The sequence below is a fragment of the Paenibacillus sp. FSL H7-0326 genome, assembly GCF_001955535.1.
Taxonomy (GTDB): domain Bacteria; phylum Bacillota; class Bacilli; order Paenibacillales; family Paenibacillaceae; genus Paenibacillus; species Paenibacillus shunpengii.
Genome location: NZ_MPVN01000001.1, coordinates 1,843,557 through 1,958,899 on the forward strand (window position 1 = coordinate 1,843,557; position 115,343 = coordinate 1,958,899).

General features: G+C 45.4%; 104 protein-coding genes, 2 pseudogenes and 1 riboswitch (2 of these 107 cut by a window edge). Of the genes and pseudogenes, 22 read left to right on the forward strand and 84 right to left on the reverse strand.

The window, feature by feature from the left end; translation table 11 throughout:
* The 17 genes from BK126_RS08940 to BK126_RS09020 form a co-directional block, all read right to left on the reverse strand.
* A protein-coding gene (locus BK126_RS08940) for a glycerol-3-phosphate responsive antiterminator (RefSeq protein ID WP_083655777.1) crosses the window boundary here: on the reverse strand, positions 1-260 show its start. 409 nt of this gene lie to the left of the window's left edge; 260 of the gene's 669 nt are visible here — the first part of the coding sequence; the start codon lies at positions 258-260; its stop codon lies beyond the left edge, outside the window.
* Positions 253-1,134: a metallophosphoesterase family protein gene (locus tag BK126_RS08945; protein ID WP_076312201.1), complete on the reverse strand. Its 882-nt coding sequence runs from the start codon at positions 1,132-1,134 to the stop codon at positions 253-255. Before BK126_RS08945 ends, BK126_RS08940 begins: the two co-directional genes overlap by 8 nt.
* 165 nt (positions 1,135-1,299) lie before the next feature.
* The gene (locus BK126_RS08950; protein WP_076312202.1) at positions 1,300-1,734 is read right to left on the reverse strand and encodes a helix-turn-helix domain-containing protein; all 435 of its coding nucleotides are present in this window, start codon (positions 1,732-1,734) and stop codon (positions 1,300-1,302) included.
* Positions 1,735-2,231: 497 nt separating this feature from the next.
* The gene (gene melA / locus BK126_RS08955; RefSeq protein WP_076312203.1) at positions 2,232-3,737 is read right to left on the reverse strand and encodes an alpha-glucosidase/alpha-galactosidase; all 1,506 of its coding nucleotides are present in this window, start codon (positions 3,735-3,737) and stop codon (positions 2,232-2,234) included.
* A gap of 167 nt (positions 3,738-3,904) precedes the next feature.
* On the reverse strand, positions 3,905-4,792 hold the full coding sequence (locus BK126_RS08960) for an AraC family transcriptional regulator (RefSeq protein ID WP_076312204.1): 888 nt from the start codon (positions 4,790-4,792) through the stop codon (positions 3,905-3,907).
* 12 nt (positions 4,793-4,804) lie between these two features.
* Positions 4,805-6,712 carry a PAS domain-containing hybrid sensor histidine kinase/response regulator gene (locus tag BK126_RS08965; protein WP_076312205.1) on the reverse strand — a complete coding sequence of 636 codons (1,908 nt, stop codon included), beginning with the start codon at positions 6,710-6,712 and terminating at the stop codon, positions 4,805-4,807.
* Between the two features lie 203 nt (positions 6,713-6,915).
* Positions 6,916-9,195 (reverse strand): choice-of-anchor I family protein, encoded by a 2,280-nt coding sequence (locus BK126_RS08970; protein WP_076312206.1) that lies wholly within the window; start codon positions 9,193-9,195, stop codon positions 6,916-6,918.
* A 196-nt stretch (positions 9,196-9,391) separates the two neighbouring features.
* Positions 9,392-10,249 (reverse strand): MetQ/NlpA family ABC transporter substrate-binding protein, encoded by an 858-nt coding sequence (locus BK126_RS08975; RefSeq protein ID WP_256209846.1) that lies wholly within the window; start codon positions 10,247-10,249, stop codon positions 9,392-9,394.
* A 31-nt stretch (positions 10,250-10,280) separates the two neighbouring features.
* Positions 10,281-10,910, reverse strand: coding sequence for a methionine ABC transporter permease (locus tag BK126_RS08980; protein ID WP_076312627.1), 630 nt, complete (start codon positions 10,908-10,910; stop codon positions 10,281-10,283).
* Positions 10,911-10,984: 74 nt separating this feature from the next.
* Positions 10,985-11,734, reverse strand: a complete 750-nt coding sequence (locus BK126_RS08985) for a methionine ABC transporter ATP-binding protein (RefSeq protein ID WP_076312207.1) — start codon at positions 11,732-11,734, stop codon at positions 10,985-10,987.
* A gap of 175 nt (positions 11,735-11,909) precedes the next feature.
* Positions 11,910-12,599 carry a pectate lyase gene (locus BK126_RS08990; RefSeq protein ID WP_371264591.1) on the reverse strand — a complete coding sequence of 230 codons (690 nt, stop codon included), beginning with the start codon at positions 12,597-12,599 and terminating at the stop codon, positions 11,910-11,912.
* A gap of 252 nt (positions 12,600-12,851) precedes the next feature.
* Positions 12,852-13,451 carry a response regulator transcription factor gene (locus tag BK126_RS08995; RefSeq protein ID WP_076312208.1) on the reverse strand — a complete coding sequence of 200 codons (600 nt, stop codon included), beginning with the start codon at positions 13,449-13,451 and terminating at the stop codon, positions 12,852-12,854.
* A gap of 17 nt (positions 13,452-13,468) precedes the next feature.
* Positions 13,469-14,590 carry a sensor histidine kinase gene (locus tag BK126_RS09000; protein WP_076312629.1) on the reverse strand — a complete coding sequence of 374 codons (1,122 nt, stop codon included), beginning with the start codon at positions 14,588-14,590 and terminating at the stop codon, positions 13,469-13,471.
* Positions 14,591-14,720: 130 nt separating this feature from the next.
* Positions 14,721-15,770 carry a Delta(5) desaturase DesA gene (gene desA, locus BK126_RS09005; RefSeq protein ID WP_076312209.1) on the reverse strand — a complete coding sequence of 350 codons (1,050 nt, stop codon included), beginning with the start codon at positions 15,768-15,770 and terminating at the stop codon, positions 14,721-14,723.
* Between the two features lie 176 nt (positions 15,771-15,946).
* On the reverse strand, positions 15,947-18,679 hold the full coding sequence (locus tag BK126_RS09010; RefSeq protein ID WP_076312210.1) for an energy-coupling factor transporter ATPase: 2,733 nt from the start codon (positions 18,677-18,679) through the stop codon (positions 15,947-15,949).
* Positions 18,679-19,257 carry an ECF transporter S component gene (locus BK126_RS09015; protein WP_076312211.1) on the reverse strand — a complete coding sequence of 193 codons (579 nt, stop codon included), beginning with the start codon at positions 19,255-19,257 and terminating at the stop codon, positions 18,679-18,681. The genes BK126_RS09010 and BK126_RS09015 overlap by 1 nt, the downstream gene beginning before the upstream one ends.
* 3 nt (positions 19,258-19,260) lie before the next feature.
* Positions 19,261-19,869, reverse strand: a complete 609-nt coding sequence (locus BK126_RS09020) for a YkoF family thiamine/hydroxymethylpyrimidine-binding protein (RefSeq protein ID WP_076312212.1) — start codon at positions 19,867-19,869, stop codon at positions 19,261-19,263.
* A gap of 154 nt (positions 19,870-20,023) precedes the next feature.
* A riboswitch (TPP riboswitch) is annotated at positions 20,024-20,146 on the reverse strand.
* Positions 20,147-20,267: 121 nt separating this feature from the next.
* Here BK126_RS09020 and BK126_RS09025 point away from each other — a divergent pair.
* Together BK126_RS09025 and BK126_RS09030 are read left to right on the forward strand one after the other, a co-directional pair.
* The gene (locus BK126_RS09025; protein ID WP_076312213.1) at positions 20,268-20,918 is read left to right on the forward strand and encodes a LysE family translocator; all 651 of its coding nucleotides are present in this window, start codon (positions 20,268-20,270) and stop codon (positions 20,916-20,918) included.
* A gap of 97 nt (positions 20,919-21,015) precedes the next feature.
* The gene (locus BK126_RS09030; RefSeq protein WP_076312214.1) at positions 21,016-21,252 is read left to right on the forward strand and encodes a DUF896 domain-containing protein; all 237 of its coding nucleotides are present in this window, start codon (positions 21,016-21,018) and stop codon (positions 21,250-21,252) included.
* An 84-nt stretch (positions 21,253-21,336) separates the two neighbouring features.
* Here BK126_RS09030 and BK126_RS09035 read toward each other — a convergent pair whose 3' ends face one another.
* Together BK126_RS09035 and BK126_RS09040 are read right to left on the reverse strand one after the other, a co-directional pair.
* Complete coding sequence (locus tag BK126_RS09035; protein ID WP_076312215.1) at positions 21,337-24,633, reverse strand: DEAD/DEAH box helicase; 3,297 nt, start codon at positions 24,631-24,633, stop codon at positions 21,337-21,339.
* Positions 24,634-24,881: 248 nt separating this feature from the next.
* On the reverse strand, positions 24,882-25,469 hold the full coding sequence (locus BK126_RS09040) for a TetR/AcrR family transcriptional regulator (protein ID WP_076312216.1): 588 nt from the start codon (positions 25,467-25,469) through the stop codon (positions 24,882-24,884).
* A 148-nt stretch (positions 25,470-25,617) separates the two neighbouring features.
* Between BK126_RS09040 and BK126_RS09045 the strand changes: the two genes are divergently transcribed.
* Entirely contained in the window at positions 25,618-26,823 is a 1,206-nt protein-coding gene (locus tag BK126_RS09045) for an MFS transporter (protein WP_076312217.1), read from the forward strand.
* Positions 26,824-27,003: 180 nt separating this feature from the next.
* Complete coding sequence (locus tag BK126_RS09050) at positions 27,004-27,780, forward strand: DUF817 domain-containing protein (RefSeq protein WP_076312218.1); 777 nt, start codon at positions 27,004-27,006, stop codon at positions 27,778-27,780.
* A 15-nt stretch (positions 27,781-27,795) separates the two neighbouring features.
* Here the strand turns inward: BK126_RS09050 and BK126_RS09055 are convergent, their stop codons facing one another.
* On the reverse strand, positions 27,796-28,416 hold the full coding sequence (locus BK126_RS09055; protein WP_076312219.1) for a histidine phosphatase family protein: 621 nt from the start codon (positions 28,414-28,416) through the stop codon (positions 27,796-27,798).
* A gap of 133 nt (positions 28,417-28,549) precedes the next feature.
* A complete protein-coding gene (locus BK126_RS09060; RefSeq protein ID WP_076312220.1) occupies positions 28,550-28,924 on the reverse strand; it encodes a DUF2750 domain-containing protein in 375 nt (124 codons plus the stop codon).
* A gap of 79 nt (positions 28,925-29,003) precedes the next feature.
* On the opposite strand from BK126_RS09060, the gene BK126_RS09065 reads away from it, so the two are divergent.
* Together BK126_RS09065 and BK126_RS09070 are read left to right on the forward strand one after the other, a co-directional pair.
* A complete protein-coding gene (locus BK126_RS09065) occupies positions 29,004-29,210 on the forward strand; it encodes a hypothetical protein (RefSeq protein ID WP_076312221.1) in 207 nt (68 codons plus the stop codon).
* An 84-nt stretch (positions 29,211-29,294) separates the two neighbouring features.
* A complete protein-coding gene (locus tag BK126_RS09070) occupies positions 29,295-30,176 on the forward strand; it encodes an AraC family transcriptional regulator (protein ID WP_076312222.1) in 882 nt (293 codons plus the stop codon).
* 66 nt (positions 30,177-30,242) lie between these two features.
* Here the strand turns inward: BK126_RS09070 and BK126_RS09075 are convergent, their stop codons facing one another.
* The gene (locus BK126_RS09075; protein WP_076312223.1) at positions 30,243-30,755 is read right to left on the reverse strand and encodes a P-loop nucleotide/nucleoside kinase family protein; all 513 of its coding nucleotides are present in this window, start codon (positions 30,753-30,755) and stop codon (positions 30,243-30,245) included.
* A 301-nt stretch (positions 30,756-31,056) separates the two neighbouring features.
* On the opposite strand from BK126_RS09075, the gene BK126_RS09080 reads away from it, so the two are divergent.
* Genes BK126_RS09080 through BK126_RS09095 form a run of 4 tightly spaced genes read left to right on the forward strand, consistent with a single transcriptional unit; the run spans position 31,057 to position 33,812 of the window.
* Positions 31,057-31,386, forward strand: coding sequence for a PadR family transcriptional regulator (locus BK126_RS09080; RefSeq protein ID WP_076312224.1), 330 nt, complete (start codon positions 31,057-31,059; stop codon positions 31,384-31,386).
* 13 nt (positions 31,387-31,399) lie between these two features.
* A complete protein-coding gene (locus BK126_RS09085; RefSeq protein ID WP_076312225.1) occupies positions 31,400-32,263 on the forward strand; it encodes a pentapeptide repeat-containing protein in 864 nt (287 codons plus the stop codon).
* 18 nt (positions 32,264-32,281) lie between these two features.
* On the forward strand, positions 32,282-33,043 hold the full coding sequence (locus BK126_RS09090) for an ABC transporter ATP-binding protein (protein WP_076312226.1): 762 nt from the start codon (positions 32,282-32,284) through the stop codon (positions 33,041-33,043).
* Between the two features lies 1 nt (position 33,044).
* Positions 33,045-33,812 (forward strand): ABC transporter permease, encoded by a 768-nt coding sequence (locus BK126_RS09095; RefSeq protein WP_076312227.1) that lies wholly within the window; start codon positions 33,045-33,047, stop codon positions 33,810-33,812.
* Between the two features lie 103 nt (positions 33,813-33,915).
* Here BK126_RS09095 and BK126_RS09100 read toward each other — a convergent pair whose 3' ends face one another.
* The 9 genes from BK126_RS09100 to BK126_RS09140 all read right to left on the reverse strand — a co-directional run bounded on the left by BK126_RS09100 (position 33,916) and on the right by BK126_RS09140 (position 41,429).
* Positions 33,916-34,536, reverse strand: coding sequence for a hypothetical protein (locus BK126_RS09100; RefSeq protein ID WP_076312228.1), 621 nt, complete (start codon positions 34,534-34,536; stop codon positions 33,916-33,918).
* A gap of 55 nt (positions 34,537-34,591) precedes the next feature.
* Positions 34,592-35,050: a hypothetical protein gene (locus BK126_RS09105; RefSeq protein WP_076312229.1), complete on the reverse strand. Its 459-nt coding sequence runs from the start codon at positions 35,048-35,050 to the stop codon at positions 34,592-34,594.
* 70 nt (positions 35,051-35,120) lie between these two features.
* Positions 35,121-35,309 carry a hypothetical protein gene (locus BK126_RS09110; RefSeq protein WP_076312230.1) on the reverse strand — a complete coding sequence of 63 codons (189 nt, stop codon included), beginning with the start codon at positions 35,307-35,309 and terminating at the stop codon, positions 35,121-35,123.
* Positions 35,310-35,418: 109 nt separating this feature from the next.
* Positions 35,419-35,934 (reverse strand): GrpB family protein, encoded by a 516-nt coding sequence (locus BK126_RS09115; protein ID WP_076312231.1) that lies wholly within the window; start codon positions 35,932-35,934, stop codon positions 35,419-35,421.
* Between the two features lie 29 nt (positions 35,935-35,963).
* Positions 35,964-36,899 (reverse strand): HEAT repeat domain-containing protein, encoded by a 936-nt coding sequence (locus BK126_RS09120; RefSeq protein WP_076312232.1) that lies wholly within the window; start codon positions 36,897-36,899, stop codon positions 35,964-35,966.
* Positions 36,900-36,959: 60 nt separating this feature from the next.
* Positions 36,960-37,223 carry a hypothetical protein gene (locus BK126_RS29070; RefSeq protein WP_143757696.1) on the reverse strand — a complete coding sequence of 88 codons (264 nt, stop codon included), beginning with the start codon at positions 37,221-37,223 and terminating at the stop codon, positions 36,960-36,962.
* A 414-nt stretch (positions 37,224-37,637) separates the two neighbouring features.
* Complete coding sequence (gene araA, locus BK126_RS09130; RefSeq protein WP_076312234.1) at positions 37,638-39,056, reverse strand: L-arabinose isomerase; 1,419 nt, start codon at positions 39,054-39,056, stop codon at positions 37,638-37,640.
* A 56-nt stretch (positions 39,057-39,112) separates the two neighbouring features.
* On the reverse strand, positions 39,113-39,808 hold the full coding sequence (locus BK126_RS09135; protein ID WP_047913373.1) for an L-ribulose-5-phosphate 4-epimerase: 696 nt from the start codon (positions 39,806-39,808) through the stop codon (positions 39,113-39,115).
* A 16-nt stretch (positions 39,809-39,824) separates the two neighbouring features.
* Positions 39,825-41,429: a xylulokinase gene (locus BK126_RS09140; RefSeq protein WP_076312235.1), complete on the reverse strand. Its 1,605-nt coding sequence runs from the start codon at positions 41,427-41,429 to the stop codon at positions 39,825-39,827.
* A 369-nt stretch (positions 41,430-41,798) separates the two neighbouring features.
* On the opposite strand from BK126_RS09140, the gene BK126_RS09145 reads away from it, so the two are divergent.
* The gene (locus BK126_RS09145) at positions 41,799-42,881 is read left to right on the forward strand and encodes a GntR family transcriptional regulator (protein WP_076312236.1); all 1,083 of its coding nucleotides are present in this window, start codon (positions 41,799-41,801) and stop codon (positions 42,879-42,881) included.
* A 713-nt stretch (positions 42,882-43,594) separates the two neighbouring features.
* Positions 43,595-43,888: a hypothetical protein gene (locus BK126_RS09155; RefSeq protein WP_076312238.1), complete on the forward strand. Its 294-nt coding sequence runs from the start codon at positions 43,595-43,597 to the stop codon at positions 43,886-43,888.
* A gap of 88 nt (positions 43,889-43,976) precedes the next feature.
* On the opposite strand, the gene BK126_RS09160 is transcribed toward BK126_RS09155, so the two are convergent.
* From BK126_RS09160 to BK126_RS09175, 4 genes are all read right to left on the reverse strand, one after another.
* Complete coding sequence (locus BK126_RS09160) at positions 43,977-44,453, reverse strand: GNAT family N-acetyltransferase (protein WP_076312239.1); 477 nt, start codon at positions 44,451-44,453, stop codon at positions 43,977-43,979.
* A 216-nt stretch (positions 44,454-44,669) separates the two neighbouring features.
* Positions 44,670-45,848 (reverse strand): foldase protein PrsA, encoded by a 1,179-nt coding sequence (locus tag BK126_RS09165; protein ID WP_083655779.1) that lies wholly within the window; start codon positions 45,846-45,848, stop codon positions 44,670-44,672.
* A gap of 131 nt (positions 45,849-45,979) precedes the next feature.
* Entirely contained in the window at positions 45,980-46,606 is a 627-nt protein-coding gene (locus BK126_RS09170) for a nucleotidyltransferase family protein (protein WP_076312241.1), read from the reverse strand.
* Between the two features lie 207 nt (positions 46,607-46,813).
* Positions 46,814-47,593 carry a phosphotransferase family protein gene (locus tag BK126_RS09175; protein ID WP_076312242.1) on the reverse strand — a complete coding sequence of 260 codons (780 nt, stop codon included), beginning with the start codon at positions 47,591-47,593 and terminating at the stop codon, positions 46,814-46,816.
* 216 nt (positions 47,594-47,809) lie between these two features.
* Here BK126_RS09175 and BK126_RS09180 point away from each other — a divergent pair, with 216 nt between their 5' ends.
* Together BK126_RS09180 and BK126_RS09190 are read left to right on the forward strand one after the other, a co-directional pair.
* On the forward strand, positions 47,810-48,607 hold the full coding sequence (locus BK126_RS09180) for a transposase (protein WP_238546461.1): 798 nt from the start codon (positions 47,810-47,812) through the stop codon (positions 48,605-48,607).
* Positions 48,608-49,773: 1,166 nt separating this feature from the next.
* Positions 49,774-50,283, forward strand: a complete 510-nt coding sequence (locus BK126_RS09190; RefSeq protein WP_076312243.1) for a DinB family protein — start codon at positions 49,774-49,776, stop codon at positions 50,281-50,283.
* On the opposite strand, the gene BK126_RS09195 is transcribed toward BK126_RS09190, so the two are convergent.
* The 9 genes and pseudogenes from BK126_RS09195 to BK126_RS29800 form a co-directional block, all read right to left on the reverse strand.
* Positions 50,272-50,550, reverse strand: a complete 279-nt coding sequence (locus BK126_RS09195) for a hypothetical protein (protein WP_076312244.1) — start codon at positions 50,548-50,550, stop codon at positions 50,272-50,274. The two genes, BK126_RS09190 and BK126_RS09195, sit on opposite strands and share 12 nt — an antisense overlap.
* 33 nt (positions 50,551-50,583) lie before the next feature.
* Positions 50,584-51,147 carry a TetR/AcrR family transcriptional regulator gene (locus BK126_RS09200; protein ID WP_256702758.1) on the reverse strand — a complete coding sequence of 188 codons (564 nt, stop codon included), beginning with the start codon at positions 51,145-51,147 and terminating at the stop codon, positions 50,584-50,586.
* A 125-nt stretch (positions 51,148-51,272) separates the two neighbouring features.
* Positions 51,273-51,956: a nucleotidyltransferase domain-containing protein gene (locus tag BK126_RS09205; protein WP_218639243.1), complete on the reverse strand. Its 684-nt coding sequence runs from the start codon at positions 51,954-51,956 to the stop codon at positions 51,273-51,275.
* The gene (locus tag BK126_RS09210; RefSeq protein ID WP_076312245.1) at positions 51,943-52,818 is read right to left on the reverse strand and encodes a GNAT family N-acetyltransferase; all 876 of its coding nucleotides are present in this window, start codon (positions 52,816-52,818) and stop codon (positions 51,943-51,945) included. The genes BK126_RS09205 and BK126_RS09210 overlap by 14 nt, the downstream gene beginning before the upstream one ends.
* A 667-nt stretch (positions 52,819-53,485) precedes the next feature.
* On the reverse strand, positions 53,486-53,923 hold the full coding sequence (locus BK126_RS09215) for an NUDIX domain-containing protein (protein ID WP_143757697.1): 438 nt from the start codon (positions 53,921-53,923) through the stop codon (positions 53,486-53,488).
* The gene (locus BK126_RS09220; RefSeq protein WP_076312247.1) at positions 53,902-54,291 is read right to left on the reverse strand and encodes a hypothetical protein; all 390 of its coding nucleotides are present in this window, start codon (positions 54,289-54,291) and stop codon (positions 53,902-53,904) included. Before BK126_RS09220 ends, BK126_RS09215 begins: the two co-directional genes overlap by 22 nt.
* A gap of 19 nt (positions 54,292-54,310) precedes the next feature.
* Positions 54,311-54,649 (reverse strand): hypothetical protein, encoded by a 339-nt coding sequence (locus BK126_RS09225; RefSeq protein WP_076312248.1) that lies wholly within the window; start codon positions 54,647-54,649, stop codon positions 54,311-54,313.
* Positions 54,650-54,698: 49 nt separating this feature from the next.
* Positions 54,699-55,130 carry a hypothetical protein gene (locus tag BK126_RS09230; protein WP_047913358.1) on the reverse strand — a complete coding sequence of 144 codons (432 nt, stop codon included), beginning with the start codon at positions 55,128-55,130 and terminating at the stop codon, positions 54,699-54,701.
* A gap of 184 nt (positions 55,131-55,314) precedes the next feature.
* Positions 55,315-55,455 (reverse strand): annotated as a pseudogene (locus BK126_RS29800) (pentapeptide repeat-containing protein); the annotation flags it as partial.
* Positions 55,456-55,585: 130 nt separating this feature from the next.
* On the opposite strand from BK126_RS29800, the gene BK126_RS09235 reads away from it, so the two are divergent.
* Positions 55,586-56,032, forward strand: a complete 447-nt coding sequence (locus tag BK126_RS09235) for an Lrp/AsnC family transcriptional regulator (RefSeq protein ID WP_076312249.1) — start codon at positions 55,586-55,588, stop codon at positions 56,030-56,032.
* Between the two features lie 83 nt (positions 56,033-56,115).
* Here the strand turns inward: BK126_RS09235 and BK126_RS09240 are convergent, their stop codons facing one another.
* The 3 genes and pseudogenes from BK126_RS09240 to BK126_RS09250 all read right to left on the reverse strand — a co-directional run.
* Positions 56,116-57,672 carry an acetamidase/formamidase family protein gene (locus tag BK126_RS09240; RefSeq protein WP_076312250.1) on the reverse strand — a complete coding sequence of 519 codons (1,557 nt, stop codon included), beginning with the start codon at positions 57,670-57,672 and terminating at the stop codon, positions 56,116-56,118.
* A 276-nt stretch (positions 57,673-57,948) separates the two neighbouring features.
* Positions 57,949-58,404: a GNAT family N-acetyltransferase gene (locus BK126_RS09245; RefSeq protein ID WP_076312251.1), complete on the reverse strand. Its 456-nt coding sequence runs from the start codon at positions 58,402-58,404 to the stop codon at positions 57,949-57,951.
* Between the two features lie 59 nt (positions 58,405-58,463).
* Positions 58,464-59,147, reverse strand: a pseudogene (locus BK126_RS09250) (amidohydrolase family protein); the annotation flags it as partial.
* 294 nt (positions 59,148-59,441) lie between these two features.
* Between BK126_RS09250 and BK126_RS30130 the strand changes: the two are divergent.
* Complete coding sequence (locus tag BK126_RS30130) at positions 59,442-62,150, forward strand: S-layer homology domain-containing protein (protein ID WP_076312632.1); 2,709 nt, start codon at positions 59,442-59,444, stop codon at positions 62,148-62,150.
* Positions 62,151-62,204: 54 nt separating this feature from the next.
* On the opposite strand, the gene BK126_RS09260 is transcribed toward BK126_RS30130, so the two are convergent.
* The 8 genes from BK126_RS09260 to BK126_RS09295 form a co-directional block, all read right to left on the reverse strand.
* On the reverse strand, positions 62,205-62,789 hold the full coding sequence (locus tag BK126_RS09260; protein ID WP_076312252.1) for a GNAT family N-acetyltransferase: 585 nt from the start codon (positions 62,787-62,789) through the stop codon (positions 62,205-62,207).
* Between the two features lie 17 nt (positions 62,790-62,806).
* Entirely contained in the window at positions 62,807-63,721 is a 915-nt protein-coding gene (locus BK126_RS09265) for a prenyltransferase/squalene oxidase repeat-containing protein (RefSeq protein WP_076312253.1), read from the reverse strand.
* 184 nt (positions 63,722-63,905) lie between these two features.
* Positions 63,906-64,748, reverse strand: coding sequence for a metal ABC transporter permease (locus tag BK126_RS09270; RefSeq protein ID WP_047914367.1), 843 nt, complete (start codon positions 64,746-64,748; stop codon positions 63,906-63,908).
* Positions 64,685-65,401, reverse strand: coding sequence for a metal ABC transporter ATP-binding protein (locus tag BK126_RS09275; RefSeq protein WP_076312254.1), 717 nt, complete (start codon positions 65,399-65,401; stop codon positions 64,685-64,687). Before BK126_RS09275 ends, BK126_RS09270 begins: the two co-directional genes overlap by 64 nt.
* Positions 65,402-65,443: 42 nt before the next feature.
* Positions 65,444-66,973 (reverse strand): metal ABC transporter solute-binding protein, Zn/Mn family, encoded by a 1,530-nt coding sequence (locus BK126_RS09280; RefSeq protein ID WP_076312255.1) that lies wholly within the window; start codon positions 66,971-66,973, stop codon positions 65,444-65,446.
* A gap of 93 nt (positions 66,974-67,066) precedes the next feature.
* A complete protein-coding gene (locus BK126_RS09285; protein ID WP_076312256.1) occupies positions 67,067-68,059 on the reverse strand; it encodes a ZinT family metal-binding protein in 993 nt (330 codons plus the stop codon).
* 262 nt (positions 68,060-68,321) lie between these two features.
* On the reverse strand, positions 68,322-69,209 hold the full coding sequence (locus tag BK126_RS09290; protein WP_076312257.1) for an AraC family transcriptional regulator: 888 nt from the start codon (positions 69,207-69,209) through the stop codon (positions 68,322-68,324).
* Positions 69,210-69,312: 103 nt separating this feature from the next.
* Entirely contained in the window at positions 69,313-70,185 is an 873-nt protein-coding gene (locus BK126_RS09295) for an aminoglycoside phosphotransferase family protein (protein ID WP_076312258.1), read from the reverse strand.
* Between the two features lie 528 nt (positions 70,186-70,713).
* On the opposite strand from BK126_RS09295, the gene BK126_RS09300 reads away from it, so the two are divergent.
* Complete coding sequence (locus BK126_RS09300; RefSeq protein WP_076312259.1) at positions 70,714-71,454, forward strand: MurR/RpiR family transcriptional regulator; 741 nt, start codon at positions 70,714-70,716, stop codon at positions 71,452-71,454.
* An 88-nt stretch (positions 71,455-71,542) separates the two neighbouring features.
* Here the strand turns inward: BK126_RS09300 and BK126_RS09305 are convergent, their stop codons facing one another.
* On the reverse strand, positions 71,543-71,935 hold the full coding sequence (locus BK126_RS09305) for a RidA family protein (RefSeq protein WP_076312260.1): 393 nt from the start codon (positions 71,933-71,935) through the stop codon (positions 71,543-71,545).
* Positions 71,936-72,040: 105 nt separating this feature from the next.
* Between BK126_RS09305 and BK126_RS09310 the strand changes: the two genes are divergently transcribed.
* A complete protein-coding gene (locus BK126_RS09310) occupies positions 72,041-72,382 on the forward strand; it encodes a winged helix-turn-helix transcriptional regulator (protein WP_047914374.1) in 342 nt (113 codons plus the stop codon).
* A gap of 92 nt (positions 72,383-72,474) precedes the next feature.
* On the opposite strand, the gene BK126_RS09315 is transcribed toward BK126_RS09310, so the two are convergent.
* From BK126_RS09315 to BK126_RS29820, 3 genes are all read right to left on the reverse strand, one after another.
* The gene (locus BK126_RS09315) at positions 72,475-73,632 is read right to left on the reverse strand and encodes an S-layer homology domain-containing protein (RefSeq protein WP_179085527.1); all 1,158 of its coding nucleotides are present in this window, start codon (positions 73,630-73,632) and stop codon (positions 72,475-72,477) included.
* 166 nt (positions 73,633-73,798) lie between these two features.
* Entirely contained in the window at positions 73,799-74,149 is a 351-nt protein-coding gene (locus BK126_RS29815; protein WP_256702759.1) for a serine hydrolase family protein, read from the reverse strand.
* Positions 74,150-74,205: 56 nt separating this feature from the next.
* Entirely contained in the window at positions 74,206-74,838 is a 633-nt protein-coding gene (locus BK126_RS29820) for a serine hydrolase domain-containing protein (protein WP_256702760.1), read from the reverse strand.
* Between the two features lie 393 nt (positions 74,839-75,231).
* Between BK126_RS29820 and BK126_RS09325 the strand changes: the two genes are divergently transcribed.
* Positions 75,232-76,242 (forward strand): phosphotransferase, encoded by a 1,011-nt coding sequence (locus tag BK126_RS09325; RefSeq protein WP_076312262.1) that lies wholly within the window; start codon positions 75,232-75,234, stop codon positions 76,240-76,242.
* Between the two features lie 149 nt (positions 76,243-76,391).
* Here BK126_RS09325 and nadE read toward each other — a convergent pair whose 3' ends face one another.
* From nadE to BK126_RS09365, 8 genes are all read right to left on the reverse strand, one after another.
* Positions 76,392-77,210, reverse strand: coding sequence for an ammonia-dependent NAD(+) synthetase (gene nadE / locus BK126_RS09330; protein ID WP_076312263.1), 819 nt, complete (start codon positions 77,208-77,210; stop codon positions 76,392-76,394).
* Positions 77,211-77,242: 32 nt separating this feature from the next.
* Entirely contained in the window at positions 77,243-77,857 is a 615-nt protein-coding gene (nadD, locus tag BK126_RS09335) for a nicotinate (nicotinamide) nucleotide adenylyltransferase (protein ID WP_076312264.1), read from the reverse strand.
* 13 nt (positions 77,858-77,870) lie between these two features.
* Entirely contained in the window at positions 77,871-79,355 is a 1,485-nt protein-coding gene (locus BK126_RS09340; protein WP_076312265.1) for a nicotinate phosphoribosyltransferase, read from the reverse strand.
* On the reverse strand, positions 79,352-79,927 hold the full coding sequence (locus BK126_RS09345; protein ID WP_076312633.1) for a cysteine hydrolase family protein: 576 nt from the start codon (positions 79,925-79,927) through the stop codon (positions 79,352-79,354). Before BK126_RS09345 ends, BK126_RS09340 begins: the two co-directional genes overlap by 4 nt.
* A gap of 167 nt (positions 79,928-80,094) precedes the next feature.
* Positions 80,095-80,871 (reverse strand): NUDIX hydrolase, encoded by a 777-nt coding sequence (locus BK126_RS09350; protein ID WP_076312266.1) that lies wholly within the window; start codon positions 80,869-80,871, stop codon positions 80,095-80,097.
* A 170-nt stretch (positions 80,872-81,041) separates the two neighbouring features.
* The gene (locus tag BK126_RS09355) at positions 81,042-87,674 is read right to left on the reverse strand and encodes an S-layer homology domain-containing protein (protein WP_143757698.1); all 6,633 of its coding nucleotides are present in this window, start codon (positions 87,672-87,674) and stop codon (positions 81,042-81,044) included.
* Positions 87,675-87,834: 160 nt separating this feature from the next.
* On the reverse strand, positions 87,835-89,103 hold the full coding sequence (locus BK126_RS09360) for an MFS transporter (protein ID WP_076312267.1): 1,269 nt from the start codon (positions 89,101-89,103) through the stop codon (positions 87,835-87,837).
* Complete coding sequence (locus BK126_RS09365; protein ID WP_076312268.1) at positions 89,100-89,624, reverse strand: ArsR/SmtB family transcription factor; 525 nt, start codon at positions 89,622-89,624, stop codon at positions 89,100-89,102. Before BK126_RS09365 ends, BK126_RS09360 begins: the two co-directional genes overlap by 4 nt.
* 237 nt (positions 89,625-89,861) lie before the next feature.
* Between BK126_RS09365 and BK126_RS09370 the strand changes: the two genes are divergently transcribed.
* Positions 89,862-91,079 (forward strand): GAF domain-containing sensor histidine kinase, encoded by a 1,218-nt coding sequence (locus tag BK126_RS09370; RefSeq protein WP_076312269.1) that lies wholly within the window; start codon positions 89,862-89,864, stop codon positions 91,077-91,079.
* Positions 91,080-91,215: 136 nt separating this feature from the next.
* Here the strand turns inward: BK126_RS09370 and BK126_RS09375 are convergent, their stop codons facing one another.
* The 4 genes from BK126_RS09375 to BK126_RS09390 form a co-directional block, all read right to left on the reverse strand.
* Positions 91,216-92,202 (reverse strand): aldo/keto reductase, encoded by a 987-nt coding sequence (locus tag BK126_RS09375; RefSeq protein WP_076312635.1) that lies wholly within the window; start codon positions 92,200-92,202, stop codon positions 91,216-91,218.
* A 156-nt stretch (positions 92,203-92,358) separates the two neighbouring features.
* Positions 92,359-93,240, reverse strand: a complete 882-nt coding sequence (locus BK126_RS09380) for a radical SAM/SPASM domain-containing protein (RefSeq protein WP_076312270.1) — start codon at positions 93,238-93,240, stop codon at positions 92,359-92,361.
* Positions 93,241-93,281: 41 nt separating this feature from the next.
* On the reverse strand, positions 93,282-93,947 hold the full coding sequence (locus BK126_RS09385; protein ID WP_076312271.1) for a YkyA family protein: 666 nt from the start codon (positions 93,945-93,947) through the stop codon (positions 93,282-93,284).
* Positions 93,948-93,965: 18 nt separating this feature from the next.
* Positions 93,966-94,703: a polysaccharide deacetylase family protein gene (locus BK126_RS09390; RefSeq protein ID WP_256702762.1), complete on the reverse strand. Its 738-nt coding sequence runs from the start codon at positions 94,701-94,703 to the stop codon at positions 93,966-93,968.
* Positions 94,704-95,036: 333 nt separating this feature from the next.
* On the opposite strand from BK126_RS09390, the gene BK126_RS09395 reads away from it, so the two are divergent.
* Positions 95,037-96,062, forward strand: a complete 1,026-nt coding sequence (locus BK126_RS09395; protein ID WP_179085528.1) for a serine hydrolase domain-containing protein — start codon at positions 95,037-95,039, stop codon at positions 96,060-96,062.
* 149 nt (positions 96,063-96,211) lie between these two features.
* Here the strand turns inward: BK126_RS09395 and BK126_RS09400 are convergent, their stop codons facing one another.
* The 13 genes from BK126_RS09400 to BK126_RS09460 all read right to left on the reverse strand — a co-directional run bounded on the left by BK126_RS09400 (position 96,212) and on the right by BK126_RS09460 (position 114,158).
* Positions 96,212-100,978 (reverse strand): S-layer homology domain-containing protein, encoded by a 4,767-nt coding sequence (locus tag BK126_RS09400; protein WP_076312273.1) that lies wholly within the window; start codon positions 100,976-100,978, stop codon positions 96,212-96,214.
* Positions 100,979-101,164: 186 nt separating this feature from the next.
* A complete protein-coding gene (locus BK126_RS09405; RefSeq protein ID WP_076312274.1) occupies positions 101,165-101,692 on the reverse strand; it encodes a hypothetical protein in 528 nt (175 codons plus the stop codon).
* Between the two features lie 15 nt (positions 101,693-101,707).
* Positions 101,708-102,784, reverse strand: a complete 1,077-nt coding sequence (locus BK126_RS09410) for a hypothetical protein (RefSeq protein ID WP_076312275.1) — start codon at positions 102,782-102,784, stop codon at positions 101,708-101,710.
* 276 nt (positions 102,785-103,060) lie between these two features.
* Positions 103,061-104,413, reverse strand: a complete 1,353-nt coding sequence (locus tag BK126_RS09415; protein ID WP_143757699.1) for a sodium-dependent transporter — start codon at positions 104,411-104,413, stop codon at positions 103,061-103,063.
* A gap of 283 nt (positions 104,414-104,696) precedes the next feature.
* Complete coding sequence (locus tag BK126_RS09420) at positions 104,697-105,353, reverse strand: deoxynucleoside kinase (RefSeq protein WP_076312277.1); 657 nt, start codon at positions 105,351-105,353, stop codon at positions 104,697-104,699.
* On the reverse strand, positions 105,350-105,973 hold the full coding sequence (locus BK126_RS09425) for a deoxynucleoside kinase (protein WP_047914393.1): 624 nt from the start codon (positions 105,971-105,973) through the stop codon (positions 105,350-105,352). Before BK126_RS09425 ends, BK126_RS09420 begins: the two co-directional genes overlap by 4 nt.
* 181 nt (positions 105,974-106,154) lie before the next feature.
* The gene (locus BK126_RS09430) at positions 106,155-107,231 is read right to left on the reverse strand and encodes a putative 2-aminoethylphosphonate ABC transporter substrate-binding protein (protein WP_076312278.1); all 1,077 of its coding nucleotides are present in this window, start codon (positions 107,229-107,231) and stop codon (positions 106,155-106,157) included.
* Between the two features lie 210 nt (positions 107,232-107,441).
* Complete coding sequence (locus tag BK126_RS09435) at positions 107,442-108,227, reverse strand: DeoR/GlpR family DNA-binding transcription regulator (RefSeq protein ID WP_076312279.1); 786 nt, start codon at positions 108,225-108,227, stop codon at positions 107,442-107,444.
* Between the two features lie 145 nt (positions 108,228-108,372).
* On the reverse strand, positions 108,373-109,503 hold the full coding sequence (gene phnW / locus BK126_RS09440) for a 2-aminoethylphosphonate--pyruvate transaminase (protein WP_076312280.1): 1,131 nt from the start codon (positions 109,501-109,503) through the stop codon (positions 108,373-108,375).
* Positions 109,497-110,297, reverse strand: coding sequence for a phosphonoacetaldehyde hydrolase (gene phnX, locus BK126_RS09445; protein ID WP_076312281.1), 801 nt, complete (start codon positions 110,295-110,297; stop codon positions 109,497-109,499). The genes phnW and phnX overlap by 7 nt, the downstream gene beginning before the upstream one ends.
* Before the next feature lie 46 nt (positions 110,298-110,343).
* Complete coding sequence (locus tag BK126_RS09450; RefSeq protein WP_076312282.1) at positions 110,344-112,071, reverse strand: putative 2-aminoethylphosphonate ABC transporter permease subunit; 1,728 nt, start codon at positions 112,069-112,071, stop codon at positions 110,344-110,346.
* A gap of 17 nt (positions 112,072-112,088) precedes the next feature.
* Positions 112,089-113,129, reverse strand: coding sequence for an ABC transporter ATP-binding protein (locus BK126_RS09455; RefSeq protein ID WP_076312283.1), 1,041 nt, complete (start codon positions 113,127-113,129; stop codon positions 112,089-112,091).
* Positions 113,130-113,393: 264 nt separating this feature from the next.
* Entirely contained in the window at positions 113,394-114,158 is a 765-nt protein-coding gene (locus BK126_RS09460) for a MerR family transcriptional regulator (RefSeq protein WP_076312284.1), read from the reverse strand.
* A gap of 506 nt (positions 114,159-114,664) precedes the next feature.
* Between BK126_RS09460 and BK126_RS09465 the strand changes: the two genes are divergently transcribed.
* A protein-coding gene (locus BK126_RS09465; protein WP_076312285.1) for a glycoside hydrolase family 16 protein crosses the window boundary here: on the forward strand, positions 114,665-115,343 show its 5' end (the start). It continues 1,718 nt past the right edge of the window; only the first 679 of its 2,397 coding nucleotides appear in the window; the start codon lies at positions 114,665-114,667; the stop codon falls past the right edge of the window.

Below are 115,343 nucleotides of genomic sequence, written 5' to 3' on the forward strand. Positions count from 1 at the left end.
AATACCGGAATTTCGTGCTTGCGAAACAGATCTACATAGCCCTTGATGACCCCGATGCTTCCTGTCAGCAGGAATACACAGCTTAAACGGTCTTTATGCTCAAGTGCAGTCTCCAGCTGTCTGACATCACGAATGGAAGCTACATTTCTATAAGTTTCAAGCCGCTCAAGCAGTGTACTGACCGAAGCCCTTGTCCTGGTGCTTGTCAGGCTCTTCTTTACATAAGGCTGCTTAACGGCACTCGTCTGCTCTTTAGACATGACCTTGACCAGGTGCTGCTGTATCTGCAGATACGAATGAAGCCTGTTGACTCGTCAGCATCACACGGCAGCCTCTCTCAAGCTCTGTTCCTCTTGCATGGACGGACGGGGAGAAATGCTTCATGTGAAGATGAATTTCCGGGAGCTGCTTAGGAAGCTCAGCATCTTCAATGTCGACTGCCGTGATGTCGATATAATCGTCTCCAAGCTCCACCATCCGGAATGCATGCTCGTCCAGGCAGGCGGACAGCTGAACAAATGTCCAATTATTCTGCTTGGTAATGGAATCCACATGTGTATGTCCGTTAAAATAGACAGCCGTTCCCTGCTTCTTGCTTAAGATCCGCCACATATCGATGGATGGGTCGATTGAACCCTTATCCCGATCTGACCCCGTTGTCGTCAAATGAACCGGATGGTGAGCAAATACGAGCATCGGCTTCGTGCCTGAGCTGACAATGACATTCTCAAACCAGCTCAGCTGCTCCTCATCCATCCAGCCTCCCCAGTTGGTCAGATCCATCTCTCTAGTCGTATCCAGAAACACAAGAATCGCTTTGTCCATCGTAAGTGCCTGGTAGCGGGCTTGTCCGGTCAAAGTGAGCAGATCCCTCTTGGTCTGGGAATAGGTATCATGATTACCGAGCACATGGAAGAAGCTTCCGTCATATTGTTCGATAATGTCATACACTTCATTGATTTCTCTCTCTGTACCGAAATTCGTAAGATCACCCAGCGATATATGCATATCGGCTTCAGCGCTCATGAAATGGTGCAGCATTTTTTTATAAAACGCATCTCTTGCCGTAACCCACGCCTCAGTACTCTCGTCCGCTTCGTGGTAATGCAAATCTCCCAGGATCGCCAGCTTCATATTCTAACACTCTCCTTATGCGTTTGCTTAGGTCAATTATAGGAAGAGAATGTTATCTGGAAATCACATCCAATAGCTGTTTATGTAAAAATTTTGGTTCAGGTGACGAAAAAAAAAAAAGCGAATCTTCCTCTTTAATGGAGATTCGCCGTTTAGCTTAATAACCTATGCTTGCATTACACTCGTTTCAATCTTGATCGTTGTTCTTAGTCCCAGGACATTCATGACGGACTGAATCTTCTCTGTTGTAGCCCCGCTGTACTCATTGCGTTCATCCCTTGATACCTGTGCCTCGGACACACCTAATCTCCTGGCAAGCTCAGCCTGCGATATATTCATAAAGATCCGGTATGCAATCAGATTCTTTCCGAGATCCGTTATGCTCTCCAGCGGACCAAATGATCCCTTCTTGATCATTTCATAGTCATAAATCTCTTCGGCCAGCTCCTCTTTAAAAGACAACAGTGGACGAAGGGCCAGGTCTGTCTGTTCTTTACTCATACCGTTGCTCTGATAACGCAGCTTCTCATTCGCAATATAAGCCTTATGATCCTTCATTTTTTCCAAAGCTCTTCGGTAAGCGGTTTCAGTCTTGATCATTTACACTCATTCCTTTACTCCTCATACTTGTAATGCTTTTGTCAGCAGATCATATAAATATGTATGGCTTGATATGCCCAGAATATACGTAAATCGAGCAATTTTTTATTAACATTTTTGTTAATAATTATATGGCAGAATAAACAGACGGTCAATAATGAAAGGAATGAAAAAAGCCTGCCCCCGCTTTAGGGACAAGCTCTCAGATTATGTATGGTGATTGCTGTTTACGATCTTCGTCTTACCGAATAAGGTATTTCTTTGAGCAGTACTCCTAGCAGGAGAAAACATAAATAACTAAACATTACGACCATATCCATACTTTTTACCATTATTTTCTCCTCCAATATGCTTTTATCCTAAATTTAACAGCTGGTTTTCCTTTTGTATACTATATATCGAATAATGACCGTTACTTTTTAACGCCTTACTGCACTAAATAAAAAAAAAAGGCAACGCCAGCTTCGCTGTGTTGCCCTATACCTTATGGATTAGATTTAACTTCCAATCTTCTCGCGATCCTTGCCTTTGTCGGATTCACCTGCATTCTTATTTGCCGCTTCACGATCCTGCTGCATTTCCTCAATGGTCTTCACTTTAAGCCTTGCAGCCCCTTGATAGTCCCGGGTTGGAATCAGGTTGCCTGCAGCAAGCCGTTCCTTGGCAGAAGCAATCGCTTCGGTATATTGCGGAAGCCACTTCTCGCCAGCGACCAGCATCTCATCAACCATTTGCCATATTTCCTTCGGATTGCAGACCGCTCCTACGAGGGGGTCCATCATAAAGGCTTGACGGAGCAGCTGATCATCTCCATGAATAGCCGCTTCGACTGCAAGACGCTGTACAGAGATGCTCACATTGCATACAGCTGCCGGTCCAAGCGGGAGATCCCCGACATGCGGCATCGAGATCCCGTTCCGATCGACATAGCCTGGTGCCTCGATAATGGCGTCATTCGGAAGGTTGGAAATAACTCCGTTATTCACTCGGTTGAAATGTCCCCGGTACACTCTGCCTGTCTCCAGACTCTCAATGATATAGGAGCCATGCTCCTGTCCACGTTTCTCCGGCACAAATTGGTTCGGCTCCTCCTTCATCCAGTTAGGAAAGTCCGTCTCGAACCAGTTTCTTCCCTCTGTACACACCCGAAGATATCCGCCGGTTTCCCCATTAATCCAGCTCCCCAGATCAATCCATTCCTGGATTTCATCCGGACGCTTGCGATACCACGGTACATATTCACTAAGATGGCCATTCGATTCCGTACTGTAATAACCGAAGCGGCGCAGCATATCGATTCTCACTTTTTCTGTACGGCTGAACTCTGGATGCTTCTCGAAAGCCTCTAGCAGTCCTGCAGTCAGATCCTTGCCTTCATGGCTTGCTTTGATATACCAGGTCTGGTGGTTGATTCCGGCGCAGACGATATCGACATCCTTCATCTCAAGCCCATACACCTGTGCGATTTGATGATGTCCATGCTGTACGCCATGGCATAAGCCTACTGTATTTACACCACCGTATTTGTTGCAGGCCCAGGTCAGCATCGCCATCGGATTAGAGTAGTTCAGCAGCAGTACATCCTCCGAGCATACCTCACGGATATCCTTGCAAATATTCATCATTTCAGCGATTCCGCGCTGTCCGTACATGATGCCGCCCGCACACAGCGTATCTCCTACGCATTGATCGACGCCATATTTTAGTGGAATATCGACATCCGTCGCAAAAGCTTCCAGTCCACCGACACGAATTGTACATATGACATATTTCGCATCCTTCAGCGCTTCACGTCGATTCGTGGTCGCCTTAATCTCGATGGATAGTCCATTCTCCCGAATGTCACGTTGACATAACTCAGTTACCATATCCAGATTATGTTGACTAATATCTGTAAATGAAATTTCGATATCGCTAAATTCAGGTACGGTCAGCAGGTCACGCAATAATCCCCGAGTAAATCCAATACTTCCTGCTCCAATAAATGCTACCTTAAAAGACATCAGCTTCTCATCCACCTTTCCATATTAAGACCCTTGATATTCTCTTCGTCATTGTAGCAATATCTATTCAGGAAGCGTTACCAATATCGTGACCTCTTCATCTGCCGTATGTACAAAATCCTCACCTGTGAACACCAAAAAGAAGAGATCGCAAGACCTCTTCCTCTCTAGTCCCAGGATTTTCTCTCACCCAGTTCCCGATATTTAACAGGCGTTAAGCCTGTATGCTTCTTAAACAAAGTGTGAAAATATTGACGACTGCTGATCCCCACATAATCCGGAATATCCTGAACTGGAATTTCCGTCTGGGACAGCAGCATCTTCGCCTTATCCATCCGAACCCTGGTCAAATACTCTGTCAGTGTTTGGTCGGTATGTTTCTTGAATATTCGGTGCAGATAGCCTGGATGCAGGTTAACATATGCCGCCACATCCTTAACCTGAAGCGGCTGATCAATATGCTGACGCATATATTGGATACTCCTTGTAACGTATCCGTCCGCAAGCGGTTCACTGCCTTCTGCTGTACTCCTCAGCCTGGCGATCCGCACGAGCAGCTGGCTGAACAGAAGCTCAATCATGAAGCTGGTATCTGCGGAAGGCTGCCGATCCAGCTCCAGCACCAGACTCTTCAGCACATAATAGACTTCTTCCGGATCAGATAACACAAGATGCCTGAACGGACGCGCCAGAAACACAGCGACCTCCTGCTCCTCCCTTGCTATATGTCCAAGAGAGAAGGGGCCCGAATACGGCTGGAAGCCGAATTCTACATTCAGCATTCGGCAGGGACCCGCCTGCTCCACGATTAACCGATGAGGAACCCCCTCATCGAGAATAATAAACTCACCTTTACGCAGCACAATACGCTCGGTACTGCCGTCATCCCCCATAACATCAATGGCACCTGTTCCTTGGATCATATACATGATCTCCGTCCAGCGATGCTCATGATATTCCATCTTATAATTCTGCCACTGTTTATAATAATAGGCATAAAAGCCAGGGCCAGCCTCGGAAGGAGAGAGCTCATGATGAAAAAAACTGCCTCTCATCACCGTTCCTCCTTACGCCTCTCGCTGTGCGATATACTTTTGAATAACAGCTGAAACGGCAGTCATGCTGAGCGGCTTGCTCACATAGTCATCCATGCCAAGCTCCAAATATTTATTGCGATCCCCATGAATGGCATGTGCCGTGACGGCGACAATGTAAGGACCTTCAGTGCCAGGCATCTCTTGGCGAATCATCCTTGTTGCCATCAGACCATCCACGACAGGCATCTGGACATCCATAAACACCATATCGTAATCCTGTTCTTTACAAGCCTGTACTGCCTGTTCCCCGTTTGGCACTACCGTTACCCGATACCCCAGCCTGTCCATCATCTTAATGAACACCAGCTGATTCACCTCATTATCCTCAGCCACTAGAATCTTCAGTGGTTCAACAGAAGCTCCATGATCCTGTTCTGTCTGATCACTCCTTGGACCTGCGGAAGGAGGCTGAAGTCTAAAGTTAGCCGTAAAGATGAATCTGGATCCCGGACCATCCGGTCTCGGCTCATACCAAATCTCTCCTTCCATCAGCTCAACCAGCCTCTTGCATATCGCAAGTCCAAGACCCGTACCTTCAATCTTTCGAGTCATATAATTATCGACCTGATAGAAGGGCTCAAATAACCGGAGCATCTTATCTGCAGACACACCAATGCCTGTATCCTCAACCTCAACTTTGAGCCTCACATGCCTGGATGTCTGTTCGACTTGTTCAACACTTACCGATACACTGCCGCTTGGCGTAAATTTAACTGCATTGCTCAATAAATTCATCAATATTTGTCTTACCTTGGTCCCATCACCAAATAGATACTCAGGTACATTCGGCGCGATCGATGTCGTAACTTCGATCCCTTTCTCAATGGCTCTTGGCTGATTAATATAGTAAGCCTCGGACAAGGTTGTTCTCATGCTAAACAATTCATGAACCAGATCAATCTTACCGGATTCAATCTTGGAAAAATCCAAAATATCGTTAATAATGTTCAGCAAGGTACTGCCGCTCTGCTTAATAATTTCAACATACTGGCGTTGTTCCGATTCAAGCTCGGTTTCCAGCAGCAAGTCCGTCATTCCAATGACACCATTCATCGGGGTACGGATCTCATGACTCATCATCGCCAGAAACTCGCTTTTTGCCTTATTCGTTTTCTCAGCCGTTTCTTTCTCGATCAGAAGCCGCCTCTGCTCGGTAATATCCTTCAGAATTAGATAGAAGCCAACACGGTTATTGTGAATAATAATTGGAGCAAGAGAAGCAAGGACCTCGACAAGATGACCGTCCTTGTGCTTAATATGATCGATCCCCTCTTCAATGAGCGCATGATCAAGCTCGTCTGATTTCAGATTTGCCAGCACTTGCTCGTCAATCAGCCTGGCAATTCTCGTCCCGATTAATTCGGCAATGGTGTAACCCGTTAGTGTTTCTGTCATTTGGTTGCCATTGATGATGTTGCCGTCCAGGCCAAATGAGATGATGGCATCATGATTGTATTTTTTTAGTGAAGTGTATCTTTCCACACTTTCATTCAGCTTTAATTCTGCTACTTTATTTGCAGTGATATCTATAAGATGTGCAATGAAATAGATAGGTTCCTCTGATATTTCATCAAGTACCAAAGACACGTGGACACTGGCCCATACCTTGTTTCCGTTTCTATGTGTATATTCCTTGTCAAATTTAATTGAAGACGAAGCCCGCTCCAGCAGCGCAGATGGATGAACCGCTTCGGAGAAAATGTAATCCATCGCCGGAAGGGTCATGAGCTCCTCCAGCTTATAACCTAAGATGTGACAGGCGGAAGCATTCGCATGAATCCAATTGCCCTGGGTCGATACTAGAGCAATGCCTACCGGTGCTTGATTATAAATATGCTTTGCTATCACTTGCTGATCAAATTGCAGGAAATCACTCATTTATCGCCCCTCCTCGTTCAAATATTATACATGAGGTGTCAACATAGGAGGAGATCGTTTTTAGAAAATAGACAAAATTTATAGATTCTAATTTCTGAAATGTAAAAAAGCGGCTTCGCTGTACAAGCGAAACCACCCTTATGCGTCACACGAAGTCACACTGCACTCCCTCGCTGCCCATCTTCACTAACCTCAAGTCTTACTTATTCTATAGTCCCTGCCTTGCTTAACAATCTGTACAGCACTTCGGCTGCCTCTGCACGGCTTGTGTGTGCACTTGGATTAAGACGACCCGCTTGATCGCCTTTGATCATCCCGCTGTGAACCAGGTTTGCGAAGCTCTCCTTCGCCCACTCCTGCACGTCTGCGAAGTCTTTATACTTGCTTAGTATAGAGATCGCTCCTTCCTCTGAGGCATCCACAAGACGGGCTGCTCGATTAACCATTACGACCATCTCTGCCCGTGTAACAGGAGCACTTGGGTCAAACGAGCTGCTGGTTCTGCCGAAGATCAGATTATTCTCGACAGCAGCCTGCACATCGTCTGCATACCAGGCATTTGAAGCGACATCTGTGAAGCTGCTTGCTTCACCCGAGACTGGAGTCAGATCCAGTGCGCTGACGAGCATGGAAGCGAATTGAGCCCGGGTCACGGACTTATTGGGAGCAAACTGCTCACTGGTTATCCCATGAATGATTCCGCTTGCGGCTAGTTCAGTAATGCCGTGAGCCGCCCAGTGACCATCCAGGTCTGTGAATGAAGGAGCTTCACCTGGTGTATTGTCTTCCGGAAGCTCGCCAGGATTCGTTTCAACCTCTGTATTCATTTCCAGAATGGTAACTGTACCACCAACCTCATTGGCTACCAGAAGCAGCGGGCTGCCTGTCGGACTGTCGGCAGCAGGGATGAACTCCAGCCCTTCCGGTCCCGTATCTGTTGCCAGGATGTCCTCCTGAGCGTATTTGCGGGTATTCACATAGCTTGTAAACACAGGCTTCTCCGGGTTCGTCACATCGTACACCATGACTCCTCCGGTTCTCTCGAGACCCGTAAAGGCATAGAGCTTGTCTCCTACCTCACCTACGGTTACATATTCCGGCTCAGGGCCCTTCTTCGGACTGCGGTCATCCATCTCTTCATCATCATTGCTTACATTGAAGAATTCCGGGTTCACTTCTCCTGTAATGCGCTCAAAATCGCTTCCGCTGTCATATACCTGCTCCATTGTATCTGCATTCCAGATGGAGAAGGACCGGCCTCCGTATAAGTACAATTCTTCGTATACGTCATTCTTCAGGCCCATTTCGGAAATGACACGAACATCATCGTAGTCTTCCGTTTGACCCAGCCACTCGGATAAGGATGAAGACAGCTTGTCGTCTTCTTTTATATCCGATATCTTGAGCTCATTCTCAAGACCTTCCCATCCTGTAGCATCTCCTTCATTCGCTGTGAAGAGATACGTTTGGCCATTTATTGTATGTGATGCAATACCATCCGGCATATACAGGCTTTTGAGTGGAGCATTCTCAAGCTTCACCTGACCATCTGAGATCAGATCGGCCTCGTTTCCAGGCTTGCTCAGATCCTTGGCTCCAAGTCCTTGCACAGACACTACCTTTGCCTCTGCCAGATCAATTGCAGCAATGGCATTGTTCTCCTGCAGAGCTACATATGCCGTCTTATTATCGTCAGACAGAGCAATATATTCCGGCTCAAAATCCGTTTCTGCCTTCGCCTTCGTACCAATTGAAGCGATGATTCCATCCTCATTCACATCACCGCGAATATGTACGTCATCTCCGATCACGGACGGATCATTGAACAAGACCTGCTTCACTTCATTTGTGCGTGTATCAATGATCGTAACACTACCTTTCGGATCTGCCCCGATGCCATCACGAGGCTCTCCCTCATCCGCAGTCAAAATATAACGTCCATCCGGGCTGATCTTGATCATATCCGGCTGTACACCTACCGTATATTCCCTGAGCAGCTTGCCATCGTAATCCAACACCAGCACTTTGCCTGCTTTCATGGAGGCTTTCTCTTGTACTGCTACAGCAACATATGTACCTGCTGTGTTCACATCCACACTTGTCAAGTCGCCGACTTCAAAATCACCTGCTGCCGCAAGCGCCTCAATATTAATGCTGTTCACTTTGCGGGTCTTGCCGTCTTCCTCAAGCTTTACAATATCCAGACTTGGCGGCTGCGTAGCTCCGTTGACCAAGTAGAAGCTGCCATTGTCCTTGTTGTATCGGACGATCTCAGCAATACCGCCATCGGCATTGGTTACGCCTACTTCATAGCTCCCGATCTTGCTGATCTGAAGCGCATTCAAGCCATTAGCTGCGTTTGCCACAGCAGGTGCTGCCGAATTGCTGGCTGCATCTACATCTGCCGGTCCTGCCGGCACCATCCCCAGCGTCAGCCCTGCGGCCAGTAACATCGTTATGTATCTCCGTGCCTTAATTCTCATATTCTCTCTCCTCAATGAATCAATGATTTAAGCTGCATTTTGCCATTGTATAAACGAACTGTTAAGGGAGCAGCAGCATTGTGTATGACAGGTGTAAAACGGACGGCGAGAGAAATAAAAAGTTTGAGTAAATAAAATGAAAAGCATACCTATCCTAAAAAGAAGGAGGCCCCATTAGATGGGACCTCCTGTTTCATTAGAACGCCGGAATCATTGTATCCGGGTGCTTCTCTTCAATATATTTTCTTGCCTCATCGCTGGTAAGCACTTCGGCCAGCTTCTGAATGGCTTCTGAATCCTTGTTATCCTCGCGCGCAACGAGTGAAATCGCATATTTCTCATCCATTTCCTCTGTTACAATCGCATCCTTCGGTGTCAGGCCAAGAGGAGACGCATAGGCAGGATACATCGTTACGAGATCCACATCCTCATATGCACGAGCAAGCATCAGCAGATCCACTTCCTGGAACTTATAGTTCTTCGGGTTCTCCACAATATCGGATTGAAGTCCGTCAGTGCCGACGCCTTCTTTAAGCTTGATCATCCCATTCTGGTCAAACATGGCAAGCGAGCGTCCGATGTTTGCCGGATCATTCGGAATGGCAATTGTTGCACCATCCGGAAGCGCATCAATACTGTCATAATTCTTGGAGTAACCGCCGTAAATAATATGGTAAATCGGAGTGACTACCGTAAGATTCGCATCGGCATTATCGTTGTACTGCTGCATGAATACTTGATGCTGAAAGAAATTCGCATCCACTTCTTTATTCTTGAGTGCATCATTAGGCTGAATGTTATCTGACACGTTCACAACCTCGAGCTCGATTCCTTCTTCCTTCAAGGTTGGCTTCAAGGCTTCCATCATATCAACCATGGCCGGAAGACTGCTTGCCACTCGCAGAGTCTGGGATTCACCCGCCCCTGATGCGCCTTCGTTATTGTCAGCTGTATCGCCGCTATTCGAGCCGCAGCCCGCCGCGACCAGCATTATTGTCACTATTAATAGGAGCCCTGTCCACTTCATAACTCGTTTGCTGCTTAATGTTCTCATCAATTACAAATTCCCTTCCAAGTTTGATTAGTTAGCGTTTGTCCAAGCTTCTCGATAACAGATTACCCAAATACTGAACCAACTGTACAAGCACAATCATGATCAAAATCGTAAACACCATCAGCTCAGTCTCATATCTTTGATATCCATAGCGAATGGCGAAATCTCCAATTCCACCGCCTCCCACAACGCCGACCACGGTCGAGTACGAGATGAAGCTGATGGTTGAAGTGGTAAGACCCCGAACCAAGCCGGAACGTGCCTCAACAAATAAGAATTTGAATATAAACTGCGGGAGTGTCGCTCCCATAGACGAGGAAGCCTCGACAACCCCTCTTGGCACTTCAAGCAGTGATTGTTCTGCCAGACGCGAATAAGTGGCAATCGCCACTACGGCAAGCGGTACGGAAGCAGCGACGGTTCCAAGCGCGGTCCCCACAATCATCCGGGTAAAAGGAATCATGAAGACGACCAGCAGCAGGAATGGAAAGGACCGGACAATGTTAACGATAGAGTCGAGGATGCCAAATAGTGTCCGATTCTCATATTTCTGTCCTTTGCGCGTCAAATACAGCAGTGTTCCGAGCGGAAGACCGAGCAATATGGCTGCTGCCAGTGAGATCCCGACCATTAGAAAAGTCTGTCCAATCGACTTCCACATCTCAGAAGAATAGGTCTCTACATAATTGGGGTAGAAATGAACGACATAATCATAGAGTCCTGTAAAAAAATCACTCAACGCTCGTCACCTGCTTCCTGTTCCTCGTACCAGGCCAGCATATCTGGAGGCAGCGCACCCTCAGCCAGCTTTACGGTCCGAAGGATCTGGCCCGAGTCCATGAAGGAAACGGATTGGCACAGCCGCTCCACAACAGATACCTCATGCGTGACAATCACGATGGTAATACCCATTTCCCTGTTGACATGCTCCAGCAGCTCCAGCACACCGCCTGTTGTCTTCGGATCAAGTGCAGATGTCGGTTCATCACAGAGCAGTACCTGGGGCTTATTCGCAAGCGCTCTGGCAATGGCTACCCGCTGCTTCTGCCCTCCGCTGAGCTGAGCCGGATATTGCGCGGCCTTGTCTGAGAGTCCAACAAACTGTAAGTATTCCTGAACGCGCTGATTCCGTTCCTCTCGTGAAACCCCAGCAAGCTCAAGCGGAACAGCGACATTCCCATGCACGGTTCGATTAGACAGCAGATTGAAATGCTGAAAGATCATTCCGATCTTTCTTCTCGCTTCCCGCAGTTCGCCTTCCTTCATCCGGGTCAGCTCCCGATCCCCCATATAGACTTGTCCCTGATCCGGCCTTTCCAATACATTCATCATACGAAGAAGAGTAGACTTTCCCGCGCCGCTTGCTCCGATAATGCCGTGAATGGACCCTTGCTCAATATGAAGAGACACATCATCAACGACGGTCAAGCCACTGCCATGATGCCCTGCCCCGAATGTCTTGCTGACATGGCTTAGCGAAATCACGTAAAATTCAGTCCTCCTTAATCATAAAAGAGCCCGCACCGGTTCGATATACATGACCCGGGCGAGCGTGTGTAACACTTTTTCAAAAAATACAACCTTATAAATCATAGCATATATGAGTTTGAAATTCATACATTTTCAACATTTCAGGTCAAAATGTTGAAAGTCTTAAGCCTTAGTATTGGGTATTCCCTGACTGTGACGTGTTTCCAGAAGCAAAGCCCTTGAATAAGGTAGGTACATCATGATATCGGGTATTCGTAATCTTGCCAGTGGATGTGCTGCTGTCTGTTCGCAGAATGGAATCCTTAACGTTCGAAATATCCGAGCTGTCCACATTCATCACTACTTTATAGGAGCTTCCACCGTTCTGGCGAACGAGCTTGCCAATATCGTCGGCTCTGAAGTTCTTGATATTGAATGTACCTGCTGCATTGGCTTGGAATACTTTATCATAGGCTTTGTAGGCTGCTCCGCCTGTAATGTTCACCGTTCCGGAGGATTTCAAGGTTAATGCGTCCTCACCCACATCCTGCCATGTTACATTCGTAATATTACAGTTTCCATAACAGTGTACGCCATCCGCTGCAGGTGCGCCGAGAATAACGTTCTTTAATGTAGCTCCGGCTTCCAGTCGGAATACCGGCTTCTGTCCTTCACCTTGTCCACCATCCCCGAGCGTATTCGGGTTAGCTACGAAGGTCTGCCCCTGACCGTCATATGTTTGTCCCGCAGGTACAATAATGGTTTCATTTACGGTTGTAGCCGCATTCATACTTCCTGGCAGTATACCAAATGCAGCCGCGACCAGAGTCGTAGACAACAAAGCTCCCGTTAAACGCTTCTTCAACACTGTCTTCATCATTCATCCCGTCCTTATCCTTAGAATTTGAATACTGGTCCTCACGATACAGCGCGAATGTGCACCTTCACTTGCATCGTGTGTCCCAGCATATCAAAGGACTTATAAGTACCGGAATAATCATTAGACAAGTTAGCTCATTTAATGAGTATCTAAGAGTCATGTGTCTTCTATATAACTGTTTTATCAGATAGTTCACAAGCGAGGTTATATACTGCATATCACCGTAACACCAATAATCATTAGAAGTGTTTTTTACTTAAACCATCCTTTTTCCTTAAAGTGCTTGATGGCCTCAATCCGGTTGCTGACTCCGAGCTTGTCCAGAATGACCGACACATAATTGCGCACCGTTCCTGTCGTAATGTACAGCTCATCCGAAATTTCCTTCGTATTCTTTCCATCTGCAATCAGCTCAAGCACGGCCTTCTCCCGATCGGTCAGCGGGTTCTTCTCGCCATATCCTTCGTCAACCAGCTCAGCCGCATAAATTCTTCTTCCTGACATGACACTTCGAATCGTCTGAGCCAGCTCCTCAATGGGACTGTCCTTGAGCAAGTATCCGCTGACACCTGCCTTTAGAGCGCGCTCAAAATAACCTGTACGGGCAAATGTTGTCAGTATAATGACTTTGCAGTCCCTGCCCTTGATTTCCTCTGCGGCGTCCAGCCCACTCTTGACCGGCATCTCAATATCCATGATGCAAATGTCCGGCTCATACTGATGGACGAGCTTGATTGCGTCCTCTCCATTATTTGCCCTGCCGATCACTTCCATATCCTCTTCAAGATCCAAGAGGGATGCGAGAGCTCCTAACAGCATACGCTGATCTTCTGCAATTACGATTCGTATCAAGATAACTCACCCCTATTTCACTCTGCCGCGAGTACTGCATGTGGCACAGCAATACGCAGCTCGGTTCCTTCATGTGTCGCAATATGGAGACTTCCGTTCACAAATTCAAGACGTTCCCTCATCCCCCGCAGCCCATTGCCACGAGACTTCTTAGCCGCGTCTCCAATCCCTCGCCCATTATCCTTCACGATGACTGCCAGCTCGGTTCGCTCAGGTTGAATCGTTATAACACACCTGGTTGCCTCGCTATGCTTCACCACATTGGTTACGGCTTCCTTCAACGACATCCCGAGCACATTCTCGTTCATTAAAGAGAGGTCACTTAGATGCTCTTCCCCTTCAATATGAAGCTCAATGTCAGCCGCCTTCAAAATCTGACGGATTCGAAACAGCTCGTCCTCCAGCCGCGCCCCTCTCATCTGGGTGACCATCTCGCGCACTTCCTTCAGTGCGGTGCGTGCCGTTTGCCGTACATCATCCATCTCACTCTGTGCACGCTTCGGGTCACGGACAACTAGCTTGCCCGCCAGTTCGCTCTTCAGGCCAATGAGCGACAGTTTTTGCCCCAGCGTATCATGCAGATCACGAGATATCCTCTGCCGCTCTTCGAGCTTGACGAGCTCAGAGATTCGTTTGTTGGCATTTTCCAGCTGGCCTTCGAGCCGATCTTGTTTATTTTTGTTATAGGTGCTGACAGGCAGCAGAATAACAGCTATCATACTAATCAACACGAAGGGGAGCTGCTTAATGACCACTTCATTCGCAGAAGCGAGTGAGTAATTAATCGTAATAAAGGTGCTTACGAGGTGTACGGTATAGAGGGTAATAAACCCGGCTTTATTTTGAATCGTCCCGATAAAGAACGCCAGAAACAGTGAAAAATAAACAAAGCCAAAGATGATCGCCATCGTCACCGAAATCGCAATTTGCACACCATACCAGATATATACTGGCCATCCCCTCATCACAAGGCCAAGCAGATTTGAAGCAAAGAAGATGATGATCAGCAGAACACCAAATACTACATATCCCTTAGAAGAAGATCCGATAATAAAATAAAACGGCAATATAAAACAGACCAGCCATACATACGGGTTCAGACCCGTATTCTTGCGGAACATATCCTGCCAGCGATGCATGCTGTTCATTTAAGCTCACCTGCTCATTTCCGAGAGTTCATCATCCGCTGCAATCCCAATAATAAAAAGACTACAGATATGATTATCTATAGTCATCTTACCATAAGCGTTGAAGTCTTATGCTTTCTATTTAAATAGCTGCTGCCTTTTTCTCTGCGAGCTCGCGCTGAGCACGCTCCTTAAGACGCTGCCCTTTCTTGTACTGCCTGAACGTAACAAATCTCTTCATATCCTCGTTCCACAATCTGAATCTCATGGCCTTGAAGCTCTCCAGGACGGTAATCGTCGTTGCTTGCTGCAAAGGCGGAGTGGCATTGTGCGCCTCTTCCAAATGGTAGTTTGGCACCCTCGGGCTCAGATGGTGGACATGATGGAATCCGATATTACCCGTAATCCACTGCAGCGGCTTCGGAAGCTTGTAATAGGAGCTGCCTTCTACAGCAGCTTGAATATAAGACCATTCATCCTCATTCTCGAAATAGGAATCCTCAAAGGTATGCTGAACATAGAACAGCCAAATGCCAAGCATGCTTGCAAAATAGAATATCGGCACTTGTACAAGCAGGAATGCCTTCCAGCCGATGGCCAGAATAAGCAGCGCGTATACAATTACAATCAGCAGATTCGTCAAATACGTATTTAAGCGTTCCTTGCGCTTAGCGCCGCGCCGATTAAATCGATATTGCAGCAAGAACACCGCGATCGGGCCGATCCCGAACAGAATGATTGGATTACGATAGACACGATAATAGAACTTGGTATACCACGGTGATTCATTATATTCGGTGACAGTCATCATCCAAATATCGCCGATTCCCCGTTTATCCAGATTACCGCTGGAGGCATGGTGCACCGAATGACTGTATTTCCATTGCATATAAGGGGTAAGTGAGATCACACCGGTCAGCGTACCCACAATGTTGTTTGCTTTTTTATTTTTGAAGAAAGAACCATGACAGCAGTCATGAAATATGATGAATGTCCGAATGACAAAACCGGCAGCAATCAAACTTATAGGCAAGCTGAGCCAGTAGGATACCGACAAACTTGCATATGCCAAATACCAAAGCACAAATAAAGGAATAAGCGTATTTACCATTTGGATGATGCTTGATTTGAGCTCCGTTTTTTCGTAAGGAGCCACTTCCTTTTTCAATTGGGATTTAAATGATGCAGACATGACATCGTCTCCTTCACAGCAGGACAGGTACAGGAATTGAAGCTTAACGATCCTCTGGACTCGTGTCCTTATTCTCCTTCCATTGTAAAAGAAGAATGTCAGCCCTTGAAGTCATAAATGTCAACTCATGAGTATGACAAATGTCATGTATTCTCCTATTTCGCATGTTGATCCACTTACAGCTGTCCTCCATACCACTCCAAATAACCAAGCTGATCAGCGAGAATAAAACATATAGAGATTGCAGCGAGCAATACACATAGAAAAGTCAAATCCTGCCACCTAACCTGAAGCTTCAAATAAAAATCACGATGGCGTTTCCCCGTGAATCCTCTGGATACCATGGCAACGGCTACCCGCTCGGATTTGCGGATACTGCTGGCCAGCAGCGGAATCGAGTACCTCTTGAACGCGTGAAGAATAAAGCAAATACCCTTCTCCCGCTGAATCCCGCGCATACGGTGAGCCTGCTGCATGGTCGCCAGCTCTTCCCGGAACAGCGGCAAGAAGCGATATCCCGCCATAATCCCGTAAGCCAGCTTCGGAGACAGCCTGCACTGCTGCATCAGGCTAAACATCAGCTTCACCGGATCTGTCGTAAGAATGAACAGGAGTGAAAGCGCAGAGAAGGTGAGCGTACGAAGCCCGAGAGACAGAGCGGTAAGCACCGTTTCTCGTCCTGCCTCAAATCCGCCGATCCTGATCCATACTTCATCATTCATAACGATGCTCTCTCTGGGAAAGACAATCGCTGTCCATACATAGCCGAGGGCCATGATCAGAAACGGAGCAAACAGCAGCACCCATCTGCGCCAGGATACCTGACCAAAGCATGCCGTAAGCAGTATCGTTACCATTAAGGCGCTTAGCTGCGTGACGGGATCAAAGGCGAAGGACAACAGAACGACGCCAAGGGTGACGGCTAGAGCCTTGATACTTGGATTCATATGATGGAGATTCCAGCCGCCGTGCTGAGAAGAAGCGGAAGCACTTCCGGCTGATTTCACTGCACTTCCAGCTGATTTCACTGCACTTCCAGCTTCGAGTGTGCTTGCGTTTGCTTCGTTTGTCCTTGTAAGTGGTTCGTCTGAACTTGTAAGTGCTTCGTTCACACTTGAATCATGGACAGGGGCTTCAGCTGTATTCGGGAACTTCTCCGTTCGGATGCTAGTGTCCGTGTCTAACGCTCTTGCCAGCTGTACCTCAAGCGGCAGCACCAGCTTCGCCTCGGCAAGTCGCTCCTCAGGCCAGTGCCACAGTGCTGAAGGTCTGTCATTCAGCTCTATCTTTCCATCCATCACTACAATCACACGGGTAGCGTAAGCGCGGACCCATTCCATATCATGTGTGATCATAATGACCGTAAGCCCTTGCCGGACTCTGGCCTTCAATGCTTCCAGCAGCCTTAGAGATGCATAGGCATCCTGTCCATAAGTGGGCTCATCACATATAAGCACCTGCTGCTCTTCCACAAGCATCGCTGCTACGCTGAGCCTTCGTTTCTGGCCTTGACTCAGTGCATAGGGACTGTAATTTGCAAGGTGGGACAGCCGGAACTCGGCTAGAAGCTCTGCTGTCCTCAGCTGAACCTCTTCTTCGGACTTGCCCTGCAGGCGCAGTCCAAATGCAAGTTCCTCGCTCACTTTATCCGTAACGAACTGATGCTCGGGATGCTGAAAGACGAGGCCGACGCGCTTGCGGATGACAGACTCCGGCAGCAGGCTCATATCCTCTCCGCCAGCAAGCACCCGTCCCTCCTTAGGTGTGAGCAATCCGGACAGAAGCCCGGCCAGCGTAGATTTCCCTGCTCCGTTCGGTCCGGTTATGGCGATGAATTCACCTGCTCTTACACGCAGAGAGACATCCTGAATGACAGGCCGATCGTGTCGATAGAATGTCATTCCATGTGCCTCCAGCACAGGAGCACGTCTCTCCTCCTCTCCTCTAGAATACAGAGATTGCTCAGCCCTCTCCCGCAAGTAGTGTCTAACCTGCCCTTGCTCAAGTGCAGGACGTGATATCCAGTAATTGATGAGCTCTTCAGCGGTGAGTGGAAGAAATTCAGTCGATCCCGGTACACATTCACTTAGCTGCCGCTGCAGGGTCACTGGACCAGGCACCCATATTCCCATTCGCTCCAGTTCAGCGTGATACATGGAAAAAAACATGCCTGGTTCATCCATTCGGCATATCCGCCCTTCGTGATCCATTAGCGCAATACGATCGATGTCTGCCATCCAGGCATCCAGCTGATGCTCGATTAGGAGCACCGTTATTCCATGCTTCTTGCGAAGTGATGAGATGAGCTGAGCCAGATTACGAGTAGCCACCGGGTCAAGATTGGCCGTCGGCTCATCCAGCACAAGGATGCCGGGGCGAAGCGCGAGTGCACAGGCAATCGCCAGACGCTGCTTCATGCCGCCGGAGAGTGTGTGAATCTGAGCCGTTCTGTACGGCAGCAGGTCAACCATCTCAAGCGCTTCATCCATTCGGCTGCGGATCCTCTCATGTGGACATTCCACATTTTCCAAGCAGAAGGCAACCTCTTCTTCCACTGTCAGCATACAGAACTGGCTGTCGACATCTTGAAAGACAATCCCTACAGCTTGCGCATGCAATGCTGCACTCTGCTCTACCATCGGCCTGCCCCATATCCTGACGCTTCCCGTAACCAGACACTCGATCTCTTGCGGATAAATTCCGTTCAGACACAGCGCGAGCGAGCTCTTGCCGCTCCCGCTAGGTCCCAGGAGCAGCAGCATCTCACCTGGAATCAAGTCGAATGTGATCCTATTTAATACAAGCGGAGCTTCTTCCTCATATTGAAGAGTCAAATCTCTCACTTCAATGGCAGCAGAAGATCTAAGTGTCTCATCAGCCGGCCGATCTTTATGTGTTTGGAGTACCATTATGCTTTGTGTGACCGGGCTGCTGCTCTGGCAACCGGGAAGCTCCGCAGCACACCCGTACGAACCAGCGCATCTGCAATCCATTTTCCGAGCAGACCGGCCAGAATTGCTCCGCTGATGATCCGAACCACCAGCATTGCGATTACAAATTCGGGTGATAATGCAGCAAAGCCGGATCGGAAGTAGCCCCAGGCAAAGCTGAACACTGCCGCCCCTATTCCTGATAGCATCAAGACGGACAGCGAATACTTACGATAACGAACCGCTGCAAAGACCATTTCTGCTCCAAGACCTTGAATCATCGCCGATACGATAAGAATGGGACCCGTCGTGTTTCCAATCAGTACTTCAATAATGCCTGCAATGGTTTCGGACAGAAAGGCCGCCCCTGGCTTGCGAATAATGTACGCAGCAATAATCGAGACAATGAACCAGATTCCGAAGATCACCTCATAACCCATCGGTCCCATGACACCGGTGAGCAGGTTTCCAATCTGTAAGAACACGAGATAAATGACGGCAAAAACAACGGACAATGAGCTTAATACGATAATGTCACGCAGCTTCCAGGCTCCCATACGTTATTCCGCCTCCCCTTGCTTCTTATTAGAAGGACTGTTGCAGGACAGCGTTACGGTCATTACGACATGGGACACCGATTCCTGCGTCACTTCAAAGGACTGCTCCAGTGTCTTAAAAATGGTATGTACATCCCCTGCAAGGCGTGTAGCGTAATGAATACCTCCGCCGTAGCTGCCATCCTTCTTCGCAATATCAACGACGTTGGCAATCTTCTTCATGTATTCCGGCTCTCCGAGAGCATATAAGGCATATTCCGCTGCTCCTTCGATACGGATGGAGGAGATTATATCTTCATTCATTCGAACGGCATCTTCTGACATATACACATCACCCGCTGAATCACCCGGACAACCAATAGAGAAGGTGCCGCTGAACACTACGTGCTCGCCTGTCTTGGCTGCATGCAGATAAATCGCCTTCATAACGTCAAAAACATGCTCAAGCCTGCCGCGTACGCAGGTACTTACATCTCCGGTCTCTGTCCATACCTTGGAGGTATCCGCCTCTTGGATTGCACCCAGAATAATATCAACAAATCGATCACTCATCGGATACAGTGAAAAACGACAGCCCACAATCCGACTTGTTCCACATACTTCTGTACTCATTTCTCCATCTCCTCAAGTTTGAATTGTTGAAACAACACAAAAAAGAGCTGCACCCCTAAGTGAGTGCAGCTCAATAAAATGTGATGCCCAGAATATGGTTTCGTCTGAACTGAAGCTTATGTCCAGATCAGATGCCGGTTCCGGGCCTATATCATTTCATATCCCCGCACTTCCCCACGCTAGTATGATCTAGATCGGGTGTAAAGGGTTAACCGCCATCGTTCATATCATCGACGTATTGGTCTCTCAGCCAGTTAAGGCACCCCTAGTGCTGTATTTCGATTATGCTGTTCCAATCGTAACCCATTATACTGCTTTCTCCTGTTTTGTAAAGACTCGATTGTCTACACAAATTGTTAAACATGAATTATGATATTTACAACAAAGGAGGGCTCCACATGCTGGGTATTATTAACTTCGAAGTATTTCTGATCTCGTCCATCCTGCTCAATATTACGCCAGGGCCTGATACGATGTATGTTCTTGGCAGAAGTGTGGCTCAGGGGAAGCGGGCGGGCATTGTTTCGGCGCTTGGCATTACCGCGGGGGGCGTTGTGCATACACTGCTTGCTGCGTTCGGTTTATCCGTGATCTTGATGAGCTCTGCTGTTCTGTTCAATGTCATCAAGGTTATAGGTGCAATTTATCTAACGTATCTCGGCATTCGAATGCTGATCGACAAGGCATCGCCTAAGGCTAAGTCTCATGGTGGACCTGCAGATATGCCTTCCGAGTTATCGAATTCCAAAATATTTACGCAAGGCCTCTTCACGAATGTAACCAATCCTAAAGTCGCCATGTTTTTTCTCGCATTTATGCCGCAATTTATTGCCCCGGGCAGCGATGCTTCGCCACTGCCTTTTGTAGTGCTTGGTCTTACATATTGCTTGACCGGAGGAATCTGGAGCATCCTGATCGCCGCCTTCTCGTCCACAGCAACGGGTAAACTGAGAAATAACGTCAAGATGAAGACGATCCTTAACAAAGCTACAGGGTTCATATTTATTGCAATGAGTATTACGCTGCTCAGAACCAAAGCTGTAGAGTAGCAGATAACAGCCTATCTTCTACCCTTCGGGTTGCAATAAGCCGTATCATACAGTAAACTGTCAGGATACAATGTAGCTTGAAAGGAAGGCTGATACCATGGAGATCCCTTCATTAAATAGAATCAATGAGCTGAGTCGTAAACAGAAGAAGGAAGGCCTTACACCGGAGGAAATCACCGAACAGAAGGCACTTCGTGAGGAATATTTGAAGGCCATCCGCGGACAGGTATTGTCCACCATATCCGGACTGACCATTGTAGATCCGAATGGAGACGACGTTACACCAGAGAAGCTCAAGCTCGAGCAGCAACAGGATAAATCCAAGCTGAACTAAAGTAAAAAAGGATAGAATCGAGTACCCGTTCAACAGCGGGTATGTGCCGATTCTATCCTTTTCTTTTATGCAGGATTATCCATGCTAGATCGCTAGTATTTCGCGGATTTCTTCCTCACTTAAGGCGGATGAGGATTCCTGTCCAGGCTGAATCACTTCTTCAATGAGATTTTTCTTGCGCTGCTGAAGCTCGTACATTTTGTCCTCTACGGTTCCGCGGCTCACCAGCCGGATAACCTGAACCACATTCTTCTGTCCCATCCGGTGTGCCCGGCTCGCTGCCTGGTCCTCTACCGCAGGATTCCACCACAGATCATACAAAATGACAGTATCAGCCCCCGTCAAGTTAAGTCCCGTACCGCCGGCCTTGAGCGATATAAGGAAGAAATCCTTCTCCCCTTCGTTAAAGCGCTGGCACATTTCAACACGCTCTTGGCCTGGTGTCTGTCCATCCAGATAAAAGAACGGAATACCCTGAGCTCCGAGCTCCCTGCCGATGATGCCCAGCATTTCAGTAAATTGAGAGAAGAGCAGCACCCTTTTGCCTGCACTCCGGCTTTCTTCGATGAGCTCCATCAGCTGCTCAAATTTCGCTGAGCTGCCCTGATAGCCCTCCACGAACAGCCCTGGATGGCAGCACAGCTGTCTTAGCCGGGTCAAGCCGGCCAGAATCTTGATTCGATTCTTGTCGAACTGCTTCTCGCTCAGATGCTTCACGGTCTCAGCACGCAGCTTGGCCAAAAAGGCAACATAGAGCTTCTTCTGCTCGGTCAGCAGCTCGGAAGTGTGCAAGGACTCGATCTTCTCCGGCAGCTCCGCAAGAACATCGGCCTTGACTCTGCGCAGCAGGAATGGACGAATTCTACGGGCAATAGCTTCTCTTGATAACTCGTTGAAGGCTTTTCGCCCCTGGAACAGCTCCGGAAATACAACGTCAAAGATGGACCACAGTTCTTCAAGGCTGTTCTCGATTGGTGTCCCGGTAAGTGCAAACCGGTGTCTCGCATTTATCGCTTTTACCGCATGTGCGGTCTGTGTTGCATAATTCTTGAACGCCTGCGCTTCATCCATAATAAAAGCATGGAAATGCCGTTCTCCATACATTTCCGCATCCATACGCAGAAGCGGATAAGATGTGATAAGTACATCCGTTGCCGTGTGCTCGCGGATGAGCTTCAGCCGCTCCGTCTTGCTTCCGTCTACGATGACGGTCGTGAGCTCTGGCGCAAATTTCTCAAGCTCATTCTTCCAATTGTAAATAAGAGAGGCAGGCGCTGCGATCATCACAGGCTGCTTATGCTCTCGAATGGATTGAAGCTCAGACACGATGTAGGTGATGCTCTGTAGTGTTTTGCCGAGTCCCATATCGTCTGCCAGAATACCGCCAAACCGGTAGGAGGCTAACGTCTTCATCCATTGATATCCCTGCTTCTGATAGTCTCGCAGAATAGGAGCCAGCCGGGCAGGAACAGGGAAATCCATATGTTCAGGATGGGCGAGATTCTCCATGAATTCCTTCAGTCTGCTGCCAAACTGTACTTGGTCTCCCAGATCCCGGTCCATCACACGGAGTCCTGCAGCGACTGGAAGCTTCATGATTCCGTTCTCGATCTCTCCCTTGCGAAAGCCCATATCGTTCATGAGTCTCACTATCTCTTGAAAGGCAGGTGCTGACAAGGGCATGAGCGCCCCATTCGACAGCTTATGGTATCTTCTTTTGGCTTCCACGCTCTCGATCACATGCTTGATTTCATTCACGGGTATCCCGTTAATATCGAATTTAAATTCCATCCAGTCGGTACGCTCATCCATATCCATATGAATCTTTGGAGCAATCGGCTCGGACATTACCCTTACCTTCACCGCTGAAGTGGCATACACATCCAGCAGCTGCTCAAGCTGAGGCATCGTGTAATACAGAAAATCAAATTCCGCATCCTCATTCTCCAGGTAATATCCGGATTCCGTCTGGGTAAAATCACTCGTTTGCATGAGCCGGATAATTTGTTCCTCTTGCGGCTTATCCCGAATAATGATCTTGTTCTCTGGGAGCCTCGCCTTCTCCTCCAGCGGATTGATCATGACATCTCCGTACTGGAACTCGAGACTCGCCAGCAGCTTGTCCCGAACCCGATCCAGATACAGCCTTGCTTTCAGCGGCACCTGAACCATATGGCTGGACACTTCCTCTGCCAGGTGCACTCGCCCGAGCCGCATCAGACCCGGAACGACCTTCTCCATATAAGGGCTCATCTGCTTGGCAGGTATCGTGAGCTTGGGAATATGAACACGTGACAGCTTCTCCTGTAAACCAGCGATCTGGCTGACAGATTCCTCGGACATTTTGTAGAAAATGCCGTTCTTCAACGCCATCCGATATTCCGGCAGGATCAGTACATCGCGAATCCCCATAGCCGTGAGTTCATAGCCTGCGCCTGTATCCGTCTTCGTAAATTCAAAATCCAGGGGCAGCAGGCTGTCTGTACAGGATACGCCGCTGAATATCTGCTCCTCCTGCTGCGTATATGCCTCTGGTACTTTCTGAAGGAGGGGCGCGATTCGCTCCCATGCCAGCGGAGGTATCAGCAGCAGCCTGTCCTGATTTCTGCCACGTCCGGGATAAGAGTTAATCGATTCGTGATACATCTCCTCCTGACGCTCCAATTGGATGAGCTCTTTCAACACCGCTTCGTCATGAGGTCTGAAATAATGAGCTTCGGGGTTATAAGTGAAATTCTTCGAGAAGACATACGATCCCCCATGCTGGATCCGGCTAAGAAACTGCTTCATCTGCTGAACGATATACAAGCGCTTCGCTCCAAGCTTCATCTCCAGCCCGATCATATGCTTATTCAAACCGTAAGGAACAGGCCTGATCAAGTACTCTATGCGAAGAGGCTCCCTTGTCTCCATAATATATTTGGCTGCCGGACTCACTCGGCTCGTGCTGCTGAAGAGGGCAAGCACATCCTCTATAAGCTGCTCCTCACTCGCTTCTCTGTGGAAGCGCGGGGTTAAACGTCCCTCTGGAACGACGGTCTCGGGATGAAGCAACGAAGGGTATGACTTCACTTCAATCCGCCCCTCCTGCTGCATCTCGCTGATCTGAAGAAGGACAGCCGCAATATGCTTGCAATAATAATTGTAATTGGTGTAGGCAGGGCAAGTGCACTGCGCTTCCACATCGCCTCCGGCATTCATATGGATCGAGACATCATATTTATTTTTGCCGCCGCCTTTAACTACCGCCTGAAAATTGCCAGCCGATGCGTCCGATAGCGTAATACCAACCATGCCCGCATTATAGTATTCCTCACCACGTTCATAGAACTTCTTGCCGCACAGCAGTTTAATTTTCTTCCGATTCAGCATTGTCGTCATGTCGCTTTGTTACCTTCCTTCTGGCCTTCACGTTTCAATTCTTGTAACTGCAATGATACCATTAATGCGCGACAGTTTCACTTCATAAGTCTCTTCCTAAATTTGATGTACAGCAAAAAAAGCACCGGACAATGACAAGCCATAGTCTAGTGCTTTCGAGGATAGAGTGATTGCTCCCATAACTTTGTTCATAAAGTACTTTAACAGCTTCTGCCCGGCAACATCCTGTATATTGAATTGAATTAAATTTATGCCCTGCCAACTAAATATTTCATACCCTCGAACGCTGCTAACACAATGGGTCTTACCTTGTCCTCAGCTAACGGCTCTCCTGTAACTAACAGACGGTAAAATATTGGACCGTAAAGCAGATCAATACTAGAATCTACATCCAGCTCTGCACTCAGCTCACCGCGTTCGATCCCCTTCCTCAATATTCCTGCGGCTTCCGCGCGTCGAGGCTTAACATAGTATTGCCTAAATACTTCGCTCAGTGTTGAATTCCCCTGTCCATGCCCAATCAGCTCAGAGATCACTTTTCCTTCCTTGCCCGCCATATATAATAATAGGTTCATCGCATGAATTAATATATCTTCCTTAACCGATCCTGTATCCGGTACAGGCAGTCTGCTAGCCGCTCCCTTAAAAAAACTATCCGCAGCAACAGCAGCTTTATTAGGCCACCATTTGTATATGGTGACTTTACTCACTCCTGCTTTCTCAGCGATTTTTTCAATCGTTACCTCTTCAAATCCACTTTCAAGCAGCAGATCATAAGCCGCAGTCAATATGGAATGCTCAATCGTCACATCTCTTGGGCGTCCCTTCTTCGCCAATCCAATCCCCCCGTTCAATCCTTTGTTCTTTGTTCCAGTATAAATGAAAAATTGGGTATTTACAAAACGCTGCGTTCAGTATATATTTTGTTCAACGATTAAGTGAACGATGCGTTTACTTAATCTAAGCATGTTAAAGGAGAGAATGATGATGAATGAGGACGTTATTATTAAACAAAGCAAGCTTTCTACTGCGATGATGATTCTTTTCGCAGCCGCATGCGGTCTGATTGTCGCTAATCTATACTATTCTCAAACTCTTGTAGGTCCCATCAGTACAGAACTGGGCCTATCCACTGAAGCTGCTGGACTCATCGTAACTTTAACCCAAATAGGCTATGTGGCCGGGCTGTTATTCATTGTTCCTCTAAGCGACAAGCTTGAGAACCGCCGTCTTATGATCTCTGTTCTCTCTATTGTAGTCGTTGCACTCATCGTAGCAGCCGTTTCTAAGCAATCCCCTTTGTTTTTGACAGCAACCTTTTTCATCGGAACGGGTTCCGTCGTTGCACAAATTCTTGTCCCTCTTGCAGCACACTTGTCCAGTGAACAAGAACGCGGCCGTGTGGTAGGCAACGTCATGAGTGGGCTTTTACTCGGGATCATGCTGGCCCGGCCTGTCGCAAGCTTCATTACAGACATCTGGGGATGGCGGATGATTTATGTTCTGTCTGCTGTGCTCATGACTCTATTGACCATTTGGCTCTCGCGTTCTTTACCCCGCAGAACACCAGAAAATAAATTAACCTATCTCAGCCTTGTCGCCTCTTTAATTCAATTATTCAGAAAGTATCCGATATTGAGACGGCGCGCATTCTATCAAGCCTGCTTATTTGGAGCTTTCAGTCTCTTCTGGACCGTCGTCCCTCTCAGACTCGCAAATGACTTCGGATTTACACAAGGCGGTATTGCTTTATTCGCCTTGGTGGGTGTTGCAGGAGCAATAGCCGCTCCTCTTGCTGGAAGATTAGCCGATAAAGGGCTAACTAAGAACCTGACTCTCACGGCACTCTTAACCGCAACGGGTTCCTTTCTACTCATTGCCTTGCTCCATGATCATTCTTACGTCGCACTCGTGCTGCTATTCATCTCAGCCATCACACTGGATATGGCTGTGTCCGGCAACCTGGTTGTCAGCCAAAGGATCATATACTCTCTCGGAAATGAAGCAAGTGGGAGATTGAACGGAATATTCATGGCTATCTTCTTCATTGGCGGGGCAGCCGGTTCATTCCTTGGCGGTCTAACCTATGCATTCGGCGGCTGGATATGGAGTGCGTGGCTTGGTGTTCTGTTACCGTTGTTTGCATTCCTTTATTTCCTGACAGAATATAAACAGCAACATAAGCGTTGATTCCATCATCGATTCACGAATCTACATTTAAAAACAAGAAACTCTAATTAACCAAGTTTCTATTTTTCCAAGCATATAACACCTGTATGATGAATTAAAGATAAGAGAAAGCCCCGATGACTACATTCATCTGAATGCATCCTACTCATCTGATTATGGAAGGAAAGGAGGCAACATTACTTGAAATCGATTGTACAGCTGCTCCATTTTGGATATCATCAGGCGATGAGCTGTATCTTCCCTGTCGCGATCTTTGCAACGCTGGCCATAACCAGTGTTATTGAGATTCCTTTCCTCTACCGGTACGACGCCATTCTATTGATATTGCTCGCTGTGCAATTTTTCATGTACCGCAGCGGACTGGAAACGATGGACGAGATCAAGGTCATCTGTGTATTTCACGTCATTGGCTTAGTACTGGAGCTGTATAAGGTATGGATGGGATCGTGGTCCTATCCCGAGCCTGGATATACGAAGATCTTCGGTGTTCCTCTCTACAGTGGATTCATGTATGCAAGTGTAGCCAGCTTTATGTGTCAAATATGGCGGAGACTGCGAATGGACATGACAGGATGGCCGGGAACGCTGTCGTCGATGCTGCTAGGGGGAGCCATATATCTTAATTTCTTCACACATCATTTCATCCCCGACTTTCGCTGGTGGCTGACTCTGCTTGTGTTCATTGTGTTCTGGAAGACATGGATCATCTATCGGGTACGGGCTAAAACCTACCGAATGCCTTTGACGGTTGCCTTCCTTATTGTGGGCTTCTTCATCTGGACAGCGGAAAATATAGCAACGTTCTTCAATGGATGGAAGTACCCTGATCAGCATGACACCTGGCAGCTTGTGAGCTTCAGCAAGATCAGCTCCTGGTTTCTCCTTGTGATTATCAGCGTCATCATTGTGGCTCAGCTGAAATATGTAAAAGCAAATCGGAACATAAGAAAATCATAAAAAACGGAGCAGGGTCTAATCCCGCTCCGTTAAGTGCTCCGTATCATTTTCAATTGTTGTTTGCCATTGGCCAATGATATTCTCCAATTTATGAATGCCTGTATAAGAAGCCGGGAACTTATTATTCTTATTCGTCCATTCTAAGTCTTTCAAGATATGATATACGATATTAATAACCCCGCCATGAGTTACCACAAGAATGTTCTCCATATGCTGCTTGGATTGTTCTTCGCATAAGGAATTGAAGGTCTCTTGAATTCGCATGTGAAATTCCATTGGGCTCTCACCGCCAGGATACCTCTCATCCATTTTTAAGCTCGAAAAATACAGCCCTGGATATCGTTCGTTGACGATTTCATGAGGCATTCCGGCAATAACTCCATTATTCATTTCTCTCCAATCCATGCTGCTTTCGACGGACAAATTCAGATCCTTAGCCAGTTCATTCGCCGTATCCAGTGCTCTCTGCAAATCACTGCTAACGATCCGATGGATTGGATGAGTGCTCTTGTTATCTTTTAAATACCTGCCCAGTTTCTCTGATTGCCTATAGCCTTCAACATTCAGACCTCGTTGACTCCAGCCCCCTCGAAATCCTTCATCATCGGCACCATGCCTTACAAAATAGATCGCCATTGTTCTTCCCCCTAATTTCAACGTGGTTAGGTTAGTTATTCTTTCAAGCAAGCTAAAATTGAACACCAACTATACTAACACATATGGAAGAAATTAACTTATATTTATGCAATAACCTTAGTTCCTCTCTTTGTTAGTAATTTTCCAAATCTGTTTCTATATCTTGAATTAAAGGATCGATGTCCAATACTGCAGAATCTTCATTATTAAAGAAAATTGAAGGTTTAATGCTATCCTCTTTGATTCGGGGCAGAAACTCATCAATGAACTCCGTTAGGTCCATTGCCTTGCTCTTATAATTTTTCCAATCCTCAATGGCACATGCCTCTGCAAATTCTCTTCTAGGCCAAAAGGGAAGTAACAAATTTCCGTTTAAGTCCGTTGTTACAGCCCATCCATTATCGTACAGCCCCCATACTTCTTCATAATCAGCGATTTTCTTAATAAAATATTCGTATCGCTTTTTTGCAGGTAATTTGAATACCGCTTCAAACTCTTTATTGTTCATATGGCCTCCAAACTTTTTACATATAGAAATTTTAACTTTTCCTCATTTCATACGTTTTGTATAGAAAGGAGTGATCAACTTGTTTTTCTTTATATGGTTTTTCCTTATTGGTATTCTGGCACTTGTCATGGGGATTCGAGCCTTAAGAAAACCTAATTCTTGGCCATTCAATAGATTTGTCGATCAATATGGCGAAACTGATCTGATTAAAGTGAAATTTAGGGGGATTTTTCTTCTTGCTTATGGCGTAGTTTTTACTATCTTATCTTTTCAGCAGCTTATTTAATATCATGATATTTCGGTGCACGGATTGCAAGGTAACTTCCTTCATAATCCCATATATTGAAGCTTGAGAGGAGGATACCGGTGAATGGATTGGCTTAAGCATATGAATAATGCAATGGAATATATCGAAGCACACTTAACTGAAGAAATTAATTATAATCATGCAGCAAAAATAGCTTGTTGTTCCACTTATCATTTTCAGCGAATGTTTTCATTTATAACCGGTGTACCGCTATCGGAATATATCCGACGGAGACGGTTAACCCTGGCTGCATTTGACCTACAGCAGAGTCACGCCAAAGTCATCGACACCGCACTGAAGTATGGTTATGAATCACCCGAAGCATTTTCCAGAGCGTTCAAGAAAATGCACGGTGTCATGCCCACTTCAGCACGTGAAAAAGGAATTGCACTAAAGGCCTATCCACGGTTATCCTTTCATATTTCAATTCGGGGAGATGTGGAGATGAACTACAGAATTGAGGAAAAAAAGGCATTTGAAATGTTTGGGGTTACGACTGTAGTGAATACAGAGGAAGATTTTTTGGAGCAGCCATTTGTGGAAATCCCCGAATTTTGGACCCGATGTGTTTCTGATGGGACCGTTAATCGGATCCGTAGTGCTGCGGGGTTGGGAGAGAACGGACAGCTTCATTCCGTCTTGTATAACCATCAAGCAGAGAGATTCAACTATATGATCGGTTATTTAATGCCCGGCAGTGGTTTACCTGAGAGATTTGAACAGCTCCATATTCCACCACAGACTTATGCCATCTTCTCCACGGGTTTATTCCTGGATGGACAGAGTGGTATCCATGAATTATGGAGACGAATCTGGGGCGAATGGTTTCCGAGCTCTAATTATGAATTTGCAAACGGTCCTGAATTTGAGATGACCTACGATCGCGGCAACCGCTTATATGAGATTGAGGTGTGGATTCCTGTAGTGAAGAAGCCCGGCGCTTAGTAAAAGAGAGCAGCACCAGTGACTGTCACGGTGTGCTGCTCTCTATTTTTGTCCCCAACACAACCATCAACTAAATTGCCTGCGAACTCCTTCTAATTGCTGACACAACTGCTCAAAGCTATCTGCTGCCGTTTGATGAGCTGTGTCGATAACGATGCGGTCTCGTCCCCAAGCGTCATACTCCCGATGTATGACCTGCTCCCACGTTGGAAGAACAAGACCCGGAATATCTACTGCACGCGTTTCGACTCGCTGCCTATGTTCATTTTCGTCAGAGCAGACTACTTCAATTTCTACAAAAGGAGCTTTAACCGATTCAGCTGCATTGCGCCAAGCTTCGCGTGTGATTGGAATCGGATTCACCGTATCTGCAATGACGTCGAGACCAAGCCTGAGATTCTGGGAGGCCAAGGCATAACACACAATGTAGCCTTCCGGTCCATCCACCTTCGCTCCAGCATCCCGCATAGCCTGCTCTACAACATCCACCCGGAGATACACTGCACGTAACTCACGAGCCAGCATGGAAGACAACGTCGACTTCCCGGTAGCTGGCAAACCACTAAATATATATAGCAACAAACCCACCTCCTAATAAATGAATCCTTTCTGACAATGAAATGAATTGATATCTCTTATTCAATCATTAAAACATAATTTACCTCTCTCGTCTTTTCTCTCCATGCTCTAATGCAGATGTTTTTCTTTTGCTGCAGCAGACATATGATTCATCCATCGACTACCCCAGCTTCAACAACCGCAGCTCTGCATAAAACCCATGACAGAAGTACATTTATTACGAATTAAGTATTTTATTTAAAATACTACCTTGACTGTCAAAGTACTTTGATGTACTATACAGTTAACGGAGGAGATAAATATGAGTAAGAACAAGATTACTTCAGATTTACTTCGCGGACACACAGATACCATGATATTGCGACTATTATCCGAAGCTGACCGTTATGGCTATGAGATCGTCAAGATGATTGCCGAGCGCTCGGAAGGCGAGTATGAATTAAAGGAAGCGACAATGTATTCAAGCGTCCGGCGACTAGAGAATGATGGAGAGGTAGAGTGGTACTGGGGTGACGAATCTCAGGGTGGAAGACGTAAATATTTCCGAATTACCGAGAAAGGCAAGGCCATCTATGTCCGCAACAAAGACAACTGGGAATATGCCAAGCGTGTGCTTGAAAACTTATTATAAGGAGATGAATGTTATGAATGAGAAGCTGACGAGTTACTTGAACAGTGTGTTTGCACCCTATGATGGAGTGAAGAGCGTTACCGAATTAAAGAGCGATCTGCTCTTCGATCTGGAGGAGCGTTACCGTGAACTAAAGGCTGAGGGCAAGGATGATGAAACTGCCTTTGCGCTGACCATTGACAGCATTGGAGATATTGAACAAACCGTGATCGAGGTGGCTAACCTCTCCCGCTCGCTGCAGCGGCAGGTAGTGACCAACTTAAAGGCGAGCAACCTGCCTCAGAGCGATTTTGCCGGCGTCACCGCCCACAAAGGAAATTTCTCATCAAGCGTTCTGCAAGGATCTGACTTCACGAATGCAGATTTGGCCGGCAGCTCGTTTCATTCTAGCAATGTACGCGATGCGATATTTGACGGAGCAAACCTTACAGACTGTAACTTTTCCACACTTGATCTTGCGAATGGCCGCTTCCATAAATCGATCCTTGTACGTACCAACTTCAGCAAGTCGTGGCTGGCTGGTGCCAAATTCTTAAATACAAGACTGATGGACGTCAATCTGAGTATGGCCTACCTTAGAGAAACTACTTTCCAAAATTGTATCTTCGACGGAGCGGACTTCAGTAAATCGGATCTGGGAGGCATGTGCTTTGACGGGCAAACGTTTATCGGCGTTAAATTTGACAAAGCGGGGCTGCACGAGGTCTCGTTCAAGGGCGCTACACTGAGGAATGTGTCATTCCAAGGGTTCCCGCTGTCCAAGAAGTATTACCGAGCCATCAAAACGATCAATTTCGAAGGTGCAGTCATGGATAAACTGACTTACGCATCGCTTAAAGGCCTAGAAGCCGATTTGTCCAAAGTGACAGTTCGATAAATAAGGAGGAGAAAACGTATGAGCAGCATATCTATTAAGGTTACAGGTCTTCAAAAATCCTACAAGCAGCATCAAGTCCTAAAGGGGGTAGATTTTGAGGTTGAAAAGGGCAGCATCTTTGCCCTGCTCGGCTCCAACGGGGCTGGTAAAACAACAACGGTCAGAATTCTCACAACACTGCTTAATCAAGACAGCGGAACCGCGAAGGTGAACGGATTCGATGTAGCTGCTAATCCTGATAAGGTACGCCAGTCAATCAGTCTAACCGGACAATTTGCCGCCGTGGATGAAATTTTGACCGGACGAGAAAATCTGATTATGATCGCCAAGCTGCGATATCTCAAAAATCCACGCCAGGCAGCTGCTGAGCTGCTGACACGTTTTGGCCTGACCGATGCAGCCGACCGCAGAGTGTCTACGTATTCCGGTGGAATGCGGCGCAGACTGGACATCGCCCTGAGCCTTGTGGGAAATCCGGAGGTTATCTTCCTGGATGAACCAACCACCGGACTTGATCCGGAGGCGCGCATCGAAGTGTGGAAGACGGTAAAAGAATTGGCTGACGGAGGCAAGACGGTGCTGCTCACCACGCAATATCTGGAGGAGGCAGAACAGCTTGCCGACCGAATTGCCATATTGCACGAGGGCCGGATTATCGCGAGCGGTACGCTTGCCGAGCTTAAACAGCTATTCCCATCTGCAAAGGTGGAGTATGTCGAGAAACAGCCTTCACTCGAGGAAATCTTCCTCGCCATCGTCGGAACTAAGGGGGAAAAGTAAAATGGAAATGACAAAAAAGCACTTTTTCAGCGATATGGGTGTTATGCTTGGCCGTTCCATGCGGCATATTTTCCGAAGTATGGACACCATCATCACCGTCTGCATTACACCTATTGCCATGATGCTGCTGTTCGTTTATGTATTTGGCGGTGCAATCCAAACCGATACCGATAACTATGTTAACTATCTGCTGCCCGGCATCCTGCTGATTGCGATCGCCAGCGGTATATCTTATACGGCTTACCGTCTGTTCCTGGATAAGCAGCGAGGCATTATTGAGCGGTTTAACACGATGCCCATTTCCCGTTCCGCCTTACTCTGGGGGCATGTTCTAACCTCGGTCGTATCCAATGTTCTATCTGTTATCGTCATCATTCTTGTAGCGCTTATTATGGGTTTTCGCTCGCAGGCGGGTATACTCCCTTGGCTTGCAGTTGCCGGAATACTCATCTTGTTTACACTGGCTCTAACCTGGGTCGCGGTGATTGCCGGACTGTCCGCAAATTCAGTCGAAGGTGCAAGTGCCTTCTCCTATCCACTGATCTTCCTGCCATTCATTAGCTCGGCGTTTGTTCCCACCGATACGATGCCGACGGTTGTTCGCGCCTTCGCTGAGAATCAACCGGTGACTTCGATCGTCGAAACCATCCGTGCGTTATTGTCCGGTACACCCGTAGGCAACGATATCTGGGTTGCTCTTGCATGGTGTGTCGGGATTACCATCGTCTCCTACTTCTTTGCCATACGAGTTTACAAGAAACGAGTATAATTAGGATGCTTGAATAGTAAATGGAGCACTTGCCAATCCGGCAAGTGCTCCTTTTTATTATATGAATATGACAGTCATCGAACCATGTGTATCCTATATTATGTCAGTCATCATAACGTAAAGTAAAGACTAGCGCCCACTCTGTCTCGCCTAAGGATTCCTGTGTCAGATCCATCATATATATTTCATTGGTGCTTGTCGCTTGCATTGCGAATACATAAATTGGCTGATCGAAAGTATACGATTGTGGTTCTGTATGATCCACCAGCCCCTTTGTGGCCAATTCGGTATCCAACTCAATATTGAAGGTGGATAGACTCGATCCCGAGTTGCTAGCGTTGTTCACTTTAATAATAGCCGTTTCTTTATCTTTCTCTATTCGCAACGATTCAATTGAAATTATGATCTCTGTTTCTTTAATACTCTGTCCATCCAGACTGGAAAACAAATGCCCCACTGATCCTATCGTCTCCACCTTCTGGCCCTTCTCCCAGATGTCTATATCCAGACGGACATTCGGCTTCTCCCCCTCATACTCTAATTTAAAAGCGCCAGACATCATCCCAAGGAAAGGTCTTAACTTTCTCACTTCTCCTTGGGACAGATCAACCGGAGTCAGATGTATGCTCGTAGTGTTCGGAATCTCGGGTAAAGGCTCATTTTTCTCACTTATACACCCTGTCAGAACGACTATGCAGATCAGAATCCACCATCGAAGCCGCAAATACTCACCTTCTTCTTTTTTTATTCATCGCTCCTATATGTATGTTCTAATTCCATTATAAAGGGTCCATTGCCCATAAGATTCCAATTTTATCATTATCTAAAGCGATAACACCTGTATCTATCGTATTCCATTTAGATTTGCTTATGGTTGCCCAAGAGTAGAGCTTAAGAAGCTCACCGTTCGAGTCAAAATGTCCATTTGTATAAAACATCACTTCTGGCTGAAATTGATCTACAAAATAGGCACTTAACTTCTCAGCCCATGGCTTACTCGGTAAATCAATATTGTGAGTCATATTTGTAGAAATGGCGTAAGTAAGAATTTTTGCTGCATAAGCCTTCCCGATGTGTCTGAAATTCCATACATTCTCGCCATTATGTCCCATCTGCTCTATGAACGATTCCAGTATACGATCTTTCTCCAGTTTACTTCTTAGTTCATAACCGTATGTGACTTTGCCTCCATCTCTTTTTGCTAATAGACGACGGAATTCCTCTTCACTTTGTATCATTTTGGGCTGGCCCTCTCAATCTGTACAATGTATTAACATAGCTTCTCGCTCTTTCCGAACTTTTGTAGCCTCAGTGCCCAACACGATGTGCTTCAATATCAATGATTTGATACACCGAGATGACTATAAGAAATAGGGACATGATGACAATGGAGATACCTACCCAGCGAAGAAGCACTGAATTTTCGTCCTCTTTGTTTGATCTTACAATAAGAAATACTCCAACTGCTAACAGTAGTGCAGCGACAACAAATATCAAGCAACCTCCCCCTCCTGGTGCGACACTGCTCATTGGCGTATGCTAGCCGTAAGCGCACAATTTCATCATTGCACCGTCAAACATGATTTCCAAAGTCACCGTTATGTGCTTAATGCTGCGATTCTCTATACCAAGCAAGCGCAAGCTGCTCCATTTCTGTTACATAAGCTTTTTTAGCCGGGCTGTACTCACTTGTATGCTCATAGCGCTGAACCAGTTCCTCTTTAAATCTGCCGTATCTTTCTGCTTCCTCAGGATGACTTCTCAAATAGTCTCTAAATATAAGATGCCTATCTATATGCGAATTGCCTGATTCGTAAAAGTGAATATGATGGGTTCTATGCTCTCCGCCCTTGCGAAACAGTCTTCTCCCCGGAATTCCCCATTCCCCGGCAACATCATATCCTAGCGAGAGCATGGTATCATTGAAGCGGTCAACTCGATCAATCTGATTTACGATACAGATCATATCAATTACAGGCTTGGCCATTAAACCGGGAACTGCGGTGCTTCCAAAATGCTCAATGTTTATAATCTCACCCTTGAATATTGTCATTAGAAAGTCGGCCTCTTCTTGAAACAGCCTGCTCCATGCCTCGTCGTAATCACTCAGTCTCACTTTCATACCATCACTCCTCAAGATAATCAGAGTACTTATAAGCTGAAAGATAACACTCGCTGCTTCTCTTCATCAAAGAGATAATCGTACTTTTTAGTCTTAATCCATAAAATTAAATTCTGAATTTGATAATGATTATCTTTATAACGACTCAAAAAATCCAAAGCAAGAATCAAATCATCACTTGCCCACTTTCGTTTTCTGTTCACCATCTTCTTAACCCGATTACAAACCGCATCTATAGCTCTCTCGTCACCATGATGATGAATAGCAGTCACAGCATAGGATTTCACAGCAGGTGAAGGGTCCTTTAAGGCTTCAATAAAGATCGGAAGATGCGAAGAATCTCCCAGCGCATCCAGTGCGCGAATTACTGCACTTCTTACCTCACCCTGATCGTGCTCCAATCGAGTGAGGAGATGAGGAATCGATCTGGCAGAGCCTGCCTCACACAAGGAGGCCATTGCATAGCAGAGATCGTTCACATCGCTCGAGTTCATTATTACTCCCAGTAGAGCTGTCTCGCTGGCTTCACAATTGCATTTTTTCAATGCCATCATTGCTGAGTGCCGTACAAGCCAGCGATCATCTTGAATCCATTTGATAATAGGTGTACATTCCGGAACCTTATCCTGTTCAGCGATTTGATCAAGTATTGAGCTCAAAGTATACTTGTTTGTTTCCATATCAAGCTGTTCTATTAAAATATCAACAACACGGCTATCACCCGTATTTGATCCGATTTTACCAAGCATAAAATATATATTACGTTTGAAACTCTCTTCTTTGCTGTTTTCTTCTAACAAACGATGGAGAAATGGGATCACAGCTGTATCCGTTAAGCCTTCAGCAGTTCGGGTTGCATTCCAAGCTGGGGTTCCCTCATTAGTCCAACTTCTCTCATCTTCCCTATACATTAATTCCTGGCCTGACATTTGATATAACAGTTCAAGCAATTGTTGATTGTTCATGATGCAAGCTCCTGGTTCTGATCGATATATGATGTTTCAATTATACCAGGTCCTCCTTGTTTACCTATGTTTGCCCCCTCTTCTTTTCTTCAAAAAGATCATCGCTGCTACCGCCAATATAACAACCAGTATGCCGCCGATAAACTTCTCCATGTCATAGTCTTTGTTTGATATTCGACTCATCTCATCTGCAAGATTGACTTCATTTCCTGCCTTTCTCCCCTGGCCCAAAAATTTCAGATCCTGCTCTGCTTGCGATATTTCTGCTGTACGGCTGCATAGGCTTGTGTAGAGATCGCTATTCTCAACTCTGTAGCTGTACACAAGATAGGTGCTCCCTGCTTCAAAATTGATGCCGCAAGAATTCTCCTCCCCCTCGTCGTATACAATGATTTGTTACCTGTATATACTGCTTCAGCATGCTCATAAGCTTCATTTGGTTCAAAGCTTACACAGTTACAGGCAAAAGCCTTGTCCGCATGGAAAACTCCATAAAAATTTATCAATAGCGCAGCTGCGATGATAGCAATTACACACTTCTTCACTCTATCAGCTCCATTAATTTCTAAATATTCCATCTTCGTTATATAGACGATAATCAGATATGAAAGGTTTCGTTCCATTCCTGTTATAATCTGCTCTTTTGCATTAAAAAAAGAGGAACCGGCATACTGCCGATTCCTCAATTCTATTTGGGTATTTTTGCATCATTAGTTCTAGCTAATCTATACAAGCTCCCTATTTAATAACAACATAGTCCAAATTCACAAGCTTCGCATAGGTTATGATCTGATCGGTGGTCAGGTTCAAGGATACAACGGTATGGTGGCCGCCGCCGTTCTCAATCCACGCTTTGACGCCATCCTGGAAGTTCGGCTTCACATTCCACAGCACACGGGCAACAGGAAGCTTAGGAGCAGGTGTTGTTGGCTCGAACAAAGATACTTCGTTAATGAGCAGCTTGTAATGTGTGCCAAAGTCAGCCATCGATACGACAACACCTTCTCCTGCCTTGCCATCGAACACAAGACGTGCTGGATCTTCGCGATCGCCGATACCCAGTGGAGAAACGACAACTTTAGGCTTGTTAACCGCCAGTGTTGGATCTACCTCAAGCATGTGGGATTGAAGGATGGATTCCTGACCTGCCGCGAGCTCATAAGTGTAGTCTTCCATAAAGCCGGTAGACTCGTTATGGCTCATGACTTTGAGCAGACGATCCAAGGCTGCTGTCTTCCAGTCGCCTTCACCCGCAAAGCCATAGCCTTGGGCCATCAGGCGCTGTACCGCAAGACCCGGAAGCTGCTTCATGCCATGCAGATCCTCGAAGTTCGAAGTAAAGGCATTGTAGCCCCCTTGATCGAGGAAACGCTTAAGGGCAATCTCATAGCTCGCTTGGACTTTGACACTGGCTTCCCAATCTTCCTTGCTGTAAGTGCCATAATCAAACTCGTACAGCTCCGCATATTCACTAAACAAATCATTGATTTCTTCTTCAGTCACCTCATTGACCACTTGAACAAGGTCGCCGATGCCAAAGTAGTCCACTGTCCATCCAAATTGGATTTGAGCCTCTACCTTATCCCCTTCTGTAACGCCAACGTTACGCATGTTATCGCCAAAGCGGGCTACTCTGATGTTGAAGCTCTCGTTATAAGCAACAGCGACGTCCATCCAATCTGCAATTTGCTGCTGCACTTCCGGACGCTCCCAGTAGCCAACTACGATTTTATTCTGCTTGTTCAGCCGTGCATTGATGAATCCATACTCGCGGTCCCCATGCGCCGCCTGGTTCAAGTTCATGAAGTCCATATCAATGGTTGCCCAAGGGATGCTCTCGTTATATTGTGTAGCCAAGTGAAGCAAAGGCTTTTGCAGCAGCTTCGTTCCACGAATCCACATTTTTGCAGGTGAGAACGTATGCATCCAGGTAATTACACCGGCAACCTCATCACGATAGTTGACTTCCTTCATAATGCTTGTAATCTTGTCTGCGCTGACTGCGAGATCCTGCAGTACAAGCGGATAAGGCAGTACGCCGCTGTTATTCAGGGCATCTGTCATTTCCTGTGCGTGTGCTTTCACTTCGGCTAGAGCTTCTTCTCCATACAAATGCTGCGAACCTACGACAAACCAGAATTGTTTTGCTGCTGACATATGTTCATCCTCTTTTCTATAAGATGTAATTTATAATTTCGGGTTCTGCCCCTGCTTTACTTCTGTCCGTAATAAGCGTCTTTACCGTGCTTGCGCAAATAGTGCTTGTCAAGAATACGCTGTGGCAGCTCTGGTGCGAAACGGTTTAATTCTCTGGCAAACAGATTCATCTTCGATACTTCCTCCAGCACGACACTGTTCATCACCGCGGACTTGGCATCCTTGCCCCAAGTAAAAGGTCCATGTCCCTGGAGCAATACACCAGGGATCGACATGATATCAATACCACGCTGCTCGAAGGTTTCGATAATGACGCGACCTGTCTCTGCCTCGTAACCACGATCCACTTCCTCCTGGGTCAAGAAACGCGCACATGGAATCGATCCATAAAAAGTATCCGCATGAGTTGTTCCCATCACAGGTACATCAAGTCCAGCCTGAGCCCAGACCGTTGCCCACATGGAATGCGTGTGTACGATGCCGCCGATCTCTGCATAGTGCTTATATAGCACGGCATGTGTCGGTGTATCAGAAGAAGGTCTCAGTTCTCCCTCAACCACATTGCCATCCAGATCCACAACGACCATATCGCTGGCCTTCATCGTTTCATAGCTGACACCGCTCGGTTTGATGACGAATAATCCGCTCTCCCGATCAATTGCACTAACATTACCCCATGTATATTTAATAAGACCTTGTTTCGGCAAATCGAGGTTCGCCTGGAACACTTCTTCTTTCAGTTGTTCTAACACCTTGGTCCCTCCTATTTCACACTAAATTGTCTACAGCAGCCTGCTCAATGACAAGCCCCTTCTTGTATCGCTCGATAAAGACCTCAAAGCCCTTCACATCCGCTGCATCCGGACGAATCTCTTCTTCTTCCACATCGCTGAATACTTTCTCATCCAGGAAATTCTCCAGACTCTCTTCACCGTTCTTGTTCAGGAGGTATGAAGCGAGAACCGCCATCCCCCAAGCTCCACCTTCTCCGGCCGTCGATGTAACCGATACGGGCACGTTAAGTGCGGCTGCCATCATTTTCTGGCCGACAACCGGCGTCTTGAACAATCCGCCATGAGCCAGGATGCTGTCGATCGCAACATTCTCTTCCTTCGTCAAGATGTCCATCCCGATTTTTAGAGCGCCAAATGCAGTGAACAGATGGACTCTCATGAAGTTGGCGAGATTAAATTTGCTCTCCGGGGAACGTACGAACAGCGGGCGTCCCTCTTCAAGACCTGTAATATTTTCACCGGAATAATAGCCGTAGCTCAGCAAGCCTCCACCGTCAGGATCAGCCTCCAGCGCTTTGTTCAGCAGCACGCTGTACAGCTTCTCTGTATCCATCTTTTGCCCGGCTGCTTCAGAGAACTCACGGAACAATCCGAGCCATGCGTTGAGGTCACTTGAACAGTTGTTCGCATGAACCATACCCACTGGACTGCCGTTTGGCGTTGTAACCATATCGATCTCCGGGTAAACCTTGGACAGCTCCTTCTCCAGGACGATCATGGCAAAAACAGATGTGCCTACCGAGACATTACCCGTACGCTTTCTTACACTGTTCGTCGCCACCATCCCTGTACCCGCGTCCCCTTCCGGTGGACACAAAGGAATGCCTGGCTGTAAATCTAGTGTTGGGTCCAAAATCTTGGCGCCCGCTTCGGACAGCGCGCCTGCTGCTTCGCCTGCAGAATATACCTTAGGCAGCAGGTCACTTACCTTCCACGGATATCCTTTATCTGCAACCAGCTCATTAAACTGCTGGATCATGGATTCGTTATAATTTTGCGTAGATTCATCGATGGGGAACATGCCTGACGCATCCCCGATGCCAAGTGCTTTCTTTCCTGTGAGCAGCCAGTGTATATAGCCGGCCAATGTTGTTACAAATCGAATCTGAGGCACATGCTCTTCCTCATTTAATATCGCTTGATAGAGGTGAGCAATGCTCCAGCGTTCAGGAATATTGAACTTGAATTCTTCCGTCAATGCTCTCGCCGCAGCACCTGTTGTTGCATTGCGCCAGGTCCGAAACGGAACGAGCAGTTTATCTGAATCGTCAAAAGCCATATATCCGTGCATCATTGCAGAGAAGCCGATCGAACCGACCGTTTGGAGGGTGATTCCGTAATTTCGTTCAACCTCCTGCTTCATCTCGCGGTAAGCCTCTTGCAGACCTGTAATAATATCGTCCAGGCTGTACGTCCAAAAACCATCCTTCAGCTGATTCTCCCACTCGTAGCTTCCAGAAGCGATCGTTTGAAACCGTCCATCAATAAGAACAGCCTTGATCCGTGTGGATCCAAACTCAATACCAAGCGACGTTTCTCCCTTAGCAATCGCTTGTTCGATGCTTACTTGACTCGACATTACCTTGATCACCTCTCTGGCAGCGCTTCATTATTAGATCATTGTAAGAAGGCGCTTTCTAAATTGACAGGTATAGTATATTTTTTGTACGTACATTTGTCAATATTATTAGTTATATATACATACAAATATGGACATAATATATTTTTGTGCTTTCTTCTAAATCGGTCATATAAAAAGCTTTATCGAAGCGTTCTGGCATGAGTTTAAAAATATAGTGATACCTTGCTAGTTCTACCTAAATACAGCGCACGGTAATTTAAAATAGGGCCTTCTCTTTATTTATTTCACATTCATGCTATAATTTGTACATACAAATTTGACAAAAGAACGATTAACATAGCGAACAAGTGTGGAAGAAGGAGTTACATGAAACCAAAGTATCAAGTCATCATTGATGATATAAAGAGTAAAATACTATCCGGAGATTATAGCGTAGGAGAACAAATTCCTACGGAGTCTGCTCTGCAATCGATGTATGAGGTCAGCAGACAAACGGTTCGGAAGGCGATCCTGGAGCTATCTAACGAGGGTTTTTTGCGGAGTGAAAAGGGGTCCGGCACTTATGTCAGCAACCAATATCGGCTAAGAACAGGCGGGGGCTCTAGTAAAAAGACGATCGGTGTCATCACAACCTATATCTCCGACTACATCTTCCCCTCTATCATTCGCGGGATTGAGAGCAGACTGAACGAGGACAATTATTCACTCCTGCTGGCAAGCACCAACAATGATGTGGCACAGGAGAAAAAGGCGCTGGAGATGATGCTCTCCTACGGTGTGGACGGACTGATCATTGAGCCTACCAAGAGCAATCTGTACAACCCGAATATTGCATATTACCTGTCATTTAAGGAACAGGACATCCCCTTTATTATGATTAATGCCTATTACGAAGAGATTGATGTTCCTTTTATGTGCCTCGATGACGTGCAGTCCAGCTATCTTGCGACAAAAGAAATGATATCGAACGGACACACTCAGATCGGACTCATCTCCAAAATGGATGATTTGCAAGGAAAGTATCGGATGAAAGGCTATATCAAAGCACTTGGAGAAGCCAAATTACGCTTTCACCCAGAGCTCGTTATTTCCTTTGATACGGAGACGAAGCAGGCGCTATCGAGCAATCTAAAGGATTTTCTGGATGTGAATAGAGAAGTACTGACCGCTATCGTCTGCTATAACGACGAGGTTGGTCTTGAAGTGGTTCATGCGTGCAGACAATTGGGAATCTCAATTCCGGAGGAGCTATCCATCATTGGTCAGGACAACTCCTATATTGCCAAAAATGCGAATATCCAGTTAACGACGCTGACTCACCCTCAGGAAACGATGGGACGCGATGCTGCCGACTGGATCATTAGGAAATTGCAAGGCAAAAGAGACTTGCCGGACAGCACGTACTATCAGCCCGAGCTGGTTTACGGTGAGACCGTTCAGAAGAGATAAATGGTGAATATATGCATTAAAACAAGGCAGCCGTTACGGCTGCCTTGTTTTTTAAAGTTGGTATTCGGATGCTTACTATCTTCCAAATATGTCCATCGTGATCATCATTGCTTTAAAAGGACAGCAACAAATGAATCTTACTTTCGTATTGTTATATGACATTTTAAATTTATCTATATAAACAATATTGCATAATAATTGGTATTATATTATATTCATTTAAGTTTTATTTAACAGCAGCTTGTAATTCATTTAAATCACTTATTGGTACAGAGGTGAAGGCTAAGTGTATCTCATTATGTTTCTACATTTGGTCCTAAGTGCAGCTTTGACCTGGTTAGGAGTAACAGCTTCAAATATAAATACTCAATTATCGAGAAGCTATGCTAGTTCGCAATCGCCTGGTCACTTAACTTATGAAGATCAGATGGGTTTATTGGTTTTGCCTATTTTTGCATTAATAGTTGCTTTTATAGTGATCAATATTATTACTGCAATCATACTTCGAAAATTACACAATAAAGGTATTTTCAATAACAAAAAACTTTACTTTATTGGGTCGCATTGTATTATGTTAATGGTTTTTGTAATCACAATATATAATCAAATTTTTAATTACAACCCCTAATTAGATCATAATTGAAGATGCTATAACGCTGTACTTGAAATTTACATCATTGTTTAGACTGGAGAATTTACTGGAGGATTTACTAATGTATTTACCAACAATAAAATCAAGGCTTCGCTATGTTGGTGTTGTAGCTAGTGTGCTAGCTATTTGTTATTATTTATTCTTATATAAGAGTACGACTAGCGCCATTGTCACTTTGCAGTCCATTGATGATCATACCATCCAAGTTCTGATGGGCGATTCTATAACCCGAGTCGATATTAAAACTCATGAAATGGTTCGAAATTTACTTATAGAAGGAAATTATTATTACATAGGGTTTACGAATCATCCATTATGGGGCTCAAAATTAATTAAGATTGAACCTTCTCTCTAACCTAATAGGCGATGACATCGTTTCCTATCTATTAATTTAAAAAGTCAGCTGATCGGTATGATCAGCTGACTTCTTTTTATAATGACAATTAGAGCTCCAATACGGTAACCTGTTCCCCTTCCACGACCTCACCGTTATCGCGGAAGCCAGCTCTTTCGTACAGCTTTTTCGCTGCCGTGTTCTCCGCCTTATAAGAGATCCAGCAATATCGTGCCGGTCCTGCCGGGCGGGTACGGATAAATGCAAGAATTCGACTCATCGCTTCACGGCCATAACCTTGGTTCTGATATCGCGTGTCCATCATCAATCTCAGGATACAGTAGCTGTCATCTGCAATACTCGGGAGCTCGTACCCCGTTATCTGATAAGTGATCAATACAAAACCAACCGGCAGTTCATCCGCGTAAATGGCAAAAGGAAATGGATGCCCTCCATTCGTAGCCAGCACATAACACGAAGCCACACTAGACAGGTTGGAGGCTACATAGCGGCGCTGATCCTCTGTTACCTCCAGATTGAAGATTTCACGTCGGTTTTCCAGTGTAATTTTTCTGAGCGTAATCATGTAAGAACTCTTCCTTCCATTCGGTAAATTTGCTGCGCCGCGGTCGCATGAATAAATATACAAAATCTTCAAAAAAAGTAATAGACTTATATATTATTTTTTTGTATCCTATTATGTATCCGTGTCATTTTTGGAGTAGAAAAAAGCAGCCGATGCAATTGAACTGAAGTTCATTGCATCGGCTGCTTATTTTTTCATGTAACCCATCGTTACCGATTATTCGTTTGTTGTTGCTCCTGTATCTTCAGTGGAATCCGTAGCCGCATCTGCATCTGTACTTTCCTCTGCTGGCGTAAGTGTATTTGAAATTTCGGCATTGGAACGCAGGTCAGTCATCCAAGTGGAGCTAAGCTCACCAATTTGTTGATCCACCAATATTTTGCGAATTTCTTCTTTCTTGTCCTCCAGTGTTGGATTCGTCGCTTCTTTATGATCTGTCTTCATGATGATGTGGTAACCATAATCCGACTTCACCGGATCACTGATTTCATCAATCTCCATGGAAAAAGCTGCTTTCGAGAATGGCTCTACCATATCTGCTTCACCAAAGAACCCGAGATCGCCGCCATTTGCTGCGGAAGCCGTATCTGTGGATTTCTCCTTTGCCAGTGTTGCAAAGTCTGCTCCACCATCCAGCTCTTTCTTGATCGCATCTGCTTCTTCTTTAGTTTTAACGAGAATATGAGAAGCTTTCACTTGCTCTGGTGTAGCGAAGGACGCCTTGTTCTCCTCATAGTAAGTGCTGATCTGCTCATCGGTTACTTCGGTTTGCGGCTCTAGAATTTTACGCATTTTCACTTGAAGATCCATATTTTTCTTAAGGGCGTCAAGTGTCATTCCAGATTGAGCAAGTGCCGAGTTAAATGCTTCTTCACCGCCATATTGCGTCTTCAACGTTTCAAGCTCGGCATTCACGTCCTCTTCTGTTACCGTCACGTTAGCCTCAGACGCTGCCTGATCCACAAGCTCCATCGTAATCATATTCTCCAACGTGGATTGTCCGCCAAGTGTCACAAGTTCGTTATACAGCTCGTCCTTGGAAATGTCTGTCCCATTCACAGATGCAACAGCTTCCTTACCGCCTCCAAACGGAGGATATATAAGGACGATAATGAGCGCAGCTGCAAGAACTCCAGATATCACCATCCAGACTACACTATTCTTCCCTTTGGCTGCTGGCTGCTCTTCGTTCTCTGCCTGATCCTTTTGCATCTCTGGGGCTGTAGCTGCTTCCGGCTGTCCTTCCACCTCTGTTACCGGCTGTGCCTCAGACGATTCCAGCTGTGGTTCGGATTCCCCAGCAGGCTCATTTCCTTGCTGTATTTCTTTCTCTTCTTGCAAAGAATTCTGCTTCTCTTCCTCGTTGTCGAAACGCGATGGTTTGTTGTTATCCATTAAACTAAAACTCCCTTCGTGTCTTTCCATATCATGACCTTTTATTAAATATAAAGGATTTCAAAAATAAAACATTAAAATAACATAAAAAATCTATAGATTCGACTCAGATACCATAATATGTACTATTTTTACGCCAAAATTTCCTTTAGTCTCAATCTGTTTTTCTCATTTAAAGCATAGTCAACTAATTGTTCGTTATAACCCTCCGTTTGAAATATACTAATAATTTTGTTGATTCTTTCCTCTATATTTCGGCTCATATTGGTTTCTAGCTGGATCTCCAATGGAATGACGGGCAGCATCATATCCTTATAAGGGAGTGAAACGATGTGTTCCCATACATGCGGTCCATTTTCCCAGAAGCCTGAGCCATGGATGTACTCAATATGTTCTGGTGGCTGAATGCATGCAGCTTCAAACACAATTCCATGCACGACAAGGCGGGCAAAGGTCCAATGGTTTTTCGAAAAATCGGTAAACGTCCTAGTAGGAGTAGAAGCCGATGAGTACCAGTCCTCCATTGATGTGTTTAATTCATCTAAGCTCTCATCCTTAGTAAGAAACTCTTCAAAAATCTTTCCAATGTTATGGACATCTTCTGGCTTGGATACAAGAATATCAATATCTCCAGGCGTAATTTTGCATCCTTGGATAAAAGAGCTGAGTGAACCCGCAAATACATATCGGACACCCTCCTCATTTAATGCTCTAGCGATCAATTCAATAACGTTCATAAGCTGTGCTGGCGTAGTCACCGAATATACACCTTTCCTTTCTTGAGTTAAGAATCATGAGCATTCTAGAGAACTAGTTACAAGCTTATACATTTTATACAAAAACATATCAGAGGGTACAGTCAACTTGTAGATCCATATATCATTATAAAGAAATTTTGCACCGACGGAAAAGCAAATCTCGATAGTTATACTCACTAGCGCCTGTACTCTATCAATGCTCTCTTGTTAGAAAAACCGATATATACCTTCCTGAAAATAGCTATACTCTTCCTCCGTTATCCTTAACCTGCCATAGGACTCCAAAAAGACTTCCTTATCCCTCGCTTGATCAAATACTCCCTGCTTCGGACGAATCGCCAGTGCCATATCAAATCGTGGATCACCATAGCCTGCTCTGGGCCAATCGATAATGCCGCATACCTTATTGTCTTTAATTAATACATTATTCGTATGGAAGTCACCATGAATCAGCGTATTCTTTATCGGTAGTGGTCTATTCCTATCTAGTCGCATGAGCAGTTCTTCTGTTCCATCTATATTATAATTAGCTAGATTGTATCTGGCTTTCATAAGCATCGAATCGATCCAGGGCGGATCATTCTTATGTAATGGTCCAGGACATGGACATTCATGAATTCTCCTTAGGCATGCACCATATTGAGACACCACTTCTTCTCGATCCCTGTGGTTAGGTTGATCGCTCAAGAAATGTCTCAAGCTTATTCCATCTATGTAATCCATGAGCAGCCATCTTGAATTGCCTTCCACATGGAAAGCATACGTGCTTGGAACAAGCAGACCCGTAGTCGAAAGATATTGCATCGCTGCATATTCATCTGATAACCATTCGTTAAATAAGTCATGCTCTGTCTTCTTAATCACGAACTGGTGATCACGCGTTTCGATCTTCACGACAAGTGAAGTATGACCCTGCTTTGGATATGAGATGCTGCGAATCTCACCGATTAGATCTACAAGCTGAGCAGGAATATCCTCTATATTCATGGGTTATCTCCTTTTGCTTATTTTACATGGCTTCGGACTTGTTCAGCTAATTATACAATATTATAATTTGATATGTATCTAATTTAATGCCGAAATATAATACTGTAAAGCTCTTTCTAGAATAAAATGTCTCTAGTCACGGCCTCTCCTATACGCCTTTTCCATGAAGCGTTTCTTCCACTACCTACTCAAGATTTTTATGGCCTACGTATTCTCATGGCTAATCGAGAAACCGTTACTAAGCGCCTCAACAGTGCCGTCAACCAGATTCATCGCTGGGTCGATATTGTCTTTCCTGAGTTGCGGCAGGTCTTTAAGATCCTTACCTGCACCAGTGCATTTGCCACACTGAGACTCTTTCCGTTACCGAGTGAGATCGGTCAGTTAACTACGGATCAAGTTATTTCTGGCTGGAAGCAATATGTGAAGCGTCATGCTGGAGTGAAGCGCGCTGAGCTGCTGATTTCACTTGCAAAATCCAGTGTGGGTACGACTCAAGCTCTCCGTTCTTACAAGCTTCATCTGAGTCAGCTGCTCGAAGAATATGACTTAGCTCAGCGTCAACTTGAGCAGATCGAGCATGAGCTCCATACTATTCTCAAATCTATTCCTTATGCACAGAAGCTGCTTGAAATCCGAGGCATTCATGTAACAAATCTAGCAGGTATTCTTGGTGAGGCTGGAGATCTAAGTGGTTATCCACATGGTAATGCGCTGTTACGTCACGCCGGCTTGAATCTAGCCGAGGCTAGTTCCGGGAAATGGCGAGGAAAGATGGTGTTGAGTAAACGAGGCCTACCTCGCTTACGTCATTTTCTGTATCTCATGACGATGAGCATGGTGATGACGAACCCGGAAATTCGGGCTTTACACCACTTCAACGTCGAGGAAAAGAAGTTAAAGAAGATGAAATCCATTATGAAATTATGCGGTAAAGTGGCGCGTATGCTTGTTGGTCTGACCAAAAACAATGAAGCTTACGATTTGACCAAAGTTTTCCCACAGGCAGCATAAAATTATACGATCCTCACCAGCTCATGCATTCGTAGGATTTCAAGAAGCACGGAGTATCGGGAGACATTACGCAAAAGGGCTCGGACCTGTTCCGTTAGAAAGACCGACCTCCACCCCTTAGATAGATGTGACGAAGGAATGATAAGGCTTTGACCCGTTGAGACATGGGAGCGAGAATCGCTAAGGCGAAGTGGAGACGTGCAGTATATGGAACAATTTAGGTGATATATGTCTCACCTTTATTTGCGCATGCCCTTTTCTATTCACCCCAGCCAAAAGCTGCTCCATAACTTTTTCTCGCACACTTACTAGAGGTTGAAATCCTGCGAATTCATGAGTCTGAGTGAGGAAACTGAATCATTTCGAGGGAGCGTAATGGTGAGCTACTAACAAACTGCTTCGTCACTCTCCAGTGGGTGCTTAGGAGATATAGATTAACTCGTTTAATTCCCATATGTTGCTTCTATATCGATCCACCCGGACTCATACAGAATTTCAGTATGACCTGTGACCCTGTTTATTTTCACGAGGAGATCACTACCATTATTGTCGGATATGTGCCCATAATAATAAAGAGTAGGATACACAGTAATGCTGAACACAATTATTATGAGAATAAGCATGATGAATGTACTTAAATACTTCTTACTCATGGTTCGCCTCCCCGATCTATCAGCCTCAAATTTCCTGCTTAATTCCCGCCCTATACTTTTAATACTTACTTCTCTGAATTGGTACCGGTCTCTTGTTTTAAACTATCGTTTCCCGTTTGCTCAATTCTGATATACTATTTTACCTTCTTTATCATAGCCCGTTGCTTTTATTCCTGGCACTGTTCCGTAATAATATGTCGAAACCACATACCAAATTCTAAAACCAAGTCTCGAATCAAAAAACAGAGCATTTTCATTTAGATTCCCTATTCTGAAAGATCGCTTCATAGAACTTATTTAAGGTAAGCCTCCTAAAGTTTAACCAGTTAAATTCAATTATTTGAAATTGAGTAAAAGCTAAATTTATACTATGATTTTACTTGTTAAAATTGGAGGCGGTTACTATGGCAATGAACAAAAAAGGGTTTGAAAGCAAAAAAGCAAGGGAAGGAACACCTACTAACCCATAAACTGTGGCTTCTTCTCTAATCCATTGAGAGAGGTTTTTTATCGATGCAAAACAATACAATTAAATTCTTTGACTTTCATGTATGGGCAACAAACAAGATGTTTACTCACTTAGAATCATTACTAGACAATATATTTATTGAAGAAACACCAAGTTCATTTCCAACTATTAAAGATACATTAATTCATATTTATGTAGTTGAAAAAGGCTGGTTATCTACATTAAAGCTAGAAGAGCTAACCGATATCGACGAAATGACCAAAAACGTGCAATCATTAACAAAACTTGCAGAATCTAAAGATATTCAAGGTTTAAAAAAGTTATTTGATGATTTACATGAGGACTATAGAAAATTCTTTAAAAGCATTGAAGATTTTAACCAAGTAATCCCGGTTTTTTTTGGTCAATCACATATGGCATATGGAGATATAATTACTCATGTAGTGAATCATGGAACAAATCATAGAGGCAGCATAACAACTATGTTGAGACAATTAGGTCACGCTAGTTGTAATACTGATTACGGTGCATATATATACGAATTACAACATTAATGTTGCAAAGAAGCCTGTTGAATGTAACAGGCTTCTTTTGTTAGTCTTAACAAGAAAATCATCCACTGTAAAGACGTGTTGAATTACTAGACCCAGGATACAAAAGCTAATGATAATGAATAAAATATTGGCATACATTTCGAGGTTATCCTGCAAATTTGTATAAAGTAAAAATGAATCTGCTGCACCGTGAACAAGACCCGTAATAATTCCACGAACTCCTAAACCGAAAAAAACAACAGCAAGGATTAATTGAAATGTTTTCAAGAGATCAACTCCATAATTTTATACTTTTTTTACCTAGGAATGAGTCTGACGTGTTGTGGATTCGAATAATTGGATCAGCTCGTTAGAATATTCAGTGATATCAAAATCAGGGTTCGTTACGAGCTGCTGACTTGCGAGATCAATTGCACTTCTAATCGTCATAGCTAACACTCTAGTGCCTGTAGACGTAAAAGTCCGGAAACTTCCGTCCTCTTGGCCCCATTGTAGAATTTCAATAAGTGGCTCATATATCGCATTATCTCCTGGTTTATGATAAAACAGCTTCCCTTCTTCATCTCTAACATTCATCACAATTTCAGCGACAGCAGCCACCTGTTCCTTATGCGCATGAATAAATTCTAGATTTGTTTCGATATAGCACTTCAGCATAGAAGACGGAGTGGATTCATTTTCGATTTTTGACAAAAACGAGGCTCCCTTCATGTATAAATCCACTACAATATTTTGCATTAGTTCATCCTTGCTGGAAAAATGATACGTAACGACCCCCTTACTAATCCCAGCCCGTTTAGCGATTTGTCCGATCGAAGCCTGTGCATACCCTAGATCCCATATCGTCTCAATAGCGATATCCATAATTTGCGCTCTTCGCGCTTTTTCAATAAACGTCTTTTCATTAGATTTAGCACTCATGATCAAATATTAGCACGATCGTACTAATTGATCAATAGCTATTTGCTTCAGCCCTGTTACAGCTGTTTTCAATTGGCAAGTACGTATTTTGAAAGAGTCGTAATCAATCCACTTGTCCAATTCAACATTTCGTCCGTAAACTGTTCAAACTGATCTTCGCTGAAGCTGCCGGATTTAAACTGTTCTGAAATCTGAAGGATACGACGATCCTGATCGACAAGCACGTCATACATCTCTGTTCTCTGCTTAATGTAACTCCCTGTTTCATAATAATGCTTTGCCTGTAGTGTAAAAACAGCTGCTTTGTAAAGCCCGGCAAGTGCCTGCATATCTGCGCTATGCAAATAATTGTGGCTGCACATATGATAGAGATTGCAGGCACCGTTTAAAACCGCATGCCGGATATCAGTATGCTCAATTGGAGGAATCATTTTATCCAAGTTGCCGTGATAAGAGATCGTATCGTGATAGAACTGAAACAAATCGTATTTTGCCCATCCAGCAATTTCATTTACACCGGATACGAAGCCGCAAATTTTCTCTCGATTAGACAAACTCTGGATAGCTGAATTGTACTGTTTCAAATCCTCCAGCTTTACCCTATCCAAAATCAGAACCACGTCTATATCGCTGTTCTCATTGGCTTCTCCTCGTCCATAGCTGCCTTGCAGACCAATAAATATTACTCTATCACGAAACACCCTCCTAACCGTATTCGAATATAACTCCATCCAGTTTTCAATATGAATCATCGTTATTATATCCCCTTTCAAGTTGTTTACTGTGTAAAACCATTCGCTGCGTCGGATAACCGAATTCGGTCAACAATTCAGCTTCTGCAAATCCTAGCTCTTTCAATGCTTTCCGATAACCGGTATCTGCTTTATCTCCTTCTCGGAATGTAGTTATGCTAATACTATTGATCTTTAACCATTCACTAATAACCACCTCCATAAATAATTTGGCAATCCCCTGCTTCCGGTATAAAGGATGAACTCCCAAGAAATCGATGCTTTCCCTCGCGTAAGAAATCATCATATTTCCAATAACAGTATCGCCCTCTGTCATGATAAAGGCTCGTCCTTCTGCAATGCACTTACGCAACACCTTCATATGCTCTTCCTCATAAAAGTAAGGGTAACCATCAATAACAAGGCGGACCAAGTTCATCCAAGCATCAACATCTTTCTCAGATGCAAATCTAATTTTCTTTCCGCATTCCGCTTCTTTTTTGCTTTCTTCCCGAAAATATTCATCATCGAACCTGAATCTTAACTGTAGCGCATAATATTGTTCGTCTTCTCTAAATTGAAGCGGCGTTTTCTTATACATCGCTTTAAAAATAGTAGTGAAAGCCTGCTGACTATCGTAGCCCGCTAGTATTGCAATATCCAGAATGGGTTTATTCGAAAAGGCAAGTAACTTTGCCGCTTCCGTTAATTGTCGTCGCTGCACATATTCATGGATAGTCATACCAACCCTCTTTGAAAATATCCGATGCAAATAGTATTTCGAATAATGCAAGGCGTTTGCAATTACATCCAAATTCAATTTTTCAGTCAAGTGATCTTCTATATAGCTAATCGTAGTTATAATAAGATTCGATGTGTTCAAAGCCTCACTCTCCCTCCTAAAATAGTAGCAAGCATCCGTTCCGCAGTTTTAATTATTCTTGCGCTATGTTCACCAAAAAGAGCTGTTAAATCTAGTTAGCATCTATCAGGAGGTTTTAGTCTAGTATATTAATTAGTATTTCCCGTTAGAGTGACGTTATAACGTCATTTCACTTGCTCATTCCATAAGTAAATGCAATATTCTTTATTTGTACTAAGCGATTGTTTATTACGGATCTCAGAATAGATGATCTTTACTTCTCTTTGTATAAGAGAACCATATGTACAGCTGTATGCCTTTCCTACTACATTAAAAAAGGGAACAGCTGCCGCGGCAGTCTGCTCCCAGATCATCTTTTCTCTGTTACATGTATATATAAAAAGGGTAACCGAACTTCACACCCTAATTCGTTTTGGGGACTTCACTAACTTGGATCTATTTATATTAATAACCTTGTTTGATTGAACTAACGTTTTCCGTTAGACGTTAAACAAAAGGCTCGGACCGTTGAGACATAGGAGTGAGAATCACTAAAGCGAAGTGGAGACGTGCAAATATGGAATAATATAGGTGATTATCTATTCACAGCAGTTGCTAATCGATAACTGTTCCATGCTGTTGCGGAGTTACGTTCTCCTTTAGTGAAATCTCAAAGCGTTACAATCATTCAGAAGGATGATGTGGGTTTAACCGTAGACCACTGAATAAGCGAAACTTCTGATTCATCAGCTGTAACTGCTCCAACGCAAATATTCGTCTGATCAGGATTCGCAAGATAATGCTGAATAGTAAACCTGATGGCTTTTGAGATGTTCAAATTCAATAGTTCACTCTTATGAATCCAATACAACTCTCCCTCATCCGAAGGAATAAAGTTACTATGGGCTGTCTCGCCAAAATAAACATATTGTTGCCTGAGTTCACCATGACTCTCTTCTATTAAAATGTATTTCAGGGTGAAATTCTTTATCTCGTTCTCTTTATATCCTGTTTCCTCTTCAATTTCCCTATAGCTTGCCTTCATCGGGAAGTTTAGTTCCTCATACTCAAGGTGGCCTCCGATACCTCCCCAAAATTCAAAGTTTAGATCTGACTCATTCTCAATAAATTTGTTGCATGACTAATGTTTGGAACAATACTTTTCACCAGAATCAACTCAATTCCTGTATAAAAATGACCATGCAAATCTGTAATGCATTCATATTTCACTTTATTGTGGATTTGAAGACCTTGCTCAAAAAGAACCGTCCATTCATTATCAGCAAAGTTTATAAACCCATTATGTATTTCGATGTGATCCTTGATCTTATTTTCGCTTTCTAGTGATATACCTATCCAGTCGTTATCTTCATCAAACAATAAGTAGCACTCTTTATATGACTCTCCTCCATTATTAAGCATGTATCCTTCTTGCTCATAGAAATAGATATAAACGAGTAACAGTTCATCCGCTTCTTGCATTCTAATTTTCAAGAGATATTCCTCCTAGTGATTACAACATTAGCAAAAAGACAAGAGAAAAAATAAAGCTTAGTACTGCGATGAAAATATGAAGCCCTATCAATATCGTTCTTTTCAGAAGATTAATTTGCTTTTTTTGAATAAAGTAGGAGTATACGAACACAGCGATCACAAGGGGCAAATATTGATGAAGATCAGGTCCAGCTTGACTCGGTAATGCTTGGTTAATATATTCACGTGTAGTCTCATTATTTATCATAAATCCGTATATAACTCCGATGATCGCCGGGATCAATAATTGAAATGAGAACTGAACTAGATCTTTCTTCAAAAAGGAAGGAACAAGTCTTAGGTATTTGTCATTGACCATATTATATTGGCCTCCTTATTCATAGTTAAAAGTTTCCTCTTATAGAAGTTCACTTGTTAACATGGATATGCTGACGTTCTTTCCACTCGAACTCATTCCCCAAATGAAATGTGGATAGATCGATCACGAGATCGAGTTCTTTTTTTGGAGCATCCGAAAACCTCTTCTGTCCGTGCGCCCAGCAGCAATACAGCTCTACGTCCTCACCAATTTCCATATTGGAGCTTAAATATTTGAAAAGCTCTACCACGCACTTTTTGTTTACATGATATAACATGGGGGGAGCATGTTTAATTTCGTCATTGATCTCAAAGGAACCTTCTTCTGGATACACTTGATAAACAAATGGATGTCGGAAAGGATGCGATGATTCTTCTCTGGTTATGGGACCCGTTATATATAATCCTGCTGCATCCTCTTCTGTATCATAGATATCCATAAGTTTATCTCCCCTTGGGTATTTCTCCAGCAGTAATTGCATACCGCGTTGCTCCTTAGCGGCAGGGTTTCACATTCGTTATGTAATCATGAATCGTCATCACTGTTTTTTCTGTCCGAACGAGCCTATAGGAAGCTCATGGCTTGCTGCAACATAATAGAATAGGGTCACCGTGTCAATCTCATCTCCTATCTGAAACTTTAGTTTGAAATATCAAATTTATGCCTTAGGATTCTCCATCTGCAAATGACCAATGAGCAGGGTGTTTTAAATAACGAGGTAATTGGGTATGTTGATTACCTTTGGCTGAATTGACCTGTGCTTGAGCAAGAAAAATACATCCCGTAAGATCCGCTCCTGATAAGTCAGGGTGAAAAATATATCGATGATTGAACAACACTGGATCGCACCTATACATCCGAATCCTAGATAAATACGTCACCGTAATGGTTTATATCTTGTCCAATCTGGTACAATAGCGACTAAGAGGTGAAACCATGCTAGATTCGATTGATAACCACATCTTACAGCGCCTAGCCCAGAACAGCAGGATCTCTTATACCGATTTGGCCAAGGAGGTTGGACTGTCAGGGGTTGCGGTGAAGGAACGGATTGACAAGCTTGTTAACCAAGGCATTATTGAACAGTTCTCCATCGTCGTAAACGCTGAAAAATTGGGCAAGAAAATATCTGCCTATCTGGAGCTAGAAGTGGAACCTGCCCATTTGAATACGATTGTCGAAGAACTGAAAGCAAATGAACAAGTTGCTGTATTATATGAAATGACAGGCGCCTGTCTGCTTCATGTTCATATATTGGTCGAGGATATGGATCAGATGGAACGGTTTATGCATGAATCTATTTATGCACTGACAGGGATTCTACGAGTAGAGAACCAAATACTGCTGAAGCGCCACAAAAATCAGGACGGCTTAAATATATAAGATATCGTCCAATGGACAAAAGAGAGAACCTAGAGACCTAGCAAGGTCCTGCGATTCTCTCTTTTCTGCTAGCAGGCTATGATTTAATGATTGGTCTTGGATAACTTCGACTTGTAGAACTCGGCAAAATACTCGCTAACCACCGCTGTATGGCTATCTGACAGCTCTACCTTCGCCGTTAATTTAAGCTTCTTGCCATTGTACGTTCCGGTTGACTCCCCCACTCTCATGGATAGCGTGTTGCCATTATAGCGGATCGTGATCGTTTCCGCCCTTGGCTCCCAACCTACCTTGGCGCCAAAGCTCTCGAAGCTGTTTCTTAGCCCCACTGTCTTTTGCTCCGCATCACCGAACTGTCCTTTGTTAATGACTGCGTGCACGCCCCAGTTGCCGTCAACCACTTGAGTTATTCCAAAATCGGAGGAAATGGACATGAGGGAATAGGCTTCATCCTCGCTTAAGTTCATCCCCTTCATTAAGAAGAATTTTGTCTTGAATGCGGCATCTTTCATCGCTTTATCAAGGGACGATTGGTTATAGATCTCCTCCTGGGCATTTGCTCCAAGCTCTTCTAAATAGTTCGTATAGCTAAAGCCATGAATGACCCATTCGTTTTCATTTTCGAGAAGTGGGTAGTTCAGCTCGCTAAGCTTAGGACTAAGCTGATCTTTCTTATGAAGTATGAGCTGAATATCCCCTGTTACCGATGTCTCAATTGCCGTGCCGTTAAGCTCTGAATCGCCCTGACCCGCATGCGGATCGCCTACCGTTAACAGTGCACCTTCAACGGAAACAGGATAATACATCGTTGCCCCTTCGGTTACACGCCAGTCATCAATGTTACCACCATAGTAAGAAGGCGGAACCGAGTCTACGATATCTGCTTCCTTCGGAGCAACAGCCATGGTACCAAAATGCAGCCTAACCGGAACCTGTACGCCTTCAAGTACATTGAAGTTCTTCTCGATGGTATCATGATCCACAACGATTCCTGGATACTTTATGATTGGATGCACTTTACCATCTGGGTCCGTCTGAGGCGTCCACATATAGTTGTATAAAGCAGTAGCGTAATCCGTTACACCGTCCGAACTCATCTCATAAATCGTTACAACCTCTCGTTTCTTCGGCTCCTCTATCATCTCCCCATACAGATAACCCCAGTTCGCAGCCACATTAACACCATAAGTTTGACCTGCATATTTCTCATTCCCGTTAGGGCGCAGCTGCATATCTAGTATACGAACCTCAAGCACATCTCCGGGCTCTGCGCCCTTTACTTCAATAGGTCCAGTCATGATATGTACGCCAGGGCCTCGATCTGCCATGTGTTTATGTTCGCTGTCCCAGTGAAAAATGTCCTCCACTCCCGCATCGCCCTCAATCATCCTCTCATAATCATCGCCGGAGTGATGCGTAATGGCTTCGACCGTGACGATATCTCCAGAGTTCACTGTAAGAACGGGGTCGCCTTTCCCGATATTTCCCCACCGAACGTTATCCGCATTTGCTGCTAAATAGTGTGTTTCCGGTTTAGATGAAGCTTCTGAAATGTTAGAATACCCTACATAGTCAACTGAACTCAGCACAAGAAAAGCTGTAACAGTCAGACAAACCTTACGTGAAATACGTCCCCCCATGATAAACTCCCCTTCATATTCGATTTAGCGTTAGTTTTACTAACATGTTAGTGAGATTGAGTTTAGCATAAGCTTAAAATATTAACAATATAAACTTTACAGAAAAAAAACTTAATTTAATTAACCAACGTACAATGAAATCTTAAAAAAGTAAGAAAATATGAGTATCTTTCGCCGTTCTAACCCTCTTCAAATTGATGACTTTACGATGCTTAATGTAAAAAAGCAGCTGCCTTTTCGGCAGCTGCTTCATGTTAATTTATATTCAGTTTCATACTATTTACTAAGTAAGAGTTTCAAACCTTCGTGGCTCGCAACAAATCCGATTCGTTCGTAGAATCTAAGAGCCTCTTTACGTTCTTTGTCCGTTGTCAGTTGAACCATTTCACAACCCATAGCTTCAGCCTCATGAATAGCATACCGAATGAAAGACTCTCCTAAGCCTTTCCCCCGATAATTACGGTCAATACGAACTCCCTCGATCTGACCACGTGTCATCCCTAGTCTTGCAATTCCAGGAATAATGATCAGCTGAAGACAACCAATCACTTGGTTGTCTTCCAGAGCAACGATGATGAAGTTGCCTGTCTGCTGCTCCATTCTTGTAAATGCTTGGACGTAGGCTTCTGGCAATGGATCTTCAGCTCTTTCTCGAGTCGCTCCTAATTTATCATCTGCTAACAAACGAACGATGGCAGGAAGATGCTCCACAGCTGCTCTTGTAAATTCCATAGAACCTCCTATTGGATAAAAATATGTTATGTTTCCGATCTATAATAACGTATTTCCATTCATGACCTCTCTAAGTACCATTTCATCGCATTCTTGTATAGCACCTTATCTGCTTGCTCTTCATCCACTGTATGATATATCAGTTCGATATCAGCATGATTATAGGGCCTCTTCGCTCTCGTCGATGGTAAATCTGTTCCGAACATAAGCGCATCGGGGTTCACATCGGATATTTCACGAATAGCCTTCACTACATCAAGCTCTACCTTGCCAAATCCAGTAGCCTTGACCCTTACCCCTTTATCTACTAGAGATAAAAGATACTTAAGACCTGCTTCAGACAAACCCAAATGATCCACTGAAACCGCCGGAAGACGTTCTAAAGTGGATGCAATTTCAGGCAAAGAAGTCGAATCAATATACAGCTCTGCACGCCACCCTGCCAATTCATATACTCTTCTTGCGAAGTAGTCTAACTGAGAAAGATCCTCTGAACCTCCCCGCTTCACATTGAACCGAACGGCTCTTACACCGTGATTATGTAATCTTAGAATCTCTTCATCGGATGTATCATGCGGCAGCTGCGTCACTCCAACGAAATTCTCACCTAGTTTTTGCAAGGAATCGATTAGATAGGTTTGATCAAATCCTAGAAAAGAGCCTGATACAACTGCCCCACCCTTCATATCTAATTCCTGTACCCGTGCTAAATAATCATTCGAAGTAAAGGGATTGGGTAACCATCACAATGAACAGCATCAATCATCTCCCCTGGATTTTTTACATTCCGATACGATGAATTTACACATTCCTACAGTCGATTTTACAAATGTACGAATTTCTCTATTTTTTGAGTCATAAAACATCCAAATCGTACGATTTTGATATAAAGCGGAAATTGTTCTATAGCTGTCTGAGTCCCCAAAATGCTAAAGTTACGGCGTAACAGGCATCAGAAATGGACACTCTTTCACTCATTTGCGGATGCATGTAGAAAAATTTCAACGATCAAGAATAGGGGCGTGTAGTTGCAGGCTATGAAAAAACAATCAAAAAAATCACTCGCATTTCTTCTCATGTTATCTATGGCAAGCTCGTCGTTAGCAGGTCAAAGTTTCGCAGCAAGCCCGGAGGTTCAGCTCTCCGATATTAAAGGACACTGGGCAGAAGCAAAAATTCAAGCTTGGATCGATCAAGGATTGGTTCGAGGATATTTGGACCGCACCTTTAAACCGAACAAATCCATCACTAGAGCCGAGTTTATAAATTTAGTCAATGCTGCTTTTGGATATTCTGGACAAACCAAGATTAACTTCAAAGATGTTTCTGTGGATGCCTGGTACTATGACGCCGTGGCTGCAGCCAGCGCCGCTGGATATATAAGCGGGTACTCGAATCAAACGATGAAGCCGCAGAATTCCTTATCCCGTCAAGAAGCAGCAGTGATCATCGCCGGAATTCTGAATTTGGAGGATAACGAGGATGCCGCGGATGCCTTTAGCGATTCATCCACCATTGCAGCTTGGAGCAAAGGAGCTGTAGGTGCAGCGGCAGCGGCGGGAATGATATCCGGTTACGAAGATGGCAGCTTTAAACCTCTTCATTCAATCACGCGTGCCGAAGCCGTCGAAATACTGGTTAACGCTGTAGATACGAATACGCAAGTTGGTGCCAAACCATCTAAACCCGTCGGAACGACAAACCAGCTGAATGTTGCCCCTCCTGCGGATGAAGCCTCTTTATCTGCCGTGCGACATGGTGAAAATGCAGCCGACGACACACTCAAAAACACGGCTGCAACAAATCCTTTTATTCAGATTCTGGATGGTTTTGATGCAGTATGGTCCTTGAACCAACCGGCCTGGAGAAATGGAACAGCCTTAACTGTCCCTGGGGTCAACGGCAAGGTTGCGAATTATGGTGACGGGCCGACTATTTATTTTGACGGCTATAAAAATGATGCAGCCGCTGTCGTTGCAGATAAGAAAACATATGCAAATGCCGAAATAAGAAACAAGGCAACCTGGGTTGCCAATATTAAATATGTAGAAGAAGTCACGCAAAATCGTACCAAAGAAGAAGCGCTCGCAGCCTACTATGATGACCAAAGAGATAAGATCTATAGTATGATCGATGGTTTCGGACCGCTGGCTAACACTTATGTGGATATCATCAAGCCAACGACAAGCGTTGAACGAAGCATCGATGAAATGGATGTCGTCTTGACAGAAACCACGGTAGAAGACGAGAGTCAGGGAATCGGAAGCTGGGAAAATAACGAGCTTGAAGATATGATCGCTTTAGTAGACGCCGTTCGTTTCAAAATCCCTGCTTCATCTAATCCGTCTAAATATTTCTTCTCTTCACCAAGACCGTGGAGAATGAATTCAAACGGAGAGGTTAAAGAAATCGTCGATCAGAATGGTCTTCCTGTTTGGGAAACCCTCGGGGAAGGTGAACCAACAGATGAACCCTTACCTTCAGGAGGTACAAAATCAACCGGAGAAAGACATTTCCAAACGTATGAATCCGATGTTGAGGTTATCCCTGCATTGAGCTATGTCAGAAGAGAAGCAGAGGATGGACAAGGTAAAGATGGTGCTTTCCCAAGCGGACATACAAGCGCGTCGTACCTATCCGTTCTGCCTTTTGCCTACGCTACACCAGAACGATACGCTGAATTTTTGACCCGAGCGGCTCAAATGGGGGAGAATCGGATCGTAACCGGAATGCACTCACCGCTTGATGTAATCGGTGCAAGAATTCAAGCTACAGCCATGGCTGCCTATGCATTCAATAAAGAAGAGTATAAAGAATTATTAGAGAAGGGCTATGAAAATGCAGGAGAAGTATTTGGAGCGAAAGCAGCAGCAAAAGGCATGAGTCTGTATGACTATGCACATACGGTGACAGAGGACTATAACTTCAAGAGTGCATACGATGAGACAAAATGGACAGATCATGACGCCAACAAAGCCTTCTACAGAGAGAAGCTTACTTATGGCCTGCCTCAAACCGGAATCAAAGGCCTCGCTCCTGTAGTACCAGAAGGTGCAGAAGCTTTACTCGAAACGCGCCAGCCTTATTTAACCGATGAACAGCGCAGAGAAGTATTGTATACGACGTCCATTGACTCCGGTTATCCTGTACTGGACGAATCAAACGGCTGGGGCAGACTGGATCTCGTCACAGCTGCGGATGGGTACGGCGCGTTCCTGGAGAATGTAACCGTGAATATGGACGCTTCCAAAGGACGCTTTAACGCACAAGACTGGTGGAGAAATAATATCAGTGGCACGGGCATGCTTACGAAAAAGGGATCGGGAACCCTTACTTTAACAGGGAACAATACCTACACCGGCGGAACTTTGCTGCAAGCAGGAACACTGGAAGCCCAGTCTGCGACCGCATTTGGTACCGGAGATCTGTATGTGGAGAATGGAACCGTCATGGTTAACGCCGATGGAGCATTGAAAGTGAACAGAAACTTTACCATGGACAACGGAACCTTAGAAATGGTGATGGATAATGACAACAGTCAGATCCATGTCAGCAAAATGCTGTATCTTGCTGGGGGAAGCCTGAATCTGGATCTATCTAACTATAACATTGAGGGTTCTAAAGATATTACATTAATTACTGCCGGTGGAGTTAAAGGTCAATTTGATCGTGTAACTGCGGATGGTTATGACGTGACTGTCACTTATAATGAGGATCGTGTCATTGCCCATGTTACAGCAAAATAATAAATAGAATAGTTAAGGGCTGAACTAGTTTCTAGTTTCAGCCCTTTTTGTAAATTATGAATACTTCTTTGATAGTAAGAAAAGAAGGTTCTCTTTTACATCCGCCCATTCGTTGTCAAGTATGCTGTAAAAAATATTATCATGCATGGATCCGTCTGCCTTTATTCGATGCTTACGGAAAACACCTTCCTTGATCGCTCCGATTCGTTCAATTGACCGTTGTGATCGGATATTTTGTCCACTCACGGAGAACTGGACGCGCATTAGATGCAGCTCCTCAAAGCAGTGCCGCAGCAGAAGAAATTTGCACTCCGTATTGACACCCGTCCTCCAATAGTCAGGCGATAGCCATGTCCATCCAATCTCAGCATTTCTATTCGCCATATCCAGATCCCCTGCTCGGGTGGTTCCGATGATCTTCCCTGACGCTTGATCCAATATGGTGAAGGGAATCTGGGATCCATTATTTTTATTTGCCAATGCATCAGTCAGTACCTGATCCAGTTCTTCCGTTGTATGGATCGTTCTCCAGGTGTATTCCCATACCTTTGGAGACAACAAGACGCTGATTAATTCTGCCTTGTGGCAATCTTCCATCGGAACAAGAGTTACTATTTTTCCTTCTAGAATGCAATTCATCTGATCTTGTTTAATAATTACTCTCCTCCGTCCATGTGGGCCAATTCAAATACTCGATTCCATTGTCTCGTTAAATAAGGTGACACGGCGCCAATGTTAGAAGTTTCGACTAACAAAGAAAAGGTATGTCCTCCCCAAGGGCCCTGTGGATCAAAGATTTGTCTACCGATTCGCACGCCTTCTGCTGTTAATGATGTACTCAAGCGTTTCATACCTTCGTTTAAAACTTCAAGAGGCAGCGGTTTATTTCTACGCTCGGACCATTCTGCCAAGAAGAACATACCCCGTAAAATATCATATTCAAAAAACCTCGGAAAGCAAGGCTTCAGCCACTCCACATCGATAATGTCCCCTTTTTGCTTAGAACACACAAGACGATGCTCGATTAAATACCGTGCACCTTCGTCTAAGAAAACAGCCTCCTGCACCGTAAATTCGCGGTTGGTATGTAATAATATAGCTTCCAGGGGAGGTAACGTAGAGACGATAGAACTTTTCCTAGAATGCGTATAAGCTTCAGGATCACAGTTCAGTCCGCCATCAGGTAATTGATGTTTTAACAGCCATTCCCGGATCCAAGGCAGTTCCTTGTCCAAATCACAGCCATAAGCGGTCAGAATCATATAAAAAACAGCGAGTTCACAGTGACAGCAATCCATCTTCAGCTTATCCCTTTCACTTGATGGACCGTCGTCCTCAGATATAATAAAAGTTGGCCAGACCTGAGTTTTGAGGAGATATTTAGCTCTTTCAATAGAGGATTGTGGGATTCTCCTCACCTCTCCCATTTCATAGAGAGCAGCCATATGCCACCAAGCCCCATCCCATTTTCGACGAGTGCATTCACCGTGATCCATCGTAAAATGGGGGGCATATTCAAGAAACTGTATAGATTTTTCGATTTCCAAACGCAGAGTTTGAGTCGTCTCCATTTGTTATCTCCTCTGTTATGTCTAAAACTGATTTGATTACTGTCATATTTTCCTAATTATATCACCAGATAGCTGTTACCTTCTAAACTAATCTACCCTAAATGAAAAAAAAGAGCAGCTGCCAACTGGCAACAGCTCCATACAATCTCAATCTTACGTATCACTAATGGAATATTTGATAATTTTAGGTCTGCTTCTTATTCCAACTTTTATTCATCCTGAATACTTGTACCAATTTATTTGCGATGGTTATAACGATTAAGATGGTAACGAGAATTAAAGTAATGGTTGCTCCCGGTGGAGTACCATACTCATAAGAAGTTACTAATCCGCTTAACATACCCGTTAATGTAATAGGAATCCCTATCAATATTGTGCTTGAAAAGCTTCTGCTCAATCGCATAGATATCGCTGCAGGTAATATTAAAATCGCAGATACTAAGAGTGCGCCTACGATTGGCATAATGATAGCAATGGTTATTCCCGTTAAAGCATTGAATAGGATAGACATCGTCTTTATGGGTAAGCCAGCAGTAAAAGCCGTTTCTTCATCAAAAACCATTACGTACATCGCCTTCCGAAACACTAGGTATAAGCACAAAATTATACCCGCCAATATATAGAGTATCCACACCTGCTCCATACTAATGGTTACGATTGATCCAAATAAAAATTTTTCGATATTTAGTGTGGAACCACCCTGACTCAAACTAATTAGAAACAAGGCTAAAGCCATCCCAGCTGACATTAAAATGGCGATAGACACTTCAGAATACGTTCGATATAGCATACGCATGTACTCCAGTAAAACAGCAATAACTACGACCATCAAGATATTGGTCCAGGTTGGGTTAACGCTGACTAATAGTCCTAATGCGACTCCAGCTAATGAAACGTGGGATAAAGTATCTGCCATAAGGGATTGCCTGCGTAATATGAGAAACAATCCTAGCATGGGTGCAATTAATGAGATGACAAGGGAGGCCTGGAAAGCTCTTTGCATGAATCCATAGAGAAACATCTCCAAGGTAAGCCCACCTTTCGTATAAGTTCAATATGTTTGTTACAGTATTTTCGAAGCTCATCATGATCGTGTGTGACCATCAAAATTCCCTTCCCATGTGCCTCACTGTAATGCTTTAACAATTTGTAAAATTCTTCGCGTGATTTTGTATCCATTCCTGTGGTAGGTTCATCCAATACAAACAGATCAGGGTCTGTAGCAAAAACACGTGCGATAGAGATTCTCTGTTTTTGTCCTCCGGACAGTTCTCCAATCTTTTTATAGCGCATATCCCACATTCCAACGGATTCAAGGGCACGCTTGACCTGTTCTTTGTCCTCTTTATTTAATTTCTTAAACCATTTGCCTCTCTGATAACGACCAGACTGAACTAATTCCAATACTGTACTGGGAAAACCGACATTAAACGAAGCAACTTGTTGAGGGACATATCCAACCACTAGCTTCTCTCCGAGACGATTATTGGGGGATAAGCTAACTTTACCGGTTGTAGGCTTAAGTAAACCTAATATATTCCGAATTAAAGTGGTTTTCGCCGCTCCATTCTCCCCTGTCAGCATGATAAAGTCCCCTGGATTTAATTCAAAGGATATATTCGTAAGAACAGGCTCCTGTTCATAATGAAATGCCAGTTCATCGACTTTAATATAGTACATGAGATTATTTACCTCTCTATTTACTCTGTTCCTCTTAATTACTTATTTAATGCTGGCTTGCAACGCTTTGAGGTTGTGACGCATCGCTTCCAAGTACCCTAAATCATTCTCTATTAATTCCTCTGAAAGCACCTCTAAATCATATAAGACAGCTGTCTCTGTCCCTGTTTCTGCAGCAACCGTTTGAGCGATAGAGGAGCTGGCCCCTTGTTGATAATAAATAACGGGAACATTGTATTCTTGAACTAAATCAGCAATTTCCGCAATTCGAGAAGGGCTTGGTTCTACTTCAGTAGATAGTCCACCAATCGCAATTTGTTCTAAATCATAACGATCTGCAAGGTAGCCGAAAGCTTGATGCTGTACGACAAAGGCTCTATGTGCTGCATCTTTTAATGTAGTCTGGTATTCTTTATCCAGCGCTTTAAGCTCTTCTATAAATGCTTCCGCATTGTCCTCATAAACTGCTTCTCCATCGGGGTCTGCCTCGATTAAGGCATTGCGAATAGCCAGGACCTGATCTTGTGCCAATACCGGATCAAGCCAGATATGAGGGTCTTGATTCTCATGATCATCAATGATTACAGAGATTATTTGTGATTCTGCATGAACATTCTTGTCATGATCATACAGTACAGCCTTCGCTTCGAAGCTTTCTCCTGTTGTTTTATATTCAAAACGCTCCGTCTCTTGATCAGGTACTGCTTCCCATTCATGATCTGCGTCTTCTCTTATGAACCAATTCCAGCTTTTAAATTCTGTCTCTTCATTCATTTCGGCAGCAAGTGTAACCACATCGCCTGTGTGATAATGATCTGCTAAGCCCACAATCGATATTTCTTCTCCTGCTTGTGCACCGCTGTGTTCTTCATGTTCATGTCCTGCGTGGTCTTCATCTTCGTGAGCATGGGAATCATGATTATCAATCACAAGCTCTACCGGCTCGGATTCCGCATAAACATTATGATTATGATCATATATAACGGCTCTAACTTCAAAGCTATCTTCCGGGGCTTCTATGGTGAATGCTGCTGTCCCTTGTCCAGAGACAACTGCCCATTCTTCATCTGCACTTGCTCGTTGATACCAATGCCAGTGATCATAATCGACATCGCCTGTTAATTTCGCCGTTAGCTTAATCTCACCACCCGTATGATAGTGATCGGCCACACCTTCAACTTGAACACTTACTGTGTCCGATTTCTCAGGTCCATCGGCTGCTCGTACAATGATAAGGTTGTCATTTTCTACGGTATTCAATAAACTCTTTGTCCAATACTCCATCTCATCGCTACTATAGACAAATACATCCGCTTCGTTTACAGCCGCGACATCTTGTGCACTTGGTTCAAATTGATGGGCATCCTGTCCTTCAGAGACCATGAGCTGCACATCCGCCCGATCTCCAGCAATATATTTAGTGAATTCATACATAGGTAAAAAAGAAGCTATCACAGAAATCTTGGATCCATCGTTGTTAGTCGTATTTTCTGTGTTTTGTGACTCACATCCAAAAAGAACTAAGGTTACAGTTAAAAAAACGAAAAGGGTTTGAAGCATTTTTCGATTCATGTATTATAAATCTCCTTTGCTAGATATAGTTAAAACAAGTAAAACGAAAGCAGGAAGAAGAGAAGCGGTATGCTTCTCTTCTCCTCTGTGGATTTAATGCGCTAATTGGTCACGAACGATATCCTCTGCATCTAAATCAGAAGGGTAATAAGTTGGCCAATTGGTAACCTCTTCTAATAAAGCTTCACGATCATCTCCCCAATATAAATGGTAGTGATGTGAGTCCGTTGGGAATATGAGGTGATCACTGAATTGAATATATTGCGGCATATCTGCATTTTCATCTACGAGCTTATAAATAAATCGCACGCCTCGATTACCTGCTTCGTAAGTAAGAATCTCGTAACCATCGTATTCGTAGTCACCTGAAGATTCTTTTCCATCACGGAAGAACGTTACATTGCCATTCTCAATAATGATGCGTTCTACATCTGTTTCATACCCAGTTGTGTAGTATTCTTTATATTCTTCAGCAGTCATATCGCCCTCTTCTGCTTTGTGTTCAAACACTTCGTCTAAATCACCAGCTAAAAGGTAGGGGTATACAGACTGCCAATCACCTTCCCAGTCCGATAATTCACGATCTTTGACTTGTTCATCTTCAAAGATTCCTGCATTAATGTTTTTGCTCTCTTCATCATGACCATGGTGGTCGTCGATAACGATGGTAACCGGCTCGGACTCTGCGTACACTTCATGATTACCATCGTACAGTGTAGCTTTAATTTCTAAACCATCCGTCGTTGCCTCCCCTGTAAAGGTGTCCCCCTCTTGACCAGAAGCCGCTTCCCATTCCGTTTGATCGCTTTCTTTTATGTACCAATGCCAGTGATCATAATCGACATTCTCACTGAGTACAGCAGATAATTCGATGGTATCTCCGGTATGATAATGGTCACCTAAGCCTTCTATTGTAATTGTTCCTGACTCTTGTACATCGGTCTCTTGTACATCAGTTTCTTGTACTCCTGTCTCTTCTGTTTCTGCTGCGTTATGATTAGCAGTTTCCCCTTCTTTTGCATCTTGGCAAGCGGCTAACATTACGCTTAATGCCAATAAACTAATAAGTAAAGATAATTTCTTCAAGTGTGTCTTCCCCTCTCGTCGCGCTTAATCGTAATCGTAATTATTACGTTTTAAAGGTTACACGGCTCTATACTAATTGTCAAGCTTAAATAATTGTTTTTATTTAATATTTCTAAATTGAACAGCGGTGGGGAGTCCTGCATTGGGAGGAGCTGTAATAGGGAATTCACTTAGGCTAAAAGAAAAGGAGCAGCTGGCCAAAAGGCAAACTACTCCTTGCTATTTTGAATTAATTTAAGTCGTTTCTCTCAAGTATATACACTCAGGATATTCTCCTGACTGCAAACCATAGCTCTACAAAATTAAGACCATCATCCTTACTTCCTGTAATCTCAAATTCCATCCCGTCGATCTGTTCATATCCGGCCGTAGGCAGCCACTCAGAAAAGAACCGCCTATATAGCGTTTCAATCGTTTCATTAAATTTATCCCATGTAAAAGGATCGGATGAGAAGATCGCCCACGTGTGGGCGGGTATCGTTATACTTGTGTACCCATCGGTTTTACTGGCTTCATCCTTAAATGCGCACAGCATGTAGGGGAAGGTATCCTCTTCCGTTTTTTTATAGCTACAAACAGCATGTACTTTATGATAGTCCTGATTGATAGAGGCAGGCAGGTCACCCGCATTCGCAGCAAGCCTTTCTACCTCGCCATTAGCATGGCTTTGTTTCCATAAGTCTGCTGGCGTATCCACTCCGTTTAATCGAAACACTTTTTCAATTCCGAATACTTGAAAGGATTCTTTTGTCTCCATACGGTAATTCATAGCCTCTTCCCCTTTGATTGAAATAAGGAAGGAGATCCGTGGATAGGCTTTGAGGGCAGTCCCTTCTTCCCGGGCCATTGCTGGATTTACGCCATGTAATAATTGAAAAGCCCTTGCGAATGAAACTGGAGATTCATAACCATACTTTATGGCGATATCAACAACTCTCATGTCACTATTCTGCAATTCAATAGCAGCGAGAGTAAGCCGTCTTCTCCTGATATATTCTGCCAAAGGCACATTTGTAATGAATGAAAACATTCTTTGGAACTGATGTGATGAACAACAAGCACATTGAGCTACTTCCTTTAAGTCAATCTCGCCGGTTAGATTCAATTCGATATGATCTAATGCCCGGTTCATTCTCATAAGCCAATCCATCTGATCCCTCCCTCTTATCCAAAGTATAGTTATGCCATGGCTTCGTATCGCAACTATTTGTGCTCAATTAAGTTTCATATCCGGGGGGAGTGGGTGCTTTTCTTCATTCAGATAATATGAGGTCAAGCCAGGACTTAGCCTCATGGTACAGAACAGGATTGTTGTCCGGCGTGTAGTATGCAAGAGCTGATACCGCTTGGGATACGACCCATCCCTTTGCTCTTGCCCACGTAGCATCATCTGTCGGGAGATGTTCGCGGAATGCATCACGGGCTGCTGCGGAATGCAGCTTCCATGCAACCATGATGTCGCACGCTGGATCTCCAATACCCATTGTATCCCAATCGATCACACCCGTAATGCGTCCGTTTCGCACAAGCCAGTTACGCACATCGAGGTCGCCGTGATGCCAAACGGGTGGGCCGTTCCAGGGAGGCGCAGCAAGCGCAGATTCCCACACTGCGGACACGGCAGGATCGCCATCGAACCGTGCCAGCCAGTATTGAAACTCTTCATTCCGCTGAGCCAGAGGAATACCGCGTCCTGACGGTCCCCCCGATGGATTGATTTGTTGCAGTGCTCCAACGAAATCTGCAAGATCACGTGCTGCCTGAATTACGTCCATCTCTTCTATTGGCACCATCTTCCCCTCAACCCATGTATGTATTTCCCAAAACCACGGATATTCGTTATTCGGTTGCCCTTGTGCAATAGGAAGAGGCGTCTCCAGCGGAAGTAAGGGTGCGAGCTTGGGCAGCCAGATCCATTCACGACTTTCTGGTATCGCAGGTCCCTCGCGCCGTGCAAGACGAACAGAATATTCGTCGCCGAGCCGAAAGATGGCGTTCACTGTGCCCGCCGGCTCGATCCGCTCCAGGGTTAGCTCTGCCCACTGGGGGAACTGCTCCAGAATGAGACGGCGTACAAGCGCTTCGTCAATTTCCATTTCGTCAGCATGCATCTTTCCTGCTCCCATGTTAACACCTCTTCGTTAGATTTATTAAGTCAGCACAATATGACTCTTCTTATCTAACAGCGTATCAATATAATAAGGAGCTGTGCTGGTAATATTCAATTATAGGTGAACTAGCCTTCCAGATCTTTAATGCTGCACTTTCTCGAATAAATTAAGCAGATTACTTAGTCACTATCTTTCATGAGTTTATCTAGGTAGGAATTGTACAACGCTCTGTATCTTTCGTTTTCCTCGCACACAATTAATGTAACCAACCTTTGAATTACTACTTCTCTAATCCAACGATTCATAAGTCAGATCTCCTTCACTGAACGATTTGTAACATCCAATTTCTAATGGTAAAGCTTGCTTCCTTCAATCGAATATTACGCTTATAATCAGCGAAAATATACATGTTTCCCGATTTATTTCTTATTGACGTGAATTGATATTTGTTACATATATGAAACATAGCGTTTTGGAATCATGTATAATAAAAATACTCAAATATAAAAGATCTTAACTAATAATGTGAAGGAGTTCTCCCCCATGTTCTCGAACGAACAGATTTTATCTTTTAACGATTTAGAATTGTCACTATATAACTATATCTCTCAACACATGGAAAAAGTAGCGTATATGCGTATCAGAGAATTAGCAGATGAAACTCATGTATCCACAGCGACGATCCTGCGTTTCTGTCGAAAAAATCAATGTGAAGGTTTCTCTGAATTTAAAGTAAAATTGAAAATGCATCTGGCCCAGCACAAGAAAACATCGTTAAAAAATTCACACCACGCTATATTCGAATTTTTTGAACGAACCCTAAAACCCGAATGGGAGGAAAAAATCAAGGAGGCCGCCCGACTTGTAGCAGAAGCGAGCTCCGTCATTTTTATTGGTACGGGAAGTTCCGGAATTATGGCCGAGTATGGTGCTAGATATTTTTCGAATTTGGGGACTTTTTCTATGTATATAAAGGATCCTCACTTCCCTATCCATGCTAAAGTACGACAGAATAGTATCACCATTGCACTATCAACATCCGGTGAGAACACGTTTACCATTACTCACCTTAAACAACTAAAGCAGGAACAGAACAAAATAATTAGCATTACAAATAACAGACAATCAACAATTTCTAAAATTTCCGACATCAATATTCCCTATTATGTAAGTGAAGAATTTTACGAATCAGCGAATATCACCACTCAGGTGCCAGTTCTTTTTGTTCTGGAATGGTTGGGACGGGAAGTATATAGACGCAATAAGCTAATGAAGATTGAATAATACCTCGTTACGTTGAATCACGCACCAGATCATTTCCGTTTGGCTCATAGTGAAATCTATATCTTCCCCATCTACTTATAGCATCAAGTTAATCGGTGTGGGCGACGGCTCGGATCTCAATTAGTTGATGTGGAAACGCTAGACTCGATACACCGACGGAAGTAACAGCCGGTCTATGGTCTCCTATGTACGCTTTGTACAATTGGACGCACTGCTCAAAATGCTCTTCCGGTTGGGTCATATAAATTTCTAACTCAGCAAGATTAGACCTTGTGACACCAAACCCTGTAAGCACACGATCGAGGTTCTCGAACGTCTGCAGTGTCTGTACTTCGAAATTGTCTTCACCAACGAACTCGCCTTGCATATTGTGGGAAAATTGCCCAGAAATATAGATTGTGCCATTCACACTATATCCTTGGGTAACACCAAAGGCTTCTTCCCAAGCAACACCATGATTGTAAGTTTTAATATTCTTCATTTTATTCTCTCCTTCAATTCAAAGTAAGGTTAGTATAAAATGAGCAATGATAAAAATGTAGTACGCACTTCTTTGATAGCTACTACCCGAAAGGATAGTGTAATGATGAGTATGGCTGAATATAAAGGCAAAGTTCGTAATATTCAAGATACCCCATTTGGTTATACGATGTCAGTGATCGGCGGCAAATGGAAGATGGTTATCATCTATCTGTTAGCAGAGAATCAACCTGTCAGGTTTAATGATCTTAAGAGACAAATAGGAGCAATTACTTATAAAATATTGAGTTCACAGCTCAAAGAATTGGAAGCAGATGGTCTTGTCGTGCGGAAGGAATATCCACAAGTCCCTCCTAAGGTAGAGTACAGTCTCACAGACAAAGCGGAGACGCTCTTACCTTTATTAGAAGAATTATGTGAGTGGGGAGTAAAAAATCGAGGCGTGTAAACTGGGTTTTTGGAACCGTTGGCAACTATAGTAAAGCAGCTGTATCACATTGACGCAGCTGCTAATTGTGCATAATGGAGTTTCGTATTCACTTATGAATAGCCTAAAGCAGTCTTTAAAGAGCTTACCATTATATTATAGAGCACCTGGGTTTCGTCATCGACAATAAATGTGATCGTATATACGTCTTCCATACTTTGAATTGGATCATAAATCGAAATGTCCTGAAAGGTACCATCTTTCGTCTTTTCATAGAAAAACTGTATGATTCCTTGTCCGCTAACTCCTGCCGATCCATATTGGCTTATGATATCTGACAAAGAACTTTTACCTAACACGATGCCTTTTTTTGTGGAAAGTAAAGGTGCTGTATTGGGAGTATCAGTATTCAAATCTACGCTCCAAGCATCTAGCTCTCCATTTTCGTTAAAGTGTCCAGAGAATAATGGATAAATATCAAAATCAAATATATCCTGTTCAGTAGTTTTGCCAAACCGATTATCGACGGTTTGTTTCAAATCTCCGAAGGTAAGACCTGGAAATCCACCACTACCGTACAAATTAAAATCCTCTTGTGTGACTGGCTCTGTACTAAAATCAGGAATTAATTCATTAGTGACAATGGACGCATCAGGAATAAGACTAAGCTCTGTGGGAACTACAGGTCTTTCATAAAGCTCAAGTTTTCCATGAAAGGCAAGCTGACGTATCCACTGGAGTGCTTCTGCTCTAGTGAATGTACTATTACCATCAAACTGTTCTGGAGAACTAACTTCGCTATTAGCTATTCCATGTCCAATTAAATAGGCAACAGTATCCGCTCCTGTATAGTGAACACCCTGTGAAGCACTAATGATTTCGGCAGCCCGTAATTTTGTAATTGGCTGAAATCTCTTGCTAAAAGTATCTATTCCTAGTGCAGGATGGTTATAATTCTTAGCTATCCAGTAAGGACCCTCTGTCCAACTTTCTTCTTGTTGATAGATACTGCTTGCATTCGGAATAGCCATACCCATTGCTCTATACAACATCTTCAGGAATTCCGCTTCTGTTATTACTTGGTCAGGCTTAAGGCTTGAATTGGAGTATCCATTAATTATGTTTTGAGAGATCCCCCATTGAAAGAGACGTTTGGCCCAATGTCCATCCATGCCTACAGCTGGAGTGCTATGCATCCATAGCGAAGTAACGATATCCTCATCGTCAAGCACCGTTATTTCTGATTCAGCTGCTACCGTTGTTGCTCCCATTAAGAATGATGCTAAAATCAAGCCAGTGGTCATACGTTTGATATTTATCAGACTTTATCATCCTCTCTTAGAATTGATTGAAAACTATATGTATATATCGGAAAACCGTGCCTGCCAATCGAGGTGCAATATAATATACCGAAACAGTGGTGGGGCATTTTTCTACTCATCCTTTATCAATACATTTCAATACTAAATTTCCAAACCTTTGGATGTCTTGGATATAATCATACCCTGGGGGATTAGGTCCGAGCTGATTTAACATTCTGACGGCCACGACGTGATACTCAGGAATAACTAGAACCGCATTTCCAAAGAAACCGAATAATTGATAGGAGCCCCGAGGAAGGTCGTACCCTAGCTCAGATACTGGCCGGTTCATATCTTTTACCCACCAAAAGAACCCATTTCGAGGTAAAGCTTCATCGAGCTGACTTGGAGTCACGATGGAAACGGCTTGTTCGAAGATTAAACGAGGTAGTATTTGTTCCCCCTTATACTTCTTCCCCTTATTCAAAAACAAGTTTCCCCATTTAGCTAAATCTCGTGTATTCGAATCAATTTCATAAATGATTAAAAGGTATTTTGAAATTGATTCATTACAAATAGATTCGCCTCGCTGCCGTCATTGCTTGAGTATTCTTCATTAACCCATACCAACTTGTCATTTTTCTTATGTTTCCAGTCTGTATTTATGAATCCATAAGGGGCAAATACTCGATCCCTTAACACTTGTGCAAGAGATTGGTTAAATACGTTATGTACGATCCTAATAAGCAAATTAACCCCCGCATTATTGTATTTCCAATCTGTCCCTGGTGGGAATAGCCTTTCGTTTGGTCCTTGCAGGCCATGAGTATGTGTCAGGATATGCCGTATGGTTGTATTGTGTAAAACCTTCACGTTTGTATCTTCTAAATAGTCTACGATGTAATCGTCAATACTTCTTATTTTCCCTTCATAGAGCGCAAGGCTGATCGCCAGACCAAGATAGGCTTTGCGAATGGATGCTACATTGAACTGTGAATCTTCATCTATTGATCGACTGTTAGCGGACTTATCATGGTAGCCAGAATAACATTCATTTACGATCTGATTATTTTGCATGACCAGGACTGATGATCCTGATGCAGAAATTTGATTCCTGATCTCCTCCACATGATCATTAAGCTCATCAAAAGTGTGAATTGATTGATTAAGATTCATGGTACCCCTCCGTTAATGGAACTTCTAAATCAAATATTCGACAGTTCACTACATTAACCTGCCCGTTCATTAGGTTGATAACTGTTCGTTCTCTCCAATGTTTCAAGCAGGCATCTGAACTTTATATTGATTATTTTTCCAATAAAGGATATTTTATATTTAGCTTAGTGATAAGCAAGTTCCTGACACGAAGGGAGATGTTTTTAATGGCTGCGACTTATATGGTGGTTCTGTCTTAGAAACTGAATAGCAGGCATACGCAATTAGAAACGGAAAATGCCCGTATTATTTGGTATGCCATCCAAAGTAACCTTTCGTGAATATTGCTGTTTGCAGATACGATGGAGGTCGTATCTTTTTTGCGTCTAACAAACAATATTAAAGGAGCTAAAAATGAATATTAAAATTGATGCACTGATCCATGCCTTAAGCCAGCAGTTCAAGACCCATATTATCTCCACTGACTTTCAAACGATATCGCTACAAGGCGGCACTGTGGGTAATGTGTACCTCGTTACTGGAAACGCCGATAGCATGGATGGTGACCAATTGCCATACCATATCGTGCTTAAAATCCAGAAGAAATGGGACCGATACGGCGATCCGGGTTCTTGGCGCCGGGAATATGATCTCTATGCATCTGATCTGGGAGCGACGTTCTCGGATGCCTTACGCTGGCCGACATGTTATTACGCGGAGATGAATGCCGAAGAAGATGAATTCCAGTTATGGCTGGAATATATCGATGGCGTATCAGGTTTAGACTTGACTGGTGATATGTATGAGCACGCCGCGCTGGAATTAGGCCGTTATCAAGGCAAGCTGTACGCAGAGCAGCCCGCTGTACTGCAGAGTCTGACCAACCTGAGCCCTGCGGATCTCATGAAGAATACGTATCTCCACTACCGGTCATGGCCGGTAGTGTATGACTATATACGCTCGGAGGACTGTGCTTTCCCGCAGCATGCGCGGCAAATGCTTATCGATATCGATGAGCACTCAGATGAGATATTTGCCCGCATCGAGAAATTGCCCCTCGTGCTGTGCCACCGGGACTTCTGGGTCACCAACCTGATCTATACCGAGGAGAAAATCGCGCTCATCGACTGGGATACATCCGGATGGGGCTACCTGGGCGAGGATCTCGCAAGCCTGATTGCGGATGAAGCGGATATTCATCACATGGTCGAATACTACCAGCGATGTGTCCCTGCGTATTACAAAGGATTTTCGGAATATGCAGATGTATCTCAGATTGCCGAGCATTGTGTACACGAGATGATCCTTCTCGCATTCGGGTACAGGCTCGTGGAGTGGTATCTCCACACTGAGGATGATGAAGAGAAGACCATGCATGTCGATACACTCCAAAAAATCTATGAAATAAAGAGCATTCCTGTATAGGATTAACTCTTAAAAAAAGAGCTCCGAAAACCCTTGATTGCAGTGGGTTTTCGGAGCTTTTACTTTTTAGATACTAAATTAAGGATTATCAATCTGGGAATTTCTACTTTAGAGATTCGGGGTATACGGTCAAATTTGATCCTTACGACTTACTTCCACCATTCATCCTGCGGAGTAACCGGAAGCTCTCTTTTATGCTGTGAAGCCTTGTAACGCGCTTCGATCTTCGCCGCAGATGTCGAATCAACCTCATGTCCAGTAAGATAGCTGTCCAGTGTCTCATATGTGATTCCTAGCTCGGTCTCGTCTGCTTGCTGAGGCTTATTGTCCAATAGATCCGCTGTCGGAGTCTTCAAATACAGACGTTCCGAGGCACCAAGCTCCTTCAGCAGCTCCCGGCCCTGGCTCTTCGATAGTCCAGAGAGAGGAATGAGGTCTGCACCGCCGTCTCCAAACTTGGTGAAAAATCCCGTAATCGCTTCTGCAGCGTGATCTGTACCGATGACGAGGGCTCCGCGTTCGCCTGCAACCGCATATTGCACGATCATACGCATTCTGGCTTTGACGTTCCCTTTGTGATAATCCGCCAATGCTTGCCCTGCGGCTGAATTATACTCACTTGTGAAGGCATTTACCGAGTCTTCGATATTAAATACGACCGTATCGTCTGGTTGAATGAACTCAAGGGCTGCCATCGCATCCGCCTCATCGAGCTGAGTTCCGTAAGGCAGGCGAATCGCAGTAAAGCGAGCTTCATATCCTTCCTCACGCAGCGATTCCACGGCCAGCTGAGCCAGTCTCCCGGCTAATGTGGAATCCTGTCCGCCGCTGATGCCGAGCACGTATCCTTTGGCTCCTGTCTTTTTGCAATAATCCTTCAGGAAATTCACTCTTGCGCTGATCTCTTCACTTGCGACAATACTAGGCTTTACATTCAGTTCTTCTATGATTTGTTTTTGAGTATTCATTTCTTGGTTCCTCCCTATTTTTGATGTAAAAATCATTTATATAATTGATGCTTTTTAATATAGTCATAGCATGGATCAGGGACTAAATAGCGGGGTTCGCCTCCCATTCTCAACTCATCCCTGATATAGCTTGAGCTGATCTCCATGGCCAGACCCTTATCAATCAAGTGAAACGTGTATCCATCATCCGAGTTCCTTAGAATCGGCGATTTGCTGATTGCAGACAACATATTAATTCCGTCCCGTGCCATAACGATAAATTTGTTCTCGCGAATAAGCTCCTCAGCCCGGCTCCATTTGCCCTCTCCGATATCTATAAGCAGATCGGCACCCATGATAAAGTAAATTTCATCATCCGGGAACTTCTCTCTGTAATGTCTAAGGGTGAGGTAGGTTGCGATTTCCCAGCCAAGCTGCTGCATTTCGTAAGGATCTGCTTCAAACTTGGGATTGTTCTGAATCGCCATGTTGATCATGTTCATTCGATGCTCGTCGCTGACATTCATCGTTTTGTCCTGGCGCTTGCTGGAGCAGGGCAGAAAGATCACTTTATCCAGCTTGGCACGGTGAGCCACTGTACTGGCCGTCCATAAATGTACGTTCGTAATAGGATCGAAGGACGATCCGTAGATGCCTATCTTCGCCACCGATGCTCCCTCCTTACTCTTTCATGGCTGCGGCCACTCTCTGCCTCACTTCATCAATCCGCTTCATCTTATTGTCCCAGCACGCTTTACTCAGATTAACCGGGTATTCTGCCGGATTCAGTGTCCGCTTATATTCATCCCATAATAGACTAAGATTACGGTTAAGAAAATCTCGACTTTCTTGGAGTGTCGGAAGCTTATACACCAATTCTCCGTCTGCAAAAATCGTATGATAAAGCGCTCTGGCTTCAAACTCAGTAACGAATTTACCTATATACGTATGCACTGGATGGAACATATGGAGACGTTCCTCCTTGGACGGCTCCTCATGATCGAGTGCAATATAGTCGCCTTCCGACTTGCCATTCGTTTTATTGATAATGCGGTATACCTTTTTCCGGCCAGGGGTCGATATTTTTTCCGGATTAGAGCTAATCTTGATCGTATCTGCCATCTGCCCGTTCTCATCCTCGATCGCAATCAGCTTATATACCGCGCCAAGCGCAGGCTGATCGTAGGCCGTGATAAGCTTGGTTCCTACACCCCAGACATCAATTCGTGCACCTTGTGACTTCAGATTCATGATCGTTTGTTCATCCAGATCGTTGGATGCGTAAATCTGAGCTTCGGTATATCCCGCTTCATCCAGCATCCTGCGAGCTTCCTTGGACAGATAAGCCAGGTCCCCGCTGTCTAAACGAATTCCCTTGAAGTTAATTCGGTCACCCAGTTCCTTCGCAACCTGAATCGCCGTAGGCACACCTGACCTCAGTGTGTCATAAGTATCAACCAAAAATACACAGTCTTGATGAGTCTCTCCATATTTTCGGAAGGCCATGTATTCGTCCCGGTACGCTTGAACCATCGAATGGGCATGTGTTCCTGCGACAGGAATGCCGAACAGCTTCCCTGCTCTCACATTGGAGGTGGCATCGAATCCTGCAAGATACGCGGCCCGGGTTCCCCATATGGCTGCATCCATCTCCTGTGCTCTTCGTGTCCCGAATTCAACACATGAATCGGTGCTAGCGGCCTGCTTGATGCGAGATGCCTTCGTTGCAATCAGGGTTTGGAAGTTAACAATGTTCAGAATGGCCGTCTCCACGAGCTGCGCTTCTGCCAGTGGTGCCTCAATGCGCATTAACGGTTCATTAGCAAATACGAGCTCCCCTTCCTGCATCGAATATACTGTCCCCGTGAATCTCAGCCCTTGCAAATATTGAAGATATGCCTCTTCGTATCCTTCCTCACGCAGATATGCCAGATCGCTCTCTGTAAAGGAAAAACCCTTCAAATAACGTATTACCCGTTCTAAGCCGGCAAAAACAGCATATCCGTTCTGAAAAGGCAGCTTACGAAAATATACCTCAAAGACGGCTTTACGCTCATGCATGTTATCCCGCCAATAAGCCTCTGCCATGTTGATCTGATATTTATCCGTATGCAGTGCCATACTGTCATCCTGATGCTGCAACTGCGTAAGCTCGATTTTGTTCATCGTATAGTTCCTCCATTTCTATAGATCGCTGCGCCGAGAGTTCCTGCAAAATGTCCGATGGCCCAGTGATGCCCCTCTGTGTTGAAGCTGGCAACTGCATCCTCATGAACAACGATTTGATAACCTTTATTGTAAGCATCTACTGCCGTATGCAGAACGCATATATCGGTACAGACGCCTACAAGATGCAGCTCCTCTACTCTGCGTTCCCGGAGCCTCAGTTCCAGATCTGTTCCTTGAAATGCACTATATCTTGTCTTGTCAATCCAAAATACATTCTCGCTCTTCTTATTATGCTGATAAATCTTCTCCAGTTCACCATAGAGCATACGGCCGCTTGTGCCCTTGATATTGTGTTGCGGATAGAGCTTTGTTTCAGGATGATAAGGGTCACTTGCTTGATGCACATCCACTGTAAAAAAGACAAGCTCTTCTTGCTGAATGAACTCTTCGGTTAGATCTGCAATTCTGCGTTCAATTCGCTGTCCGGGTTCACCACAGGTCAGTGCACCATCACTAGCTACAAAATCTTGCGTATAGTCAATATGAATTAACGCTTTCTTATTGTTCATCATTAACCAATAACAGCTCCTTTAATTTAATCTAACTATTACATAATTGTTAATTAATAAGACACAAGAGAATGATGCTTGTGTGGATTCATTTCATATTTTGTTATCTCGAATTTATTCTGACAGCACTTCATCATCGTTATTGCAAAGTGCTGTCAGACAAAGGATTACAGCTTCGCATGATAGATCGACTTATTCAAGGACACATCAACAAATCGGTATAGCTGCGTCGGCCTTTTTGACGTTCTCGTCGTCTTCTGCCCCGTTACTTCCTGAATAAAAGGCAGTGTTTTGATCTTTCTTGCGAAGGCAGCCTCTAACGTTATCGCTGAATCATCTGTAACAGTAAGCAGAACGGCCTGGAGCTCAGAGTACGTGAATTCTGCCGGTAAGAATTGTTTGGCAATGGTTGTTTCGAGCAGCTTCTGCTTAATGACCTGAATAGCGTCCTTGATAATGACTGCATGGTCAAACGCCAGATCAAGCTCAAGCACCTCGCTGACCGAGAACAGCTGCACATCCGCTGCATCGTCGTTGGCTTCTCTTGCGGATAGCTCATGCTCTGGAACAATCGCAAAATGGGCATTCGTGATAATCCAGCCTCTCGGATCACGCCCCGGCTTATCATATACTCCAAAGTGCTCCAAATGAATATTCTGTACCCCTGTTTCCTCGTGAAGCTCGCGCTCCGCGCTCTGGAATGCTGTTTCCTTCGGATCTACAAACCCGCCAGGAAGCGCCCATTTACCCGCCTCGATATTTGGCTTACCTTCACTATTTACCATGCTTCTCTGGATCAGCATAATTCTCAAATCCATCACGGGAGGCCTGAATTCTTCATTTCGAACGGGAACAATCGTGAACACAGCAATGTCTGAGGTATAACCATCCGGTGTTCTATACTTTTTGATATCGTAGTGTTCCATTGCTTCTGTGTTAGACATTGCCATGATCTCCTCAAGTAACTTATTAACAATTATCAATTTGTTAATTGTATTATATGCAAGACAGCATTCTTTGTCAACCAAATATTTGAAATAAATATCAATTCCCCGGCTGGGATCCTAACAGCCGGGGGATTGACTAACACAACTTCCTTGTCACTGAGAACAACTTATGGATTCAAGACATTGGCCAGGTTGAACATTATTTGTGCGCTTTCGGCACGAGTACCGACGCCAAATGGTCTGAACTCATCTGCCGAGAATCCATGAACCACACCTAACTTATGGGCCGTCTTGATTGCTTGTACAGCCCATTGAGGGGAACCCTTCAGATCCGTATAGCCAGCATCCCCTGCTTCTGGCTTCTCACCTGTTTTGAACGTATACGCACGAACGATCATCGCAGCCATCTCCTGACGAGTGATCCTCTGTGCAGGAGCAAATGAACCATCTGTGTAGCCCTGTACGATTCCTGCATCCGCTGCCAACCCTACCTCATTTGCAAACCACTGTTCTGAGGAGACATCTGTAAAGTCTGCTTGCGCTTCTCCTTCAAGATCTAGCAGTCTTGCCAGCATGGCGGCAAATTCCGCTCTCGTAACGGTACGATTCGGCTCGAAGCGTTCCATGGTCGTGCCTTCAACAATCTGCCTTGCCGCAAGCTGTTTTACAGCCGATTCTGCCCAATGGCCCACAGACAAGTCAGTAAACGATTTATTATATTCCATCGCTGCGTAGAAGCTAAAATGATTCAGCTCTGCTGTAACCCAGCCATTCCGAACCGTTCCGCCCATATAGGTTACAGAGCCATCACTTTCGCCGTAGTATATTCCAGTTAAAGCGGGATTAGCTCCTTCCGGAATAGGAAGTGAAATAACGATAGGTTCTTCAAATTCATTGAGTGTTATTACTTTACCGTTACTTGGCTCTAGAGACAGCGTGAGGTCATATACTCCTCCCATTTGAAGATTTGCTCCGTACCGGTCTTCTGCCTGACTTAGCCAGGAGGAGACTTCCGCCTCATCAGCAGGCTTGGCTCTCAGTACAATCGTGCTGTCTGCCAGCTGCTCATCTGATGCCAGATCAGCAAATTTCCGCAATACCTCCGATGGAATTACAAGCCTAATATTATTGGCCTGAACCGTGATGGTCTTTCCTTCGGCAAGTTCGGCTGCCTTGCCCGGCATCACAAGCTCGGTGAATGAATTGCTGCCCATCGAGAATTGAATCTGTTCCTCTGAGCCAAGTGCATTCAGGTCTTCCTCTGAAACAATCAGCTGACCCGGTGTATTACTTGCTTCTTCTTCACCATTGCCATTATTGCTTCCGTTATCTTCGTTGCTTCCATTGCCGCTCTCGCTGTTATCCTTATCAGGGTCTGTAGTGTCGAAAGACGGTTCTACACGTAAAGCTTGAGACGCAGACTCTTCTCCGTATACCGCCGTAATCACAGTCTCGCCCTTGCGATGTGTACGGATCAGACCATTCGTATCAATTGAAGCCACATTATCGTTGCTGCTGCTGAATCTCACGCCTTCGGTGATCTCCGATACAGTAGCATCACTGTAATAACCATTGACGAGTGCCTTTGCTGTGTCATTCACTTCAAGCTTCGATGGAATGCCTGTGAGCTCAATTCGTTCTAATTGAACTGCGGACTGTTCCTCGTCAAGCACCGTAAGGGTGAATGCATTGCTAAACTCCCCATATACAGCTGAAATAACGGTTACTCCTTTTCGGAGAGCAGTAATGTTGCCTTCGGAATCGATGGCTGCCACCGTTTTCTCGCTGCTCGTATATTGCACGCCTTCAGTCAGAGGATGCAAGCTGTTATCCGTATACACAGCCTGCGTCACTGTAGCCGAGGTTTCGTAAGCTTGGAGCTGTTCCGGACCGGAGAACTGGATGTAGGCAAGCTCAGGCTCCAGAGGCTCTTCTATGACCTGCAGATCATAATCATCAGTCAGCCCGGCATACTTAGCCGTAATCTTGACCGTGCCTTCGGTAAGTGCTGTTACCACTCCGAGCTCGTCCACCTCCGCAATGGCTGGATCCGCGCTTTGGTACTGAACGCCTTCCGTTATCGGCATGCGCTCACCCGAAGCGTAGACAGCTTCCACTACCGTCGTATCTGTTTCTCCGGGCTTCAGCCATAGTTTCCCTTTAAGATCGATAGCCACCGGCGCTTCCGGATCGGTAATATGAAGTTTAATATCACCGAATCGGTTCGGCGAGGACTTGCTTGTGGCACGAATCACAGCATCTCCGCTCTTTATTGCTTTTACTACGCCGCTTTCGGAGACCTCGACTAATCCTTCGAAACCTACTTCGTACTGTTCTTCAGATGGTTTTGTTACGGACCATTCCATATCTTCAGGCAGCATGCCGCTGACACTGAGCTGTAATTCATCGCCTACTTGAATTTCGCTTGTTGGAGCTTCTACGGTATGCGTAGGATTCTCAAGTACGGCTACATCCACTAATTCGCCATCAACCGTTTTGGTCGTTACCGTCAGCGTATCTCCATCCACTTCGACGGAGGAGTACATTTGTATATCCTCATCTTCGACAACATCTTGGAAATACCGTTCGGTTCGCTCATAAAACTTCGGACCGGTAGAACCCGGAATAATATATGTCGTTCCCTCACGCTCTCCTACAATCTCGTGGTTATAGAGCGGATAAGTACGCAAGTAAATATGATCATGGCCATTCATGACCAGGTCTACATTATACTTGTCAAACACTGGAGTCCATACGGTGCGCACATTCTCTGTATCGTAAATGCTTGCATACGGCCCGCGGTGGAAGAAGACCAGCTTCCATTGCTTATCCGTATTCTCCAGATCGGCCTCAAGCCATGCCTTCTGCTCTTCAATATCATATTCACTGTTCAGAACAGAGATATGCATATTTTTATAGTCGAAGGAGTAGTTCGTTCCCTTCTGATTCTCGGTACCATTTTGCGGATGGTTGAAATGTGCCAGGAAATACCCGTTCTCCTTCGTACCTTCCACCTCGTGATTACCTACCAACGTAACTGCGGTCAGATTCATCAGCTCTTCCTGGACTTCAGAGAACCACCAATTCCATTGCTGCTCCTTGAAGCCATTATCGACCATATCCCCTACATGAACCATAAATTCGGCATCCGGGTGCTCCGCAATTGCGGCATTCATCGTGCGGCCCCACAGCTCAAAGCCTGCAAGATCAGCAGCCTGGGAATCCCCGAACACAAGGAACTTTGAATAATCGCCTGTCTCCGGTGCTGTTGTAAAGGAGCCTTGCTCGCTGTAATGCTCTGTACCATCGCCTACACGATATATGTAAGCCGTTCCCGGCTTAAGCACGTCCGCGTTTGCTTTGTGAACACGAATGGTCCCAGTGTCCGGTGTATTAAACAGATGGCTGTCACCGCTCAAGCGGATAACATCCGGCTGATCAAAGCCTGCAAAGCCTTCCTCTTCCGCAATTTCTACAACGGTCCCGATTGCATTCGGATGTGTGTGCCAGTTAAAGCTGCGCGAGTTAACCGGGTTCTCGCCCATGCCGACCGTAATATTGTAAGGTGTTTCCGTACCTGCAAGCACAGAGGTCGTAAATTTCGAAACCAGGCTGTACTGCTGATCTTTAACCGCCTGCACATCATAGCTCTTTATTACTTCCGTAAGCTGACCTGTACGAAGCTGACCTGATGCATCCGTAACCAGCGTCCCGTCGCCAATCTCAGCTCCATCTGCAAACAGCTTAGCGCCTTCTACCGGTTGGCCATTCTCATCGGTCACTGTAAAGGTGGTAACATAATTTTGCGCTATATTTTCGTCCCACTGGAGCAGAAGCTCATGCTTGATCTCGGACTTCAGAGACGCTCCTCGATAAGACTTCGGTTCATTCGAACCTACCATATCAAGCTCCGATGAACGGAAAGCAATAGCATTCGATCCGGAAGCTGTGCCATTCACTGTATACGAAATTTGAGCGATGATATCTTCATCCGTAAGAGACGCCGACTCCAAACCGCTGAACTGCATACGAGTGACGCCTGTCTCAGCGTCAACGGACCCCGTAAACTGTGATTCCGTCAGCTTATCTCCTTTTATTACAGAGATGTCTTTAACGAAGGCTGTATTGAATCCCAGCTCTAGGTGACCGCCGGTAAGCATATCCACCTGGTCGGCCGAAATGTCAACCATGTAAGTATGTCCCGCATATACCTGCTCTGGTGTAGTATAACGAAACTTTGGAGTTCCTGTATCTACAGTGAAGCTCCATTCCTTGATCGTCTGATTGCCGGACAGATCGCGGACCGCAAGCTTCACCGTATGATATCCGTCCTCCAGCGGAAGCCCAGGCGTGTAGCTGATACGACCTTCCGGCGGATACAGCGTATGCGCTACTTGTTCCCCGTCGATATACATCCGGATTTTGGCAGGATCAATAAGGGTCGTTCCCGGATGAACCTCAGCATTCCAGCCGGCGTCAGCCGCATGCGCGTGAATGACCGGTGTGCCTGTCGTTACTGCTGTATCTTCAGAAGGCGTCACATCCGTAATGACTGGAGGCTCGTGATCCTCGTCAAGCGGCCCGTAGACGGCCCGGATTTGGTCGATATAGATCGCACCTGCCGTCTTTTTGTTATTGTTGGTCTCCATGTAGCGAACCGGCAAGTCCATGGTGAGAGGTGTTGCTTTCCCTGCCGGTATATTGGCCTCAACATACTTCCAGCCTGTCCAATCCACACCAGGATCGGCACCTGTAAAATCGATCGCAAAGGCTGCATTGTTGCCGTCACGTACTTGTGCCCGCAGCCAGTGCTTTTGCCCGTCGCCGTATACCCACATTCCAATCTTCTGCGGATACCCGGGAATTTGGATATTCTCTGCACTGCTGTTCGAGGATACATAGGCTCCCGATGTACCTATCTTACCGATAAAATCATAGGAGAGCTTAATCGAACCATCCCCCGAACGGACATAATCCGGATCGGTATTCAAGTCAACCTTGACCGTATTGTATGCCGCACCACTGGATTTATAGTTATCAATACTCTCGAACTCTTCCAGCACAACCGGGGGTACCCCTACATTAACCTCCATTGAGGTCTCGATGCCTTTGTAGCTGACAAAAATAGTACCTGATTGGCCGCCCTCATTCGTCGAATGAAACACGCCATTATCATCAATTGTGCCAATATCACCTTCTACCCGCCATTCAAATACATCATTGCTCGATTGAATGACTTGACCATCCCGCAATGCTGTTACGGTCAGCGTCTCATTAACGCTGGTATTATAGGTCTTAATATCATCCGGGAACTCAAGCTCCGTAATTTGATCCACAACCTCAACTTCCGCCGTGCCTTCAAGACCTCCTGCAGATGCAGACACCTGACCGGCAGCGGCATTTTGTCCGGCGGTGAGTATCCCATCCTCCGAAATAGTTCCCAGGTCAGGAGATACCGACCAAGTCACAGCACCTTCGTGTTCAGCAGGATGACCTGTCTGATCCATCGCTGCTGCATGATATTGATAAGAAGAGCCTGCTAGGATACGCTCTTCGCCTGGTGTTACAGCAAGCCTGGATGCAGCCCCCTCCGGCGCCGTGTTCACAAGCAGCAGGCCGTTGCCCGTTGCGCGCTCACCACCGTCAGAACCCCGGTTCAGCATCTGAACATCCGATGTGCCCGGCATCCGGGCTACGAATGTGGAAGAACCGCCTCCGTCCAGATTCATGGCGTCCACAACGCCGATATCGGCCATAATTTTGGCAAGCTCCTCTGTTGTCACACCTTCGCTGAAGCCCGGTGCACGTCCGTCAATCTCAAACAGCACGATGGAGCCGTCAGCCTTTGTCCCAATGGCCGTACGCGGGTGTACGCCCTCTGGACCCACGCCGGTTTGTACTACACCGTCTTCTACCAGAGGTCCCTGACCGCTGATTACCATGCTTGCGTCCTGCCATTCACCATCCAGCTGGAAGCTGGCCGTCAGTTCATCCCCTGCTGCCAGGGAGCTGACAACCGGCAGCTTCGTTCCGGATGCAGACAAGACAACGGTGCCTTCGGCAAGCGGTGCGTCACCTTGATTCGCCCGAACCTCCAGCACCTTCAGCTTCATTGTTTCTCCGCTCTTCACATCACCCTCCAGCACTTGCAGCACAACCTCGGTGCCGGATGCGTTTGTCTTCGTAGATGCATAAAAGTCCGGCGTATATAACGTCAGATGATTGTTCTCTCTGTAACGATTTATGCTCGTCAGATTGGTCTGAGTGCCGTCAATGGTCACCGACATCGTCAGCTTGGGCTTACCATAAACCGACGTCCCGTCTTCCATAAGCCCAAAAGCAAAAGAACTGGAACCGCTGTTCAAGATGCGGCCCTGATCAACAAATAGGCCATTCGGTACACCTGTTCCGTAGCCTGACAGGTCATAGAAGTCACCGTTAATGCCCGCGATTACGCGGTTTCCTGGAGCATCTGTATGCTCCGCCATTTCCGACACGCCTTCCATGCCATATACGTATCCGCCTTTTGTGCCTGCACGCAGGTCCAAATGAGGTGAATCCGGATTAAACTCGACGAAATGCATTTTTTCGAGCCCCCGCTCGATCTCCATGTCATACCAAGTATAATCTGCGCCTGGAGCGAGCTCTGTTTTTCTTACATCCAAAACACGGCCAAATGCCGTATCCGGTGCTTCTGACATGGCCGCATAAACGCTGCCCAGCGGCTGCAGCATGAAGAGTAATGCCAGCAGAAAGGCAAGGAAAGCTTGTCCTGATCTGCGATACCAACGAATCATCATTTCTTTCTCCTCTCCCGGGTGTTGTATATTATTTTTACGCTCTATCAAATTGTAGTAATGAATTGTTAACTTAACTAAAGGGTTTTGTAACCAAAGCCCCTTAGAAATATAAAAGGTATTCAGAAAGTCGCCTTAGACGACAATCAGAATACCTAGTCTGCTAAACAGATAACGAATGATTCTCGGCAATCAGCGAGCTCTCGTTGACATTCTTAGAATTGGGCAGGCCCCGGGTCGTTCTATCATAGAACCAATAGATCCCGACCAAGAGCACAATAATCCCGCTTATCATAATCACTTGTGCTGGACTGATGAATTGGCCCAGAATTCCTCCTGCCAATGACCCAAGCGGCATGGCTACTCCACTTAAACTATAAGAGGCAGAGAACACACGACCCAGCAGATGCTGCGGGATTCCTTTTTGAAGATACGTATTGATTAGAATATTCGTTATGCCCCCAGGAAACCAGGCCAGCCCATAGACAGCGATCGCCAACCCTAGATTCGTAGTGAACATGGACAGCGACCACAGCACTCCACTGACTACAAATGCGGCAGCATAAATTTTGCCCATGCCGTATTGTTCAAGCTTTAGATAAGGAGCAAGAAGAGCACCGAGCATACTGCCGACAGCCTGCGCCATAAGCAGGAATCCATAAACCTCAGCTCCACCATGCATCCTGCCGAACTCCGGCAGTACAACGAACGTAGCTCCGCCGACACAATTGATTACGATCACGCCCATCAGCAGACGAGAAACGGATTTACTTAACAGTATTCTGACACCTTCAACCAGCTCGACTTTATAATTACTGAGGAATGTACGGAGATGGAAAGTGTTCTCTGAATCCTTCTTAGGTATCTTCGGCAGGCGAATCATGGAGAAGATGATGGTTCCCATCATGAACATGACAGAATCCAGCAAGTAGATGGATACTGCACCGAAGGCCACAATGATGACACCAGAAACGGCGTTGCATGCTGTATCAATACCTTGATTGGCAAAGGTGAATAAGGAGTTGGCTTTGGACAGGTCTTTGGATTCAACAAATTTGGGAAGTGCGGATACTTGGGCAGGATAGACGAACATATTCAGCGAGGATAGAATTGGGAAGATCACCAAGACAAGACCTACGGTCAGAAAGCCCATATAATCCGCTAAGGGAATGAGCAGCAGGATCACCGCTTGTGAGAGCTGTGTCACTATTAATAATCTGCGAATCGATATTCGATCAATGATCGGACCGGAGATGAATTGAATAAACCTTGGAAAGATGGATAGAAAGCCCGCGAGCCCTGTATATAAAGTAGATCCTCCGAGCTCCGATACAAGCCACATGGCTGCCACAGCGTACAGAGAGTCACCGATGTTCGTGATGACCCTTCCCAGAAACATAAACCAGAAGTTCCTATTCGTCCACAGACTCATTCCTTTGTCTCCTTCTCCACAGGCTGATCATCCTGTGACTCAACAGATTTGATCATCACACCGATACTGAACTCTTCATATTCGCCATTCTCTTGTTTACCCGATGTTTTCTGAACCCATTGCTCAAGAAAGACCTTAAATTCCTCTGTCAGCTCTGCTTCCTGCTCTTTAGTCAACATGAGCCGAAGATTGATCGTCGTTGATTTTTTGGATGAATAGCCTGCACTGATTACGGGATCGAGGGCCTCTGGAGATGACGAATTAAACCATTTTGATCTGGATTGGTAGTACTTCTCTGTAACACCGCCGATCTTCTTCTCCTCCACGAGGTCGAGTAATCCCCCTTCGTACAGCTTCGTGATGTGATAATGCACGTTCCCGCCCGACTCACCCAACAGGTCTGCTACTTGCTTTGCCGTTCTGGGGGTCGTGGTCAATTGCCCTATAATCTTCACCCGAAGTGCATTGCCAAGCAGCTTAGACTGTTCTATAGAGACATTCAGCATATTGTTATCACTCATTAGGTCTACCTCCTATTTATAACGATCTAATTATTTAGATCATCAATCTGTAAAGTTAGATTATCACAACAGGAAAAGTTTGTAAATAGGCATTTTAGAAAATATAGACTTATCCCCCATTAATCAGTTTATCCCCCTCTTTTATTATAAGAGAATTCAAACTATTATAGAGGTTAGGGCTTAATAGAATATAGAGAATTTATGCAAAAGTACTCGATTAGGAGGAATCAGGCAGTCATGTTAAAAACAGAGTACATTGATGTTCTCTCAGTGATCTCACATAAGCTGTATGATTCTGCTGCGAATGTGATGAATACAGCCAGTAAGCTCATACCCGCTAACACGTTTTGTATAGCGAACCTGGATCACCTATCTACGAAAGTGCTCAAATCTTTTAATCGAGACAAGCTTATTCTTGAAGAAGGGCTGGTCGTCGATAATGCAGAGTCGTATTGTGCTCTCGTTACCGAACATGCTCAGGGACCGCTCATCATTGATAATAATCTGACCCATCCTTTAACCAAGGATATGGATGCCACTCGATTCGTTGGGGGCTGCTCGTTCATCGGGGTGCCTATAAGGAATGAGAAGGGGGAATTTTATGGGTCCCTCTGTTCCTTTGATCCTGGATTCTACCGCTATCAGCAGCGAGATGTTGATCTTCTTCTCTCCCTGTCTTCCTTCTATACAGATCTTCTTGAGCTTGAGTCCACCCTTGACCGGTTACAGATCGCCGAGCAAGCTGCCGAGCAGGTTCTCGATAATAAAAAAAATCTGCTGGCCGTGCTTAGTCATGAAATCCGTACACCGATGAATGGGGTGCTGGGTATGGCCGACTTGCTCAAATCAACCGATTTGAATGAGGATCAAGCTCTATACGTCAATGTTATAGAAGAGAGCGGCAATCATCTGCTGAACATGATGGACCAGATATTGGAGTATTCCAAGATGGAAGCCGGCGCCATTTCAATTGAAAATCATCCTTTTCAATTAACTGAAGTCATTGAGCATGTTATACAGCTGTTCACTCCCGAAGCGCAGAAAAAGGGAATTCGATTATATGCTGAATACCATGTAAGTCAGGATTTAGTACTGCATGGAGACAGTCAGAAGATACGTCAAATCTTGATTAACCTGCTTGGAAACGCCATCAAGTTCACCGAGCAGGGTGAAGTCGGTATCTCTGTCCGATTTGAGGATGGGGCAGAGAATGCCGCGAATATTTGTTTTGAAGTAAGAGATACAGGGGTTGGTATCCCTGCGGATCGGATCGATCTTCTCTTCAAATCCTTCTCCCAAATCCATACCAACCAAGGTAAATTTGGAGGAGCAGGACTTGGGCTGTCCATTTGCAAGCACCTGGCTGAATTAATGGGCGGATCGGTGTGGCTTGAAGAAACGAGCGAGCGCGGAAGCCGGTTTATATTTAAATTTTGCAGCTGCGCAGCCTCATAAGTTATTCAATAAATAAGGAGCAGCCGTCTTAGCGAGCTGCTCCTTTGACATTCGTATGAAGTTAAATACCGCCGGATCGGTTCAACCCTTGTTCTTTCTTTAGAATAGTTTCCTCATATTTTAATATTTTATCACCTTAGCGGGAGAGCGCACCGACCACAGGATGCGGAACATATGGCTCTTCCAGTGCAGTAATCTCTTCAGGCGTCAATTTAATCGACAATGCGGCAGCCGCATTCTCAAGGTGAGATATTTTTGTTGCACCTATGATCGGTGCGGTGACAGGTTCTTTTTGCAGCAGCCAGGCAAGTGCTATTTGCGCACGAGGGACCCCGCGTTTCTCTGCGATCGCCGCAAGCTGATCCACAATCAAGCGATCTTTGTCCGCCATCGGATCGTATTTGGACTTCGCCGTTTGATCCGTCTCGGAACGATGGGTTGTCTCCTCCCAATCTCGTGTCAATCTGCCACCGGCAAGCGGACTGTACGGGATCACGCCGATCTTCTCTTCCCGGCACAGCGGCAGCATCTCACGCTCCTCTTCCCGATAGATCAAGTTCAAATGATTCTGCATGGACACAAAGCGAGTCCAGCCATTACGCTCTGCTACATTCAGCGCTTTCAAGAACTGCCATGCATACATCGCCGAAGCACCAATGTACCTTGCTTTGCCGGCCTTCACCACGTCATGCAGTGCCTCCATGGTTTCCTCGATTGGCGTTTCATAGTCCCAGCGGTGAATTTGGTACAGATCTACATAATCGGTCCCCAGCCTTTTTAAGCTTTTATCAATTTCACTCATAATGGCCTTACGGGAAAGACCTGCGCCATTGGGACCCTGGTGCATGCGAAAATGCACCTTTGTCGCCAAGACAATTTCGTCACGATTGGCGTAATCCTTCAGCGCTCTGCCAACGATCTCCTCGCTTGTCCCATCCGAGTATACATTCGCTGTATCAAAGAAATTGATACCCAGCTCAAGCGCTTTTTTAATTACCGGACGGCTGTTCTCTTCATTAAGTACCCAGGGGTGAATCCAGCGGTCTGCTTCTCCAAAGCCCATGCAGCCAAGACAAAGCCGGGATACATCCAAACCGGTATTTCCAAGCTTTACGTATTCCATTTCCATTCTGTAAGCACCTCAGTTTCCATTAATGTCATCAGCTCGGCTGATCCCCGTTATTATCACACTTGGAGTTAACTCCAAGTCAATACCTATTTAGAAGATTAGCTCATTAATGAGGGTACTCTTTGAGGGTAATCTTATATAATCATGTGCTTATGCGCCTGTACCGAATCTTTTGCGATAACCGCATTTACGACACAGCTCCTCCACCGCTTCCCGCCGCGAGAAGCCATAGAACAGGTTATTTGCCCGCTCACCCTCCACAATCTCGGAGAACGGAGTGCTGTTTATATTTCCTAGATTAATAACACCCTCGCCGTCCAGACAGCACGGAATGACAGTGCCATCCACCAATACCCCGGCTTGTGTTCTAAGCCCATGACAGAAGCCTTTGCCATCATCCTCCTGAGCTGCTAGAGACGGCCATTCAAACTCATGATCCTGATTCAAGTAAATGTTCTTCGCGATCTTAACTCCGCTGCCGGGTGTCACCTTCTCCTCAATCTTGAAGTCCAGTTGAAATTCTCTCTCCAGCACTTCAAGCGTTTCCCGATTACGCTGCTTCTCCAGATTGGTCATGTTGTCCTGTGTCAAATTCCACAATCGGAAGGATACAATGATATCTTGTTTGACCGCTTCACGGACAAACGAAATAATACTCGTAAGATATCCTTCCCGATTCGTCGAACCCTCATGGCCGTCAAAGCTGTGCAGCGAAAAATTCATCTGTCTTACTGCAGGCTTACCAAGAATCCGATGCTTCGCCTTCTCGATCAGCGTTCCGTTCGTCGTCATGTTCACTTTGAACCCCTTGGTATATGCAGCATCCAGCAGCTGATCCAGCTTCGGGTGCAGCAGCGGCTCGCCTTTGACATGCAAATAGATGTGGTTCGTATGCGGTTTGATCTGATCCAGAATATGGTCAAAAGTATCCAACTGCATAAATTTAGCCTGACGGCTGGTCTGCGGACAGAAGCTGCAGGCAAGATTACAGATGCTCGTAATTTCAACGTATACCTTCTTGAATGTCTTCAACTCGAACGTTCTCCATTCTTTGTAAGATCTGTTCTACCAGTTTACAACATTGCCTTGATCTCTGCTACAACAGCCTCGTGCTTATCATTGAATGCCTTCGTCGCCTCATTAAACTCATTCTTTATCTCATTCACTTCTGCAAATACAAGATTACGTTCAGCCACCTTTGCTTTGAGCTCAGTGATCGAGAGAAAGCTGCCCTTCTCTTCCAGCAGAGCGTACAGCTCGGTTTCTATCTGGAGAGCCAATTCATATTGGTAATACAGCTGATCAAACATACGCTGCCGCTCTTGATAGTCAGCCCACAGCTCCTCTGCCTGGAGGGATATTCCTTCGCTGACCTTGCTGTTTCTGAAGACAGACAGCTCTTCCTCCCAGCGCTCACTCTGGATTTCGGCAGCATCCATTATGGATTTCGAAGCATGGAGCAGCTCATCGCGCTCTTTTACATGAATCTGTGCTTGGTCCAACAGCACTGCGAGCTCCTTATTTTCTTCTCTACCTTGATCCAAAATCGCTTCATAGAGGACCATATCCTCCTCTTCAAGCGCTGCAAGCTGATTCAGATTGGAATGCATCTGATTCTCGGTTTGTACTGTCGTCTCGATCGCATGCACCATATTGAACGCTTCCTCCTTACTGCAGGCGGTCAGCATGATGATGCTCACGAAGAATAATGCGAGCTTTCTAAGTCTACCCCTTACCATACCGGTCTTCCTCTCTATCTATAGCCTTGTATCGTGTGGAAAATTCATTACAAAGTGCTGCTCGGGATTGTAAGCCTCAACTTTATACCCCATTCTCTTCAAATATTGAATAATTGCTGGCAGTGCTGCGAGTGTTTGCTCCTTCTCATGAAACAGGATGACTTCCACATCCCGGTGCGCATCCTTCTTGACGTTGCTTATAATCTGCTTCGGCTTGCCCTGCAAATCCCAGTCAAGTGAATCAATGGTCCAGTCCCACAGCTTGTAGCCTGAATCGGCAATATCCTCTCGGAACTCCTCGCCAATCTGTGGTGCACTTCCAAAAGGCGCACGTACCAGCTCCGGTGCATAGCCTGTAATCTCCTGAATAATTGCCTGCTCTTCATTGACCTCACCCAGAAAATTTTGAGAACCGCCGCTCTTATATAAATGATGATAATTATGACTCATAGTGTGCATCCCCGGATAGTGGCCTTCCTCCGTAAGCCGTTTCACCGCATCTGGATATTTATGTATTTCAGTACCGATCATAAAAAACGTCGCCTTTACATCGTGCTGCTGCAGAACATCGAGAATAGCATCGGTATATTTACTCGGCCCATCATCAAATGTAATATAGGCTGTCTTCTCTACATTTCCTTTATAAATGACGGGCAGTTTCTTCTCCGTCTTCACTACGGTAAATCCTTCCAGCAGGCTCGGCTGTTCTATCTCCGTCTGGACTCCCTCATACTGTCCGAAGAGGCTTGTATCCATGCTGCCAAAACTCCATATCAGTAAGATCACGCCGGCCACAACGAATGAAGCGATGAAGCTGCGATAAATTCTCTTTCTTTTACGATTTCTTTTACGATTAGCTCTGTGAATTGTTCTTCTATGGAGACTGTGATCTGTACGTTGTGCTGTTCTTCGATCTCTTCTCAAACGGTGTCACTTCTTTCAAGATGTGGTTTTATAAACATTGATTCGTCTTTCTATTATTTAGGTTAAAATAAATAGCCTCGACTTGAATGACAACCAGGTAACAATCGAATAAAATAATCTTAATAAAACAATATTCCTAATATATCCAAAGGAGCGATGCTCCACTTGAGTCCCTTTCTATCACTAACTATTCAAAATTTCATAGACTCTTGTCTGGAAAGCTACTATGCCAAGCACAAAGAGGCCGTGCTCGTGATCGGCACTGTCTATCGTAATGAAAGACGCGTATATGGAATCGGTGATTTAAGTCCCTATCCAACGTCTGAATATAGCAGACTGATCTACGAGATCGGCTCGATTACCAAGCTGTTCACGGTGTCTTTACTGGCCCAGCTGCATTATGACGGCTTCCTGACGATCGACGAATCACTTGGACAATATGTCCCCCTGCTCCCGCCCGACTCGCCGGTCACATTTAAGCATCTGGCGACCCACACCTCGGGTCTGCCGTCACGAAGCCTTTTACGGGAAACCAGAAATTTATTCGATACCAGGAACAGCCGTGATCCTTATTCTGCATTCAGCTTATCCGAAGCCGCGTTCTATTTGCGCAAAATTTCAGCTAAGGAGGCTGGGATTAAATATCAATATTCCAACGCAGGGATGGGACTGCTGGGACATGTTCTGGCCACAGAGCTTCAGACGACATATGAGCTGGCCGTACAGGATGGAATTACCATTCCCCTGCAAATGCAGGACACCGCAATCCACCTCTCCTCCGAAGCACGGGAGAGACTTGTACCCGGGTATACCGGCCGGCGGAGAGCCGCTGAGCTTGTACTTCAGGATTTTCCTGGCACCGGTGCATTCCGCTCCAGCATCAGCGATCTGTTAACGTTTCTATCCGTACATATGGGCCTACACCCGGACAAGGAAATGACCAGCATCTATTCTATTACCCAGCAATTACACTTTCAAAAAAATGACACGTTTGGCGTTGGGCTCGGCTGGTTTCACCAGCTTAAAGATAACCTCATTTGGCATAATGGCGGTACTCATGGCTATATGAGCTTTATGGGCTTCCTTCCTGAACAGGAGATCGGGGTTGTCGTGCTGTCTAACAAGCGCACCTCCTCCTTCGCAATGAATCCAACCCACATCGGAATGGAGCTGCTAAGGAGGGTAAAATAATTAAGCGAGTGCCTCTCTGCAAAAATGGAGAGAGGACACGTCTGAAACAATGATGCAGTACACATTTTTCCAGTATACTCTAATCCGTTCCATGATGAAGAGGACAGCACGAATCGCGCTGTCCTCTCCTTTATTATAATGGATAGGTATTAATTTTGATTATAGACCAGAAGATCGAGCATCCGGTCAATTACAGCCGCACTTTCCGCTCTGGTTGCTGATCTGGATGGGTCAAAACGACCTGTTCGATCACCGTATAATACACCGAGTCTGCTCAGTTCATCAACGGCTTCCTTGGCCCAGTCACCAATTCTCATGTCGTCCAAATAGGTTATTGTACGATTAGAGCTAGTCGGTTCATAGGCTGCGAACTGCATTGCACGATAAGTCATTACGGCGATCTCTTCACGGGTAATACGCTGATTCGGCTTATAGCTGCCATCCGAGTAGCCGGTTATAAGCCCTGCACTCCCTGCTGCCTGTATGCTATGTGCATACCATGCACTGTTCGGTACATCACTGTAGACCACCGCTTCCGGTGTAGCAGCTAACCCGAGTACCCGAACCAGCATTGCCGCGTATTCTGCTCGAGTAATGGCTGTATTCGGGTCGAAGATGCCTTCCGCTGTACCGGTAACAATCATCCTGCCGGCCAGCTCCTCCACATTCGAACGTGCCCAGTGACCGTTCATATCTCCGAAGGTCACCGGATGCTCCAGCAGCAGATAGGTACTATTCGAACGGCTGAATATTTCCACTTCATTCCCATTCAATTGGAACGGCACAGGCTGCAGCCGATCTGCATTGACTTCGTCCTCTGCACGTACAGCTGCCATATGCTGTAATCTATCAAGCTCATAAGGGGTTAGGTTTATCGTTCTTTTTATATAGCGATCAAACTCGATCAATTCATAGACCTGCCCCTCTGCTGAGAATGCAGCTACCGAATAATTGACAGCCGCCAGTGGGGAATATCCCTTCAAGCTTGCCAGCTGGATTGCAGCCCGATCCTTCGTTAAGGCGAACTTCAGCTCAAACTCACCGGCTCCGGCACCAAGCTCAGCTCTGATCTGTGACAGATCGATCTCTTCCATCGGAAGCTCATAGCTTCCAAAAGACACGCCGATCTGAATCGTCAGCTTCGCTCTGTGCTGCAGCAACAAGTCCATGGCTTCCGGTAATAACGAGATTTGTGCAGAATCATAGTCCTTGTCATCCATATCAAGCTTTATACGCAGCACTCCATCCTGCACACTGGATAGTGTTGCTGCAATTTGCTCTCCGGTAACTTCACTTTCAGCAATGTTCATCTCACTATTCGTATTCATCACGCCTTCTACCGTTATCGTTCCTGTTTCTGTCTCAGGCGGATCGACGGGCTCAGGATTCCCAGCAGGCGGTTTCGTGCCAGTGCTAGGCGGAGTCACTGGATCCGTGTCTGGATTCGTACCCGGATTCGGATTTGGATTTGGATTCTCCGGCGCTTCTTCACTTCCTGCTCCCACAATATCAATCTGAGCCAAGACAGGATCATGATCAGACACTCTTCCGCTTGCTTCTGTAAAATCAGCATTCAAATGAACCACATCAGTCTGTGTGTACTCCGTTAAATTTTTGCTAACAAGTATATGATCAAGCACCTGTGAATTCCCATCATATGTGTAGGTGTATCGTTCTCCGGCAGGCAGGGTATCGATCAGATTATCCAGCTCATCTCCTCTTAGGATCTCTGCCGTCTCCGTGAACTGAAAATCATTCAAGTCCCCTAGCACAATGACGTTCGCTTCTTTATTTAATGCTTCATTCCCCTGTATGATGTTCTTTACAAAACCGTTCACGACCGCTGCAATTTCGTGCCGCTGTGTTTCACTAGTCAGAACCGGGGGCTGAACATTACCGAAAGGACCGTTGTCACCGGATTTAGAATTGAAATGATTAGCAATCACGATGACCTTCTCACCATGAAATTCAAACTGGGCCGCAAGCGGCTTCCGTGATTCCAGAAAAGCAGCATGCTGAGGCTCGATTCGGCCGGGATTTACACTAAGCTGATCCTGATTCGCATCATAAGTTACTGCCTCAGTGGAGCCTCCCTTTCGCTCTTCTATACTCTCCGCCAAGGTCACTCGCTCCGGATTATAGAGAAAGCCTACCCGAATATTTCCACCTGGAGCTCCACCATCCTCATTGTTCACCGGAGCAATGTCGGTAAATGCATATTCCGGTCCACCATTTGCGGTAATGGCGTCAATCAGTGCCCGATAGCTGTCGTCCGCTTCAACAATGCCGTTGTCTGTTTGACCGTTAGCATCCTGCACTTCTACCAGTCCAATAATATCTGGCTGCTTCATATTCGAAGTGATGGATGCTGCAAGCTTCGTCATCTTGCTGCTGCCGACACCCGGATAGAAGTTCTCAATATTATAACTGGCTACGATCAGCTGCTCCGGATCAGGCTCAATATCCGTTATCTCTTGCTCATAAGTCGATGGCAGGAGGGCAGGTAATGCATCCTTCGCAGGAATCACCTTGAAGTTGCCTGCATTATATCCGATCACACCCGTTACATCTCCCGTAAACTGACTCCCCGTTCGGATATCTTGATTCGCAGCCATTGAAGCAATCAGAAGCCGCTGCGGATTTAGGTTACCCTCCTGCTTCAGAACAAGACCGCCAGCCGGCGTAAGCACTTCCTCTTCTCCATTATCAATACGAGTTGGAATGTTCATGATCTGGCTGCTTGTCCATGCTGGGCTGATAACCGCCGGGGACTCTAATCGAACTCTCATGCCTTCCAGCGATTCGTAGAAGTCAATTCCATCCTCTTCCGGATCAAAGACAGTGAACCCGTCATTATCAATCACCTCGGAAGGTATGATTCGGCCATTCTTGCCAAGTAGGATTGGAGCAGGCAGTTCCTCAGCCTCTCCCATTTTTATAATGGAGGTCGGTACAATTTGTGTCGTTGTTAGATTACTGCTGCTTCCCTCGTTGTACTCTGCCACTGTACCGCTGATCTTTACCATATCCCCAGTAGCTGGCTTCAAGTCGAGATTAGTACTATAAATATAAATACTCTCCGAAGTATTCGGATCTTCATCCGGCTCCAAGTCCTGGATGTAGAACCCTTGATAGCTTCCATCACTGAATCGGTATCCTAATTGAGTGACAACGCCCTCAATATGACTTACCTGCTGATCAAGATAAGGAGAGCTATGCCCTGCTCCCTGGATATCATGAATGCGCGGCTGTTCGGTTGCTTCATAGGAGAAGGTATACACTTCACTGGTGTCACTGCCTGATACAGCCATAGCTTTAATTACCGTATTCACATTAATTGTAATTGGGTCTTCATAGAGCGTGCTTGATGTCGTCGGATCACTACCGTCCAGCGTGTAATACAGGTCCGCACCAGCTGTAGGTGAAGTCAGTACAACCTGCTGCCCCCTAACGATCTTGCCCGCTGCCGGACTGGCATTCACCGACAATAGCTCTTCAATCAAAGACTCTTCATTCAGCGGCAGAAGCTGATAGACGTCTCTGTACTGCTCGATGACACCAATGATCTTATCAAAAGACTTGCCGGCGGCAATCCCTGGCAGATTCGAATAAATAGTGAATTCGTTTCCGCCCTGTTCAGCAATCCAGCTGCTGCCTGACTTCTCCCGTATATACACGTTATCCAAATATACAAGCTTCGCCTCATGCTGCTCACCTGAATCTGCAGCAAGATCTGCCCCTGTCACCTGAACCGGGGAAGGCACTCCTGCATTGGACTCTACTAAGGTATAAGGAAGTGCGTCTGAAGGTGCTATCTCCTGCAGATTGTTATAGATATCCATAACTCCGCTGACACGGACCCGATCTCCTGCTTGTGCAAAGCTGGGAAAGCCATACAAGACAATGGCAGCCGTCTCATCCTGCACGTACATCTTGCTGCCATTCACATGAGTAACAATTCCAGATACCATGACCTGCTCGCCTTGAGCAGCGAGTCTTGCCTCGGCAATGGTCATTTGCGGAAGCAGATCGTAAGTATAAATCGAAGTCTCACTACGCTCCAGCCCATCCTTCTCTGCGTAAGTATGGATCGTCAGAGGTTCATTGAGTATAATCGGACCATTGACCAGCTCGTAGCCGCTGCTGTCTCCACCTAGACCATATACGTCTGCGTATACAGAAGCCCCTGCCGTTGCAGAGTTCAAGTGAATCTCCGTTCCCTGTGGATAAGCGCCCTGTTCGGGACTCGCGGTCACCGCTGCGGTCTTCGTTTGAGGCTGTCCATAGGAGGAGTTTCGTGGATCTGGGGATACAGCGGCAAAGTCCGTAGCATTGTTGTCCGTATCCAGTCCCCTGCTGCCGGGATCTGCTCCAGGTGCTGTCAGACGAACAGCTGCGATTGAATTGCCCAAGCCTGGAGCAGCGGCACTTCCCTCATATTCATTGGCACTTCCATAACCGATGAGGTCTATGAGTTCTTCGCCATGAAACAGACCTGCCTTGCCATTTGTACCGCTCATGTTGATGCTTCCTGTCTGATCAGGTGCTGGAAGAGCAGCTGTCCCGCCGCTTCCTTTGGCCTGCTGGATCAGATAATACGAGTTGGGAGGAATAGCTCCATTCAGCTCGGTCGTATTACTTGTCCCAAAAACGCCTGTTGCACTGGCATACTTTACGGTATACCCTGTAAGATCTACAGCTTCTTCAGTCGGATTATAGAGCTCAATGAAGTCATGTATGTAGGCTGCACCCGCGTTGCCTCCCCCTCCATAGACCTGACTGATGACGATCTGATCCCCCTCTGGGGATGCATACGCCGTACGGCTAGACATGGATGGAGTCCAAAGACCCGCTAAGATCGTTATAACGAGTACCAAGCTCCATCGTTGCAGCGGACAACTTGTCCGTTTGCTCATTGGCCATCTCTCCTATCTTGTTAAAATATGTAGTATATATGAATAGCTATGGATCAAGTGTCAGGGATCATTCTAAATGTAGAATGTGTGGAGAAATGCGGAGATATTGCGGAATCTTGTAAAATGGTACAAAAAAAGGCGGGATCTCATACGTAACGTACGTTCCCACCTTGATGTGAATCAATCCTATTCGTTTTGCTGCAGCTCCATGACTTCCCCAAGCCTCTTCGCTGCTTCCATCATATACCGCACCAATTCCGGAAGATCACGCATATGATTTTCATTAATTTTACGGTTGAAATTAATTTCGACGGTATTTGTCATCATTGCTTCCGAGCCATATATATAGCTGATCTGCTGCACGGTTTTTTGCTCAGGCCACATCTCTGCCATAATCCGCTCTACCTCACTACACGAGACCGTATCCTTCATCTGCATGATATACCGAAGACACAGCACACAGCCAGGATTCTCACCCGACAACTCCAAAATTTCAGCAGCCAGCTCCTGCATAGATGCCGTAAGCTCAATCTCGGCAGATATCCGCTTCTCACCTGTCAGCTCAAACCGAAGCATGAACACACGCGACATCGTCGACATCTCCAGCCGATCGATTCGATTCGTAATGTGAATGGCTTGATCCAGATTGTCCAGATCATACAGCTCATTCTCGAGCGCTACTTTTAAATTATCAAATATAGTGGGATCGAACATATCCTATTTACCCTTTCATTCGCTGGTCAGCGTTATATATCTTAGATTCTCTTCAGTAAAATACAAATTAAACTTAAGATCATCATTTATAGTATAGCTCCACTTGTTACCCTGCGAAAGATTAGGGCTGCCCAGCATGCTGAGCACCTCCTTCTCACTCATCCCTATGCTGATGCCATCTGGGGACGAGACGTTGTTCTTCGTAAAAAGAATCGTTGATGGCGTTGACAAGATACCCTCTTCCTCATGAATACGAACGGTCTTCATGTTATCATCACTGACAGAATAGTAACGGTAAGCTTCTTTATAATCGGAGTTGCTGCTGATATAACGGCTCCATTCTGCGAAATTTTTCTCCTGGATCTTGAACCGTTCCGGGTCATAAACCCGTGTCATATCTTCCTGAGGTGCAGGAGCATCCTCGGCATTTACATCGATCCCTCTCATTTCACCGAACATACCGAGCAGCGTGCCCGGTCTGCAAAATAAATGAAGATAGCTCATCAGATTACGAGAAGCATAGAAATGCTGACCATTCAGTTCTACTGTATTGGAATCCAGATTGTACTTGATAAAATACATCTCATTATCGAGATGGAAGCGAATATACACGTCGGAAGCGAGAGCCGAGGAATTCATCTCTGTCTTCGTTGTCGATAAATTGAGGCTTGTCAGCCCCTGCACCAGAACGCGATAGCTCTGCGGCGAAACGGTGTATCCTCTAACCCCGTTATCCAAGCTGACCATAATACTGATTCTCTTCACTGACATCTTGTCCAGCGGGAATTGATCCCCGAGATTACCTTCTGTCTTCTCAATGGGGAAAGGCAGGTCTTCAGGAAAATGGGGATTCACGGATTGAAGATGAGCTTCACTCTTAGAAGCATCAGCACTTTCCTCTTGCTTCGTCAGTTCTTCTACTGGCTCCAGAACCATACCTGAGTCTTCTTCGCTCTGTGCCGCAGGCAGACTCTGATCTTCAGCAGCATTCTGCTGCTCGGAGCTCCATATATTAATCAGTATCATCATCAAGGCTATGATCAGCATCAGGATGATGGAGATAAACCATATTTCTTTTTTCTCCAAACGCATTAACGTTTGAGCCCCTCTCTCTTGAATCTTCAAGATACATGTAGATACATATAGATGAACACAGATGCGCAATTCTGCAAAAATTAACTTTCATACCAATATAACAGATGATCAGGCAAATGATTGTCGAAAATTGTTCTATCCTCCTGCATATTCACATTGTAATTTTTTACAGTCTGATCATGTATCCTTAATCATAATAAAAAACCTCCTTCGCCACTACAGCGAAAGAGGTTTTGCGTATAGTTTCTCCTAAAAAAAGAGGATGCTGCCGTATTACAATTTAATAATCTGTGCCGAGTACAGGAATACGAACAACACCAGAATTGGTGCGATATAGCGAAGCATGAACAGCCATATACGGAACCATTTCTGCGTGAGCCCTGCTTCTTCGCCAACGTTCTTCCAGAAGTAACCTGCGAACAGAGTTACAACAAGTCCACTCAGCGGCAGGAACCAGTTAGAGGCTACAAAATCAACAAAGTCAAACACTGGCATATTGTTTATCATAAGATCTGGCATAAGCCCCATGGATACAGCGGACGGAATACTCAGCAGAAACACCAGTCCAGATATGATCCATACCGCTGTACTGCGGCGCAAGTTCCATTTCTCCATTGCATATGAAACGGGAACTTGAAGCAGGGATACTAATGAAGTCAGCGCTGCAATTCCGAGAAGGATGAAGAACAACCCCCCAAAGAACCAGCCAAGCGGCATCGCGGAGAATGCAGCGGGAAGAGCAACAAAGACAAGACCTGGTCCCGAATCCGCAGGAATATTAAAGGCAAATGTCGTTGGGAAGATGATCAAACCGACAATGAGTGCATACAGCATATCCCCTGCGCCGACAGCCATTGTTGCTGATCCAAGCGACTGTTGACGGTTAACAAAGGCACCGTAGGTAATCATCGTCCCCATCCCGAGCGAGAGGGAGAAGAAGGCATGTCCAAGCGCAACAAGCGCTGATTCAGGTGTCAGCTTCGAGAAATCCGGTGACAGGAAGAAGGATACACCCTCCATACCACCCGGCAGCGTAATGGAACGAATCATTAGGATGACGAGCAGAACCAGCATACCTGGAATGAGGATCTTGTTAAATTTCTCAATCCCGCCGGAGATTCCTTTGACAACAACGAAGCCCGTAATTACAGCCACGATGGCTCCCCATACGATAGGCATATAACCACCGGTAAATGAACCAAATTGTGCACCAAAGTCCGTATTGTTAAACAGTTGTCCACTAAAGGACAGCACTGCGTAGTGAAGTGTCCAGCCTGCTACGAGGGAATAGAATGTCATAATAACGAATGGCGCAATGACGGATAACAATCCGAATACGCCCCAAATTTTTCCTCCTCCAGCTTTGACAAAGGAAGAGGATGCGCTGCCGCGTCCTGCACGTCCAATCGCAAGCTCTGCCAGCAATACAGGCAAGCCTACAATGAGCAAGCAAACAATAAAGAGCAGGAAGAAGGCTCCCCCTCCATACTGACCTGTAATATAAGGAAACTTCCACATATTACCCAGCCCTACTGCACTGCCGATTGCGGCCAAAATAAAGCCTGTTGAAGAAAATCGTTCTTTTGTACCCGGTGTATCCAATTGATTCGTTTGTTTTGGTACCATGATGTCCTCCATCTCTGTTGAAGAAAGCCTTACATATTAAGACTCTTTTTTCTAAATTTTTTTGATATTATACAAGATAGATGAACATCCGTATACATAAAAATGTTAGTAATAGCAAGTTATAATTCTATAGACCTATGTTAATATCTAATGAAAATTCACAAATATCCATTAAAATCATGCATTACTATCAAAAAGATGGCCAAAGCCACCTTTTATTTGTTTTATATTTATTAATGCACAAGTTCCCTGACCTATATTCAAGCATCGTTAACAAAACCATCTATTGCTGCTTCCTTCTGGAAGCTTGAATGATTTGTTCTACTTCTTTCAGAATACTGTCCAAAGAAGCCGGATCATGCACATCGTATTCGTCAATGTTCAGCTTAAGTACCGGACAAGCGGTAAAGCCGCCAATCCATTTGGCATAGCGCTCATGCATCTCTTCCCAATATGCCGGATCGGTCTGAATTTCCATCTCCCGACCACGCTCTTGAATACGATTCAATATGGAAGGCAGACTGCCCTCCAAATAGATGAGAATGTCCGGATGAGGAAAATAGGGTGTCATGACCATTGCCTCAAACAGACTGGAATACGTCTCAAAATCTGTCTCACTCATTGTGCCTTTGTCTGCATGCATTTGTGCAAATATTCCGGTGTCCTCATATATGGAACGGTCCTGAACATATCCGCCACCAGCTTCAAATATACTTTTCTGCTCTTTAAAACGTTCAGCCAGAAAATAAATCTGAAGATGGAAGCTCCATCTCTCAAAGTCATGATAGAACTTCTCCAGATAAGGATTGTGATCGACCTTCTCCAAGGATGTCTTGAATCCGAGCCGCTCTGCAAGCGCAGCGGTAAGGGTCGATTTACCCACACCCACTGTTCCTGCAACCGTAATTAAGGCGTTAGCCGGAATTTGTATTTCACTCATTTAATATACTCCTTTACTTCGGACACAATCAGGTCAAATTGCTCGCGATGCGTTACAAAATCAATCTGATTCCCGTCGATCGTAATAATTTTGGTATCAGGCTCACTCTCAGCAAGGGATGCCATTGCATGATCATAGTCAATAATCAACTGCTCTAAATAGGCGGTATCCATATTTTGCTCAAACGACCGTCCCCGCATTTGGATACGTTTCAAGAGTGTCTGAAGATCAGCCCTAATATATATAATCAAATCCGGTTTCGGAAGATCACCTGTAAGAATGTGATAAATTTGACGATACTTTTCCCATTTCACGCCGGAGAGCGTACGCTGGGCAAAGATCAGATTTTTGTAGATATGGTAGTCGGATATGACCTGCTGACCATGCTGAATATATTTCGTTGTCGTATCTTCCAGCTGCTTATAACGATTGCATAAGAAGAACATTTCCAGCTGAAAGCTCCACTCTTCAATGTTGTCATAGAACTTGCCGAGAAACGGATTCTCCTCCACAATCTCCTTCAGCAGCGGAATATTCAGCTCCTGTGACAGCATTGTGGACAGCGTCGTTTTACCAGCCCCGATCGGGCCCTCAACAGCGATAAAGGAACCTGTGCTCATGTGAATCCTCCTGTAGTTATCATGCCGATTAATCATTTATAGACAGTTTATTGTATCACAAGTTGAGGTCCGCGTGAGAGCACTAAAATCAGGAACAATTCACGAAGCAAAAATATCTCTCTTCGGTCATGAAGTTCATGAACCAAAGAGAGATACGATCATTCAAACGGCAGATTTATTTTTATTCAGCTTCACTCTTACCTTCGTAACGACTGCTCCACTCGGCAAGCACTTCATCCCGCTGACTCGCGGCTTCTTCAAGGTTATATTCGATCAATTGATTCATCGGATCTTGTGTATATCCTTCCGGAATGGCTCCGGATTCGTTCTTAACCGCCGTAATGGGATAATTCTTTGCATATTCCGTCATAGCTTCATCCGCAATAGCCCAGTCCAGGAAGTCCTTGGCTGTCTGCTTCACATGCTCCTTCTGTATAAGTGCATTCGCTTCGACATCCCAGCCAGAGCCCTCGCTTGGGAATACCACTTCAACTGGAGACCCTTCATTCTTCTCTACAATACCGCGGTATCCAAAGGAAATTCCGATCGGATATTCTCCCGTACCTGCCATCTTGGCCGGCTTGGATCCAGAGTGAGTGTAGACTCCAACATTGTCATGCAGCTTGTCCATATAGCTCCATGCCTCTTCCTCCCCGAGCAGCTGAGTGAGACCGGATACCGTTAGGAAGCCTGTCCCAGAGGAGGCCGGGTTCGGCATTGTGATCATTCCCTTGTATTCTGGCTTCAAGAGGTCCTCGTAAGTTTGCGGTACGGCGAGTCCACGGTTCTCCATCTCAATTGTATTTACAATAAATGCCGTCTCCCAAGCATCAATACCTACCCAACGCGCCGGTTCAGCCTCATCCTTGAATTCAGGCTGGATTCGCTCGATTCCTGCCGGAGAATAAGGAGCAAGCATGCCTTGCTCATCAAGGACAAGCAGACTTGTAGCTGCTACACCCCACACCACGTCGGCTTGAGGATTGTCCTTCTCAGCCAGCAGCTTGGCTGTAATGACGCCTGTAGAGTCGCGTACGATATTCAGCTTCACATTTGGATATTTCTCTCGGTAGGATGCTAAATATGCCTCTATTAAATCATCCTCCAGCGCAGTGTATACCGTGAGTTCTTCCTCTCCCGAGCCAGATCCGGCTTGCGCACTAGAGCCTTCACCGGCGCCGCTGCCGTTGGTTCCGCAGGCAGCCAGAAGTGCAGATATTAATAACAGGCATATGAGCAGCATTGCATTTTTTTTCATAAGTTGTCCCTCTCCCTATTCAGGTTGTGTTACTCAGTACTCCTCTACTATAGAGTACATACGTTAACGGCCTGTTAAACACAAGTAAAATATGTGTTTTTACACCATTTTATATTGTTTTGTTGTGTGTTATAGATAATAAAATAACCATGACATGCACATTTTTCACACATCATGGTTATATGAAATGCAAGGCTGCGATTCGGGCATTTAATCGGCTACGACCCAATGCACATCCTCATCGGTTAATTTGCTCTCCCAGGCCGCAGGAGGCGGAACATCGCTCACGATCATGTCCACTTCTCTGAAGTCAGCAAATTTATAGAAGTGAGAGGTTCCGATCTTGGTGTGATCCGCCAGCACAATGGTCTGTTTCGCCTGCTTCATGAAGGTTCGTGCCAACAATCCTCTGTCATCCTCATAGCTCGTGATTCCGGTATCCAGCTGAAGGCCGTCCGCAACCACAAACGCTTTGTCGACATGGAAACCGGACATGAACTCTACAGCAAGTGTGCCTGATGCACGATAATGCTTGGAATTGATTCTTCCGCCGATAAGTACAATCTCTCCGTCGAACGCGCCTTTATTCTTATAATTGATTAACAAGTTCAAGGTATAGATTGAAGACACCAATATTGTCAGATGCTTTTTAAGAACGAGTGAATCGATCATCTGCAGTGTTGTCGTCCCTTCATCAATAACAACGATGTCGTGGTCTTGTACGAGAGAAGCTGCCGTCCTGCCGATTCGCTTTTTCTCCTCTGCCTGAAGCACTTCACGTTTGCCGTAGGCAGGCTCTTCCCGCTCCACGTTGAGTTTTACAGCACCTCCGTACACTCTCTTCAGCTTGTTCTCATTCTCTAGTTCCTCAAGGTATCTGCGAATGGTTTCCGAAGAGACATCCAATGCCCTTACCAGCTCAGGCGTTCTGATCTTACCCTGCATATGGAGCATATCTAATATGGTCTGCTTTCGTTCCTCTCCAGCGAGTGACATCTATTCATTCTCCTTTGTAACCAGCTGTATTGTATAAATCTCAGTAAGGCATTGATCACATCATAGTGCTTATTTTGAGCTTATTCTAAGATATAGGACATTGAAAAACTATAGCTCGCTCTTTATTCCCGGCTCTCATCGCAGTTTACTTCTCTCCATTTGCAGCCTTTAGTCGCTTCACAATGCTGATCAGCTCCTCCATATCCGAAGCATGCACATCTCCAATCGTTCCAATCCGGAACGTAGGCACACTTGTCAGCTTACCTGGGTATAGAACGAAGCCTTCCACCTTCAACCGGCTGTAAAATTCGGAGAAAGAGAAGTCATCCTCCGAATACCGGAACGAGGTGATGATCGGAGAATGCCATTCTTCCGGCAGTAATGTAGAGAAGCCCGCTTCCTTCATTCCCTGAACCAGCTGCTGCTGATTTCCACGGTATCTATGGTAGCGTGAATTCACACCACCCTCTTCCTCAAGCTCTATTAATGCCTGATCAAATGCTCGAACGACATGGGTTGGAGATGTGTAACGCCATTTTCCATTCATTCGTTCCATGATATCCCATTGATCATAGAGGTCCAGTGACAGTGAGCGTGCGTTGCCTTTACAAGCGGCGAGACAGCTGATTCGAGCAAGTACAAATCCGAAGCCGGGAACGCCCTGAATGCATTTGTTGCTGCTACTGATCAAATAGTCAATTCCTAGCTCATGCATATCCAGCGGAACCCCGCCGAAGCTGCTCATGGCATCCACGATTAGTGTTTTGCCCTGGCGTCTTACCGCATCACTCAGTCCCTGGAGTGGATTCAGTATCCCTGTTGTCGTCTCGCAGTGAACGATTGCCGCGTGAGTAATGGAAGGATCCTTCATCAGTGCCTCCTCAAAAACAGCCGGGCAAACCGCTTCTCTCTCATCAAAACGGACAGCGGTCACCGGGATGCCAAGCACCTTCGCCATTTCAACCATGCGTTCACCATATGCTCCGTTTACCGCTACTGCAAGCTTCCCCCCCTGCCTCGGCAGAGCTGTGCCAAGCACCGCTTCAACACTGAAGCTGCCACTTCCCTGCATAAGCACGGCGGTATATTCTTCTGTGTGCTCAGGTGCAGCCAGTCGAACCAGCCTGTGCCTAATAGAATTCACCAGTGCATTGTATTCATCGTCCCATGTACACCAATCCTTTAGCATGGCCTGCTTCACAGTGTCCGTCGTGGTTAACGGTCCGGGGGTCAACAGCAGATACGGATTATTGCTTGTCTTTTTTACAGTCAGCATGGAAGCTCTCCCTTCACCATACGAAGATTAATATCTTCAATGATTCGATCCAGCTCGCCAATCTCGGATATGATGTAGTGTGCGCCTGCCTTTTTCAATCGTTCTGCAATCTCGTCAAATCTCTTCTGCTTCTCTCCCTCAGGCAGCTTTCGTACCTCCTCTTCAGTAAGCCCCAGCTCATTGCCGCCAAATACAACACCCACAGCCCATACTCCTGCATTACGTCCTTCTCTCATATCTGCTTCTGTATCCCCGCACTTGACGATATCCTTCATCTGAATCGTGCCCAGCACTTCCGCATTGCGGAAGATCATCCAAGGATAAGGTCTGCCCGCGGCCGTCTCATCCGGTGCAATTACACTGTCCGGCTTATAGCCGTGCTTGGCCGCTTCAGGTACGATGACATCAAGCATCGCACGTGTATATCCCGTCGTTGTACCGATCGTAATACCTTTTGCATGCAGTCTGTCTGCCATCGCTACAGCACCCGGTACTGGAACTGCGAATTGATCGAGCAACGAGAACAGCATCGGTTCAAAGGCTTCATACATCGTAAGGACATCCTGTACATTCGGAAGACGGCCATATCGTTCCTGCCATGCTGCGGAAACTCCAGGATCTTCACAAATATCGCGCAGGTGATCGATCTTCATTCGTCCCATCGGCTTACGAATGACCTCAGAGCTGACCGCGATGCCGTGCTCTGCAAACAATCTCCGAAATACCTCTACTGGAGCGAAGCTCCCGTAATCTACCATCGTACCTGCCCAATCCAAAATTACTGTTCTAATCATGTGATTACCTCCGATATCGTTATTTTGTTTAATTCCGCTACAGAATTTATCTCTTTTGCCACGCAGCGGTTTTGCGGCGAAGCCTAGCGGTAAGTGCCTCATATCCTCCACGCACAGCTAAATTCAGCAGGACGATAAGCACGGACATGGCTGCCGCCTGCGCTGTGTCCCCAGCATCATCCATATTTACAATCATGATGGACGCCAGCTTGAGGTCAGCACCATACAGGAACACGACGGCCGAGATCGTTACCATGCTGTTAACGAACAGGTAGACGAACATCTCGAGTATGGCCGACATGGACAATGGAACCGTAACCCGGAAGAAAGTTCGTCCTCTCCCTACGTTCATGGATTCCGACACCTGATCAAACTCCTTATCCATCATCTTGAGAGTCGTTGTGGCCGTCATGAAAGGAACCGAGTAAAAGTGCAGAATATTGGCCAGAACAAGAATCGCCATCGTACCATACATAAATCCAAGTGGATTGCCCGGGTGATTAAAGAAATAGATAAAGGCTAGACCAATAACCAGGCCAGGCAGCGCCATCGGCAAAATAGATAAGAAGTAAGCCGCTTGTCTCAAGCCCCGGAATCCCTTCGTATTCTCAATGAGATAGGCAATAGCAAAGATCAGCACCGTACCGAGCACCGCCGTCATGATGGACATTTGCACACTGTTCCAAAATGGATCAAAGCCCCCTGCTGCCGCCTTGCTGAAATTAAAGTTATCCATTGTAAGCGACAGATTGTATGGCCACTTCTTAACAAATGCAGCGAATACGACAGCTCCCATCACCGTTACAATGACGAGTGAAAATATACCGGCATAGAGATAAGCAAACGTGTTGCGCAGCCTATTTCTTTTTATAGCGTATGGCACAGATTTAGATGTAACGTAAGCCTGCTGTTTGCGTGTAACGATGCGATCCAGAATAAAAGCGAGCACAGCGGGAACGGTCAGCATGATTCCGACGACAGCGCCCATGGACATGTTCTGCTGTCCGACTACCTGCTTATAGACATCTGTGGCCAGCACGCTGTATTGTCCGCCCACAACCTTGGGTGCTCCATAATCCGTAAAGCTGAGCGTAAAGCATACGGTAGCCGTGCTTAGTAACGCGTACTTAACCGAAGGCAGTGTGATGGACCACAGCTTTTTGAAATGTGATGCCCCCATGGAATCAGCAGCTTCGTACAAGCGGTAATCACTAATCATCAGCCCTGCCATCATGATCAAGAACGCCTGCGGAAAGGTGTAGATCACTTCAGCAATCAGAATGCCGACGGGCCCATAGAGCGGAATTCTCCATTCAAAGGGAAGTGCGCCAAAGAATCCGGTTGTGAACAGTCCCTGATTGCCAAAAAGATAAGTCAATGCCAATCCATGCATCATCGTTGGCGCGAACAAAGGAAGCATTGCCAGCCCTTTGATGATGCCCTTACCTTTGATATCCGTTCTCGTCAGCACATAAGCAAGTCCGAATGCGAGCGGTATGACGATCACTGTCGTCAGCACGGATACCGTAAGTGAATGCTGCAGGGATTGCAATAAAGCGGGAGACTCTCCATACTTCGCAAAGTTGGCCAGACCGACAAACACTCCATTCTGATCCATAAAAGCTTGTCTGAACAGAAAGATAAGCGGGAGGATAACCACAGTTACCAGTCCAAGCAGCACGATTAGAAGTGTCCACAAGGAGGAGCCTCTGCCACGGATTCTTAGCTGCTTCCATTTCCCTAATGTGATATGGCTTGAGGTTTGCTTCATCATTACTATCGTTCGCCTCCTTATCTAGCCCCTTCAGCTTCAAATTCCAGAATATGCTCAGGATTCAGCCGGAAGCTCATCAGCGAAGGAGAAGTCCAGTCCTTACGCCGTGCAGCTTCCGATGCAATATCAATCGCAATTCGGTGGTCTGTCGGCCTGCCCTGAACATCAGCCAGCTGCAGGTCAATGCGGTAGGAGGTCCCCCTGAACTCGACATGCTGTACATAACCGCTAATTAATCCTTCCTCCGGCACCGCAGCTGTTGTATCCAGCGAGATATGCTCAGGACGGATAGCCAACTGTTTATTGTCTTTGTTCTGCTTTATAACCTCAGCCGGAATAAAATTGATAGCCCCGATAAAGTCTGCCACAAAAGGAGACGATGGCTGATCATACACGTTCTGCGGCGTTCCGCACTGCATGATACGGCCATGATCCATCACGACAATCTGGTCTGCCATCGTTAGTGCCTCCTCCTGATCATGGGTAACCATGATCATCGTAATTCCCAGCTTCTGCTGCAGCTCACGCAGCTGATGTCTGAGCTTGTCGCGTACCTTCGCATCCAGTGCCGACAACGGCTCGTCCAGCAGAAGCACATCAGGCGACAGTGCAATAGCCCTTGCCAGTGCCACTCGCTGCTGCTGCCCGCCGGATATCTGTGCCGGATATCTGGCTTCCGTTCCTGCAAGTCCAACCAGCTCCAGCATTTCTCTTACTCGTTCCTGAATCTGCTTTCTTGGCATTTTCCCTTTCAACCCGTAAGCGATGTTGTCTTTGACGGTCAGGTTGGGAAATAACGCATAAGATTGAAACACAATACCAAAGTTCCGTTTAGCTGGTCGCAGCCCCGTTATATCCTGTCCTTCATGGATAATCCTTCCTTGATCCGGTTGCTCGAGCCCTGCCAGAATCCGCAGCAATGTCGTCTTGCCGCAGCCGCTGGGACCCAATAGACATGTGAACTTTCCCTTGGGTATCGTTACATTGATATGTTGTAGTGCTGTATAGGTTCCAAACGACTTGCTAATGCTCTCAATCACCAAGCCCCCACTGTTCATTTGCATTCTCCTAACTTACTTTCTTTGAATTGCCTGCTAGCGTAACAGCCAGTTTGTCTTAATTGCCTTAGCTGTAACTACAGTCTACGGAACCATTGTTAACAGAGTGTCAATCACACGTTAATTTTGTGTTTTTACTTGTTTTTAGTTTGTTTTGGCTATACAAACACAAAAAAAGCTGTTGCTAACTCCTTTATAGGAGTCAGAACAGCTTCCATTTTATTGACGATTTAGTATCTGGATAGCTACAGAATCGGTCTATTCTTAATTTAAACTATCGCAGTATATGATCATTGCTTCTCTTAGAAATGCAGCGTATCCTGGAGTTCTCCCTTTTTCTATATTGTTCGTAAATCTTGAATCCTCCACATACAGATCGGCCAGCCCACGAAAAATTTCGGGTGTACAGTCATAGTAGTTGTTTGTAATCTCCTGACGAAGCTCAGCAACCCCCTCCTGTACCTGTGCATTTGCCGGCCCCAGATCCATGGCGCCTTCAATCTTGTCGTTAATCTCTTTATTTCTGGCGTGAATTCTCGCCCAATCCTGCTCCGTGTAGGCATCTGTTCTGCGCTCAGTCTGCGTGACTATCTCAGCTCCGTACTTCTCTTTCGCTTCCTGTGAATACTTCGCCTTATGCTCTTCAATAGATTTCATATCAAAGCCGTTAAACATCTCTTCCTTTGACATTGTCATTCCCCCATTCTCCTCTTCTAACGTTCGATCGACGGTATCGATCAATTCCTCAAGCCGTCTCTTTTGTTCCAAGAGCAGCTCTTTATGCGCGGCAAGCGCTCCCCTTCGGTCGAAATCCGGCCTATCCAGAATCGGTCCGATCTCCTGCAGCGAGAACCCGATCTCGCGAAAAAACAGCACCTGCTGCAGACGTTTCAAATTGTCGTCTGAATACAGCCGGTGACCGGACTCGGTGACTTCATCCGGCTTAACCAGTCCAATCTCGTCGTAGTGATGCAGCGTTCTTATCGTGACTCCCGTGAATTTTGCCACTTCTTTCACTTTGTACAGCATTTCTTCACCTCCCTGAACTGATCATAATCCATCACGTTGCGTTAGGTTCAAGCGTTTCAGTCGTTCCATTTTTGGCTGCCTCTCTCCGGTTGCTATCACAAAAGTCATTCGTCATCCAAAAATTCCACTTGGGTGGTTTTGTAGGTATCTCGAAGATGCTTCAAAGCGCACGTTCCATTTTTGGCTGCCTCTCTCCGGTTGCTATCACAAAAGTCGTTCGTCATCCAAAAATTCCACTTGGGTGGTTTTGTAGGTATCTCGAGGATGCATCAAAGCGCACGTTCCATTTTTGGCTGTCTCTCTCTGGTTGCTATCACAAAAGTCGTTCGTCTTCCAAAAATTTCACTGATAGACTTGAAAAACCGAAATAATGTGACGAAATCCAAAAAATGCGACCTGTTCATCCCCAAATGTTATTGGATAAAATAAAGTCGCCCCCATTTGGAAGCGTTTACCAAAGCGGTTTTTCCACTGGGGAGCATCTACTCTTTTGAGGGAGGTTATTTATGAAGCATCGTCGTCATGCTACGGAGAAAAGTATTTTGCACGCCGCATTCAGCTTATTCTTAACCGCAATTCTAATCACTACCTTCACCCTGCTGCCCGCCTCGAATGTTCATGCAGCTGAAGAAGCAGCCCCATCCATTACCTCTATGACCTACTTCTCAGCTGCCGACGGGCCTGTTATTACAAACTCGGGTGTTGGGCAGGCCAGCTATGGTTTTGTCATGCCGGTATTTAACGGAGGCGCTGTTACATGGAATGAAGTTGCTCAAGATTTGGGAGTTAAGGTAAAGCTCAATGGCAGCTGGGTTGATATTGATAGTATCGACAGCTTTACTTACAACCAAAACTGGGGGCACTGGAGCGATGGCGGCTTCAATGGCTATTGGTTTACCCTTTCCTCTACAACGGAGCTTCAGCTGTACTCCAAAACAACAGGAGCTACGCTGGAGTATACGCTCGTATTCAATAACATCAACAAAACAACCATCACCGCGATGACCCCGACTCAAGGACCGCAGATTACAGCAGGATATACAGGCGGTGCAGGCTTTACCTATCCTACTTTTAATAATGATCCAGCTGTAACGTATCAAGCCGTAGCAGATGATCTGAAGGTTTACGTCAAGCCGATCAATAACACGGAGTGGATTGATATTGACAACAATGCAGCCAGCGGCT

Excerpts from the sequence above, each read along its gene's own strand:
- BK126_RS09120 (WP_076312232.1), bottom strand. The coding sequence starts at position 36,899 with ATGAACAATCAACAATTGCTTGAACTGTTATATCAAATGTCAGGCCAG.
- BK126_RS09175 (WP_076312242.1), bottom strand. The coding sequence starts at position 47,593 with ATGAATATAGAGGATATTCCTGCTCAGCTTGTAGATCTAATCGGTGAG.
- BK126_RS09420 (WP_076312277.1), bottom strand. The coding sequence starts at position 105,353 with ATGAGTGAAATACAAATTCCGGCTAACGCCTTAATTACGGTTGCAGGA.
- BK126_RS09015 (WP_076312211.1), bottom strand. The coding sequence starts at position 19,257 with ATGGGAGCCTGGAAGCTGCGTGACATTATCGTATTAAGCTCATTGTCC.
- desA (WP_076312209.1), bottom strand. The coding sequence starts at position 15,770 with ATGTCTGCATCATTTAAATCCCAATTGAAAAAGGAAGTGGCTCCTTAC.
- BK126_RS09095 (WP_076312227.1), top strand. The coding sequence starts at position 33,045 with ATGGAAATGACAAAAAAGCACTTTTTCAGCGATATGGGTGTTATGCTT.
- BK126_RS09455 (WP_076312283.1), bottom strand. The coding sequence starts at position 113,129 with ATGAACAGTGGGGGCTTGGTGATTGAGAGCATTAGCAAGTCGTTTGGA.
- BK126_RS08970 (WP_076312206.1), bottom strand. The coding sequence starts at position 9,195 with ATGAGAATTAAGGCACGGAGATACATAACGATGTTACTGGCCGCAGGG.
- BK126_RS09375 (WP_076312635.1), bottom strand. The coding sequence starts at position 92,202 with ATGGAATACGTAAAGCTTGGAAATACCGGTTTGGATGTATCCCGGCTT.
- BK126_RS29820 (WP_256702760.1), bottom strand. The coding sequence starts at position 74,838 with ATGAATCTTAATCAATCAATTCACACTTTTGATGAGCTTAATGATCAT.
- BK126_RS09235 (WP_076312249.1), top strand. The coding sequence starts at position 55,586 with ATGCTAGATTCGATTGATAACCACATCTTACAGCGCCTAGCCCAGAAC.
- BK126_RS09450 (WP_076312282.1), bottom strand. The coding sequence starts at position 112,071 with ATGATGAAGCAAACCTCAAGCCATATCACATTAGGGAAATGGAAGCAG.
- BK126_RS09240 (WP_076312250.1), bottom strand. The coding sequence starts at position 57,672 with ATGGGGGGACGTATTTCACGTAAGGTTTGTCTGACTGTTACAGCTTTT.
- BK126_RS09280 (WP_076312255.1), bottom strand. The coding sequence starts at position 66,973 with ATGAATCGAAAAATGCTTCAAACCCTTTTCGTTTTTTTAACTGTAACC.
- BK126_RS09190 (WP_076312243.1), top strand. The coding sequence starts at position 49,774 with ATGCAAAACAATACAATTAAATTCTTTGACTTTCATGTATGGGCAACA.
- BK126_RS09200 (WP_256702758.1), bottom strand. The coding sequence starts at position 51,147 with ATGGATATCGCTATTGAGACGATATGGGATCTAGGGTATGCACAGGCT.
- BK126_RS09025 (WP_076312213.1), top strand. The coding sequence starts at position 20,268 with ATGCTGGGTATTATTAACTTCGAAGTATTTCTGATCTCGTCCATCCTG.
- BK126_RS09325 (WP_076312262.1), top strand. The coding sequence starts at position 75,232 with ATGAATATTAAAATTGATGCACTGATCCATGCCTTAAGCCAGCAGTTC.
- BK126_RS09425 (WP_047914393.1), bottom strand. The coding sequence starts at position 105,973 with ATGAGCACAGGTTCCTTTATCGCTGTTGAGGGCCCGATCGGGGCTGGT.
- melA (WP_076312203.1), bottom strand. The coding sequence starts at position 3,737 with ATGTCTTTTAAGGTAGCATTTATTGGAGCAGGAAGTATTGGATTTACT.
- BK126_RS09295 (WP_076312258.1), bottom strand. The coding sequence starts at position 70,185 with ATGGGAGCAGGAAAGATGCATGCTGACGAAATGGAAATTGACGAAGCG.
- BK126_RS09105 (WP_076312229.1), bottom strand. The coding sequence starts at position 35,050 with ATGATACAAAGTGAAGAGGAATTCCGTCGTCTATTAGCAAAAAGAGAT.
- BK126_RS09405 (WP_076312274.1), bottom strand. The coding sequence starts at position 101,692 with ATGTTCGATCCCACTATATTTGATAATTTAAAAGTAGCGCTCGAGAAT.
- BK126_RS09030 (WP_076312214.1), top strand. The coding sequence starts at position 21,016 with ATGGAGATCCCTTCATTAAATAGAATCAATGAGCTGAGTCGTAAACAG.
- BK126_RS09410 (WP_076312275.1), bottom strand. The coding sequence starts at position 102,784 with ATGCGTTTGGAGAAAAAAGAAATATGGTTTATCTCCATCATCCTGATG.
- BK126_RS09360 (WP_076312267.1), bottom strand. The coding sequence starts at position 89,103 with ATGAGTCTGTGGACGAATAGGAACTTCTGGTTTATGTTTCTGGGAAGG.
- BK126_RS08960 (WP_076312204.1), bottom strand. The coding sequence starts at position 4,792 with ATGAGAGGCAGTTTTTTTCATCATGAGCTCTCTCCTTCCGAGGCTGGC.
- BK126_RS09290 (WP_076312257.1), bottom strand. The coding sequence starts at position 69,209 with ATGGATTGGCTTATGAGAATGAACCGGGCATTAGATCATATCGAATTG.
- BK126_RS08975 (WP_256209846.1), bottom strand. The coding sequence starts at position 10,249 with ATGAGAACATTAAGCAGCAAACGAGTTATGAAGTGGACAGGGCTCCTA.
- BK126_RS09390 (WP_256702762.1), bottom strand. The coding sequence starts at position 94,703 with ATGGATACAAGCCTCTTCGGACAGTATGAGGGAGTCCAGACGGAGATA.
- BK126_RS09310 (WP_047914374.1), top strand. The coding sequence starts at position 72,041 with ATGAGTATGGCTGAATATAAAGGCAAAGTTCGTAATATTCAAGATACC.
- nadE (WP_076312263.1), bottom strand. The coding sequence starts at position 77,210 with ATGAATACTCAAAAACAAATCATAGAAGAACTGAATGTAAAGCCTAGT.
- BK126_RS09000 (WP_076312629.1), bottom strand. The coding sequence starts at position 14,590 with ATGCATCGCTGGCAGGATATGTTCCGCAAGAATACGGGTCTGAACCCG.
- BK126_RS09355 (WP_143757698.1), bottom strand. The coding sequence starts at position 87,674 with ATGATGATTCGTTGGTATCGCAGATCAGGACAAGCTTTCCTTGCCTTT.
- BK126_RS09400 (WP_076312273.1), bottom strand. The coding sequence starts at position 100,978 with ATGAGCAAACGGACAAGTTGTCCGCTGCAACGATGGAGCTTGGTACTC.
- BK126_RS09155 (WP_076312238.1), top strand. The coding sequence starts at position 43,595 with ATGTATTTACCAACAATAAAATCAAGGCTTCGCTATGTTGGTGTTGTA.
- BK126_RS08990 (WP_371264591.1), bottom strand. The coding sequence starts at position 12,599 with ATGATGAAGACAGTGTTGAAGAAGCGTTTAACGGGAGCTTTGTTGTCT.
- BK126_RS09230 (WP_047913358.1), bottom strand. The coding sequence starts at position 55,130 with ATGCAATTACTGCTGGAGAAATACCCAAGGGGAGATAAACTTATGGAT.
- BK126_RS09260 (WP_076312252.1), bottom strand. The coding sequence starts at position 62,789 with ATGAATTGCATTCTAGAAGGAAAAATAGTAACTCTTGTTCCGATGGAA.
- BK126_RS09415 (WP_143757699.1), bottom strand. The coding sequence starts at position 104,413 with ATGGTACCAAAACAAACGAATCAATTGGATACACCGGGTACAAAAGAA.
- BK126_RS09385 (WP_076312271.1), bottom strand. The coding sequence starts at position 93,947 with ATGGTAAGGGGTAGACTTAGAAAGCTCGCATTATTCTTCGTGAGCATC.
- BK126_RS09340 (WP_076312265.1), bottom strand. The coding sequence starts at position 79,355 with ATGAACAAAATCGAGCTTACGCAGTTGCAGCATCAGGATGACAGTATG.
- BK126_RS09045 (WP_076312217.1), top strand. The coding sequence starts at position 25,618 with ATGATGAATGAGGACGTTATTATTAAACAAAGCAAGCTTTCTACTGCG.
- BK126_RS09430 (WP_076312278.1), bottom strand. The coding sequence starts at position 107,231 with ATGAAAAAAAATGCAATGCTGCTCATATGCCTGTTATTAATATCTGCA.
- BK126_RS09080 (WP_076312224.1), top strand. The coding sequence starts at position 31,057 with ATGAGTAAGAACAAGATTACTTCAGATTTACTTCGCGGACACACAGAT.
- BK126_RS09165 (WP_083655779.1), bottom strand. The coding sequence starts at position 45,848 with ATGGATAACAACAAACCATCGCGTTTCGACAACGAGGAAGAGAAGCAG.
- BK126_RS09265 (WP_076312253.1), bottom strand. The coding sequence starts at position 63,721 with ATGGAGACGACTCAAACTCTGCGTTTGGAAATCGAAAAATCTATACAG.
- BK126_RS09035 (WP_076312215.1), bottom strand. The coding sequence starts at position 24,633 with ATGACGACAATGCTGAATCGGAAGAAAATTAAACTGCTGTGCGGCAAG.
- BK126_RS09070 (WP_076312222.1), top strand. The coding sequence starts at position 29,295 with ATGGATTGGCTTAAGCATATGAATAATGCAATGGAATATATCGAAGCA.
- BK126_RS09305 (WP_076312260.1), bottom strand. The coding sequence starts at position 71,935 with ATGAAGAATATTAAAACTTACAATCATGGTGTTGCTTGGGAAGAAGCC.
- BK126_RS09180 (WP_238546461.1), top strand. The coding sequence starts at position 47,810 with ATGGCTAATCGAGAAACCGTTACTAAGCGCCTCAACAGTGCCGTCAAC.
- BK126_RS09205 (WP_218639243.1), bottom strand. The coding sequence starts at position 51,956 with ATGATTCATATTGAAAACTGGATGGAGTTATATTCGAATACGGTTAGG.
- BK126_RS09085 (WP_076312225.1), top strand. The coding sequence starts at position 31,400 with ATGAATGAGAAGCTGACGAGTTACTTGAACAGTGTGTTTGCACCCTAT.
- BK126_RS09145 (WP_076312236.1), top strand. The coding sequence starts at position 41,799 with ATGAAACCAAAGTATCAAGTCATCATTGATGATATAAAGAGTAAAATA.
- BK126_RS09365 (WP_076312268.1), bottom strand. The coding sequence starts at position 89,624 with ATGAGTGATAACAATATGCTGAATGTCTCTATAGAACAGTCTAAGCTG.
- BK126_RS08980 (WP_076312627.1), bottom strand. The coding sequence starts at position 10,910 with ATGTGGAAGTCGATTGGACAGACTTTTCTAATGGTCGGGATCTCACTG.
- BK126_RS09060 (WP_076312220.1), bottom strand. The coding sequence starts at position 28,924 with ATGAACAATAAAGAGTTTGAAGCGGTATTCAAATTACCTGCAAAAAAG.
- BK126_RS09435 (WP_076312279.1), bottom strand. The coding sequence starts at position 108,227 with ATGTCACTCGCTGGAGAGGAACGAAAGCAGACCATATTAGATATGCTC.
- BK126_RS09115 (WP_076312231.1), bottom strand. The coding sequence starts at position 35,934 with ATGAAAGTGAGACTGAGTGATTACGACGAGGCATGGAGCAGGCTGTTT.
- BK126_RS09090 (WP_076312226.1), top strand. The coding sequence starts at position 32,282 with ATGAGCAGCATATCTATTAAGGTTACAGGTCTTCAAAAATCCTACAAG.
- BK126_RS09160 (WP_076312239.1), bottom strand. The coding sequence starts at position 44,453 with ATGATTACGCTCAGAAAAATTACACTGGAAAACCGACGTGAAATCTTC.
- BK126_RS09275 (WP_076312254.1), bottom strand. The coding sequence starts at position 65,401 with ATGTACTATATTAAAGTCGATGAACTGGCATTTCATTATGAACAGGAG.
- BK126_RS09245 (WP_076312251.1), bottom strand. The coding sequence starts at position 58,404 with ATGGAATTTACAAGAGCAGCTGTGGAGCATCTTCCTGCCATCGTTCGT.
- BK126_RS09315 (WP_179085527.1), bottom strand. The coding sequence starts at position 73,632 with ATGGGAGCAACAACGGTAGCAGCTGAATCAGAAATAACGGTGCTTGAC.
- BK126_RS09055 (WP_076312219.1), bottom strand. The coding sequence starts at position 28,416 with ATGGCGATCTATTTTGTAAGGCATGGTGCCGATGATGAAGGATTTCGA.
- BK126_RS30130 (WP_076312632.1), top strand. The coding sequence starts at position 59,442 with ATGAAAAAACAATCAAAAAAATCACTCGCATTTCTTCTCATGTTATCT.
- BK126_RS09140 (WP_076312235.1), bottom strand. The coding sequence starts at position 41,429 with ATGTCGAGTCAAGTAAGCATCGAACAAGCGATTGCTAAGGGAGAAACG.
- BK126_RS09020 (WP_076312212.1), bottom strand. The coding sequence starts at position 19,869 with ATGAGTACAGAAGTATGTGGAACAAGTCGGATTGTGGGCTGTCGTTTT.
- BK126_RS09370 (WP_076312269.1), top strand. The coding sequence starts at position 89,862 with ATGTTAAAAACAGAGTACATTGATGTTCTCTCAGTGATCTCACATAAG.
- phnW (WP_076312280.1), bottom strand. The coding sequence starts at position 109,503 with ATGCTGACTGTAAAAAAGACAAGCAATAATCCGTATCTGCTGTTGACC.
- BK126_RS09460 (WP_076312284.1), bottom strand. The coding sequence starts at position 114,158 with ATGCTGTACAAAGTGAAAGAAGTGGCAAAATTCACGGGAGTCACGATA.
- BK126_RS09225 (WP_076312248.1), bottom strand. The coding sequence starts at position 54,649 with ATGGTCAATGACAAATACCTAAGACTTGTTCCTTCCTTTTTGAAGAAA.
- BK126_RS08965 (WP_076312205.1), bottom strand. The coding sequence starts at position 6,712 with ATGAGTGATTTCCTGCAATTTGATCAGCAAGTGATAGCAAAGCATATT.
- BK126_RS09300 (WP_076312259.1), top strand. The coding sequence starts at position 70,714 with ATGTTCTCGAACGAACAGATTTTATCTTTTAACGATTTAGAATTGTCA.
- BK126_RS09010 (WP_076312210.1), bottom strand. The coding sequence starts at position 18,679 with ATGGTACTCCAAACACATAAAGATCGGCCGGCTGATGAGACACTTAGA.
- BK126_RS08950 (WP_076312202.1), bottom strand. The coding sequence starts at position 1,734 with ATGATCAAGACTGAAACCGCTTACCGAAGAGCTTTGGAAAAAATGAAG.
- araA (WP_076312234.1), bottom strand. The coding sequence starts at position 39,056 with ATGTCAGCAGCAAAACAATTCTGGTTTGTCGTAGGTTCGCAGCATTTG.
- phnX (WP_076312281.1), bottom strand. The coding sequence starts at position 110,297 with ATGATTAGAACAGTAATTTTGGATTGGGCAGGTACGATGGTAGATTAC.
- BK126_RS09350 (WP_076312266.1), bottom strand. The coding sequence starts at position 80,871 with ATGTCTAACACAGAAGCAATGGAACACTACGATATCAAAAAGTATAGA.
- BK126_RS08945 (WP_076312201.1), bottom strand. The coding sequence starts at position 1,134 with ATGAAGCTGGCGATCCTGGGAGATTTGCATTACCACGAAGCGGACGAG.
- BK126_RS09345 (WP_076312633.1), bottom strand. The coding sequence starts at position 79,927 with ATGAACAATAAGAAAGCGTTAATTCATATTGACTATACGCAAGATTTT.